96 protein-coding genes and 1 other RNA gene (2 of these 97 cut by a window edge) are annotated in these 115,343 nt (G+C 47.4%); 64 read left to right on the top strand and 33 right to left on the bottom strand.

Annotated features, from left to right (window positions below; genetic code table 11):
* Positions 1 to 801, top strand: partial view of a bifunctional D-glycero-beta-D-manno-heptose-7-phosphate kinase/D-glycero-beta-D-manno-heptose 1-phosphate adenylyltransferase HldE gene (gene hldE, locus L4C42_RS12120; protein ID WP_353497791.1) — the 3' portion only. It extends 630 nt beyond the left edge of the window; the window shows 801 of its 1,431 coding nt (coding positions 631-1,431); its start codon lies beyond the left edge, outside the window; it ends in the stop codon at positions 799 to 801.
* A 70-nt stretch (positions 802 to 871) separates the two neighbouring features.
* Here hldE and tolC read toward each other — a convergent pair whose 3' ends face one another.
* Positions 872 to 2,191: an outer membrane channel protein TolC gene (gene tolC / locus L4C42_RS12115; RefSeq protein ID WP_418641757.1), complete on the bottom strand. Its 1,320-nt coding sequence runs from the start codon at positions 2,189 to 2,191 to the stop codon at positions 872 to 874.
* Between the two features lie 233 nt (positions 2,192 to 2,424).
* On the opposite strand from tolC, the gene nudF reads away from it, so the two are divergent.
* The 6 genes from nudF (at position 2,425) to parC (ending at position 9,344) form a co-directional block, all read left to right on the top strand.
* On the top strand, positions 2,425 to 3,048 hold the full coding sequence (gene nudF / locus L4C42_RS12110) for an ADP-ribose diphosphatase (RefSeq protein WP_353498652.1): 624 nt from the start codon (positions 2,425 to 2,427) through the stop codon (positions 3,046 to 3,048).
* Positions 3,049 to 3,059: 11 nt separating this feature from the next.
* A complete protein-coding gene (locus tag L4C42_RS12105) occupies positions 3,060 to 3,506 on the top strand; it encodes a DUF1249 family protein (protein ID WP_112459463.1) in 447 nt (148 codons plus the stop codon).
* A 30-nt stretch (positions 3,507 to 3,536) separates the two neighbouring features.
* Positions 3,537 to 4,361, top strand: coding sequence for a 3',5'-cyclic-AMP phosphodiesterase (cpdA, locus tag L4C42_RS12100; protein WP_418641756.1), 825 nt, complete (start codon positions 3,537 to 3,539; stop codon positions 4,359 to 4,361).
* Positions 4,361 to 4,948: an esterase YqiA gene (gene yqiA / locus L4C42_RS12095; protein ID WP_353497793.1), complete on the top strand. Its 588-nt coding sequence runs from the start codon at positions 4,361 to 4,363 to the stop codon at positions 4,946 to 4,948. Before cpdA ends, yqiA begins: the two co-directional genes overlap by 1 nt.
* 236 nt (positions 4,949 to 5,184) lie before the next feature.
* On the top strand, positions 5,185 to 7,065 hold the full coding sequence (gene parE, locus L4C42_RS12090; RefSeq protein WP_353497794.1) for a DNA topoisomerase IV subunit B: 1,881 nt from the start codon (positions 5,185 to 5,187) through the stop codon (positions 7,063 to 7,065).
* A 2-nt stretch (positions 7,066 to 7,067) separates the two neighbouring features.
* Entirely contained in the window at positions 7,068 to 9,344 is a 2,277-nt protein-coding gene (parC, locus tag L4C42_RS12085; protein WP_353497795.1) for a DNA topoisomerase IV subunit A, read from the top strand.
* A gap of 80 nt (positions 9,345 to 9,424) precedes the next feature.
* Here parC and degS read toward each other — a convergent pair whose 3' ends face one another.
* From degS to zapG, 3 genes are all read right to left on the bottom strand, one after another.
* Positions 9,425 to 10,489 (bottom strand): outer membrane-stress sensor serine endopeptidase DegS, encoded by a 1,065-nt coding sequence (gene degS, locus L4C42_RS12080; protein ID WP_042501093.1) that lies wholly within the window; start codon positions 10,487 to 10,489, stop codon positions 9,425 to 9,427.
* 231 nt (positions 10,490 to 10,720) lie between these two features.
* The gene (locus L4C42_RS12075) at positions 10,721 to 12,088 is read right to left on the bottom strand and encodes a Do family serine endopeptidase (RefSeq protein ID WP_353498653.1); all 1,368 of its coding nucleotides are present in this window, start codon (positions 12,086 to 12,088) and stop codon (positions 10,721 to 10,723) included.
* A 118-nt stretch (positions 12,089 to 12,206) separates the two neighbouring features.
* Positions 12,207 to 12,668, bottom strand: a complete 462-nt coding sequence (gene zapG, locus L4C42_RS12070) for a Z-ring associated protein ZapG (protein ID WP_353497796.1) — start codon at positions 12,666 to 12,668, stop codon at positions 12,207 to 12,209.
* 141 nt (positions 12,669 to 12,809) lie between these two features.
* On the opposite strand from zapG, the gene zapE reads away from it, so the two are divergent.
* From zapE to sspB, 8 genes are all read left to right on the top strand, one after another.
* Entirely contained in the window at positions 12,810 to 13,913 is a 1,104-nt protein-coding gene (zapE, locus tag L4C42_RS12065; protein ID WP_353497797.1) for a cell division protein ZapE, read from the top strand.
* A gap of 211 nt (positions 13,914 to 14,124) precedes the next feature.
* The gene (rplM, locus tag L4C42_RS12060) at positions 14,125 to 14,553 is read left to right on the top strand and encodes a 50S ribosomal protein L13 (protein WP_234494550.1); all 429 of its coding nucleotides are present in this window, start codon (positions 14,125 to 14,127) and stop codon (positions 14,551 to 14,553) included.
* A gap of 15 nt (positions 14,554 to 14,568) precedes the next feature.
* Positions 14,569 to 14,961, top strand: a complete 393-nt coding sequence (gene rpsI, locus L4C42_RS12055) for a 30S ribosomal protein S9 (protein WP_042501109.1) — start codon at positions 14,569 to 14,571, stop codon at positions 14,959 to 14,961.
* 465 nt (positions 14,962 to 15,426) lie between these two features.
* On the top strand, positions 15,427 to 16,017 hold the full coding sequence (petA, locus tag L4C42_RS12050) for a ubiquinol-cytochrome c reductase iron-sulfur subunit (RefSeq protein WP_042501112.1): 591 nt from the start codon (positions 15,427 to 15,429) through the stop codon (positions 16,015 to 16,017).
* On the top strand, positions 16,017 to 17,282 hold the full coding sequence (locus L4C42_RS12045; RefSeq protein ID WP_353497798.1) for a cytochrome b: 1,266 nt from the start codon (positions 16,017 to 16,019) through the stop codon (positions 17,280 to 17,282). The genes petA and L4C42_RS12045 overlap by 1 nt, the downstream gene beginning before the upstream one ends.
* A complete protein-coding gene (locus L4C42_RS12040; protein WP_353497799.1) occupies positions 17,279 to 18,016 on the top strand; it encodes a cytochrome c1 in 738 nt (245 codons plus the stop codon). Before L4C42_RS12045 ends, L4C42_RS12040 begins: the two co-directional genes overlap by 4 nt.
* A gap of 86 nt (positions 18,017 to 18,102) precedes the next feature.
* Positions 18,103 to 18,738 carry a stringent starvation protein SspA gene (gene sspA, locus L4C42_RS12035; protein WP_338163482.1) on the top strand — a complete coding sequence of 212 codons (636 nt, stop codon included), beginning with the start codon at positions 18,103 to 18,105 and terminating at the stop codon, positions 18,736 to 18,738.
* Between the two features lie 24 nt (positions 18,739 to 18,762).
* On the top strand, positions 18,763 to 19,251 hold the full coding sequence (gene sspB, locus L4C42_RS12030; RefSeq protein ID WP_353497800.1) for a ClpXP protease specificity-enhancing factor: 489 nt from the start codon (positions 18,763 to 18,765) through the stop codon (positions 19,249 to 19,251).
* Between the two features lie 458 nt (positions 19,252 to 19,709).
* Here sspB and L4C42_RS12025 read toward each other — a convergent pair whose 3' ends face one another.
* Entirely contained in the window at positions 19,710 to 20,381 is a 672-nt protein-coding gene (locus L4C42_RS12025) for a GntR family transcriptional regulator (protein ID WP_353497801.1), read from the bottom strand.
* A 165-nt stretch (positions 20,382 to 20,546) separates the two neighbouring features.
* Entirely contained in the window at positions 20,547 to 21,959 is a 1,413-nt protein-coding gene (gene pykF, locus L4C42_RS12020; protein WP_353497802.1) for a pyruvate kinase PykF, read from the bottom strand.
* A gap of 532 nt (positions 21,960 to 22,491) precedes the next feature.
* Here pykF and L4C42_RS12015 point away from each other — a divergent pair.
* The gene (locus L4C42_RS12015) at positions 22,492 to 23,160 is read left to right on the top strand and encodes an HAD-IA family hydrolase (RefSeq protein ID WP_353497803.1); all 669 of its coding nucleotides are present in this window, start codon (positions 22,492 to 22,494) and stop codon (positions 23,158 to 23,160) included.
* A gap of 15 nt (positions 23,161 to 23,175) precedes the next feature.
* On the opposite strand, the gene L4C42_RS12010 is transcribed toward L4C42_RS12015, so the two are convergent.
* Positions 23,176 to 23,925: a metalloregulator ArsR/SmtB family transcription factor gene (locus L4C42_RS12010; RefSeq protein WP_353497804.1), complete on the bottom strand. Its 750-nt coding sequence runs from the start codon at positions 23,923 to 23,925 to the stop codon at positions 23,176 to 23,178.
* A gap of 214 nt (positions 23,926 to 24,139) precedes the next feature.
* Here L4C42_RS12010 and L4C42_RS12005 point away from each other — a divergent pair, with 214 nt between their 5' ends.
* From L4C42_RS12005 to arsB, 6 genes are all read left to right on the top strand, one after another.
* Complete coding sequence (locus L4C42_RS12005; RefSeq protein ID WP_112459474.1) at positions 24,140 to 24,469, top strand: metalloregulator ArsR/SmtB family transcription factor; 330 nt, start codon at positions 24,140 to 24,142, stop codon at positions 24,467 to 24,469.
* Positions 24,470 to 24,516: 47 nt separating this feature from the next.
* A complete protein-coding gene (locus L4C42_RS12000; protein WP_353497805.1) occupies positions 24,517 to 25,521 on the top strand; it encodes an ArsJ-associated glyceraldehyde-3-phosphate dehydrogenase in 1,005 nt (334 codons plus the stop codon).
* Positions 25,522 to 25,523: 2 nt separating this feature from the next.
* The gene (locus L4C42_RS11995) at positions 25,524 to 26,018 is read left to right on the top strand and encodes a cyclin-dependent kinase inhibitor 3 family protein (protein ID WP_353498654.1); all 495 of its coding nucleotides are present in this window, start codon (positions 25,524 to 25,526) and stop codon (positions 26,016 to 26,018) included.
* Between the two features lie 95 nt (positions 26,019 to 26,113).
* The gene (gene arsJ, locus L4C42_RS11990) at positions 26,114 to 27,334 is read left to right on the top strand and encodes an organoarsenical effux MFS transporter ArsJ (RefSeq protein WP_353497806.1); all 1,221 of its coding nucleotides are present in this window, start codon (positions 26,114 to 26,116) and stop codon (positions 27,332 to 27,334) included.
* 130 nt (positions 27,335 to 27,464) lie between these two features.
* Positions 27,465 to 27,773, top strand: coding sequence for an ArsR/SmtB family transcription factor (locus L4C42_RS11985; protein ID WP_353498655.1), 309 nt, complete (start codon positions 27,465 to 27,467; stop codon positions 27,771 to 27,773).
* 97 nt (positions 27,774 to 27,870) lie between these two features.
* Positions 27,871 to 28,926, top strand: coding sequence for an ACR3 family arsenite efflux transporter (gene arsB, locus L4C42_RS11980; protein ID WP_353497807.1), 1,056 nt, complete (start codon positions 27,871 to 27,873; stop codon positions 28,924 to 28,926).
* 41 nt (positions 28,927 to 28,967) lie between these two features.
* On the opposite strand, the gene L4C42_RS11975 is transcribed toward arsB, so the two are convergent.
* The 3 genes from L4C42_RS11975 to L4C42_RS11965 form a co-directional block, all read right to left on the bottom strand.
* Complete coding sequence (locus L4C42_RS11975; RefSeq protein ID WP_418641753.1) at positions 28,968 to 29,816, bottom strand: GGDEF domain-containing protein; 849 nt, start codon at positions 29,814 to 29,816, stop codon at positions 28,968 to 28,970.
* A gap of 232 nt (positions 29,817 to 30,048) precedes the next feature.
* Positions 30,049 to 31,833 carry a bifunctional lysophospholipid acyltransferase family protein/GNAT family N-acetyltransferase gene (locus tag L4C42_RS11970; RefSeq protein WP_353497809.1) on the bottom strand — a complete coding sequence of 595 codons (1,785 nt, stop codon included), beginning with the start codon at positions 31,831 to 31,833 and terminating at the stop codon, positions 30,049 to 30,051.
* Between the two features lie 174 nt (positions 31,834 to 32,007).
* Positions 32,008 to 34,116, bottom strand: a complete 2,109-nt coding sequence (locus L4C42_RS11965; protein WP_353497810.1) for a TonB-dependent siderophore receptor — start codon at positions 34,114 to 34,116, stop codon at positions 32,008 to 32,010.
* Between the two features lie 227 nt (positions 34,117 to 34,343).
* Between L4C42_RS11965 and L4C42_RS11960 the strand changes: the two genes are divergently transcribed.
* From L4C42_RS11960 to rpoS, 9 genes are all read left to right on the top strand, one after another.
* Complete coding sequence (locus L4C42_RS11960; RefSeq protein WP_353497811.1) at positions 34,344 to 34,994, top strand: PilZ domain-containing protein; 651 nt, start codon at positions 34,344 to 34,346, stop codon at positions 34,992 to 34,994.
* A gap of 200 nt (positions 34,995 to 35,194) precedes the next feature.
* A complete protein-coding gene (ftsB, locus tag L4C42_RS11955; protein ID WP_353497812.1) occupies positions 35,195 to 35,476 on the top strand; it encodes a cell division protein FtsB in 282 nt (93 codons plus the stop codon).
* Entirely contained in the window at positions 35,473 to 36,183 is a 711-nt protein-coding gene (gene ispD, locus L4C42_RS11950) for a 2-C-methyl-D-erythritol 4-phosphate cytidylyltransferase (protein WP_353497813.1), read from the top strand. The genes ftsB and ispD overlap by 4 nt, the downstream gene beginning before the upstream one ends.
* Complete coding sequence (ispF, locus tag L4C42_RS11945; protein WP_353497814.1) at positions 36,180 to 36,659, top strand: 2-C-methyl-D-erythritol 2,4-cyclodiphosphate synthase; 480 nt, start codon at positions 36,180 to 36,182, stop codon at positions 36,657 to 36,659. Before ispD ends, ispF begins: the two co-directional genes overlap by 4 nt.
* 11 nt (positions 36,660 to 36,670) lie before the next feature.
* A complete protein-coding gene (truD, locus tag L4C42_RS11940) occupies positions 36,671 to 37,648 on the top strand; it encodes a tRNA pseudouridine(13) synthase TruD (RefSeq protein ID WP_353497815.1) in 978 nt (325 codons plus the stop codon).
* Between the two features lie 5 nt (positions 37,649 to 37,653).
* A complete protein-coding gene (surE, locus tag L4C42_RS11935) occupies positions 37,654 to 38,421 on the top strand; it encodes a 5'/3'-nucleotidase SurE (protein ID WP_418641752.1) in 768 nt (255 codons plus the stop codon).
* A gap of 3 nt (positions 38,422 to 38,424) precedes the next feature.
* The gene (locus L4C42_RS11930; protein ID WP_353497817.1) at positions 38,425 to 39,048 is read left to right on the top strand and encodes a protein-L-isoaspartate(D-aspartate) O-methyltransferase; all 624 of its coding nucleotides are present in this window, start codon (positions 38,425 to 38,427) and stop codon (positions 39,046 to 39,048) included.
* The gene (gene nlpD / locus L4C42_RS11925) at positions 39,049 to 40,023 is read left to right on the top strand and encodes a murein hydrolase activator NlpD (RefSeq protein ID WP_353497818.1); all 975 of its coding nucleotides are present in this window, start codon (positions 39,049 to 39,051) and stop codon (positions 40,021 to 40,023) included.
* Between the two features lie 118 nt (positions 40,024 to 40,141).
* Positions 40,142 to 41,125 carry an RNA polymerase sigma factor RpoS gene (gene rpoS / locus L4C42_RS11920; RefSeq protein WP_353497819.1) on the top strand — a complete coding sequence of 328 codons (984 nt, stop codon included), beginning with the start codon at positions 40,142 to 40,144 and terminating at the stop codon, positions 41,123 to 41,125.
* A gap of 70 nt (positions 41,126 to 41,195) precedes the next feature.
* On the opposite strand, the gene L4C42_RS11915 is transcribed toward rpoS, so the two are convergent.
* The 3 genes from L4C42_RS11915 to L4C42_RS11905 all read right to left on the bottom strand — a co-directional run bounded on the left by L4C42_RS11915 (position 41,196) and on the right by L4C42_RS11905 (position 44,094).
* Positions 41,196 to 41,807 carry a TIGR04211 family SH3 domain-containing protein gene (locus L4C42_RS11915; protein WP_353497820.1) on the bottom strand — a complete coding sequence of 204 codons (612 nt, stop codon included), beginning with the start codon at positions 41,805 to 41,807 and terminating at the stop codon, positions 41,196 to 41,198.
* Positions 41,808 to 42,027: 220 nt separating this feature from the next.
* Entirely contained in the window at positions 42,028 to 43,290 is a 1,263-nt protein-coding gene (locus L4C42_RS11910; protein ID WP_353497821.1) for an inorganic phosphate transporter, read from the bottom strand.
* 123 nt (positions 43,291 to 43,413) lie between these two features.
* Positions 43,414 to 44,094 (bottom strand): TIGR00153 family protein, encoded by a 681-nt coding sequence (locus L4C42_RS11905; protein WP_353497822.1) that lies wholly within the window; start codon positions 44,092 to 44,094, stop codon positions 43,414 to 43,416.
* A gap of 206 nt (positions 44,095 to 44,300) precedes the next feature.
* Between L4C42_RS11905 and L4C42_RS11900 the strand changes: the two genes are divergently transcribed.
* Entirely contained in the window at positions 44,301 to 45,818 is a 1,518-nt protein-coding gene (locus L4C42_RS11900) for a CYTH and CHAD domain-containing protein (RefSeq protein ID WP_353497823.1), read from the top strand.
* Positions 45,819 to 45,850: 32 nt separating this feature from the next.
* Here L4C42_RS11900 and L4C42_RS11895 read toward each other — a convergent pair whose 3' ends face one another.
* Positions 45,851 to 46,621 carry a potassium channel family protein gene (locus L4C42_RS11895; RefSeq protein WP_353497824.1) on the bottom strand — a complete coding sequence of 257 codons (771 nt, stop codon included), beginning with the start codon at positions 46,619 to 46,621 and terminating at the stop codon, positions 45,851 to 45,853.
* Positions 46,622 to 46,754: 133 nt separating this feature from the next.
* Here L4C42_RS11895 and L4C42_RS11890 point away from each other — a divergent pair, with 133 nt between their 5' ends.
* Positions 46,755 to 48,011, top strand: a complete 1,257-nt coding sequence (locus L4C42_RS11890; protein ID WP_353497825.1) for a methyl-accepting chemotaxis protein — start codon at positions 46,755 to 46,757, stop codon at positions 48,009 to 48,011.
* A 140-nt stretch (positions 48,012 to 48,151) separates the two neighbouring features.
* Here L4C42_RS11890 and panC read toward each other — a convergent pair whose 3' ends face one another.
* From panC to sfsA, 7 genes are all read right to left on the bottom strand, one after another.
* A complete protein-coding gene (panC, locus tag L4C42_RS11885; protein WP_353497826.1) occupies positions 48,152 to 49,045 on the bottom strand; it encodes a pantoate--beta-alanine ligase in 894 nt (297 codons plus the stop codon).
* Positions 49,046 to 49,053: 8 nt separating this feature from the next.
* Complete coding sequence (gene panB, locus L4C42_RS11880) at positions 49,054 to 49,848, bottom strand: 3-methyl-2-oxobutanoate hydroxymethyltransferase (RefSeq protein WP_353497827.1); 795 nt, start codon at positions 49,846 to 49,848, stop codon at positions 49,054 to 49,056.
* A 24-nt stretch (positions 49,849 to 49,872) separates the two neighbouring features.
* A complete protein-coding gene (gene folK / locus L4C42_RS11875; RefSeq protein ID WP_353497828.1) occupies positions 49,873 to 50,358 on the bottom strand; it encodes a 2-amino-4-hydroxy-6-hydroxymethyldihydropteridine diphosphokinase in 486 nt (161 codons plus the stop codon).
* Positions 50,358 to 51,713, bottom strand: coding sequence for a polynucleotide adenylyltransferase PcnB (gene pcnB / locus L4C42_RS11870; RefSeq protein WP_353497829.1), 1,356 nt, complete (start codon positions 51,711 to 51,713; stop codon positions 50,358 to 50,360). Before pcnB ends, folK begins: the two co-directional genes overlap by 1 nt.
* Before the next feature lie 87 nt (positions 51,714 to 51,800).
* Positions 51,801 to 52,688: a tRNA glutamyl-Q(34) synthetase GluQRS gene (gene gluQRS, locus L4C42_RS11865; protein ID WP_353497830.1), complete on the bottom strand. Its 888-nt coding sequence runs from the start codon at positions 52,686 to 52,688 to the stop codon at positions 51,801 to 51,803.
* Between the two features lie 80 nt (positions 52,689 to 52,768).
* Complete coding sequence (gene dksA, locus L4C42_RS11860; protein ID WP_042501194.1) at positions 52,769 to 53,215, bottom strand: RNA polymerase-binding protein DksA; 447 nt, start codon at positions 53,213 to 53,215, stop codon at positions 52,769 to 52,771.
* A 131-nt stretch (positions 53,216 to 53,346) separates the two neighbouring features.
* Positions 53,347 to 54,057, bottom strand: a complete 711-nt coding sequence (sfsA, locus tag L4C42_RS11855) for a DNA/RNA nuclease SfsA (RefSeq protein ID WP_353497831.1) — start codon at positions 54,055 to 54,057, stop codon at positions 53,347 to 53,349.
* A gap of 50 nt (positions 54,058 to 54,107) precedes the next feature.
* Between sfsA and hrpB the strand changes: the two genes are divergently transcribed.
* From hrpB to acnB, 4 genes are all read left to right on the top strand, one after another.
* Positions 54,108 to 56,576: an ATP-dependent helicase HrpB gene (gene hrpB / locus L4C42_RS11850; protein WP_418641750.1), complete on the top strand. Its 2,469-nt coding sequence runs from the start codon at positions 54,108 to 54,110 to the stop codon at positions 56,574 to 56,576.
* Complete coding sequence (mrcB, locus tag L4C42_RS11845) at positions 56,573 to 58,966, top strand: penicillin-binding protein 1B (RefSeq protein WP_353497832.1); 2,394 nt, start codon at positions 56,573 to 56,575, stop codon at positions 58,964 to 58,966. Before hrpB ends, mrcB begins: the two co-directional genes overlap by 4 nt.
* A 76-nt stretch (positions 58,967 to 59,042) precedes the next feature.
* Positions 59,043 to 61,358, top strand: coding sequence for a patatin-like phospholipase family protein (locus L4C42_RS11840; RefSeq protein WP_353497833.1), 2,316 nt, complete (start codon positions 59,043 to 59,045; stop codon positions 61,356 to 61,358).
* Between the two features lie 337 nt (positions 61,359 to 61,695).
* Positions 61,696 to 64,293: a bifunctional aconitate hydratase 2/2-methylisocitrate dehydratase gene (acnB, locus tag L4C42_RS11835; protein ID WP_353497834.1), complete on the top strand. Its 2,598-nt coding sequence runs from the start codon at positions 61,696 to 61,698 to the stop codon at positions 64,291 to 64,293.
* Between the two features lie 91 nt (positions 64,294 to 64,384).
* On the opposite strand, the gene L4C42_RS11830 is transcribed toward acnB, so the two are convergent.
* The 4 genes from L4C42_RS11830 to hemL form a co-directional block, all read right to left on the bottom strand.
* The gene (locus L4C42_RS11830; protein ID WP_429760620.1) at positions 64,385 to 67,771 is read right to left on the bottom strand and encodes a response regulator; all 3,387 of its coding nucleotides are present in this window, start codon (positions 67,769 to 67,771) and stop codon (positions 64,385 to 64,387) included.
* Between the two features lie 223 nt (positions 67,772 to 67,994).
* The gene (rsmC, locus tag L4C42_RS11825) at positions 67,995 to 69,017 is read right to left on the bottom strand and encodes a 16S rRNA (guanine(1207)-N(2))-methyltransferase RsmC (RefSeq protein ID WP_353497836.1); all 1,023 of its coding nucleotides are present in this window, start codon (positions 69,015 to 69,017) and stop codon (positions 67,995 to 67,997) included.
* Positions 69,018 to 69,083: 66 nt separating this feature from the next.
* Positions 69,084 to 70,157, bottom strand: a complete 1,074-nt coding sequence (locus L4C42_RS11820) for an AI-2E family transporter (RefSeq protein ID WP_429760655.1) — start codon at positions 70,155 to 70,157, stop codon at positions 69,084 to 69,086.
* Positions 70,158 to 70,511: 354 nt separating this feature from the next.
* Complete coding sequence (gene hemL, locus L4C42_RS11815; protein ID WP_353497838.1) at positions 70,512 to 71,804, bottom strand: glutamate-1-semialdehyde 2,1-aminomutase; 1,293 nt, start codon at positions 71,802 to 71,804, stop codon at positions 70,512 to 70,514.
* Between the two features lie 317 nt (positions 71,805 to 72,121).
* On the opposite strand from hemL, the gene erpA reads away from it, so the two are divergent.
* From erpA to ilvN, 5 genes are all read left to right on the top strand, one after another.
* A complete protein-coding gene (gene erpA / locus L4C42_RS11810; RefSeq protein ID WP_353497839.1) occupies positions 72,122 to 72,463 on the top strand; it encodes an iron-sulfur cluster insertion protein ErpA in 342 nt (113 codons plus the stop codon).
* Between the two features lie 265 nt (positions 72,464 to 72,728).
* A complete protein-coding gene (locus tag L4C42_RS11805) occupies positions 72,729 to 73,838 on the top strand; it encodes an efflux RND transporter periplasmic adaptor subunit (protein ID WP_353497840.1) in 1,110 nt (369 codons plus the stop codon).
* Between the two features lie 8 nt (positions 73,839 to 73,846).
* Complete coding sequence (locus L4C42_RS11800) at positions 73,847 to 77,008, top strand: efflux RND transporter permease subunit (RefSeq protein WP_429760617.1); 3,162 nt, start codon at positions 73,847 to 73,849, stop codon at positions 77,006 to 77,008.
* 419 nt (positions 77,009 to 77,427) lie between these two features.
* The gene (locus L4C42_RS11795; RefSeq protein ID WP_353497842.1) at positions 77,428 to 79,164 is read left to right on the top strand and encodes an acetolactate synthase 3 large subunit; all 1,737 of its coding nucleotides are present in this window, start codon (positions 77,428 to 77,430) and stop codon (positions 79,162 to 79,164) included.
* 1 nt (position 79,165) lies between these two features.
* Positions 79,166 to 79,660, top strand: coding sequence for an acetolactate synthase small subunit (gene ilvN, locus L4C42_RS11790; protein WP_353497843.1), 495 nt, complete (start codon positions 79,166 to 79,168; stop codon positions 79,658 to 79,660).
* An 81-nt stretch (positions 79,661 to 79,741) separates the two neighbouring features.
* Here ilvN and L4C42_RS11785 read toward each other — a convergent pair whose 3' ends face one another.
* Genes L4C42_RS11785 through L4C42_RS11770 form a run of 4 tightly spaced genes read right to left on the bottom strand, consistent with a single transcriptional unit; the run spans position 79,742 to position 83,279 of the window.
* Positions 79,742 to 80,431, bottom strand: coding sequence for a BON domain-containing protein (locus L4C42_RS11785; RefSeq protein WP_429760653.1), 690 nt, complete (start codon positions 80,429 to 80,431; stop codon positions 79,742 to 79,744).
* Between the two features lie 10 nt (positions 80,432 to 80,441).
* The gene (locus L4C42_RS11780) at positions 80,442 to 81,032 is read right to left on the bottom strand and encodes a phosphoheptose isomerase (RefSeq protein ID WP_353497844.1); all 591 of its coding nucleotides are present in this window, start codon (positions 81,030 to 81,032) and stop codon (positions 80,442 to 80,444) included.
* A gap of 2 nt (positions 81,033 to 81,034) precedes the next feature.
* Positions 81,035 to 81,424 carry a YraN family protein gene (locus L4C42_RS11775; protein WP_112459864.1) on the bottom strand — a complete coding sequence of 130 codons (390 nt, stop codon included), beginning with the start codon at positions 81,422 to 81,424 and terminating at the stop codon, positions 81,035 to 81,037.
* A complete protein-coding gene (locus L4C42_RS11770) occupies positions 81,387 to 83,279 on the bottom strand; it encodes a penicillin-binding protein activator (RefSeq protein ID WP_429760613.1) in 1,893 nt (630 codons plus the stop codon). Before L4C42_RS11770 ends, L4C42_RS11775 begins: the two co-directional genes overlap by 38 nt.
* A 62-nt stretch (positions 83,280 to 83,341) precedes the next feature.
* Here L4C42_RS11770 and rsmI point away from each other — a divergent pair, with 62 nt between their 5' ends.
* From rsmI to carB, 21 genes are all read left to right on the top strand, one after another.
* Positions 83,342 to 84,205: a 16S rRNA (cytidine(1402)-2'-O)-methyltransferase gene (gene rsmI, locus L4C42_RS11765; RefSeq protein WP_353497846.1), complete on the top strand. Its 864-nt coding sequence runs from the start codon at positions 83,342 to 83,344 to the stop codon at positions 84,203 to 84,205.
* Positions 84,206 to 84,250: 45 nt separating this feature from the next.
* Positions 84,251 to 84,657: RNase P RNA component class A (rnpB, locus tag L4C42_RS11760), an RNA gene on the top strand.
* 151 nt (positions 84,658 to 84,808) lie between these two features.
* Positions 84,809 to 85,759 (top strand): 16S rRNA (cytosine(1402)-N(4))-methyltransferase RsmH, encoded by a 951-nt coding sequence (gene rsmH / locus L4C42_RS11755; protein WP_353497847.1) that lies wholly within the window; start codon positions 84,809 to 84,811, stop codon positions 85,757 to 85,759.
* Positions 85,760 to 85,770: 11 nt separating this feature from the next.
* Positions 85,771 to 86,091 (top strand): cell division protein FtsL, encoded by a 321-nt coding sequence (gene ftsL, locus L4C42_RS11750; RefSeq protein WP_042501227.1) that lies wholly within the window; start codon positions 85,771 to 85,773, stop codon positions 86,089 to 86,091.
* Positions 86,088 to 87,824 (top strand): penicillin-binding transpeptidase domain-containing protein, encoded by a 1,737-nt coding sequence (locus L4C42_RS11745; RefSeq protein ID WP_353497848.1) that lies wholly within the window; start codon positions 86,088 to 86,090, stop codon positions 87,822 to 87,824. Before ftsL ends, L4C42_RS11745 begins: the two co-directional genes overlap by 4 nt.
* A gap of 10 nt (positions 87,825 to 87,834) precedes the next feature.
* Entirely contained in the window at positions 87,835 to 89,334 is a 1,500-nt protein-coding gene (murE, locus tag L4C42_RS11740; RefSeq protein ID WP_429760610.1) for a UDP-N-acetylmuramoyl-L-alanyl-D-glutamate--2,6-diaminopimelate ligase, read from the top strand.
* Positions 89,331 to 90,695: a UDP-N-acetylmuramoyl-tripeptide--D-alanyl-D-alanine ligase gene (locus L4C42_RS11735; protein WP_429760608.1), complete on the top strand. Its 1,365-nt coding sequence runs from the start codon at positions 89,331 to 89,333 to the stop codon at positions 90,693 to 90,695. The genes murE and L4C42_RS11735 overlap by 4 nt, the downstream gene beginning before the upstream one ends.
* Positions 90,692 to 91,774 carry a phospho-N-acetylmuramoyl-pentapeptide-transferase gene (mraY, locus tag L4C42_RS11730; RefSeq protein ID WP_429760606.1) on the top strand — a complete coding sequence of 361 codons (1,083 nt, stop codon included), beginning with the start codon at positions 90,692 to 90,694 and terminating at the stop codon, positions 91,772 to 91,774. Before L4C42_RS11735 ends, mraY begins: the two co-directional genes overlap by 4 nt.
* A gap of 24 nt (positions 91,775 to 91,798) precedes the next feature.
* Positions 91,799 to 93,127, top strand: a complete 1,329-nt coding sequence (gene murD / locus L4C42_RS11725; RefSeq protein ID WP_353497852.1) for a UDP-N-acetylmuramoyl-L-alanine--D-glutamate ligase — start codon at positions 91,799 to 91,801, stop codon at positions 93,125 to 93,127.
* A 15-nt stretch (positions 93,128 to 93,142) separates the two neighbouring features.
* Positions 93,143 to 94,369 carry a cell division protein FtsW gene (gene ftsW, locus L4C42_RS11720; protein WP_429760604.1) on the top strand — a complete coding sequence of 409 codons (1,227 nt, stop codon included), beginning with the start codon at positions 93,143 to 93,145 and terminating at the stop codon, positions 94,367 to 94,369.
* Positions 94,356 to 95,417 carry an undecaprenyldiphospho-muramoylpentapeptide beta-N-acetylglucosaminyltransferase gene (murG, locus tag L4C42_RS11715; RefSeq protein ID WP_353497854.1) on the top strand — a complete coding sequence of 354 codons (1,062 nt, stop codon included), beginning with the start codon at positions 94,356 to 94,358 and terminating at the stop codon, positions 95,415 to 95,417. The genes ftsW and murG overlap by 14 nt, the downstream gene beginning before the upstream one ends.
* 17 nt (positions 95,418 to 95,434) lie before the next feature.
* Positions 95,435 to 96,895 (top strand): UDP-N-acetylmuramate--L-alanine ligase, encoded by a 1,461-nt coding sequence (murC, locus tag L4C42_RS11710; protein ID WP_353497855.1) that lies wholly within the window; start codon positions 95,435 to 95,437, stop codon positions 96,893 to 96,895.
* Between the two features lie 284 nt (positions 96,896 to 97,179).
* On the top strand, positions 97,180 to 97,923 hold the full coding sequence (locus L4C42_RS11705) for a cell division protein FtsQ/DivIB (protein ID WP_353497856.1): 744 nt from the start codon (positions 97,180 to 97,182) through the stop codon (positions 97,921 to 97,923).
* A gap of 116 nt (positions 97,924 to 98,039) precedes the next feature.
* Positions 98,040 to 99,302, top strand: coding sequence for a cell division protein FtsA (gene ftsA, locus L4C42_RS11700; protein WP_353497857.1), 1,263 nt, complete (start codon positions 98,040 to 98,042; stop codon positions 99,300 to 99,302).
* Between the two features lie 29 nt (positions 99,303 to 99,331).
* A complete protein-coding gene (gene ftsZ, locus L4C42_RS11695; protein ID WP_353497858.1) occupies positions 99,332 to 100,558 on the top strand; it encodes a cell division protein FtsZ in 1,227 nt (408 codons plus the stop codon).
* Positions 100,559 to 100,656: 98 nt separating this feature from the next.
* Positions 100,657 to 101,574: a UDP-3-O-acyl-N-acetylglucosamine deacetylase gene (gene lpxC, locus L4C42_RS11690; protein WP_353497859.1), complete on the top strand. Its 918-nt coding sequence runs from the start codon at positions 100,657 to 100,659 to the stop codon at positions 101,572 to 101,574.
* 552 nt (positions 101,575 to 102,126) lie between these two features.
* Positions 102,127 to 104,859 (top strand): preprotein translocase subunit SecA, encoded by a 2,733-nt coding sequence (secA, locus tag L4C42_RS11685; RefSeq protein WP_353497860.1) that lies wholly within the window; start codon positions 102,127 to 102,129, stop codon positions 104,857 to 104,859.
* 111 nt (positions 104,860 to 104,970) lie between these two features.
* The gene (gene mutT, locus L4C42_RS11680; protein ID WP_353497861.1) at positions 104,971 to 105,369 is read left to right on the top strand and encodes an 8-oxo-dGTP diphosphatase MutT; all 399 of its coding nucleotides are present in this window, start codon (positions 104,971 to 104,973) and stop codon (positions 105,367 to 105,369) included.
* A gap of 91 nt (positions 105,370 to 105,460) precedes the next feature.
* A complete protein-coding gene (gene dapB / locus L4C42_RS11675) occupies positions 105,461 to 106,270 on the top strand; it encodes a 4-hydroxy-tetrahydrodipicolinate reductase (RefSeq protein WP_112459857.1) in 810 nt (269 codons plus the stop codon).
* Between the two features lie 543 nt (positions 106,271 to 106,813).
* Positions 106,814 to 107,971: a glutamine-hydrolyzing carbamoyl-phosphate synthase small subunit gene (gene carA / locus L4C42_RS11670; protein ID WP_353497862.1), complete on the top strand. Its 1,158-nt coding sequence runs from the start codon at positions 106,814 to 106,816 to the stop codon at positions 107,969 to 107,971.
* Between the two features lie 16 nt (positions 107,972 to 107,987).
* Positions 107,988 to 111,212, top strand: coding sequence for a carbamoyl-phosphate synthase large subunit (gene carB, locus L4C42_RS11665; protein ID WP_353497863.1), 3,225 nt, complete (start codon positions 107,988 to 107,990; stop codon positions 111,210 to 111,212).
* Positions 111,213 to 111,311: 99 nt separating this feature from the next.
* On the opposite strand, the gene L4C42_RS11660 is transcribed toward carB, so the two are convergent.
* The gene (locus L4C42_RS11660) at positions 111,312 to 111,923 is read right to left on the bottom strand and encodes a lysozyme family protein (protein WP_353497864.1); all 612 of its coding nucleotides are present in this window, start codon (positions 111,921 to 111,923) and stop codon (positions 111,312 to 111,314) included.
* 13 nt (positions 111,924 to 111,936) lie between these two features.
* Complete coding sequence (locus L4C42_RS11655) at positions 111,937 to 112,347, bottom strand: lysozyme inhibitor LprI family protein (protein ID WP_353497865.1); 411 nt, start codon at positions 112,345 to 112,347, stop codon at positions 111,937 to 111,939.
* A gap of 238 nt (positions 112,348 to 112,585) precedes the next feature.
* Here L4C42_RS11655 and L4C42_RS11650 point away from each other — a divergent pair, with 238 nt between their 5' ends.
* Positions 112,586 to 113,365: a TSUP family transporter gene (locus L4C42_RS11650; protein ID WP_338163544.1), complete on the top strand. Its 780-nt coding sequence runs from the start codon at positions 112,586 to 112,588 to the stop codon at positions 113,363 to 113,365.
* On the opposite strand, the gene L4C42_RS11645 is transcribed toward L4C42_RS11650, so the two are convergent.
* The gene (locus tag L4C42_RS11645) at positions 113,295 to 114,161 is read right to left on the bottom strand and encodes a LysR family transcriptional regulator (protein WP_353497866.1); all 867 of its coding nucleotides are present in this window, start codon (positions 114,159 to 114,161) and stop codon (positions 113,295 to 113,297) included. The two genes, L4C42_RS11650 and L4C42_RS11645, sit on opposite strands and share 71 nt — an antisense overlap.
* A 100-nt stretch (positions 114,162 to 114,261) precedes the next feature.
* Positions 114,262 to 115,343: the 3' portion of an ATP-binding cassette domain-containing protein gene (locus L4C42_RS11640; protein WP_353497867.1), read on the bottom strand. Its footprint extends 433 nt past the window's final position; only the last 1,082 of its 1,515 coding nucleotides appear in the window; its start codon lies off the right edge, out of view; it ends in the stop codon at positions 114,262 to 114,264.

Here is a 115,343-nt window from a genome sequence, read left to right as displayed (position 1 = left end):
GAGTTGATTGAAAAAGGTAATGCACTTATCGAACAGTTCGACTTTGAGGCGCTATTGGTGACGCGAAGCGAGCACGGTATGACCTTACTGCGCCGTGGCCAAGAGCCATTCCATCTACCGACCCAGGCTAAAGAAGTCTATGACGTAACAGGTGCAGGCGATACGGTAATATCAGTATTGGCGGCATCGGTTGCAGCAGGTAAACCGCTGGATGAAGCGTGTGCACTTGCTAACGCAGCGGCAGGTGTGGTTGTGGGTAAACTGGGTACGTCAACGCTTTCAACTATTGAGCTTGCGGAAGCTATTCACGGTAGTCAAGATACCGACTATGGCGTGATTAGTGAGCAAGCACTTATCGAAGCGGTTGCTAAAGCGCGCGCGAAAGGCGAGAAAGTAGTCATGACCAATGGCTGCTTTGATATCTTACACGCTGGCCATGTTTCTTATCTGAACCACGCAGCAGAGCTTGGCGATCGCTTGATTGTTGCGGTGAATACTGATGAATCTGTGCGTGAACTGAAAGGCCCTGGTCGCCCGGTGAATCCAACCGATCGCCGTATGGCAGTACTTGCTGGTCTCGGTGCTGTGGATTGGGTGGTTCCGTTTTCGGAAGAGACGCCACGTCGTTTGATCTCTGAAGTATTGCCTACACTTTTAGTGAAAGGCGGCGATTACAAACCAGAAGAGATTGCTGGTGGTAAGGAAGTGATTGCTGCGGGCGGTGAAGTGAAAGTGCTTAACTTCGAGGATGGCTGCTCAACCACAGAAATCATTGAAGCGATTAAAGGTGGCAGAGGCTAATTTAATCCTTTATACCAAGCTAAACAAAAGGGACGCCGAGGCGTCCCTTTTTGGTATTACTAACTATGAGTTAGTTCGCTTTCTTAAGGCCAGCATTGATATCAATGATATCTTGCTCACTCAAGGTGCCAACTGATTGACGTAGGTTTAGAACACTCACAATGTAGTCGTAACGAGCATCAGACAGGTTGCTTTCTGCATCGTACAGCGCCTGAGTTGCTTCTAGTACGTCAACGATAGTACGCGTACCCACATCAAAACCTGCTTTGGTTGCTTCCAGTGCCGATTCAGCAGAAATTACTGTCTGCTCAAATGCACGGATTGCACCGATGGAAGAGTTGATGTTGTTGTTATTCGCACGAACATTACGAACTACCGAGCGGTAAGTTTGCTCTAGCTGTTCGCTTGACTCAACGTACGCAAACTCTGCCTGGCGGGTTTGCGAGGTAATGTTACCACCTGTATATAGCGGTACAGATAGGTTGATACCGGCGTTGAACACATTTGTTGTATCATTTCCGCCTAAAACACGAGTGTTGCTTGAGTTACGCTCATTGTCATAACCGTAACCACCATCAAGTGTAAGCTTAGGTAAATGACCAGAGCTTGCTAACGTGATGTTGTCTTTCGCAATATCTTGACCGATACGTGCTGAGAGTAAATCCAAGTTCTTCGACTGTGCTTCTTCTAGGAAGAAGGTAACGTTTTGCTCTGGGCGAGCCGCTGCGAAACGATCCGTATCAAGGACATCGATATTGTTGTGCTCTTGACCTGTGATTTCACGTAGTGCTTCGTATTGGTTCAGTAGGTTGTTTTCTGCAACCACTTCATCGGCAAGTACGCGGTCATACTGAGCTTGCGCATCGTGTACGTCAGTAATTGCTGATAGACCTACTTCAAAACGCTGTTTAGTCTGCTCTAGCTGGCGAGCTACTGCTGCCTTGTTGGCGCGAACCGATTCAAGAGCATCTTTAGAACGCAGCACTTCAAAGTATGCTTGCGCGGTACGAAGGATTAGGGATTGTTGCGCCGCTGCATATTGAGAGTCCGCTTGACGTGCTGTTTTCTCAGCCGTGTCTAGCGTGATCCAACTTGTACGGTTGTACAGCTCTTGAGAAAAGCCAACGCCAGCTGTTAGGTTATCACTGTCTCCACCTGTGTAGTCCGCACGAGTAAAGTCATACCCAGCGGTCAAGTTGATTTGTGGTAGAAGTGTTGCACGAGCAGAATTGATCGCTTCAAATGCACGATCACGCTGAGCCGCTGCACGCAGCAACTGAGGATCGTTTTGCTTTGCTTGATCGTAGATCTCGGTTAGGGAGTCGGCCCATGCCGCTGCACTTACGCTTCCTAATGCAGCTGTAATAAAGAGTGGAAGCAGTTTTTTCATTTGTCCTAATCCTGCCTAATACTAATAAAGGTATGATTCACAGTTTAACTTAAATTGGCCGTAATTCACTCGAAACTTTGCACTTTTTTACGCAAGCTCACCAAAAGTTGAGACAAATAATTAACCAGAATCAAATTAATTTTGAATTTTTACGTGAAAAATTGAGCCGTGTCCTTGGTAGTCGCTCTATTCCTTGAGTAAACTATAAGGTTCACGGAAGCCAGAGGTCGATGATGAAAGACGGATTACAGCCAAACGAACAGTATACGTCGCAAGACGTAGAGGTTGTGTCAAAACAAACCGTATTTAAAGGTTTTTTTGAAATGGTTCAGTTTCGCTTCAAGCATAAACGCTTTGAAGGGGGCTGGAGTGCATTAATTGACCGAGAAATGTTTGTTCGTGGTGATGCAGCCGCTATGCTGCCTTATGATCCGATTACTGACCAAGTCGTGCTTATTGAACAAATCCGTGTTGGCGCTCTCGAGCATCCTAATCCGTGGCAAATAGAAATTGTTGCCGGCATTGTCGATAAGCAAGAGAGTATCGAAGAGCTGGTTTGCCGTGAAGCAGTGGAAGAAGCGGGCGTTGATGTAAAGCAATTGGTGCCGATCACGCGCTATTACCCATCTTCAGGTGGCTGTAATGAGCGTATTTCCGTGTTTGTTGGCTATGTTGATGCGACGCAAGCGTCTGGCGTACATGGTCTGGAAAGTGAAGGTGAAGATATTCGCGTAAGCGTGGTATCTCGCGAACGTGCATACCAAATGGTGGAGAGTGGCGAGATTGAAAATGGCGCCTCCATTATCGCCTTACAATGGCTACAACTGAATTACCAAAAGCTCAAGCAGCAATGGTAGAGGGAATTTTTATGGCTCGCGTTGTCGATACTAATACGTATCATGTTGATCTTGCTGAGTTAATGCGTGTCTATGAAACCAACTACGCTAAGCTCAATCGCTTGATCCCGACACAGCCAGAAGTTGGGGATGTACGCTGTTATCAAGCGGGCTCACTGACTTACCAGTTAGAAGTGCGAGAAGTGACGAAGTACACAACATTGGTTGAAATTTTCCAAGATGATGAGCTTCCTGTTTTCCCATTGCCTAAAATGACCGTTAGGCTCTATCACGATGCAAAAGTGGCAGAGGTAAGTGATTGTGAAAACGCGTCTCGCGTCCAAGCAAGGTACGATTACCCCAACGCAAAAATGCATCAAAAGGACGAAAAATTTCAGTTTAATCAGTTTTTAAGTGATTGGCTGACGTTCTGTTTAAAAAATGGCATTAGTCGAGCTCCGATCATGTATCGCAGCTAACAAGAATTATAATTTCAGGTTTTTAATATTTTGAACACAACACCCAGTGATGAATCTCAGTTAAGTAGCGTTAGGTTGCTGCAATTAACGGACACGCATCTGTTTGCGCCTGATGATGGTTGCTTACTGAGTGTTAATACCCAAGATAGTTTTCACGCCGTCGTAGCGGAAGTTATGCAGCAAGGCATACCGTTTGATGCCTTGCTTGCGACGGGCGATATTTCTCAGGATCATACCGAAGCGTCGTATCAAAAATTTGTCGATGGTATCGAACCGTTAGGCTTGCCTTGTTATTGGCTGCCTGGCAACCATGACTATAAGCCGTGCATGAACAGTGTCGTGAGCGCACCGCTTATTCAAGATGTGACTTACGCATTGCTCGGTGAGCATTGGCAAGTATTGTTGCTTGATTCGCAAGTGGTTGGTGTGCCTCACGGTAGGCTCAGTGACAGTCAGTTGGACTTTTTAGATCGTAAACTGACCGAGCACAGCGACAGACATACATTAGTGCTATTGCATCACCACCCGATGCTGGTGAATAGTGCATGGCTTGACCAACACTCGCTCAAAGATGCGCACGAGTTTTGGCAGGTAGTTGAAAAGCACAACAATGTACGCGCTGTATTGTGTGGCCATATCCATCAAGAGTTGGATCACCTTCGCAATGATGTTCGCGTGCTTGCAACACCATCAACGTGTGTGCAGTTTAAACCAAACTCTAATGAGTTTGCGCTTGATACTTGCTCACCAGGTTGGCGCGAGTTAGAGCTTTGTGCTGATGGAGAGGTAAAAACAACGGTAAAAAGGCTGCCGCATGGCGCATTTCGTCCTGACTTTAACGCGGAAGGTTACTAATGAGCGTAAAGCGTCCACTGCTTCTTTATATCCACGGCTTTAACAGCTCACCCAAGTCGTTTAAGGCGCAAGCCATGTTGGCGTATTGTCAGCAGGCGAGACCCGATATCAAAGTTGTCGTACCGCAAATGCCGTGCTTTCCAGAGCAGGCTGCCCGTTACCTTGAGCAGATCGTGACGCAATACCAAGCGGACTACCAGATAGCACTGGTTGGGAGCTCACTGGGGGGATACTTGTCAACCTGGCTCAATCATCATTATGGCTTTAAAGCCGTATTGATAAACCCAGCGGTTAAACCTTACGAGTTATTGCTCGACTTCCTCGGTGAACAGCAAAACCCATATACTAACGAACGTTACACGTTGGAAGCGAAACACATTGATGATCTAAAAGCACTCGATGTCGAGACCATTCAATCACCTGATGATTTTTGGCTGTTGCAGCAAGAGGGCGATGAAGTTCTAGATTATCGCCAGGCAGTCGACAAGTATCGCCAATGCATGCAAACTGTCGAGGAAAATGGCGATCATAGCTTTGTCGGTTTTGAACGATTCCCTGAACAGATTATCCGCTTCTTAGGCCTGTAATCGTCGCTTTTTTCGTCTCCCCTTGAGGAGACAGTCATAATTTTCCCTCCAACTTCTGCGTGAAACTTGACAACACCTGCATTGGGCCAGACTATGATGTGTCTGTACTTACGCGTAGCCCGCAGTGGTGCACTAGTCAACGATGCACGACTGAACAAACGGGCCAGCGACTTTAAGTCGCAATCTCTATTTTTGCTGCTAAGTATCAATCATTATTTGAGTAAAATTTCCGTATTATGACAGAACAATATAATGCTGGAGCCATTGAGGTTCTCAATGGTCTTGAGCCAGTACGTCGCCGACCAGGGATGTATACGGATACAGCGCGCCCAAACCATTTGGGCCAAGAAGTTATCGATAACAGTGTCGATGAAGCGCTAGCCGGACATGCCTCTAAGGTACAAGTCATTCTGCATGCCGACCAATCGCTAGAAGTGATTGATGATGGTCGTGGTATGCCCGTCGATATCCACCCTGAAGAGAAGATTTCAGGTGTTGAGCTTATTTTCTGTAAGCTCCACGCGGGTGGCAAGTTCTCGAACAAAAACTATCAATTCTCCGGCGGTTTGCACGGGGTTGGTATCTCCGTGGTTAACGCACTTTCGAAACGCGTTGAAGTGGCAGTGCGTCGCGACGGCCAAGTGTATGAAATGGCCTTTGAGCACGGTAATAAAGTTCAGGAGCTGACAGTCACTGGCACTTGTGGTCGCCGTAATCGCGGTACCAGCGTTCATTTCTGGCCTGATGTGAGCTATTTTGACTCGGCGAACTTCTCGGTCACTCGTCTGGTGAACAACCTGCGTGCGAAAGCGGTGTTGTGTCCGGGTCTGGAAATTACCTTTACCGATAAGGTAAATGGCAAAGACTATAACTGGTACTACGAAGATGGTCTAAAAGACTATCTAGCGGAAGGCGTAAAAGGTTACGCAGTCCTACCTGAAGCACCATTTACCGGCGAATTTACCGCAGAGACTGAAGCGGCAACCTGGGCTGTGATCTGGCAGCCAGAAGGCGGTGAGATGATCACCGAAAGCTATGTTAACTTGATCCCAACAGCTCAAGGCGGTACGCACGTTAATGGTCTGCGTCAAGGCTTACTGGATGCGATGCGCGAGTTCTGTGAGTTCCGTAATTTGCTTCCTCGTGGCGTTAAGCTAACCGGTGATGACGTATTTGAGCGATGCTCATACGTACTGTCTATTAAGATGCAAGATCCGCAGTTTGCAGGACAAACTAAAGAGCGCCTCTCTTCTCGTCAGTGTGCTGCGTTTGTTTCTGGCGTGGTCAAAGATGCGTTTAGCCTATGGCTAAATGAAAAGCCTCAGCTTGCTGAGCAATTGGCAGAAGTCTGTATTGCCAACGCGCATCGTCGTATGCGTGCCAGTAAAAAAGTGGTGCGTAAGAAGGTAGCTTCTGGTCCTGCACTACCGGGTAAGCTGACGGATTGTTCACAACAAGATCTTAACCGCACCGAAATTTTCTTCGTGGAGGGTGACTCGGCGGGTGGCAGTGCCAAGCAGGCACGCGATCGTGAGTTCCAAGCAGTGATGCCATTGCGTGGTAAAATCCTCAATACATGGGAAGTATCGGCAGACCAAGTTTTGGCGTCGCAAGAAGTACACGACATCTCCGTGGCTTTGGGTATTGACCCAGATACCGAAAACCTTGATGGTCTTCGCTACGGTAAAGTCTGTATCCTTGCCGATGCGGACTCGGATGGTCTGCACATTGCGACGCTTCTATGTGCACTCTTTACTAAACACTTCCGTTCATTGGTTGCCGCCGGGCACGTCTATGTCGCAATGCCACCACTGTATCGTATCGATTGTGGTAAAGAGGTGTTCTACGCCCTTGATGACGATGAAAAAGATGGCGTGCTTGAACGTCTGAGCAAGAAAAAAGCGAAGATCAACGTCCAACGATTTAAAGGTCTGGGTGAGATGAACCCATTGCAGCTGCGTGAAACCACGATGGATCCAAATACCCGTCGCTTGGTGCAGTTGACCATTGATGATGACGAAGCCACCAATGAGATGATGGATATGCTGCTTGGTAAAAAGCGTGCTGACGATCGTCGTAGCTGGCTACAAAACAACGGTGACATGGCTGAGGTATAACAATGTCGACTGAAATGTCTTTTGATGGTGTAGAACAGCTGCCTCTGCGAAAGTTCACTGAAGACGCCTATCTGAATTACTCAATGTACGTGATTATGGATCGTGCATTGCCTTACATCGGTGATGGATTAAAACCCGTGCAACGCCGCATTATCTATGCGATGTCTGAGCTGGGTCTGTCCGCATCGGCGAAATACAAAAAATCTGCACGTACCGTTGGTGATGTGTTGGGTAAATATCACCCACACGGCGACTCTGCGTGTTATGAAGCCATGGTATTGATGGCTCAGCCATTCTCATATCGCTACCCATTGGTGGACGGTCAAGGTAACTGGGGTGCCCCAGATGATCCTAAATCGTTCGCGGCAATGCGTTATACCGAAGCCAAGCTGTCTAAGTTTGCTGAAGTTTTGCTGGGTGAAGTTGGCCAAGGCACGGTTGAGTGGCAGCCAAACTTTGACGGCACGATGAAAGAGCCGAAGATCTTACCGGCACGATTGCCCCATATCTTGCTTAATGGCATTACGGGTATCGCAGTTGGTATGGCTACTGATATCCCACCGCATAATATGCGTGAGATTGCCGACGCGACAATTCATCTTATTGATAAGCCAAAATCTGAGCTTGCTGAGGTGATGGAGTTTGTTAAAGGGCCGGATTACCCGACTGAAGCTGAAATCATTTCACCGCAAGCCGACCTAGAGAAAATCTATCGTACGGGTCGTGGTAGCGTGAAGATGCGTGCAGTGTGGCACAAAGAGGGCTCGGAGATTGTGATCACTGCGCTGCCACATCAGGTTTCTGGCGCTAAGCTTTTGGAGCAGATTGCAAACCAGATGCGAGCGAAGAAGCTGCCTATGGTAGACGATCTTCGTGATGAGTCTGATCACGAAAACCCAACGCGTATCGTTGTGGTGCCGCGCTCAAACCGCATTGATTGCGACCAGCTTATGAATCATTTGTTCGCATCGACCGATCTTGAGAAGAACTTCCGTGTGAACCTCAACATGATTGGTCTCGATAACCGTCCACAAGTGAAAGGTCTGATACAGATCTTAACAGAGTGGATTGAGTATCGCCGTGAGACAGTGCGCAAGCGTCTTCAGTATCGTCTAGACAAGATCCTTGCTCGTTTGCACATCCTTGAAGGTTTGTTGGTTGCGTACCTCAACCTTGATGAAGTGATTGAGATTATCCGTACTGAGGACGAACCAAAAGCCGTACTGATGGCGCGCTTCGGGATTACGGATATTCAAGCGGATGCGATTCTGGACACCAAACTTCGCCACCTTGCGAAGCTAGAAGAAATGAAGATCCGCGGTGAACAAGGCGAGCTTGAGAAAGAGCGTGAGAAGCTTGAAAAGCTACTTGGCTCTGAGCGTCGTATGAACACGCTATTGAAGAAAGAAATCCAAGCTGACGCTGAGAAATACGGTGACGATCGCCGCTCTCCAATCGTTGAGCGTGCAGAAGCGAAAGCGATGACCGAGCGTGACTTGGTACCAAGCGAACCAATCACTGTTGTGCTTTCGGAGAAAGGTTGGATCCGTCACGCGAAAGGCCACGATGTGGATGCGAGCGGGCTCAACTACAAAGCGGGCGATAAATTCTTAGCCTCCGCTAAAGGTAAGAGTAGTCAGCCAGCGGTATTCCTTGGCAGTGATGGGCGCAGTTACTCGTTGGAGTCACACTCGTTGCCATCGGCTCGTAGCCAAGGTGAACCAATTACAGGTCGACTCAACATCAGTGCTGGCTCAACAGTGCGCCAAGTCGTGATGGGTGAAGAAGATCAGCTATGGTTGATTGGCTCAGATGCGGGTTATGGCTTTGTGTGTAAAGGTAGTGATCTGCTATCGAAGAACCGCAGCGGTAAAGCGTTGGTGACTCTGCCACAAGCTTCTGAAGTGATGACGCCAGCAACGGTTGGCGATCTTGAGTCAGACGAAATCTTAGCGATCACCAACCAAGGCCGTATGCTACTGTTCCCGATTAAAGATTTGCCGCAGTTAGGCAAAGGTAAAGGGAACAAGATCATCAACATTCCATCGGCTAAGGCTAAAGCGCGTGAGGAGTTTGTCTCTCACTTGATGGCATTGCCACAAGGTGTATCCATTACCCTTTATGCGGGTAAGCGCAAGCTTGGACTGAAAGCGAGTGATCTGGATAACTTCCGTGGTGAGCGTGGGCGTCGTGGCGGGCTACTACCAAGAGGTCTTCAGCGTGTGACTCGTATTGAGGTAGATACTGGTAACGCACCAGAAGCTGCTATCGAAGAATAGTAAGCGAATAAAACAAAAAACCTCCGACACTGTCGGAGGTTTTTTTATATCTGCTATAAAGTACTAAGTCTAGCGATGCGCTAGTCTCGGCTGTCTTCACCCACAGTGACCGGTAAGATAAGCTCCTTGCCGTCCCGCAGCAGTTTCACGTCAACCGTAGTGCCGGGTCTCAGGTCGGTAACTAAATCCAAAACGCCTTGACGGCCATTCAGTTTATTGCCGTCAATCATTAGGACGATGTCTTGCACTTCAATACCGGCTTTGGCAGCCGGCCCTTCAGGATCAAGCCCTAGCACTATGATGCCACCAATGTGTTCATTGCCGAGTAGGCGAGCAGTGACGGAGTTAATATCTTGGCCATCAATGCCAATATAGCCGCGGATAACGCGTCCATCAGCGATGATTTTTTCCATGATTTTACTCGCCAACTGATAAGGAATAGCAAATGAAATACCGTAGGTTTCTAAATCAGTTGCTTGCTGGAATGAGGCGGTGTTAATACCAACAAGCTCACCAAGCGTATTTACCAATGCACCCCCTGAGTTACCTTGGTTGATAGCTGCGTCGGTTTGGATGAAGGCTTGAATACCGCCAGCGCTAATGGATGAGCGTCCAGTGGCAGAGATGATGCCGAAGGTGGTGGTCTGTCCTAAGTTGTATGGATTACCAATCGCCAGTACCACATCGCCAACTTTTGGTGAGTAGTTTGGATTGAGTGGGATTACAGGGAGGTTCCCCCCTTCAATGCGCAGTACCGCAATGTCGGTGCGCTGATCTTTACCAACAAGCTGGGCAGCAGCAACGCGCCCATCTTGTAGTGCGACAATGATCTGGTCAGCATTGGCGACGACGTGATAATTGGTAATGATGTAGCCTTTATCACTGACGATTACGCCTGAGCCTAGACCTTGTGTTGACAGTGTGGTGCGATCGCTCTCTTTATACTGACGACTGTAAATATTGACGACTGCAGGCGCCGCCTTGCGTACCGCTTGATTAAATGAGACTTGCTGAGATTGATCGTATTCAGGTTGCGAGACGATATTATTCGGTATGACGTTTTGTCTGAGGGAAGGTACCGCTAGTAGCACTAAGAGCGCCGTAATAAGACCCATAGATACAGAGCGGATTAAAAAGTTCAGCATTTTTCCCTCGAGTTGAATCGAAAATATAGCCGCAATGTCAGACTTAGCAAACGGTCACCTTGTTAAGTTAGTATTAACTAACTCGCAAAACGAGATGATTTTTTGAAATCAACCAAAAAAGTAAAAGACGTACAGCAGAGTTCGAAAGGATATCATTTATACCGCTGAGAATAAAAGAGCAGCCTCAACAGGGCTGCTCTATGACACAAAATTAACCAAGTTGAGTCGTGATTATCGAACGACTAGGTAGATGGTTCTGTCTCCGCGCTGAATGTTCAGTGCTAATACACCAGGTTTTTTCTCAAGCAGCTTACGCAGCTGTGCGACGTTTTTCACTCGAGTACGGTTCACGCCGATGATGATGTCATCTTTTTGCAGCTCGTATTGAGCGGCAGGAGAGCCTTCTGCAACCGATGTCACCTTGACCCCTTCAATGGCATCACTGCTGGTCGTGTTGGCAAACTCTGCTCCAGTGAGTCCTTCATGAAGCTTGTCCGCTTTAGTTGCTGATTGTGTGGACTCTTTCAGCGTCGCTTCGAAAGACTTTTCTTTGCCATCACGAACCACGCCAAGCGTGACCGTTTTGCCCGCCCCGAGAGTGGCGACTTTGGCACGTAGTTCGCTAAAGGTGGAGATTTTCTTACCATTTACCGAGACGATGATATCGCCAGCTTCCAGCCCTGCTTTGTCTGCTGCACTATCAGGTACGACTTGGCTAACAAACGCACCTTTGCTTGAATCATAGCCGAGTGCTTCTGCAAGCTCTGAGGTGACTTCGCCACCTTGAACGCCCAGCATGCCACGTTTCACCTCACCAAACTCAATGATTTGACCGGTAAGGTTGGTCATCATGTTCGATGGGATGGCGAAACCAATACCAACGTTGCCACCATTTGGTCCTAAGATGGCAGTGTTGATACCAATAAGCTCACCGTTGAGGTTTACCAAGGCACCACCAGAGTTACCGCTGTTAATAGCCGCATCGGTCTGAATGAAGTTTTCAAAGTTTTCAATGTTGAGGCCACTTCGCCCTAGCGCGGATACAATACCGGAAGTAACAGTTTGTCCTAGACCAAATGGGTTACCAATCGCGACGGTAAAGTCACCGACACGAAGCCCGTCTGAATCAGCCACTTTAATTTCTGTAAGGTTCTTAACGCCATCCACTTTTAGCAGGGCGACGTCCGACATTTCATCACCGCCAACAAGTTCAGCGTCGAACTCACGTCCATCACCAAGTTTGATGCGGATTTCTTCCGCGCCATTGATGACGTGATAGTTCGTCACGATGTAGCCTTTATCGGCATCAATGACGACACCGGAGCCTAGCCCGCGGAATGGGCGCTCTTGAAGCTGTTCTGTAGGAAAGTCAGGACCAAAGAAAAAGCGAAACTGGTCTGGCAGTTGTTGTCGAGAAACTTGTGTCCCCTCTACGGCGATGCTGACCACCGCTGGGGTGACCTTTTCTAACATAGGTGCAAGGCTTGGTAGTTGTTCACCGTTAACAGACAGTGGTAGAGCGGCCGTCGCAGGTAGTGGGGCGATGATTGCACTTAGGCTTAACGAAAGAACAGTTAACACAAGTACGGGTTTTTTCATCATAAAACTCCTCATAGGATCAGTAAGGTTTATGACTCAACGATTGTAGTAAAGTTCAGCCTTAATATAAAAACGGCCAGCGATTGATTTAATGGCTGGCCGATTCCGGTGTTTCTAATTAAGAAGCTTTGGCTGTGGTTACGGGCTCTTGAGCGATGGCCGAAGGGGCTTCGACCACTTCTTTTTTCTCTTCTCTCAATAGACCGGTTGCACCGTTAACATAATCTTTAGGTGGCTGATCAGTAGAATCGTTAGCGTCAATGACTTCTACGTTGTGTTCAGCAATTTTCTTCACAAATGGATTATCTTGCTCAGGAAGGTTAGGCATTAGCTCAGTTGAAGTTTTAGCCATGTGTTGATAAAGCTTAGTGTAGTCTTTGCCCAGCGTGTCGAGCATTTCTGCGGTTTGCGCAAAATGATCCGACAGTTCTTGTCTTTGCTGTTCTAATGCAAATTTAGCGGATTCGAGGTCTTTTTGTAGCGTCTTTTGTTTTTTGTATTGTGGAGTAGTCAGTCGGGAAATCACAATTCCTAGAATAGCACCAACTAGCAAGCCGACAATGGCATAGATCCAAGGCATAACAGCTCCTTTATAATGATTATTAACATGCGCGTTACCAAGTGGTTACACACGTCGTATAGCCATGTTACTATGAGAGTTCGAGCCAATAAAGCAAAAATACGCGCTCTTTAGCCCTTGGATCAGTGTTGCGAGTAATCCATGACGCCCATAGAAAGATATGAACACGATATTGAAACAAATGGTTTCCAGGCAGACCCTGCCCAACGCACTGCAGTGGAAGCCTTAGACAAACTACACCATCAATTTAGTGACTATTTAAAATTTGAAGCGCCTCCGCTTTCAATGATGCAAAAGCTGCTAGGAAAGAAGCCAGAACAAGCAATACCTCCGAAGGGGCTGTATTTCTGGGGTGGAGTAGGGCGAGGCAAAACCTATTTGATGGACGCATTTTTTGATAGTTTGCCGACATCGAGAAAAATGCGAGTCCACTTCCACCGCTTCATGTATCGCGTACATGATGAACTAAAACGACTTGGAGACGTTGAAAACCCGTTAGAGAAAGTCGCAGACATCTTTGAATCCGAAGCTAAAATTATTTGCTTCGATGAGTTTTTTGTCTCTGATATTACGGATGCGATGATTCTAGCGACCTTGCTACAAGAGCTGTTTAAGCGTGGGGTTGTTCTTGTCGCAACGTCCAATATCCCTCCGGAAAACTTGTATCGCAACGGCTTGCAGCGTGCCCGATTTATGCCGGCCATTTCGCTGATTCAAAGTCAGTGTGTGGTGCTAAATGTCGACAGCGGTATTGATTATAGACTTCGAACGCTTGAGCAGGCAGAGATTTACCATTTCCCACTCGATGAGGCGGCTAACCAAAATCTTGAGCGCTATTTCAATCAGTTGGTAATGGACGATCGCGTTCATGACGCTAGTATTGAGATTAATCACCGTGATGTTGACGTGTTTGCCGCCGCTGACGATGTCTTGTTCGCAAGTTTCGCACAGTTGTGTCAAACCATGCGTAGTCAAAACGACTATATAGAGATGTCTAAAATTTATCACACGGTGCTGCTGGCTGATGTGAAGCAGATGGATGCGAAACTGGATGATGCCGCTAGGCGCTTTATCGCGTTAGTGGATGAATTTTATGAAAGACGGGTAAAGCTGATCATTTCAGCCGAAGTCGCTTTAGAGGAGTTGTACACTCACGGTCAATTGGAGTTTGAGTTTAAGCGATGTATTTCGCGACTCACCGAGATGCAAAGTCACGACTATTTGGCTTCTGAGCACCTCCCTTGATGTTTTTGGCCAATTTGTCCAAAAAATAGATGATTTTTTCCGCGAGCTTCTCTATAATCCTGCGACCCACCGTTACTGCAGGCGAGTTTCTTCAAATTTTTTGAGGAACGATGCCGAGAGTTTCAACACTCGAAGGGGTGATGTATGGGCTCTTAGACAGTGGGAGCGAAAGCTCCTTAAGTGTAAATTAAATTAACGGGTTATTATTAGCATGAAAACTTTCGTTGCTAAACCAGAAACTGTAAAACGCGACTGGTACGTTGTAGACGCTGAAGGTAAAACTCTTGGCCGTCTAGCAAGTGAAATTGCATCTCGCCTACGTGGCAAACACAAAGCTGAATACACTCCGCACACTGACACTGGTGATTACATCATCGTTGTTAACGCTGAGAAAGTTACTGTAACTGGTAACAAGGCTAAGAACAAAGTTTACTACCGTCACTCTGAGTTCCCAGGCGGCCTAAAATCAATCACTTTTGAAAAGCTGATCGATCGTAAGCCTGAAATGGCTCTTGAGCTAGCGGTTAAAGGTATGCTACCACGTGGTCCTCTAGGCCGTGCTATGTACCGTAAGCTTAAGGTTTACGCTGGCGCTGAGCACAACCATGTTGCTCAACAACCACAAGTACTAGACATCTAATCGGGGATTTCGAAAATGGCAGAGAATCAATACTACGGCACTGGCCGTCGCAAAAGCTCAGCTGCTCGTGTTTTCATCAAACCAGGCACTGGCAATATCGTAGTTAACAAGCGTGAACTAGAAGTATACTTCGGTCGCGAAACTTCTTGCATGGTAGTTCGTCAGCCTCTAGAGCTAACTGAACTAACTGAGAAGCTAGACCTATTCGTTACTGTAAAAGGTGGCGGTATTTCTGGTCAAGCAGGTGCTATCCGTCACGGTATCACTCGCGCGCTAATGGAATACGATGAGACTCTACGTCCTGCTCTACGTGCAGCTGGCTATGTTACGCGTGACGCTCGTTGCGTTGAACGTAAGAAAGTTGGTCTACGTAAAGCACGTCGTCGTCCACAGTTCTCTAAGCGTTAATTTTCTCCTTACCGAGAAGATTATGCTTTCCAACTATATGTTGGAATGTGGATTCAAAAAGCTCAGCTTCGGCTGGGCTTTTTTGTTTTTATACGTCCAATAACCCTACTAAATTCAGAAACTCTGATCTTCACTCTCTCCTTTTCCCTCCTTTTGTGAACTAGCAAGCGAATTCCCGCTATAGATGTTACGAAAAGGTAGCTTTATCTTGTCAAAAAGTAGGGTTTTCTTTATCATTTGCTATCAAATAAATACAACTAAAATTCGTATTTTGTTAGCCATGCTCTACTGGTCGGAATCGATGTCTGAGCAGACTCAAGTAGCCAAAAATAATTAGTACTATTGGCTCGTTCAATTTGAAGGAAAATAGCCCAAGGAATGGTTCCCCAATGGGTTATTCCATCTAAAAGAGCAACTTGGATTCGCTCAGTATTGACCCAAAGGAGCAAATGGGAGAAATGTTGGATGAGCAATGCGCCTTTAAATAACGGTCGCAGGCGTTTCCTTACTGCGACAACTGCGGTTGTCGGTGGTTTGGGAGCAGCTGCAGTCGCCGTTCCTTTTATTAAATCTTGGAACCCAAGTGCCAAAGCTAAAGCCGCTGGTGCCCCTGTTGAAGTGGACGTCAGCAAGCTTGAAGAAGGTCAAATGGTTCGTGTTGAATGGCAGGGTAAGCCGGTATGGGTTGTGCGCCGCGCACAGTCTGTTTTGGACAACCTAAATAACCTAGCCGCTCAATTGCGTGACCCAGACTCAGGGGAAGAACAGCAACCAGAGTATGCACAAAACGTGTACCGCTCCATTAAACCGGAGTACTTTGTCGCTGTTGGTTTCTGTACCCACCTAGGTTGTTCGCCTACCTATCTTGCTGATTCCTTTAGTGAACAAGTTCAGGGTGTGAAATCGGGTTTCTTCTGCCCATGTCATGGCTCTAAGTTTGATATGGCTGGTCGTGTTTTCCAGAACGTACCAGCACCACTCAACCTAGTCATTCCTAAACACATGTACTTGAGTGATACCAGAATCCTTATTGGTGTTGATGAGGGGGATGCATAATGCAAGCGTTACTTGATTGGGTAGAAAAACGTCTACCTGCGATGAATGCTTATAAAAAGCATCTATCCGAATACCCAATGCCAAAAAACTTTAACTTTTGGTACCTGTTTGGTTCACTAGCGATGCTAGTGTTGGTCAACCAAATCCTAACCGGCATTTGGCTGACAATGAACTACGTACCTTCTGGTGAAGGTGCATTTGCCTCTGTTGAATACATCATGCGTGATGTGGAATACGGGTGGCTACTCCGCTATATGCACTCAACGGGTGCCTCGGCCTTTTTCGTTGTTGTCTACCTACATATGTTCCGTGGTCTTATCTATGGTTCTTATCAGAAGCCGCGTGAGCTGCTTTGGGTGTTCGGCATGCTGATCTTCCTTGTGTTGATGGCAGAAGCATTCATGGGTTACCTACTGCCTTGGGGACAAATGTCTTACTGGGGTGCACAGGTAATCATCTCGCTATTTGGTGCGATTCCAGTTATCGGTGATGACCTAACGCTTTGGATCCGTGGTGACTACATCATCTCTGGTGCAACGCTAAACCGCTTCTTCGCACTGCACGTGATTGCGCTACCAATCGTGCTACTACTGCTGATTGTGCTGCACGTACTCGCTCTACACGAAGTGGGTTCAAACAACCCAGATGGTATTGAGACTAAGCTTCCGAAAGGCAGCATGGGCGATGACTACAAGACGCAGTTCAAGTTCCACGACTACTACAGCAAGAAATACGACATCATCGATTCGATTCCTTTCCACCCTTACGGTACGGTAAAAGATCTCGTTGGTGTAGCTGGCTTCTTCTTCCTGTTCTGTTATGTGTTGTTCTTTAACCCAGAGATGGGCGGTTATTTCCTTGAGCCACCTAACTTTGAAGCTGCGAACCCGCTGAAGACACCTGAGCACATTGCTCCAGTATGGTACTTCACTCCGTTCTACGCGATTTTGCGTGCGGTACCAGACAAGCTACTTGGTGTTGTTGCAATGGGACTATCGATTGTATTCCTGTTCCTACTTCCTTGGTTCGACCGTTGTAAAGTTCGCTCTTATCGCTACAGAAGTAAGATTCACCTAATCAACATCATCCAGTTCACCATTAGCTTTATTGCTTTGGGTATTCTTGGTGCGCTACCAGCGACGCCAACGTACACGCTACTGGCTCAGATCTTCAGTTTAGGTTACTTCATGTTCTTCGTTCTGCTGTTCTTCTACAGTAAGAATGAAAACACCAAGCCATTGCCAGAGAGGGTGACATTCAAATGAAAAAGTGGATTGTAGTACTTTTCGCATTGCTGCCATCTCTAGCACTAGCCGCTGGTGGTAATGTAAATCTTGATAAAGCAAACAATGATTTGACGGATAAAGCGTCGCTTCAAAACGGTGCTAAGCTGTTTATGAACTACTGCTTTGCGTGTCACTCGACGCAGTATCAGCGCTATGAGCGTGTAGCAACTGACTTGGGTATCCCTGTTGATCTAGCTAAAGAAAACCTAGTTTTCGATCCAGAAGCAAAGATCGGTGACCTGATGGTTAACGCAATGCCTCAGAAACAAGCAGCAGCTTGGTTTGGTGCTGCGCCACCAGATCTTACTTTGGTTGCTCGTGTTCGTGGTGTGGACTGGTTATATACTTATCTACGTACGTTCTACGCCGATCCAAGTCGTCCGTTTGGTGTGAACAACACCACATTCCCAAATGTTGGTATGCCGCATGTTCTTGAAGAGCTACAAGGTATCCCAACGCCGATCTTCGAAACGAAAGTGGTTGATGGTGAAGAAGTTCAGGTGATTGTTGGTACTGAAACTGATGGTCGTGGTGAACTCAGTTCAAGCGAATATGACGATGCGGTACGTGACCTAGTTAACTTCCTTGAGTACTCAGGTGACCCTGTGAAACTCGAGCGTCATGCACTAGGTTGGTGGGTGATGGCGTTCCTAGTCATCTTCACTATCGTTGTAGTGCTGCTCAAGAAAGAGTATTGGCGTGATGTTCACTAATTGTGCTATAATAGCGCGTTAATTCCAATTTGTTCACAATGGAGGCCTTGCCTCCATTGTTTTTTGTAAGTATCCCGGAGGGCTCCATGGCTGTAGCTGCCAATAAACGTTCTGTGATGACTCTTTTTTCCAGTGCTACTGATTTATATAGCCACCAGGTTCGAATCGTTCTTGCGGAAAAAGGGGTTAGTGTTGAAGTCGAGTTAGTGGATGACGTGAACATCCCAGCTGAGCTTGCTGAGCTAAACCCATACAAGACTGTTCCAACTTTGGTCGATCGTGAGCTAGCCCTTTACGACTCAAAGATCATCATGGAATACCTAGATGAGCGTTTCCCTCATCCACCACTAATGCCAGTATATCCGGTAGCTCGTGGTAACAGCCGCTTAATGATTTATCGCATTGAGCGTAACTGGTACTCGCTTGCAGAGAAGGTAATGAAAGGTTCTGCAGAAGAATCAGAAGCGGCACGTAACAAACTTCGTAACGACCTACTGACTCTCGCGCCTATTTTTGCTGAGTACGAGTACTTCATGAGCGAAGAGTTCAGCCTAATTGATTGCTACCTAGCTCCACTATTATGGCGTTTGCCAGAGATGGGCATCGAGCTTGTTGGTCCTGGCTCAAAAGAAATCAAAGTGTATATGAACCGTGTATTTGAACGTGATTCATTCCTAGCTTCTCTAACAGAAGCTGAGCGTGAGATGCGTTTGGTTCGCTAGTCCTTATAGGTTTCTCTCGAGACGATGGATATTGAAAAAATGACACCTCGCCGACCATATATGCTTCGTGCATTTTATGATTGGCTAGTTGAGAATGATTTAACCCCGCATATTGTTGTTGATGCAAATATGCCGGGTGTGCGAGTTCCTTTGGAATTCGTGCAAGATGGTCAGATCATTCTTAATATTGCTCCAAGAGCGGTCGGCCAGCTTGAGTTGGGTAATGAAGCGATTACGTTTCATGCTCGATTTGGTGGTAAGCCGCACTCTGTGATTGCTCCTTTGTATTCGGTACAAGCGATTTATGCTCGTGAAAACGGTGCAGGCACTATGTTCGAACCTGAAGATGCGTATCTTTCTATTGAGGAAGAAGACATCTCAGAGCCAGAAGTGGTGACCGGTTTGTCCGTGGCCGCAGAAACTGAGCAGCCAGAGCTAAGCAGTGAAGAGCCTAACGGAGATGATGAACCGCCTAAACCAAAAGGGCGACCAAGTCTTCGTGTAGTCAAATAGCAAAAAGCCGCATTGATATGCGGCTTTTTTGTACCTCTAACACCTTACCTTTTTCTCATCTTATTGCTAACAGCGACTTTCTTCTTGCTTTTGAGACGTGTAAAAAACGTGCCACTGTATTAGACTTTAGTCTAATGCTGATTAAAACTTGACCTGTTAAGTGTAATCAGTAAACTAGGCGTTCTTGGAGTAAGGTCACACTTTTGGGTTCACATTTTCTCCTTCCTCAAGAATGGAATTTACTTTTGATTGGACAGTATTCACTTGGATGTCAATGGGTTAGGTGATAGAGGTTTGTTATGTACAATCACTTTTTGGTAAGGCTCACCGTCGGCGCTTTGGTCGTACTGGGCATCAAGTTGAGCGCATTATACTTTTTGCCTATGGTGCTTCTGCTCAACACGCATCACAAAGAATTCTTTGGATGGTAAAAATCGGGGCTAGCCCCGATTTTTTGTTTAATTCATTTCGATTTCGCTGACCGTTGGTTCGATGTCTTTCATCATATCATTGAGATATTGGGTCAGTTGCTGACGAGCTCCGTCGATGTCTTTATCGAGGGTCAGCTTCATCATCTTCTCGTGCTCTTCAAGGTTAAACAGCTCTGAGAAAGCTTTAGGTGAGTGACTTAGTGAGATGCGGCGATAGCGTTTGACTTGTCTGATGATGTCATTAAAAAAGTCGAGCATGTTCTTAGAGAAGCATCCGCTGAGCAAAGAACTATAGAAAGCTTCATGACGATCTTCCCATTCCTGCCAGTTAAAATTATCCCCTTGGAACTTAAAGCGAGATAGCTTGTGGAACTCTGTTAGGATCTCTAACTCCCAACTTTCGCTGCCTTGTTGGATTGACTTCTCTAACAGTACTGACGAGACAACCTTCAAGCTTTCATACAAATCATACAGCTCTAACTTTGAAATAGGCGCTACCCAGCAACCTTTTTGTGGTTCGAGTTTGACGTATTTAATCCACGAAAGTTGAATCAGTGCTTCTCGAATAGGAGAGGCTCCTACGTTGTACTTTTCCTTAAGCTCAGCAACCACCAGTTTTTGGTTTGGCTTGAGCTCCCCCGATAGAATATCCTGACAGATCATTTTAGCGACTTTGTCTGTCAATGTTGGGCTTGACACGTTACACCTCTTAACTCAGAAAATAAAATCTGGAAACGCACGGCGGTATGCCGTGTTGTAAAGCATGTCTGATAGTACAGCGTGTTGAAAATTTGGGCAAGAAAATTATAAAAAAAAGAGGGCGTAAGCCCTCTTTTTATAGATATTTTGTATATATCTTCGGAATTATAGTACGTGAACAGACGCTGTGTTCGTTGTACCAGATGCTACTAGAGCACCAGAAACCATAACTACGATGTCGCCTTTCTTACCAAAACCAGACTCTAGAGCGTACTCTTTACCGTTTTTGTAGAACTCATCAGTGCTGTCGATTGAATCAACAAGAACTGGACGAACACCTTTAGTCAGAACTAGCTGTGCAGCTGTCTTAGAGTTAGTCGTTAGTGCAACGATGCTTGCTGTTGGGAAGTACTTACGTACAGAACGTGCAGACTTACCACCTTCAGTAGCAACGATGATTAGTGGAGCAGCTAGCTTCTCAGCTGTGTCTACTGCACCTTTACATACTGCTTCAGTGATACGTAGGCGTGGGCTGTCTAGACGAGAACCTAGTTCAGCTTTTAGTGCACCGTCAGTACGGTTCGCGATTTGAGCCATGATAGTTACCGCTTCAACAGGGTACTTACCTTTCGCTGTTTCACCAGAAAGCATTACTGCATCAGTACCGTCCATGATTGCGTTCGCAACGTCACCCGCTTCTGCACGAGTTGGACGTGGGTTTTGAATCATAGAATCAAGCATTTGAGTTGCAGTGATAACAGTCTTACGTGCACGGTTACACTTCTCGATCATCATCTTCTGAGCGAAGATTACTTCTTCAGCTGGGATCTCAACACCTAGGTCACCACGTGCAACCATGATGCCGTCAGAAAGCTCAAGGATCTCGTCGAAGTTATCTACACCTTCTTGGTTCTCAATCTTAGAGATGATGTGGATGTTCTCGCCGCCGTTTGCGTTTAGCACGTCACGGATTTCTTTAACGTCTGCCGCTTTACGGATGAAAGATGCAGCAACGAAATCAACGCCTTGCTCACAACCAAATTTAAGGTCGTTCTTATCTTTTTCAGATAGAGCTGGAAGCTGAACAGAAACGCCTGGAAGGTTAACACCTTTGTTTTCACCAAGTGCGCCGTTGTTAAGAACTTTACACTTAACTTCAGTGTCAGTTGTAGAGATAACTTCCATTTCGATTAGACCGTCGTCTACTAGGATAGTGTTACCAGCAGAAAGGTCTTTTGCGAAACCTGCGTAAGTTACAGCAACAGTGTCTTTGTTACCTACAACAGCGATGTCAGTTGTGAAAGTGAATTCTTGACCAGCTACTAGATCAACGTCGTTGCCGCCTTCTAGCTTGATAGTACGAATTTCTGGACCTTTAGTGTCTAGAAGAATTGCAAGTTGCTTACCTACGTTTGCCATTACTTCACGGAAGTTAGCAATACGAGTGCCGTGCTCTTCGTAGTCACCGTGAGAGAAGTTTAGACGCATAACGTTCATGCCAGCGTTTACAAGCTCAGTTAGCTTCTCTACTGATTCAGTTTTAGGGCCAATCGTACATACGATTTTGGTCTTTTTCATGGAAGATACTCTCCGGTAAATATTATTACAATTTGAAAGTTAGTATTAGTCTCTCTAGAAGGCTAGGGATGCCCACAAATAATTCACGTGAGCTATCAATCTTTTCTCTAGTTTCGCTTCTTCTAGAAGTGAAAGTCTTTCATCAAGTTTAGTCATTTTATGACTAAATGAGGCGCTTTCTAGGCCACTTTTTTGGCCGCTTACTAGGGTAATTCAGTAAGATTGCAAAAAAATAACCGCTAATTCTGTAATTTTTTTTCTTTTCGGGCACGAATTCTACCACCGAATTGATCGGATTTCACTGTGCATAAGTTGTTTTAGAGCAAGGTTTCGGCGCTTAAGATTTAATTTTTGGATCAAAATAAATAAACCGGATGAATCGACACCATTTGGTAACTTTTTTTCAAAATGGTTACCAATACGGTACATAATCCTGTCCATTGAAGAGGCTCATTGCTGGTGATATTGTGTACTCAGCATGGCTGTTTACTGTTCAAAAAGAGCCAGTTGGGATCGAGAGGTGCAGTAAAATATGGCTTCAAATCACATCAAATGTGTAATTTTTGATTGTGACGGTACGCTTATCGATAGCGAACGTCTATGTATACAGGCAATCGTCGAAGTACTTGAGGGTGTTGGCGTTCATGTTGATTATGTGAACGTGAAAGATCAGTTCCAAGGGGTGAAGCTTGAAAAGATTTTTGGCGAACTTATCGCTGGTAGTTCATTGCTTAGTGATGATGGCTTAACAGGACTTGTTCGGCACTATCGTCAGCGCTGTCAGGAGCTGTTCACTGAGCAGCTAACGGTCATTGATGGCGTTTATGAGGTTTTAAATGAGCTCAAAGCCAACAACATTGCGATATGCATAGCGTCAAATGCCCCTCACGAAAAGATGGCGTTCACCCTGCCGCTGACAAAACTCGACCACTATTTCGAGGGCACGGTGTACAGCGCAATAGACGCACATGCCTGGAAGCCAGATCCTAAACTTCTGCACTTTGTCATGGACAAAATGCAAGTGAGAGCAGAAGAGTGTCTATTTATTGACGACTCTCTTGTCGGTGTTCAAGCAGGCATAGGCGCACAAGTAACCACCTTGTATTTCTCACATGCAGAGCCTCATAAAAAGATTGAAATCGATAGCCCTTACCTACACTACATTTCCGATATAAGACAATTGCTATCCTTTGTTCAATGATTTTCAAAGCATAGGTCAGTTGTGCTTGTCTGGGCGATTGGCAGATTGGTTGAGTAACTGATTAGCGGCGAGTAATTTGCTACGCATGCTGACAACAGATGCATCCAGTATGTCGATAGCCCATAGCGGTAACTTATCTGAGATGGAATAAAACGCCCATTGTCCTCGGCGTCGATCACTAACCACCCCACAGTTTCTAAGCACGCCAAGCGCTCTGGAGATCTTTGGCTGAGATTCTTGCAGCGCGTCGCACAACTCACCCACGCTGAGTTCCACTTCGGTAAATATCATTAAGGTGATGAGAAGCCTTGTTTGGTCGCTCAGACACTTATGAATCACCAGTGGGTCAAAATCTAAATCATTGCTGTCACTGTGCACGGCCACAAACAGTTCGATTCGCTTGTACAGGTCATATAAAGAGGCGTCAAAAGAAGTCTCTGATAAAGAGGTGGGGGAGGGAAGATCCCAAAACAGGCTCTCTTGGCTGTTTTCAAATACCCCGCATTCCTTATGCGCCGAGGAACATAGCGTGATGACATAATCAAAATGCTGTCCGTCGAACTCTTCTACCGACTTTGAGCGCAGACCCCCGCTATCAAAACCAGACTCTTTGAGTGTTGTTAGCGTTCTATTGTCGACATGACTTGGATTGCTACCAGCGCTAAATGCTTGGTATTGATCCGCATAATCTCTGTTGACGATCGCCTCTGCGAGCTGCGAGCGTGCCGAGTTTCCTCTGCAAACAAAGAGTATTTTTTTTGTCATGGTGTCCTCATCAAATCGGCTTGTACTAGCGCACACAATATTATGAAAGCTTATCGGTGCGAATGAAAGCATTGTATACCTCTGTTGTCCCTCAATCGTTTTAACCTGTATCGGCTACATTCTGTAAGAATCTTTTATGACAGTATAAAAAGATCCTTGACTCGCTCGTGATATTTTTTAATATATACGCATATCCATATATGAGTATTTAAAGATGCTTCCACATGAGTTTTTTAAATTGATGTCTGATGAAACCCGTATTCGAACCCTACTTTGGGTATCGGCCAACGGCTCTGTCTGTGTCAACGATCTGGTGGAGGCATTGGGAGAGAGCCAACCTAAGGTATCGAGGCACCTTGCTATGCTACGACAAGCTGGTGTGCTCAAGGATACGAGGCAAGGGCAGCATGTCTTTTACAGCTTAGCTGAAGGATTGCCGGGTTGGCTTTATCGAACATTGAAAGGGCTTGAGCAATCGAACTGTTTGCAAAGCGCTTATCAACTAAACTTTAACGAGCTTGCGTCATCATCAAACGATGCCTAGGGCTTGACGGTACAACCGAATATTTTACGTAATTAAGAGATTAAGTTATGGCGATTAAAGTAGGTATTAACGGATTTGGTCGAATTGGCCGTTTGGCGCTTCGCGCAGCATTTGATTGGGACGAGCTAGAGTTCGTATTGATCAATGACGTTGCAGGTGATGCAACCACACTAGGTCACTTATTGGAGTTCGATTCAGTGCAAGGCACATGGCACCACGGCGTAACCGTGGAAGGTGATGAGCTTGTGGTGAACGGCAAGCGTATTAAGACGACTCAAGAGCGTGATATCGACGCGATTGATTGGTCTGGTTGCGACGTTGTGATTGAAGCAACAGGTGTGCACCGTAAAACCAAATTCCTAAACAAATACCTCGACCAAGGCGTTAAACGTGTTGTGGTATCCGCGCCAGTGAAAGAAGAAGGCATTGCCAACATCGTTGTCGGTGTGAACGATGAAATCTTTGATGCAGCAGCTCACCGAATCGTGACAGCGGCGTCTTGTACTACAAACTGTATCGCTCCAGTGGTGAAAGTGATCCACGAGAAACTCGGTATTGAACAGTCGTCGTTCACGACTATCCACGATCTAACGAATACCCAGACTATCCTTGATGCGCCGCACAAAGATCTGCGCCGTGCTCGTGCATGTGGTATGAGCCTTATCCCAACTACGACGGGCAGCGCAACAGCGATTGTTGAGATTTTCCCTGAGCTAAAAGACAAGATCAATGGTCACGCGGTTCGTGTACCTCTAGCAAATGCGTCACTAACGGATATCATTTTTGACGTGAAGCGTGATACAACGGCTGAAGAAGTCAACGCGCTACTGAAAGAGGCATCACAAGGCGAGCTAAAAGGTATTCTTGGTTTTGAAGAGCGTCCACTTGTGTCTATCGATTATCGTGGCGACCAACGCTCAACTATCGTCGATGCGCAATCGACTATGGTGGTCGGTACTCGCATGGTGAAAATCTACGCGTGGTATGACAATGAAATGGGCTATGCAACACGCACAGCTGAATTGGTTCGTAAAGTCGGTCTAGCGGGGTAATGATGATGCATCCAACATGGGAATTAAACGTAGATAACGCAGCGTTAGTGCTAACGCCTTGTCCAGGTACCAAAGAGGCGTCGTTAGACGACTCATTAGCGCAACTTAAAGAGCAAGGTGTCACGGTTATCGTGACTGCTCTGGATAATCACGAGATGGCAGAAGCAGGCGTGGCTGAGCTTGGAGAAAAAGCACAGGCGCTAGGCATCAAGTGGTTCCAAACGGCAATTGAAGATGACCGAGCGCCTGGCGCTGAGTTTGCTGCTAACTGGAAAGCGATCTCTCCAGAGCTTCATCAAGCAATTGAAGCGGGCGAGAAAATTGTGATGCACTGCATGGGCGGCTCTGGTCGTACTGGCCTTCTTGCTGCAAACCTTTTGCTTGAGAAAGGTTGGGAACTTGAGACCATTCGCCGTGAAGTTCAGGCGCTACGCCCGGGCGCTTTCACAAAGCAGCCGCAAATTGACTACGTAGAGAAGCTTGCTGCGACTTTCTAACCCGAGTCTCCTTAGCGAGTAAAATCAGCGAGTAAAGCCCTCTGATGAGGGCTTCTATTCCTGAACCCTTATCCCTGTTATTAGGCAGAATAATTATGTTGTCTAACCTTAGCAAAAGCGTTCGCCAGTATATGCTGGTGACCTTTAACTACTGGAATTTCACCATTACCGATGGTGCCTTGAGAATGCTGGTGGTGCTTTACTTCCACGATCTCGGCTACAGTTCACTCGCCATTGCCTCACTGTTTCTTTTCTATGAGTTCTTTGGTGTGGTTACCAACCTTATTGGTGGATGGTTAGGGGCGCGTTTAGGCCTTAACCGAACCATGAACGTTGGTCTCGGGATGCAGATCTTTGCATTGTTAATGCTGGCCGTCCCGAGTGCTTGGTTAACCATCCCGTGGGTGATGGCGGCACAAGCGCTATCAGGTATTGCTAAGGATCTGAACAAGATGAGTGCCAAAAGTGCCATCAAGACCTTGGTTCCTGATGAGCAGCAAGGGGCGCTTTACAAATGGGTAGCCATTCTGACAGGTTCTAAGAATGCACTGAAAGGCGCAGGCTTCTTTATCGGTGGCTTATTGCTGTCTGTCCTGGGTTTCCAGTATGCCGTTGCAGCCATGGCGGCGGTACTGACACTGGTGTTTATTGGTAGCGTTATCAGCTTAGAAAGTGATATGGGTAAGGCAAAAGCTAAGCCTAAGTTTAAGCAGATCTTCTCTAAGTCAGAAAGTATCAATATCTTATCCGCTGCGCGTATGTTCCTGTTTGGCGCACGTGATGTTTGGTTCGTAGTTGCCTTACCAATTTATCTTGGTTCTGTCTTTGGTTGGGATCATACCTTGGTAGGGGGATTTCTTGCGCTATGGGTCATCGCTTATGGCTTTGTCCAAGGTGTTGCACCAAAGGTTACCGGCAAGGCGCAGGGCAGAGTGCCAGATGGCAGTGCTGCCATGTGGTGGGCGTTAGCATTAGCCGTGGTGACAGGAATTATTGCATATTGTGTTCAGATGCAGTGGTATCCGCAAGTGGTTATTGTTGTGGGGCTATTGATTTTTGGCGCTATCTTTGCGGTCAACTCATCCTTACACAGCTATTTGATTGTGAGTTATGCAAAAGGCGATGGCGTGTCGATGGACGTTGGCTTCTACTACACGGCTAACGCGATGGGTCGTTTAATTGGCACCGTGTTGTCTGGTTGGGTGTTCCAAATGGCGGGTTTAGCGGCTTGCATGTGGGTGTCGTTTGCCTTCTTGGTACTGACGACTATTATCTCCATTAGCTTGCCAGGCGCGCCTAAAGCGGTTGCAGGATAACGGAATTGAATCAAAAAAAAAGAGTTAATCGTTAAAAGACGATTGACTCTTTTTCGTTTCAGGCGTATGTTAATCGTCAAAAGACGATAGGGGATACACAGTGACCAGTTGTAGTGTTGAAAATCCAGACATGTTTATCGCGACTGAGCAGCAGTTAGCCACAGAAAAAAAGCTAGCCGTACAAGCGAAGGCTTTGTCGCATCCTGCACGTATCCGAATTATCCGTATTCTGTCTGATTTAGAGCGTGCTGGTGGTTGTTTGAACAGTGACCTTGTATCGCAGTTGGGTCTTGCCCAATCAACCGTCTCTGAGCATTTACGCATACTTAAAGTGGCGGGGTTTATTAGTGCAGAATCAACACCACCGAAAGTCTGCTATCGTATTCAGCGTGATGCGTTAAACGAGTTTTCTTCGTTGACCTTATCAGCATTTGATTAGGCCAATTCGAATTAATAATATCATTGAGTCGGCATTGCGGACTTTTATTACTACTGAATTATCGTTATTCGACGATTAACGATGTTGGAGAGTTACCATGTCTCAGCTAGCCATTGAGCAACCAAAAAAATTGGGGTTTCTGGATAGATTCCTAACCTTGTGGATCTTCTTAGCTATGGGGTTCGGCGTACTATTGGGCGTCGCTTTTCCTAGCCAAATCGAAAGCTTGAATGAGTCAATGACGATTGGTAGTACCAACATACCGCTTGCTATTGGTCTTATCTTGATGATGTACCCACCGCTTGCCAAAGTGAACTACGGCTTGATGGGCAAAGTGCTGCAAGATAACCAAGCTGTTACTCTCTCATTGGTGATGAACTGGTTGGTCGGGCCAATCTTGATGTTTGTGCTCGCTCTAATCTTCCTTGGCGATGAGCCTAGCTTAATGACAGGCGTTATCTTAATTGGCCTAGCACGCTGCATTGCTATGGTGTTGGTGTGGAATGATATTGGTGGCGGTAATAAAGAATATGGTGCAGCGTTAGTCGCTCTAAATAGTGTATTCCAAATTATCACTTATAGTTTCTTGGCATGGCTATTCATCACTGTGTTGCCACCTATATTCGGTTTTCAAGGCCAAGTGGTGGAAATCTCGATGGGAGAGATTGCTGAGAGTGTGCTGATTTATCTTGGTATTCCATTTTTGGCTGGCTTTTTAAGCCGCAAGATCTTAGTCGCGAAAAAAGGCGAGCAATGGTACAACGAGACGTTTATTCCGGCGGTATCACCTATCACGCTTATCGCATTGCTAGCCACCATTGTGCTGATGTTCAGTCTCAAGGGGGAAATGATGGTTGAGCTCCCAATGCAAGTGGTTCGTGTCGCTGTTCCGTTGACTATCTATTTCTTCTTGATGTTCTTTGTGAGCTTCTTTGTGGCGAAAAAGATGGGCGTGCCATTCGATAAGAATGCGTCGATCGCTTACACCGCAACAGGAAACAATTTTGAACTGGCTATTGCTGTTGCGATTGCCGTATTTGGTTTGAACTCACCAGAGGCGTTTGCGGGCGTGATTGGCCCCCTAATTGAAGTGCCGGTGCTGATTGCATTAGTGAACTTTACCTTAAAAATGAAGTCACGCTATAACGCGTAATGACAATAGAAAATGGAGCGTTTTCGCTCCATTTTTTGTATTTAAGACGGATTTTTTGAATTGACAGAACGCTTGGTATGCTTGGATTGGTACATAGCGAGATCGGCTTTTTTCAATGTGATGCGTAAGCTGGTTTGGTAGGGGGCATAACCGATGCTGTGACAAAGCATGGGGTACTGAACAAAGTTATCTCGAAACAATACGGAGAGCTTATCTAGCGCTTGGTTTAGCCTTGCTTCATCCTTATCGTGGGTTAAAACCACAAACTCATCACCACCATATCGAACTAAAATGTCCTGTCCGGAGAAAGCTTGGCGCAAGCAGCGTGCGAATCGCATCAATACGATGTCTCCCTCACTGTGGCCTGAACTATCGTTAACGTGTTTGAAGTTATCAAGGTCGATCACCACACAAAAACCAGAATGCCAATTCACAGAGCTAAGGTAGGCGAGGTTGTGCAGCTTGGTGAGGGGATCGGTGTACGCTTTTTTTTCAAAAAACTTTACTTCATGGTGTAAGTCGGACACATCAAAGCTGGTGGTGTAAATGTAAGGTTCGCCATCAATGTACACTTTAAACTTGAGTACATTGAAGTAAGAGACAGAATCTAGACCTTGAAACGTAAGAATTTTCGGCGCACATTGCCCCGCTTCAAGGTATTCCAAGCTGGCATCGTGGCACTCATTGAGCATATCTCCGACATTGCTTGGTACGAGTTTGGCCAATTGATTGGCATTGAGGCCTATAGGATCTGCATCAGAGTATTGGCGTAACCATGCAGTGAATCGGTCGTTTAGGTAAACGTATTGGTGCTGCGCATTGCGAATAGAAAGAAAGCCAGGGAAATGGCGAAATAGCGCCAACGCCTGTTGGTACGTCAAATCTGTCACTGCAAAATCTCATCGTTTCTTTCAACCTCGAAAGCGTTTGGCTATCGGAAGTTTTTGAAAGAGTTATAGTTTTTGAGTGCTTTCTATCATGCCCTTTGCATAAGAACTGTGATGCTTATCATTCTGTGGCCAGTTCTTGATGAAGTTCACCTCTATTCTCAGTTCTGAGACAAAGTGAACACAAAAAAAGCAGCTTTTGCTGCTTTTTAGGTCGTTTAGTTATCTCTACCGTTTAGGGCGTCGAGTGGTTGTGACGGTGAAGATAATGACAGGCATTATCGCTGCCCATATAGCGAGCGAGTGAACGTTGGGGGACTCGCCTTAAGTCGACGACAATCAATCCATCAAGAGCATTGTTAAAGTCAGGGTCGACATTGAAGCTGACAAGCTTACCGTTGAGACTAAGGTACTGTCTGAGTAATACAGGTACGCTTTTGCCTTGGTCAAGGCGAGCGATAACACGAGAGAGTAACTGCATATCAGCCAGCGCGGACAGCAACTGAGCGTTCCAGTTGGGATGAGCAGCAAGCTTGGGTGGGTTAGGGGCACTGACATGCTGTGCGCTGTCTTGGTCGTAGTGGTGTAAGGTCATGGTATCGGTGAGTAACTGTCTTGCGACATCGCTATAGTCACTACTGATACTGACCGGACCAAACAGGTGAGTATAGTCTGGGTGGCGATGCACAAACTCAGCGATACCTTTCCAAAGCAGTAACAGTGCGCTCATGCTCTTTTGATACTCTTCGGCAATCACGCTGCGACCCATTTCAATCGATTTGCCCATAGTAGCCAAAAAGGGGTGTTCATAGTCAAAAAGAGTGCGCGAATAAAGGCCTTGAATGCCGTGCTTCTCCAGCAATGTATCAACCAGACCAAGACGGTAAGCCCCCACTAATTTATTGTTCGCTTTGTCCCAAATAAATAGGTGTTGGTAGTCCTTATCAAAGTGGTCGATATCCAGTGCTTGCCCAGTCCCTTCGCCTACCAAACGGAAGTTGTGTTCTCGCATGCGACCAATCTCATGCATCAAGGCTGGAATATGCTCCATGGTCGTGCAGTAGACATCAAACTCACCGCTAGAGAGTAAGTGGTGCTGCGATGGTAACTGGTTGATATCGTTCAGCAGTTCGCTTAAAGGTAGAGCCGAGGCAACCGGCTCTGGGTGTGTTAGTGATGACGATTGAGTATTCGGGTTCGTCTCTGCTGGTATTTGGCTTTGCTGTTTGCCCAGTAGGTAAGTATTGAGACGAAGGTAGTTCACCAACTGACGATTATCTAAGGTATTGACCTCTTTGAACTTGATTACTTCGCCGATAGAGATGCTTATGGGGCGATTTTTCTTGTTCAGCAGTTCACGGCCGAGCATGGCTGTTCGAAGCATTGGATGAACCTTACCCGCCAGATAAAAACGCTTGGAGTTAAGGCCGCCAATGTGCACTGGGACGGTCAGTGCTTTGTATTTCTTAATAAGCGTACTGACCGAGCGGCTCCACTCTTTATCTTCGAGGCAAAGTGCTTTGCTATCGACCAGTTGCGAGACTTCACCCGCCGGGAACACCAATAGTGCGCCGCCCTCTTCAAGGTGATGATTGGCTTGGCGTAATGCACGGGTATTGGACTTGTGTGCATTGGCGCCATCAAATACGTCAACGCCAATAAACAAGGGTTCTAGTTCAGGAACCAGTTTTAGAAACTCATTGGCTAGGATCTTCACATCTTTGCGCCGTTGCAACAGAAGCTCAGCCAGTATCACACCCTCAACGCAGCCTAGCGGGTGATTAGCGACAATGAGGGTCGCGCCCGTTTGAGGCAGGTTATCTCGACTTCCAGTAACAATGTGATAGTCAATGCCCAAGATCTCGAGTGCAAAGCGAAGAAAACGCTCGGTATCACAACCTGGTGGACGCTGTGCATATAAGTGGTCTAATACAGAAAGGCCGGTTGCCCACTCGGCAACATTTTCTGCAATGCCCAGTGGGGTTTTTCTCGGTAAGCGAAACGGGCTGGTGGTATCCATAGCAACCTCTAAACAATTTCCATGTAGTGTCGTTAAGAGGGTATGACGTCTATATGTCAGAATTGCGTAGCCTAGATGGAAGATGGATGACGTATTGATGTCAAACGGGTGACGAGGTGAACAATAAGCAATAAAAAAGAGCGCCGTAGCGCTCTTTGTATAAGAAAGGGATAGTTAGAATGAAGCGTTGACTGACAGTTTAAAGCGGCGCTCATTGCCATAGTGCACATCCGTAACGACACCGTGGCTGGTGCTGCCACCCGTGCCTGATACATATTCGGTATCAAACAGGTTTTCGATGTTGAAGCGGAAATCCCAAGTTACATAGTCGCTGCTGATTTTGTGCGATGCACCGGTATCAACGCGGGTGTAACCATCAAGTGTGACGGTGTTTGCGTTATCTGCCCAGCGCTCACCTTGATAGAACAAGCCGATATTAAATGCCGTTGCGTCAGTAAATGCGTAGCGTGTCCAAACGGAACCAGACCACTCAGGTACGTTTGCTGGTGTCTTATCTTGATATAAGTCGTGCTGGTCGTACTTAGCATCTAGGTACATGGCAGATGTCATCACAAACCAGCTATCAGATAGCTGACCTTGCGCGCCAGCTTCAGCGCCGCGGTGGTGTTGATTACCATTTTGCGTAGTGAAGCCATTCTCTTCGATACTGATGTTACGTTTTTCGATATCAAAAAGCGCACCTGTTAGCAGTAAGCGGTTATCCAAAAGCTCCCACTTTGTTCCCAGTTCGTACTGGCGGCTCTTTTCTGGTGTACGCTCAGTAATTGACCCATCATCATTGACAACATTGTCCACCGGATTGAAGCTTTCTGAGTAGTTGGCATAAATGCTGCCTGAATAGCTTGGATGATAAATCACGCCGAATTTTGGTGAGAAAGCTTGGCTGTCGTTCGCGCCATTCACGGTGTCACCGTTACTATTCGTACCATCTTCGAAGTACTGATCGTAGCGGCCACCCACAAGCGCTTGCCACTGGTCGTTGAAAGTAATCAGATCTTGCGCATAGATACCGTAGAAGTGGTTGCTACTTTCGTAGGCAGTATCGTCATTGTGATAGTCTAGACCCGGATTCTTAGGAGATTCGCCTGGGTTGACATTGATAGTACTGCCTCTAACGAGTAGCTGGGTGTACTCATAGAATTGGCCGTTAGCACCAAATAGCACTTGATGATCGACACCAAGTGCCGAGAAGTCGCCGTGTAAGTCAGCATGGAACGCTTGAGTTTTCCACGTATCATGACGGTCAAACGGACTCATTGTGTAGCTGCCATCGACGATGGTTTGAGCCGTCGGTTTTGGGCTAGAGTCATAGCGGTGACGCTTCATATGCTGTGAGTTATAACTGAAGTTAGCGCGCCATTGTGAGTTGATGTACACATCAAGATCAGCACCCCAGTTTTCCACATCGTTGTTGATGAATGACCAAGAGGCATCGCGGATCGTATCGCGATCGCTAATTCGGTTGCCTTGCATGTCTAGCCAAGAACCCGTGTCCAGCGGCGCGTTGTCGTTGGTCTTTTCATAGTTAACAGATAATAGACCCCAGTCAGACAGATCCGCTTCAATCACACCATAGCCTAGGAAGCGATCTCGCTCGCGCTGTTCCCCATTAGCATATTGACGAGATTCCACAGCGTCTTGTTTCACCAGCACAGTACGACCTCTCAATGTGCCAGATTCATTAAGCGCACCAGAAGCGTCAATGTGATAGCGAGTGCTACCAAGGTGGTCGATATCGGTACCAACATTGACTTGTGGTGTCGCGGTTGGCTTTTTAGACACCATGTTGATCATGCCACCAGGCGCCGAGTTACCGTAAAGAAGGCTCGATGGTCCTTTAACGACCTCGATACGATCTAAGGTCTCAATCGGCAGCATGTAATGAGTAAAGAGTGAGTGACCGTTTCTTAGATAGCCGTTGGTTGATGAGAGCTCAAAGCCGCGCAGATAAAATACTTCGCGATTCCACTTTTGAGAGCCCGCATTGACACTGGCGTCGTTTTGCAGTGCTTCACCTAATGTGGTGGCCAGCTGTTCATCGAGCACAATTTCAGGAATGACGTTAACCGACTGTGGGGTTTCTAGCATGGTAGTATCGGTGCGCATAGCGCCGCTTGCACTGTCAACTTTATAGTCGTCGAAGCTTTGGGCGTGTATTACCAAGGTTTCGTCAGTTTTTGTTGGTTCTGATTGGGCAAATACCGGAGAAGTATTGAGTGCAAGTACCACTGCACTGCAAAGTGTGGTCACTTTGAAATTCATTGGGGCTATCCTAGCTCGATTATCCGAGACAATTGTTTTTGTTATTAGCAGAATGAACCTGAAGTAGGTCTACGATTGAACTGCGAAATGAATGCTAATGCGATTTATTATTATTTGCAATTGTAATAAATGTAAGCATTTGTATCTTTTGTAGGTACAAGGGATTGATTGCATATAAGTGGTAGATAGGGTGTAATTATCTTGTTGTAATTAAGGAGGTTCTATCAATGGAATGGGGACAAGAACAACAAAAACAGAGCTACCGTTTCTTGCAGCCGGGAATGAAACTTACCTTGTCTTCGGTGAGTGATTCACACATCAAAGGTGTGGCTGTTAACTTGCTTGGCTACAAAATTGATGAGTTTATTGTCGTTGATACCTCAGGACTGACTCCGGATGTGCAGCAGCAAATCAATGACGGTGAGTTTGTGGTGCGTGGACTCTCAGATACCAGTTTTGGTCACGTTATCGCGTTTCGCTGCCATGCTCTTTCCAGTTCAGAATTACCTTGCAGTCACCTGTTCCTATCGTCTCCGGCAGAGTTTGTATCCAAGCCGATCCGCGAGCATTCTCGTTACAAACTCTCTATGCCTTGCACGGTGTCTTATGGTCAATCCAGCATTGAAGGTAAAATTGTCGATTTCTCGCTGGCTGGATGTGGAGTTTATCTAGAACAAGCTCACGACTTTTGTAAGGGGCTCGATGTGAAAGTGGAGTCGACACTGAATCAGTTTCTGCCTGCGGGGATGGTGTGTGAGGTGGTAACGGTGCGAAAGCAGGGTCGTGGGAGTCTGCTGGGTATCCAGTTTAACCAGCAAGTGCTGATGTCGAACCGTTTAAAGACCACCTTAGCGGAACAGTCCCTCGCGGTTTCCTAGTACAAACTTCATTTCAGAGAAGCGCTGCTACGCTCGCGAAAGTGCGCTAAACGTCAAGCCAGTGGTATGCGCTCGTCAAGATTAAGCTAGTGGGTGCTCACTTTTGTACCTAGGATGCAACAATGCTTTTTCTTCGCTTATTTCAAGGTGTAAACTGTGCTATATAAAGAGCAGAATTTCTCAATGGAATGTTCCGACTTATGCGTATCTTCACTCTTGTGCTGCTAATGGTTTTTTCTTGGCTTCAATACACCCTCTGGTTTGGAAAAAATGGCATTGTTGATTTCCAACAAGTGGATACAGAAATCCAAGTACAGCAACAAGTTAATGGCAACTTACAAACCCGCAACGATGAAATGTTTGCTGAGATTGACGATCTTAGACAAGGGTTGGATGCCATTGAAGAGCGAGCGCGACATGAGCTAGGAATGATTCAACAAGGAGAAACCTTCTACCGAATCATAGGTGAGGATAACCAATGATCCCTGAGCATCATCCTATTATTGCTATCGTGCCTGCCGCAGGTGTTGGTAGCCGCATGCAAGCGGATATTCCCAAGCAATATCTCAAAATCCATGAACAAACCATTCTTGAGCACACCATAGAGCGCTTGCTGGCGCATCGAAGTATCGATAGCGTCATCGTAGCGATCAGTGATGGCGACCCATACTTTGAAGGTTTATCGTTTATCTCAGATAAGCCTGTTGTACGGGTCTTGGGAGGTGGTGAGCGGGCAGACTCAGTGCTGTCGGCCATTGAGTACGTCAAACAGCGTATTCCTAATGCGTGGTGCTTGGTTCATGATGCGGCAAGGCCGTGCATTACCCATGAGGATATTAGCAAACTCATCTACGAAGTAAGCACTCACCCAGTTGGTGGTATACTCGCAGCCCCGGTGAAAGACACGATGAAGCGCGCTAACGATGCACAAGGTATCGATCATACTGTCGATAGAGCAGGTCTTTGGCATGCGCTAACCCCACAGATGTTTAAAGTAGAGTTGTTGCATAGTGCGCTCAGTGATGCGTTAGCCGAAGGGGTCACTATCACTGATGAAGCATCAGCGGTCGAGTGGACAGGTTTGTCCCCACTGTTGGTTGAAGGGCGCAGCGACAACATTAAAATTACTCGTCCAGAGGATCTCGCTCTGGCGGAGTTTTATCTCAAAAATAAGGAATTAGAACAATGAGAATAGGCCATGGCTTTGATGTACATAAGTTTGGTGGTGAAGGACCTGTCATCATTGGTGGTGTCGCCATTCCTTATGAACAAGGGCTAGTTGCCCATTCTGATGGTGATGTGGCGTTGCATGCACTGTGTGATGCACTGCTAGGCGCTATTGCTGCAGGCGACATTGGTCGTCATTTTCCTGACACGGATGAAGAGTGGAAAGGAGCAGACAGCCGCGCATTGCTTCGTGATGTCTACAGCAAGGTCAAATCACAAGGTTATGAGTTGGTGAATGCTGACGTAACCATCATGGCACAAGCACCAAAGATGGCTCCGCACATTGAAACTATGTGCCATACCATTGCCGCTGATTTGGAAACCGACATTGGTAACATCAATGTAAAAGCAACCACGACGGAAAGACTCGGTTTTACAGGACGTAAAGAAGGTATCGCCACAGAAGCTGTGGTTCTGATCAACAAAGTAACGTCCTAAAGGCAAATATCATGACTGATGTGTTAGAAAACCTGAATTATCTTCACGGCAAACCTGCGGTTAGCGCTAAGTTTAAAGCCAGCAACCAAGACTTCATTGTCAATGAGGTTCTGGGGTTTGAGTTTGCGGGAGAAGGGGAGCATTTGATGCTCCGCATACGAAAAAATGGTGAAAACACCAGTTTTGTCGCCAATGAATTGGCCAAAGTGTGTGGCGTAAAATCGAAAGATATTGGTTGGGCCGGCCTCAAAGATCGCCATGCCGTGACTGAACAGTGGTTAAGCGTCCATTTACCAAAGAAGAACGTACCAGACTTTAGCGCCTTCTTGGCGCAGTATCCTAGTATTGAGATAGTGGCGACCGATTGGCACAACAAAAAGCTGCGTCCAGGCGATCTTGCTGGTAATGAGTTTGCCATCCGTTTGACTGAGGTGTCAGATGTTGAAGCACTAAAAGCGCGCGTAGCGCTCGTTTGTGATTCTGGCGTACCAAACTATTTTGGTCAGCAGCGTTTTGGACACGATGGTAACAACGTGAGCGAAGCGAAGCGTTGGGGACGTGACAACGTGCGCACTCGCAATCAGAATAAACGCAGTTTGTATCTCTCTGCGGCGCGCTCATGGATCTTTAATCACATCGTTTCAGAGCGTTTGCAGCAAGATTGCTTTAACACTGAGCTGGCCGGGGACATTCTTGACGAAACTGGGATGATCACCGCTGCATTGGCAGGTGATAATGCGCTACCAACCACCGATGAGGCCGAGAAGCTTGAACAAAGCATCTTAGATCAAGAGCCAGATTTGATGGCGCTTATCCGCGGTAATCGCATGCGTCACGACAGACGCGCTATTGTGTTAAAGCCTGACTCATTGAATGCACAATGGGATGAAGATTCTGTAACACTGAGCTTTTTCTTGGATTCAGGCAGTTTTGCGACCTCGATTCTTAGAGAGCTGGCAAATGTAGAAGAAGTAGAAAGGCAATTCTAGGATTCATGGAAACAAACAAACAGAGAATCAAAGTCCTCATCAGTAATGATGATGGCGTACACGCCGAGGGAATTCGCACATTAGCGGCGGAGCTGGCAAACATTGCTGATGTGACCATCGTTGCGCCAGACAGAAACCGTTCGGGCGCATCGAACTCATTAACGCTTGAGCAGCCGCTGCGTGTTAACGAAATTGAGCCTGGTGTTTTCTCGGTTCAAGGAACGCCAACCGATTGTGTGCACTTTGCGCTTAATGAATTGATGAAAGACGATCTTCCCGATTTAGTTCTGTCTGGGATCAACCATGGGGCTAACTTGGGCGACGATGTGCTCTATTCTGGTACTGTAGCGGCGGCTATGGAAGGACACTTTCTAGGCGTTCAATCCATCGCTTTTAGTCTGGTTGGTAAACAGCACTTTGCTGCAGCGGCGATCATCGCTCGTCAATTTGTCGAGCGTCATTTGGCTACTCGTGTGCCGACCAATCGACTATTGAATATTAATATCCCAGATAAGCCGCTGGCGCAGCTTGGTGATGTTGCCGTGACTCGATTGGGTGCCCGTCACCATGCTGAAGCGATGATTAAGCAGCAGGACCCAAGAGGGCACGACATTTATTGGTTGGGACCTCCAGGGAAAGAGCAGGATGCTGGAGAGGGCACCGATTTTTACGCAGTTGAACATGGGCGTATTTCTATTACACCACTGCAGGTGGATTTGACCGCACATGAGTCGATTGGTGCGATGGAACGTTGGGTGTCAGGGAGAGAGTAATTAATGAACCCACAAGCAGCGAAATTAGTGGAGTTTATCCGAGCGCACGGTGTAGCTGATCCCCGTGTGCTGGATGCTATCTTCTCCGTACCCCGTGAGCAATTCGTGTCACAAGCGATGCTTCACCAAGCCTACGACAACAATGCATTGCCTATTGGTGCTGGGCAGACGATTTCTCAGCCCTACATTGTCGCGAGAATGACCGAGCTGCTTGAGCTGACACACGATACTCGAGTGCTTGAAATCGGAACTGGCTCAGGCTATCAAACTGCCGTGCTGTCGCAGTTGGTGGAGCATGTCTATTCGGTTGAGAGAATAAAAGCACTGCAATGGGAAGCAAAGCGCAGGCTAAAGCGTCTTGATATTTACAACATCTCCACCAAACACGGTGACGGTTGGCAAGGCTGGCAAGCCAAGGGGCCATTTGATGCCATTATCGTCACGGCTGCAGCTTCCGAAGTCCCTCAAGCACTATTGACCCAGCTCAATGATGGTGGACGTTTAGTGATCCCTGTCGGTGATAATGAGCAACAACTATTAAAAATCACTCGTAAAGGTGATAGCTTTACTACCGAAGTTATTGAATTAGTGAGGTTTGTTCCTCTCGTAGCAGGTGAATTAGCGTAAATGCAAAAGCGGTTAAAAGCAGTGGTCTCCGTTGTTTTTTTGTCCAGTGCACTGATTGGGTGTGCTGGGCATTCGCCTGCGCCTGTCTCAAATCTGGGAGGCAAGTACGATAGTGTTTCCCGTGGCAGTTATCGTGGCAGTTACTATGAAGTGCAAAAAGGGGACACCCTCTATTTTATCTCATACGTCACGGATAAAGATGTTAACGATCTGATAAGACTCAATAATCTTAAGAAACCCTACACCATTCACCCAGGCCAGCGTTTGAACCTGTGGCGCCCGGTCTATTCCCCACCGGTGTTTGCTGGTTCTGGTTCAGGTGAGGTTGCAACCGCCTCTGTGGCAACGGCTGCAGCGAGCTCGAGCACCGCGACAACGGCGTCAAAACCGCCTTCAAAAGCGGGTAGCTCATCAACGCAAAATAGTCAAAAAACCGCCGCAAAGAAGGTTGATCAAACTCAAACAAAGGAGTATGGTGAGGCTAAAGGTAAACAAAATGTTAACAAGACTAAGCCCCAAACGGTAAAACAGACAACCAAGCCAGCCGCGAAGCAAACTGTCGCGAAGGCGAAACCAGCACCGAAACCGGCGCCAAGCACAGCGGCAAAAGTATCAAGTTGGGTCTGGCCGACTAAGGGTCGTGTCATAAAGAACTTTTCTGCAGGGGACCAAGGAAATAAAGGAATCGATATTGCAGGCCGCCGAGGCCAAGATATCGTCGCCACTGCAAAAGGAACCGTGGTTTACTCAGGCAACGCACTACGTGGTTATGGAAACCTCGTTATTGTTAAGCATAACGACAGTTACCTAAGTGCTTACGCTCACAATGACAGACTATTGGTATCGGAAGGACAAAGTGTTAAAGCCGGACAAAAAATCGCTACGATGGGAAGTTCCGGAACCAACAGCGTTAGACTGCACTTTGAAATCCGTTATCAAGGAAAATCAGTAAACCCAAAACGCTACTTGCCGTAACTGCCGTATAACGAATACACCATACGAAAAGCTACTTGCAATTTGATTGACTTAATCAGAGAAAGTTAGCGACATAGTTGAGTTGTCATGTCTTGCTAGCTCGCCAGGGGGAGGCGCTATGAGTATCAGCAATGCAGTAACCAAGAACGAAAACTTCGATGCCAACAGTGAGACTGTTGATGTTGTAGAACCTACACTGACGAACGATGACGCCGCAACAGAGACTGAAGACAAGGATTTGTACGATGCCTCTGCGAAAAGCTTAGATGCCACCCAGCTCTATCTCGGCGAAATCGGCTTTTCACCACTCTTGACCGCAGAAGAAGAAGTGCTCTATGCAAGACGTGCACTGAAAGGCGATGAAGCAGCCCGTAAACGCATGATCGAAAGTAACTTGCGATTAGTGGTTAAGATCTCTCGACGCTACAGTAACCGTGGTCTAGCGCTTCTTGATTTAATTGAAGAAGGCAATTTAGGTCTTATTCGTGCAGTAGAGAAATTCGACCCCGAGCGCGGCTTCCGTTTCTCAACGTATGCGACGTGGTGGATACGCCAAACTATTGAGCGTGCTTTGATGAATCAAACACGCACGATTCGTCTGCCTATCCATGTGGTAAAAGAGCTCAACATTTACCTACGTACAGCCCGTGAACTGTCCCAAAAGCTGGATCATGAGCCAACAGCCGAAGAAATTGCACATAAGCTGGATAAACCGGTGAGCGACGTTTCCAAGATGCTGAGACTCAATGAACGTATCAGTTCGGTTGATACGCCAATTGGTGGGGACGGTGAGAAAGCGCTGTTAGATATCATTCCGGATTCAACGCACTCAGATCCTGAAGTCTCAACCCAAGATGACGATATTAAATCATCGCTTATTCACTGGCTTGATGAACTGAATCCAAAACAAAAAGAAGTGTTGGCACGACGCTTTGGATTGCTAGGCTATGAGCCTTCAACCCTTGAAGAAGTTGGGCGAGAAATCAATCTTACTCGCGAGCGTGTGCGTCAAATTCAAGTCGAAGGTCTACGTAGACTGCGTGACATTTTAGTCAAGCAAGGCTTGAATATGGAATCACTGTTTAACTTTGACGACGATTAAATCGTAATTGAACCGTAATAAAAAACCGCCGTGAGGCGGTTTTTTTGTATTCAAAGTCATGCTCTAAGCATTATGCCCAGCCATTAGGACTCTTCTTACGACGTGGGATAATGTGAGGAAGGATAAGACCAAACAAAAGGCCTACACCCGCAACACCACCGCCATACATAAAGTAGCGCAGTAGTAGGTCTTCTTTTTGCGTATCCAGTTTAGCACGTAGCTCGCGGATTTCTGTTTGAGAAGACGTCAGCTGCGCGCTGATGTCAGAGTAGTTTTGCTCAAGCTCTGCAATTTGCTTGTTGCGCGCTTCTAGAGAGCTGACTAGGCCACCTTTCTCGCTGTCCGCAGTTTCGCGTGCATTTGCTAGCTGAGATTTAACTTGCGTCAGTTCTTTCTCAAGACGAGGTAGGCGTACCGCCATACTTTCTTGAGCCGTGACGAACTTCGAGTCTACCCAGCCTTTACGGCCGCGGTTGTCTTGAACTTGGGAGTAGCCCGTGTCACGGTTAGAAGATAGTAGTTGCACTTTGTCACCAGCGTTAATGCTGCCGATGATACGATACTGAGCGCTTGGCCCTGAGTGCAGATAGGTAAATAGCTTGTCAGCAATATATCGATCTTGAGCCAACGCTGCGGGAGCAGCGAGTAACGACACCATGATCATGCAGATCAGTTTTTTCACAGTAAGTCCCTTAAGTGTATCAATGGGGAATGATGAAGAAAGTCGCGTTTGCAGCTGGGCTGATACGCACTCTCAAATTGTAAACTTTTAAGAATGGGCAAATAGTATGAAGTTTCTCAATCGGGTGCAACAAAGAAGGGAGGCAAAGCCTCCCTTTATTTGAATTTGAGTCAAATATGACGTGAGCTTCACATCTCCCTGACTTTATCTAAGCCTTGGCTTATGCACCAAATATCGCTTGCATCATGTAGTAGAATACTACCGCAAGTAGTGCACCAGCAGGTAGAGTCACTACCCAAGAAGCCACGATATTACGTACAACACCTAAGTTAAGTGCTGCGATACCACGAGCGAAACCAACACCCAATACCGCACCTACAAGCGTTTGTGTGGTCGAGATAGGAAGACCGGTACCCGACGCTAGAACAACGGTACAAGCCGTTGCTAGCTGCGCTGCGAAGCCGCGGCTAGGCGTTAGTTCAGTGATACCTGTACCTACCGTTGCCATTACTTTGTGCCCCATAGTCGCGAGACCCACAACGATACCGATACCACCTAGTGGAAGAATCCACCATGCGATGGTGCTCTTAGCGTTGATTTCACCCATGTGCTCAACCGTTGAAACAACAGCAGACAGCGGACCAATCGCGTTCGCTACGTCGTTTGAACCGTGTGCAAATGCCATCGCACAAGCTGTGATAACCATCAGAACGCTGAAGATACCTTCTACGCCACTAAAGCCATGGTCTTCTTCACGGTCTGCAAATTTACGTTGGATGTAGATGTATCCGCCAATCATAACTAGAGACGAAACGCCTGCAGCCCACGCCCACGCTTCCATACCTTCAAGGTGCAGGCCTACGTGTTTTAGACCTTTCTTGATGGTTACCAGCGCAATCACCATAGTGGTAATGAACATGTACACTGGAACAAAGCGCTTAGCGTTAAACAGTGGCTTTTCGGTATCGAAAATCAGGCGCTGTGCGCTGACAAAGATAAGGTAAGCGAAGAAACCAGAAATCACAGGTGTGATAACCCAGCTACCTACGATGCCTTTTACTGAACCCCAGTCAACCGCTTCAGTACCCACAGACACACAAGCGAAACCGATGATAGCGCCAATGATTGAGTGAGTAGTTGATACCGGCCAGCCCATGTAAGAAGCGAGCAATAGCCAAGTACCTGCCGCTAATAGAGACGACATCATACCGAATACTAGAACGTCTGGCTGGTGAGCAAACAGCGAGGTTTCAATCACACCCTTACGGATAGTGTCTGTTACCTCACCGCCAGCAAGGTATGCGCCGGCGAATTCGAAGATCATCGCGATGATGATAGCTTGCTTAACTGTTAGAGCTTTAGAGCCAACAGAAGTACCCATTGCATTGGCAACATCGTTTGCACCGATACCGATCGCCATAAGGAAACCGAACATCGCCGCAACAAGAATCAGGATAGTGCCGTAGTTTGCAAGAATATCCATTGTAATACCTAGTTTTGTTTCATAACAAGCGGAGCAAAAGTTTGGCGCAGGGCAATCTCTTAAGCATTGTCTGTGCTCAACGCCTAATACTTCTTCGCTCTTTGTTACTTAGTTAACGTGTGTTTAAGACCTAGACAGCATGAGTTCAAGACGAGCGCCTACGCGCTGAGCTTGATCTGCAATACCGCCGACCCATTCAAGAATTTTGTACAAGAACATAACGTCGATTGGGTTCATGTCTTGTTCAATCGCCATCAGTTGCTGACGAAGCTGGATTTGCATGGCATCGGTATCATCTTCGATGACATCGAGTTGGTGAATCATCTCTGCTACCAGAGTCACTTCACGACCTTTAAAGCCTGTCTCTAGCAGTTCATCCAGCTCATTGATAACTTTCTGAGCTTGGTTTGCTGCATCAAGACAACGCTTCACATAAGCGATGAAGTTTTCTTGAAGTGGCGCAGGAATGACAAGTTGGCGACCGTAAACACGACCGGCAATGTCTTTGGCAAGGTTGGCAAGCTTATCTTGCTGCGTCAGTAGCTCTAGCATATCGCTACGGTCTACAGGCAAGAACAGGCCGCGTGGTAGTTTAAGACGGATCTCACGTTTCAAAACGTCGGCTTCTTTCTCAAGATGAGAAATCTGCGCACGGATCTCCGCTGCTTTTTCCCAATCACCCTTTGAGCTTGTCTCAAAGAAGTTGATAAGGTGAGAGCAACATTCTGTTACGCACACAACGTGGCGCTGCAAAGGCTTAATTGGGGACTTTGCAAATAACCCCATAATTGTATTTACTGGCATGGTTGTTCAACCTAATTAATATAACCTGAAATAAACATACACCAATATCATGGTGAAATGTTGAGCGATGGCTATAAAGGCGCGCATGTTAACCCATTAAAACGCCGATTTAAACTGTTTTAGATCATCATTTGGGTGATATTTGTCACTTGCTGATTAGTACAATTGCTCATATCCTGTTGTGAGTGTCCCCGAAAGGTAAAACTATGGAAACCGAGATAGAACTGAAGTTTTTTGTTTCTCCTGATTTTTCAGAAACTTTACTCAGCAAGATTGCTGAAACAAAAGTACTTCAGCACAGTTGTCGCGAGTTAGGAAACACTTACTTCGACACCCCCGATAACTGGCTTCGTCAGCATGACATTGGACTGAGAATTCGTCGTTTCGATGATGTTTTTGTGCAAACCATGAAAACCGCAGGTCGCGTCGTTGCGGGGTTGCATCAACGTCCGGAATTTAATGCTGAACACACATCAAATGATCCAGAACTCACGCTACACCCCCTCGACATCTACCCAGAAGGGCGCAGCGTTGAAGAGCTGCAAGCTCAATTGGTGCCGATTTTTGCCACCGACTTTACGCGTGAGCAATGGTTGATTGGTATGGCCGATGGCAGTCAGGTAGAAGTGGCGTTTGATCAAGGTTTAGTGTCATCAGGGGACAAAACTTACCCTATCTGCGAAGTCGAACTCGAGCTTAAATCGGGGCAAACAGACGTGCTATTTACGCTTGCTCGCGCCTTCTGTGAGGCGGGCGGTATTCGTCTAGGTAACTTAAGTAAAGCTGCGCGAGGCTATCGCTTAGCGGCGGATTATGGCGGCGATCCGGTGAAAAGCCTGGAGCTGGTGGACACCTCGGACACAGACAGTGTTGAAACCTGCTTTATCCAGTCTCTAGAGCATGCTTTGGCGCATTGGCACTATCACGAGCAGATATATACCGAGCACGAATCGATTGAAGCGCTGCTCGAAATCAGCTACGCACTGAGCTTTATTCGTCAAACATTGACCGTATATGGCAGCATCGTCCCTCGACGCGCCAGCGCTATCGTTAGGCAAGAGCTGAAGTGGCTAGAGCAAGAACTTGCTTGGCTAAAGAGCTATGAACATTTTGAAACACTTTTGGAAGACAAAGGACACGTGCTTCGAAAGCTTGATGCTCGAAAATTCCTCGTTTCAAAGCTAAAAGAGCGTGAGCAAGACTTGCCAGATCGCGAAGATATGTTGCGACTGATTCATTCGGGACGATATGCGGGTCTGTTACTGGACCTCAGCCGTTGGATTTTGTCTCGCGGTTGGCAGCCATTCTTAGATGATAAAGCACGCGAGAAAATGGCTCAGTCAATCAAGCCATTCTCCATGCAGCAGTTGGCACGCACTTGGGCTGAGCTGATGGATGCCTTCCCGCCCAAAAAATCACTGACACGTCAGGAATACATTGAGCAGCAGTACCGACTGATGCGCAACCTTTACACGGGTGTTGGTTTCGCCAGCCTTTACAGCATGGAAGAGCGGAATAATTTTCGCTTGCCGTGGGCAGACTTGCTGCAAGGCATTGATGATCTGCTGATGTTAGAGCTTTTAGAGCCGCTGGTGGAAAAACTGGAAGGCGAAGAGCGTGAACAGCTTGAACGCTGGCTACGTCGCCAAGAGAGCTCGATTCTGCATGCCATGGAGCAAACTAGGCAAATCAGTATTGAAGCTGAGCCATATTGGCAAAACTAGTACAAATTAGAATAGGGAGGCTTTAGGCCTCCTTATTTTTTTTCGCGTTCTAGTGATTCAATTTTCTGTTCCATTTTCTCCAGCTTATGCAAAATCACCTCTTGCTGATTGAGCACCTTTTGTAACATCACTTCTTTGTGTTTGGAGCGTCTTTCATCCATGGAACTGGGTGAAGATAGGAGCGAAGTGATCAAGCCCGATGTCATACCAAACATACCGACACCGCAGATAATAATCATACCAGCCAAGACCTTACCCACACTTGTAACTGGGTAGTGATCACCGTAACCGACGGTCGATACCGTGACGAAAGCCCACCAAACAGCATCACCAATATGCTGGATATTCGCATCAGGATCGCCACTTTCCGCCCACATAATGAGTCCAGCGCCAACCGTAATTAGCAGCACAAGCAGCAGAAGGATCGAGGCGATTGTCGTCTCATGCTTGTTGCGAGCAAGCTGTCTTAACAAGGTTTCACCAGAACGAATGACAAGCACTACGCGGAAAATGTGAAAGACACGAGCAAAGCGCAGTGGCTCGATCATCGGCAGACTGGCGAGGAAATCAATCCAATGCGTTTTCATAAATTGCACTCGATCTGTGGAGCGGATCAGATCCACAACAAGTTGCAGAATAAATAAGCTACAGATAATAAAGTCGAGGCCGATAAGAACAGTACGCTCATCCTCGTTGATGGGAGCAAACAATAAGGCTGAGATCACAAATAGAGCCATAAAAGAGAGGATAAGTGACAATAAGCTCAGAGGCTTAACTTCAGTTTTGGTATCATTTGCTTTCATACGAGGCTCGAAATAAATAACTTGGTCTCATGAGTCACAATTCCCCCTACGGCTTTGGCATGCAGGCAAGTGATGATGACATTCAGTTAGAGAAAGATTCTCTAACTATATAATAATTAATGGAGAACGGATAATGACCGCACTGACATTTAAACCATGGGAGCGACTCATCACGGATGTACGCTTGATCCCTAAGATGTTGATGTTGATGATTTTTAGTACCGTATTGCTGATTGGTAAGCAGTTGTGGGATGCAAGCACATTTTACGACTCCCTTCTTGCCGCAACCCAGAACGAAGCGATTGCTCAGCAGCACTACGAAGCCTATCTAATTCAAGTCGTATGGCAGACTGCCCTAATGATTGTTCTCTTCGTGGCTCTATTGTTGTTTGCCGCGAAAACTATGCTTAAGCAAACCAACTATTTAAGTGATGCGATTAAGCGTATGGCCGATAAAGATCTTACCATTCCTGTGCTTATGGAATGTAAAGATGAATACGGCGATGTGGCGCGTGAACTTGAGAAAACGCGTGTCCACCTGCAAGACATCATCAAGACTCAGGTAGCGACCTCTCAAGAGCTAGCGACGCTGACTGAAGTGATGACACTTAGCATGTCTGAGACCAAAGAATCTTCTCAAGAAGAGTTCCAAGAAATTGATCAACTGGCGACGGCAATGAGCGAAATGACGTCGACGGTACAAACTGTGGCTGATCATGCGCAAAATGCTTCGCAGCTGACTGAACAAGCGTCGGGTCAAGCAGAGACAGGTCAGCGCTTTGTACAAGGTACCGTGACTAAGATGAGTGAGCTGTCGAATGATATCTCTGCATCAGCCCAGGCGGTCAACCAAGTGGAAGAGCGTGTTGAGTCGATTGGTAGTGTTGTTGGCACTATTCAAGGCATTTCAGAGCAAACCAACTTACTAGCGCTTAATGCGGCGATTGAAGCGGCACGTGCGGGTGAAGCTGGCCGCGGCTTTGCTGTGGTTGCGGATGAAGTACGTAACTTAGCGCAGCGCACTCAGCAGGCGACGGTTGAAATCCAAGAGATGATTTCTCACCTTCAATCGAGCGCCAATTCTGCGGTAGAGCTAATGGAGAAAAGTGTGGTTGAAGCGGCAGATGGTGTGGAGCTTGTGACCAATGCCGGTGCTGAACTTGATGGCATCGTTAGCCAAGTCAATCAAATCAATGACATGAACTTCCAAATCGCGACCGCAGCGGGTCAGCAAAGCAGCGTAGCGGAAGAGATGAACCAAAATCTGACCAATGTTCGCGAGTTGGTTGAAGCGTCTGTGACGGTGGTGACAGAGCTTTTAGAGACATCAGAGATGATGCAAAGCAACGCAGAAGAGTTGGACGGAAAGATCAAATCATTCCGAGTTTAATGCGAGCTCATGGCGTCTAAACCGGAAGGTTTACATCATTAAAAAACGGCTCACTTGGTATCAAGTGAGCCGTTTTTCTATCTATTATTCATCTCTATTCAGTGGCCATCTTTATTGGCTGGCAACCGCAATCGTGATGACTATTGATTTTCTTCGCTGCTTGTCTCAGGTTCCACTTGGGTATGCTGAAGTTCGAGTACTTGATTGTCAATCAGGCGCGCTTTGCCCAAAAACGCTGACATTAAAATGACCGCTTGCGCCGAGCTCTCGTTGATCGCTTGTAGGGAGTGTGCATCACGAATGAAAATTTCATCCGGCTGCAGACCTGCTGCGCGCAGTTGGTCACTAGCATCTTCAATGATAGATGGGTAGTCGTCACGGCCGCCACGAATCGCGCTGTTCATCCAACGCATGGTTTTAGCCAGTACTGGTGCACGTTGACGCTCATCCATAGTTAGGTAGCCGTTACGTGAACTCATTGCGAGACCGTCCATCTCACGGACAGTTGGCACACCAATGATCTCGATATTCATCGCCAGATCGCTCACCATTTGACGGATCAAAGCTAACTGCTGGAAGTCTTTCTCACCAAAGCAAGCGACGTCCGGTTGCACGATGTTAAACAGCTTAGTAACGATTGTTGCGACGCCTCTAAAGTGCCCTGGGCGTGATACGCCTTCGAGCATGTGTGAGATGCCCGGCACTTCAACAAACGTCTGTTTGTCTAAACCTTGTGGGTACATCACTTCTGGTGTCGGCGTGAAAACCAAATCGACGCCTTCAGCGGTCAGCTTACTAAGATCATCTTCGAGTGTGCGAGGATAGTTGTTGAGGTCATCCGCGCGCTCAAACTGCATAGGGTTAACAAAAATACTCGCTACCACTACATCTGCATTCTCACGAGCTTTGCGCATCAGCGTTAGGTGACCTTCGTGAAGGTTGCCCATAGTCGGAACAAAGGCAATTCGGCGTTGTTCACGCTTTAGCTGAGCAATTTGCTCTCTAAGTTCTGCAATATCAGCGAAAGTTTGCATGATTCCCCCTAGGCAATCGTATGAGCGTCGTCTGGGAAAGCACCGCTTTCCACATCCGCGATATATTTAGCAACGGCGCTACGCATGTCGCCCGTTTCAGCCAAAAAGTTCTTTGAGAATTTAGGCATGTAGTTCGCTGAAATGCCAAACATGTCGTGCATTACTAGGATTTGACCATCGGTGCCATTACCTGCGCCAATGCCAATCACTGGAACATCAAGCACTTCTGTAATGCGCGCTGCGAGTTCAGCAGGAACACACTCAAGTAGAATGATCTGCGCGCCAGCTTCTTGTAGTGCAAGTGCGTCACGTACCATTTTGTCCGCGTTCTTTTGATCGCGGCCTTGTACCTTGTAGCCACCAAAAATGTTCACACTTTGTGGTGTTAGGCCTAGGTGAGCACAAACGGGAACCGCTCGCTCAGTCAACATTTTTACTGTATCAACCAGCCAGTCGCCACCCTCTAGCTTCACCATGTTTGCGCCAGCGCGCATCAGTGTTGCTGCGTTCTCACACGCTTGCTGTGGGGTTGCGTAGCTCATAAACGGCATATCTGCCATCAACAAGCAGTTAGGGCTACCAGCACGCACTGCACGCGTGTGATAGGCGATGTCTTCAACAGTCACTGGCAAGGTATCGTTGTGGCCTTGCAGTACCATGCCGAGTGAGTCGCCGACTAAAATAACAGGCATCTCTTGGCTTTCAAACAAAGCCGCAAAGCTCGCATCATACGCGGTGGATGTTGCAAATTTGCGACCTTCGTTTTTCCACTTCATGAGGTCGTTAATGTTGATTTTTTTCATTTTTAATCCTTATTAGGGGCTTGGCTAGGATTGCCAAACTCTGAGTCCATTGCGGTCGACTTGGTCGATAAGTACAGTGAGCTCAGTCCCATCAGGGAGTTGTAAATTTGGTGCGATTTCCATAAGCGGATAGAGAACAAACTCACGTTGTTTCATTCCATAGTGCGGAACCGTTAAGCGCTCGGAATCGATCACCTCATTGCCGTAAAGAATGATGTCGAGATCGAGAGTTCTTGGGCCCCATCTCTCATCTTTACGGACACGCCCACGTTCTAGCTCGATAGCTTGGGTGCAATCGAGCAGTTCCAAAGGCGTTAATTCGGTAGTTACCTTTGCCACAGCGTTGATGTAATCGGGCTGATTTTGTGGCCCCATCGGTGTACTGCTGTAAAGGGAAGAGCAAGCCAATAGCTCGCTCTTTGGTAGTGTTTTCAATGCCTCAATGGCCACTTTGGCTTGCGAGACAGGATCGGACAGGTTGCTGCCAATCGCAATGTAGCAGATGGTCATTACTCAGCACTCTTCGCTTTTTTGGCTTTTGGGCTGCGTTTGCGACGTGAGCCAGAACGCGAGCTCGAACCACCAAGGTCATTCACCATTGCTTGACGCATATTGCGACCTGCTGATTGGAATGTGCCCCACCATTTAGCTAGAGCGGCCACTTCACCACCTTCGATTTCGCCACGCATTTCGAGGAAGTCGAAGCCGGCGCGGAACTTGTTGAGCTCCATGAGGCGGAAAGCGCGTTTGCCAGAGCGACGCGGTAAGCGAAGTTGTAGCTGCCAGATCTCGCGAATCGTCGCGGTGTGACGACGTGGAATTGCTGTCGATTTCACCTGCTCATCAAGGACAATGTTGCTGGCTTCCATCATCGCGTCGTATTCGGACATGCCGCGCTCCATCAACTCTTTGGCGTGCTCCATCATTGGGTACCAAAGCATGGCTGCGAACATAAACGCTGGATTGACGCGTTTACCTTCCTCGATACGCTCATCGGTGGCATCAAGGACCAAATCAAGTACTTGCTCTGACTGGGACGAGTAGTCCTCGGTAAAGTGCGGCGCAATAAGTGGGAACAATTGTTGGAACAAGTTGTACTCACGCATTAGGTGATAGGTCTCTAAACCGTAACCAGATTGCAGCAGCTTAAGTGACTCTTCGTACAAACGTGCAGATGGGATGTCACGTAGCAGTGGTGCAAGCTCTTCAATCGGTGCTGCCGTATCTTCTTCGATATCAAAATCGAGCTTGGCGGCAAAACGAACTGCACGCAGCATACGAACAGGATCTTCACGGTAGCGCACGTCAGGCTCGCCAATGAGGCGAATCAAACGGTCTTCAAGATCTTCAACACCGCCAGCGTAATCGTGAATCGAGTAGTCACCAATGCTGTAGTACATCGCATTGATAGTGAAATCACGACGCTCAGCATCTTCATCAATGCTACCGTAGACATTGTCACGCAGCAGCATGCCATCTTTGCTCTGTTGAGAGACGTTCTTTTCTTGCTCTTGGTGATGACCTCGAAACGTCGCGACCTCGATAATGTCACGCCCAAACATGATATGAGCAAGGCGGAAACGGCGGCCAATCAGGCGACAGTTTCTAAACAGCTTCTTGATCTGCTCTGGCGTTGCGTTAGTCGCTATATCGAAATCTTTAGGTTGTTCTCCAAGCAGCAAATCACGCACGCCACCACCAACGAGGTAGGCGTCATAACCTGCACCGTTTAAGCGGTAGAGGACTTTTAACGCGTTATCGCTGATTTGCTTGCGCGAGATGTTGTGCTCGTCACGTGTATAGACCTGTAAGGATATGTCACTATATACATGATGAGCTTTCTGGGAATTTTCTTTTTTATTCATAGTATTAACGCAATTAAGGTTCGCGAAACTGGGTGATTTTTACCCAAGCTCCGTGCCTGACGCATGAAATTTGCCGCTTATTCTAGCCTAGAGCGACTCATTTGAGAATGGTGGTTTGATTTTGAGCTGATTTGGAAGCTGAAATAGCTGCCAATTCTCAACTCCCCATTGCACGATTTTGGCGATATTTTGACCGGCGATATCGTCGCTTATCTCAAAGCCTAGAAAGCGCATTGCATTGAGCAAGGTCGGTTTCGGGTTGCTGAGATCAATCGCTGTCGCGTGATTTTGCTTAGACAGCTTATTGCCACTGTCATCAATCGCGAGCGGCAGATGCAGATAAGTGACAGGTGCGGCACCTAAGGTCTTATACAAGCTGATTTGGCGCCCGGTTGGCTCAATGAGATCAGCGCCACGTACGACCTCTGTGACGCCTTGATGGATGTCGTCGAGCACCACGGCAAGGTTATACGCAAACAAGCCATCACGGCGTTTGATAATGAAGTCTTCCTTAGCGAGTCCATCTGGGATCGTCAATGTTCCGTGTTTCTCATCCACAAAACAAGAAATTGGATAATGCATCTTAAGACGTACGGAGCAGCCTTGGCTATCAGTAAGCGCTTTGTCGCGGCATGCCCCTTGGTAGAAACCGCCTGCGGCCTTAATTTGCTTGCGAGTACACTCGCATAGGTAAGCTTGCTCCTCTGCTAGCCAACGGTCAATTTGCGCTTGATAATCGTCTAGGCGCTGACTTTGGTATAAAACCTCACCATCCCAATTAAGCTCGTAGGCTTTTAGGGTTTGTAGAATTAGCTCTGAGGCACCTTCAACTTCTCGTGGTGGATCGATATCTTCGATGCGAACCAGCCAAAGCCCATTTCGGGACTTAGCTTGAAAGTAACTGCCTAGAGCAGCCACGAGAGAGCCAAAATGAAGGGGGCCTGACGGAGAGGGGGCGAATCGACCAATATACATAGTGCTTAAATATAGCCAGTGCTTAATTGTGTTTGAGGAGTAGATCAAAAAAGGGAGCGTGTGCTCCCTTTTTTCGCTTGTTAGCCTTGCATCTGTCTTTCTTTGATTTCTGCAAGTGTCTTACAGTCGATACACAAATCAGCTGTAGGACGCGCCTCTAAGCGGCGGATACCGATCTCGATACCACAAGATTCACAGAAGCCAAAATCGTCTTCTTCAATCTTGTTTAGCGTTTTTTCGATCTTTTTGATCAAACGACGCTCGCGGTCACGGTTACGTAGCTCTAGGCTGAACTCTTCTTCTTGAGAAGCTCTGTCAACCGGATCTGGAAAGTTAGCTGCTTCGTCTTGCATGTGGTGCACAGTACGATCAACTTCTTCCCTAAGTTGGTTGCGCCAAGCGCTTAAGATTTTAGTAAAGTGATCCAATTGAGGCTGTGACATGTATTCTTCACCAGCTTTTTCTTGGTATGGATCAACACCTGCAATGGCTAGGATGCCTAGCGCTTTTTTCTTAGATTCTGGCATGCAGCATCTCCTACTTACACCTAGTCAACTGTGCGAACAGTTAATTTTAAGGCGGGTATCTATAGCAAAAACAAATGCCGGTGGCAAACGAAGTTTGTTAATCTTCTTCTCAATGTGAAGTGGCATCACTTTTAACTGAAATCCAGCGCGGATACGAGCCTAATTTCATTGTCAGAAAACGCTGCCTTATAACAAATCACTTCAACCCCAGCCTGCCTTGCTTGCTCAAGTAATTGTGAATATTTCGCATCTATATGGTGTGCCACTGACACTTTTTCAATCCCTGAATGCAAAACTGCGAAAAATAATACGGCTCTATGTCCGGTTTGAACCATTTCTGTGAGCTCTCTCAGGTGCTTCTGACCACGAGTGGTCTTGGCATCTGGAAAATACCCTTGTCCCGTATTGCCTTCATCCAGCAGTGTGACACTTTTTACTTCGATGTAGCAATCCGCACGATCACTATCTTGCAATAAAATATCCACTCTGCTGTTTTCTTGACCGTATTTCACCTCGGTCTTTAGAGTTTGGTAACCAATCAGCTCTTTTACAACGTTATTTTCTATTGCTTCAACCACTAAGGTGTTAGCACGAGCGGTATTGACGCAAATCGAGTGTCCTGCCTTAGTATGGGTCAGTTCCCAACTATTTGGGTATTTGCGCTTTGGATTGTCTGAAGTGGAGTAAAAAACAGTAGAGCCAGGAGCGGCGCATCCTGTCATTGCTCCTGTATTGGCGCAGTGAATGGTGATCTCTTGGTTATCACTGAGCGTGATGTCAGCAAGGAAGCGTTTGTAGCGCTGGACGAGTTTCCCTGATTTGAGTGGTGGATCGAAGTGCATTTTGAGGCCGTTTTTTATTAGAATGATGAACTTCATTACAACATAAGGTCATGCCCTTGTCACAGTTGCCTATCGAACTCGTGTTGCCACAGCTGACGCAAGCTATTGCAACAACGAACCAAGTTATTCTCAAAGCGGCCACTGGTGCTGGTAAATCGACTCACTTTCCATTGAGACTGCTGCAATCAGGTATGGTTAGCGGCAAGATTATCATGCTGGAGCCTCGGCGTATCGCGGCGCGCAACATTGCGGTCTATATCGCTTCTTTGCTGGGTGAATCGGTGGGTAAACGGGTAGGCTACCGAGTGCGTGGCGAGAGTAAAGTCAGTGCGGAAACAAAGCTAGAGATCGTGACGGAAGGTGTATTAACCCGTATGCTGCAAGACGATCCTGAGTTGACGGACATTGGGATGATCATCTTTGATGAATTCCATGAGCGCAGCTTACATGCTGATACTGCGCTCGCCTTTGCTCTGGAGAGCCAAGAAGCGCTGCGCGATGATCTTTGTATCGTCGTGATGTCAGCGACCTTAGATGCAGGCGATCTCAAGCGCGTACTTCCTGATGCGAAATACATCGAATCTGAGGGACGTTCTTTTCCCGTTGATATCGACTATCAGTCGATGTCGCAAAACGATCGACTGCCGGAGTTTATGGCGAAACAGATTGAACGCTTGCTACTTCGTGAGTCGGGATCTTTACTCGCATTTCTCCCCGGTGTTGGCGCGATTAAGCGAGTGCAAGAGCTACTTGAGCAAGCGCAAATAGAGGCTAGCATTTGTCCATTATACGGACAGCTCGATTTTGCTGCGCAGCAAGCGGCGATTGAGCCGGCAAAGCCCGGAGAGCGTAAAGTCGTACTGGCGACCAACATCGCGGAAACTTCACTGACGATTGAAGGCATTCGCTTGGTGGTCGATTCTGGCCTAGAAAACCAAGCGTGGTTTGATTTAAAAACCGGTATCTCCCGTCTTGAGCAAGGGCGTATCGCTCAGTCTTCGGCGATTCAGCGTGCTGGCCGAGCTGGGCGAATAGAATCAGGGCTGTGCGTTCGCCTGTATAGTGAGACTCAATTTCAATCACAGCCAGAGCAGAGTATCCCGGAAATTTTGCGCAGCGACTTAGCCTCGTTGCAACAAGAGCTGATTCGCTGGGGCTGCACCAATGCCAATGACCTTGCTTGGATTGATGCACCGAAACACGCCCACCTTCAGCAGGCGTGCGACTTGCTGACTAAGCTCAGGCTCATTGATCGTGCAGGCAAAGCCACTCAACTTGGTCAGAGGGCGTATCAGCTTGGCGTTGAGCCTCGCTTAGCGAGCATGCTACTGCAAGCAGAGGCGCTTGGAGAGCAAGCACTTAGCTGCGCGATTGCGTTGTGCGCCTTGATTGAGGAACCTGAGCGTAATGAAGTCGATGTGCGCCAATCGCTGCATCGTTGGCAGCAAGGAATTATCGCGCGTCGTTCGCTTCTTATGCAGCGAGCCAAAGCCATCGCTTCTCGCTTTAAGCTTAACTTCTCGCTTGGTCGCGTTGATGAATCTTTACTTGGCGTTGTCGCAGCATTGGCATTCCCCGATAGAATAGCGCTGGCGCGAAACCACTCAGGACACTATTTGCTCGCAAACGGCCATGGTGCTTCGTTAGATAATCAGCATCGCCTCTCTGACGAGAAGTTGTTGGTGGCGCTGGATTTAATGCGTTCAGGGCAGGGCAGCAGTGCGATTTATAAGGCACTGCCGATTGATATCGATGAGTTAGAAAGCACTCTGCCAGGGCTGATTGAAGCGTTGACTGTTGTTGATTGGGATGACGACAAAGGACGATTTATTGCTAGTGAGCAACGTCGGATTGGCGCAGTGGTGATTGCGAGTCGAGAAATTCCCGTGCCGAATGACGCAGATACAGCTAGCGCGCTACTTGGGTATGTTCGCCGAAAAGGGCTTGGCGCCTTAAATTGGACTGACAGTGCTGAGGCACTGAGCCAACGAGTACAATGTGCTCAGTTGTGGCTCTCTGAGTGCGATTGGCCAGCAATGAGTCAGGAAGCGCTGCTCGACAACCTAGAGCAGTGGTTGCTGCCGTTTATGACGGGCATCAGCAGCGCTAAGCAGCTTAAGAAAGTGGATCTGATGGCCGCCTTAGAGGCGATGCTGGGGTGGGATAAATTAAAGCTACTCGATGAACTTGTGCCCACTCACCTAACAGTGGCATCGGGGAATCGCAAACGGATTCGTTATCAGGCAGGAGAGGCGCCGATGCTATCGGTGAAGCTGCAAGAGATGTTTGGTGAGAAGACGTCGCCAACCATTGCTCGCGGTACTCAGGCGATTGTGCTTGAGCTGCTTTCTCCTGCACAAAGGCCACTGCAAATTACCCGCGATCTCGCGGCGTTTTGGCAGGGAGCCTATATAGAAGTACAAAAAGAGATGAAAGGGCGTTACCCCAAACATCCGTGGCCCGATGATCCAATGAATCATCAGGCGACCAGTAAAACCAAAAGACAACTAAATTCATGATAGTAAGAAATAAACAAGCGGCGCCGGGCAAGAAGCCTGCGCCAAAGAAAACGCCGGCCAAAACAACGACCAAACGCAAAACAGCGCCACGTCGTCCAAAGCGCAAATCGACGCGCGGTAAAAAGGGCAAAGTGGGTTGGGGCAAGCGTCTGTTTTCCATTGGTTGGAAACTGGCGTTAGTCGGCACGGTAGCGATGGGGGCGGTTCTTTATTACTTGAATCAAGTGGTGAAAGAGCGCTTTGAAGGAGAGTTGTTTGAGCTGCCGACGGTCGTTTATGCTCGAGTGCTGAACCTCTCTGTGGGCGATTCAATTACACCTGCGCAGCTTCGTAACGAGTTGGATGTGCTTAGCTATCGCAAGGTGTCAGCGCCACGTCATCCTGGAGAGTACTCGTCTTCATCGACTAAGATCGAACTGATTCGTCGTCCGTTTGAATTCGCGGATGGCCCTGAACCTGATCGCCATGTGATGCTTTATTTCAATGACGGCACACTGTCTCGCATTCAATCGCTAGAGCAAAAGGGCGATCTGGGCTTTTTGCGAATTGAGCCAAAAATGCTGGGCATGCTTGAGAAACAAGCCGATGAACAGCGTTTGTTCTTAAGGCGTGACCAGTTTCCGGAGATCATGATTGATGCACTGATTGCCACCGAAGATAGAGATTTCTATCAGCATGACGGTATTTCTCCAACAGCGATCGCGCGTGCCTTTTTTGCCAATATTCGTGCCGGACGCACGGTGCAGGGGGGCAGTACGCTGACTCAGCAGCTAGCGAAAAACCTATTTTTAACCAGTGAGCGCACCTTATGGCGTAAAGTGCGTGAGGTGTTCATTGCGCTGATTCTGGACTACCGCTACAGCAAAGATCAGATCCTAGAAGCGTATTTAAACGAAGTGTACTTGGGACAAAGTCGAGGTGAAGCGATCCACGGCTTTGGTCTGGCGGCGCGTTTGTACTTTGGTCAGCCGCTGCAAGATTTGCGTATTGATCAACTCGCGTTGTTGGTCGGCATGGTCAAAGGACCGTCTTACTACAACCCAATTCGTCATCCAGAGCGTGCCAAACAGCGCCGTGATTTGGTGTTGAAGCTGATGATGGATCAAGAGATGCTCACTGGGCGTGAGTTTGAAATGGCCGCGTCACGCGATTTGGATCTGCAAAAAAATCCACAGATAGCCAGTCGTCAGCCAGCTTATTTTCAGCAGCTTAAGCGAGAGCTTAGCCGTAAGGTCGGCGATAAGATCAAGGCTTCAAAAGGTGTCAGGATCTATACCTCGCTCGATCCGGTATCGCAGGATAAGCTAGAAAAAGCGATCGCAAAGCGTGTTCCTCAGCTTGAGAGAACCTCGGGCAAAGGACTAGAAGCAGCAGCGGTTGCGGTGGATAGAACGACGGGAGAGATCCGCGCTATGGTGGGCGGTAAGCGCACCGGATACAGCGGCTTCAATCGAGCGCTGAATGCCAGTCGCCCTATTGGCTCTTTGGTGAAACCGGCAGTCTACTTGACTGCTTTAGAGCAGCCAGAGAAGTACGACTTAGCGACCACACTTCAAGACACATCACTGACCTTAAAGGGCAGCAAGGGCAATGTGTGGCAGCCGCGTAACTACGATCGTAAGTTCCGCGGTGATGTGCCTCTGTATCAAGCTCTGGCGAAATCACTCAACGTACCCACAGTGCGCCTTGGCATGTCTTTGGGCATTAAAAACGTTTCAGATACTTTAGTGCGCCTTGGCGTGGATGCTGACGAAATCCGTCCAGTACCATCGATGTTCCTTGGAGCAATATCGTTAACACCTTATCAAGTGGCACAGATGTTCCAAACGCTATCGAACTCGGGGCGTCAAGCTGAGCTGTCAGCGCTGCGCTCTGTAGTTACCGTCGATGGTGATGTGATTTACCGTTCGTTGCCGAAAGCGAGTCAGAAAGTGCCTCAGCAAGCGGCATGGCTGACTACGTTTGCGATGAAAAAAGGTGTAGCAGAGGGGACGGGGCGTTACTTGAACAGTCAATTTGCTTGGGCGGCACTGGCGGGTAAAACCGGCACCAGTAACGATACCCGAGATAGTTGGTTTGTCGGTGTGGATGGGCGTGAGGTCACCACCATTTGGGTCGGACGAGATGACAACAAATCGACGAAACTTACGGGTTCAAGTGGTGCATTACGCGTTTACTCGGATTACCTCGCTGCGCGCATCCCAGAGAAGCTCATTTTACCGTGGCCTAAGAACATCAGCATGATTGGTTTTCAGTCTCAGCAAGGGGGGGCGCTGCAGCTTGATTGCGGTAACCCGTTCGAGTTACCGGTATGGGATGAAGGCGGTGAGCTTAAAGCATCGTGTGACAACCAACCCAAACAGTGGATAAAAAATCTATTTGATTGGTAAATTGGATTAGTGTTAATTATATGGAGAGTCGTTAATATACTGATATATTGACCATAATTATTAAGCGCTTTTAGGGATGAATGTGAAACGCCTAACTCATTGGCTTTTAGCCGTCGCCACCTTCTCTTGCAGTGGAGTGTTGGCCGCACAGAACGTAACACCAAAGGCTGAACATGCCGATGAGCGTCCAACCATTGGGGTGGTGCTTGCCGGCGGCGGTGCGAAAGGCGCCGCACACATTGGTGTCCTAAAAGCGCTAGAAGAGATGCAAATACCGGTGGACATCATCACCGGTACCAGTATGGGGGCGTATGTCGGAGGGCTTTATGCTACAGGCATGAGCGCCGAAGAGATCGAAAGCTTCATCTACACGGTTGATTGGAATAATGGTTACCGCGATCGCGTTAACCGAAGTCAGCGCCGTATCCGCGACAAAGAAGCCGAAGACCGTTATCAAATTCGTACCGATATTGGTCTGCATTTTGGTTCCATCGAAGCACCGAAAGGGGTGGTTCAGGGGCAAAATATGCTGCGTATCTTGCGTAAAACGACAGGCAACCTTCCACAGTTTGAATCCTTTGACGAGCTCGCCATTCCGTATCGCTCGGTCGCGACCGACATCCTTAAACTTGAACCTGTGGTAATGGAAGATGGCTATCTGGTTGATGCCATGATGGCTAGTATGTCCGTGCCGGGTGCCTTACCGCCTTATGAGGTTGACGGTTATCTATTAGTCGATGGTGGTGTGACTAACAACATGCCAGTTGAGCTTGCTAAACAGATGGGTGCTGACATCATCATTGCGGTGGACATCAGCAGTGATTACAAAACTCGTGAGGACTTCAATAGCTTCTTTAGCGTCGGTGAGCAGTTGTCTAACTACTTAGTAAGACGCAGCACTGAAGAGCAGATGCAAGCACTAGAGGATGGTGATATCTACCTTCATCCAGGTGTTGGACAAATCTCGACAACAGATTTTTCCTCCATGCCTCGTGCTTATGAACTTGGCTATCAAGTAGCATATAAAAATGAGCAGCAGCTGCGCGCACTATCCGTTAATGGCTCCAAATACCAGCACTACATTGATGACAAGCAGGCAGCGAGACGTGAATTGGTGTACGGTGACGAGAATGTTGTCGATAAAATCGTTATCAATAATCAGAGCCACTACAGTGATGAGTTAATCACTACTCGTCTTGGGCTAACCGCTGGTGAAGTACTTGAGACCGATGAGATAGAGCGCCGTATCGAGGAGTTGTATGCTCTTGATCGTTTTGAGCTGATTACCTACCAGTACAAAGAGGTCGATGGTGAGACCAATCTGTTGGTCGACGTTAAAGAAAAATCCTGGGGTCCAAACTACATGGACTTTCGCTTTTACCTTGAGGAAGACTTTAACGCCAACAGCTTTTATTCCATCGGGGTAACCACCAACTTTACGGATCTCAATGATCGCGGTGCTGAGTTGCGTGTGAATGCTGACTTTGGTACCGACAAACGTGTCGAAGCTGAGCTCTACTCGCCGTTTATGCTCAACCAAGATTTGTTCTGGTTAGCGGGAGTGAAGTACAGCAGTGATAAACGCAATGTGCTTTGTGAGATCAACCCGTCAGGGGATGATTGTGTGAAACCAGCGCTCAAAGGAAGTGCGGACTTTATTCCAGTGACCTATCGAGAATGGGAAGGCGAATTAGCCGCCGGATACCAGCCTGCGTTATGGCAAGAGTTTAAACTGGGGGCTCGATACACCACAGGAGAGTCGCTTGTGTCGCCTCTGCCATCGGCGGGTAAATTTGACTTTGATCGTAAGGGGTTATTTGTTAATTATCGCCTCGACACCCTCGATGACTTCGTGTTACCGACCAAAGGTTGGTACGTGAATCTGGAGTACTTACACTCTCATGATAGCGGAGAACAAAACCTTAATACCGAAGCGTCGAGCTTTTCGGATTACGCCAAAGAAATCACGGTGCAGACGAAATATGCGCGCACGATTGGGCGCAATACCTTCGTTGGTTCTGTTGATGTGGGGATGATTTCCACCGAGAATGATTCTTTACCTGTTAGCCCCCGAGAGCTTGGCGGATTCTTGAATTTATCCGGTATTCCTCGCAACAGCTTAATTGGTCAGAACAAAGCGTATGGTAGTTTGGTCTACCGTTATCGCTGGTTTGATAATGACTTTGGCATGTTCCAGTCCCCTGTTTATTTAGGGGCGTCTGCAGAATATGGTGGCGTTTGGACGGATGAGAACTTCTCGGACGCACCATTGTTTCTAGCAGGCTCAGTGTTTGCAGGAATAGACTCACCGGTTGGGCCAATAATGCTCTCCTATGGGCAGGTTGAGACGGGACTGCGTTCGTTCTACTTGATTATTGGTTCCTCTTACTAACTGAATGCCTTCTAAAGCCCAGGTTGTTAATCAGGTCTAGCTATCACCGAAAGTAATACTGAACATAAATGCAAAAAATGAAGGGCCAATTTGACGCTAACGCGTTGCGACTTTAGTCGGAAATCGTTGATTTTCACTCAAACTTGCAATGTTGGTCAAAATGGGAAGATTTTAATTTAACGTTAAATTTGGTATCCTTCGCCCCACTGTTTGGCCTCTCTGGCGCTGTTGATTCAATTAGTTGAAGACGACCAATGGCAAGGGAGAGCCAAGTTTCCAAGGATGTCCACTCCGAATTCTAATTATAAGGAGGGACCGCAATGAGAGGAAAGAAGTCGTGCTTGAAGCCTATCGTAAACACGTCGAAGAGCGTGCTGCTGAAGGAGTTGTTCCTAGACCCTTAGACGCTGAACAAGTTGCAGGACTTGTTGAATTACTAAAGAACCCGCCTCAAGGTGAAGAAGAGTTTATCCTCGATCTCCTAGAGAACCGTATCCCACCAGGTGTAGATGAAGCTGCTTACGTTAAAGCCGGCTTTCTGACGGCCATTACCAAAGGTGAAGTGGAATCACCTCTAGTTAGCCGTGAAAAAGCAGCGCAACTACTTGGTACGATGCAAGGCGGTTACAATATTGAATCTCTCGTGTCATTGCTCGATGACGCAGAGCTCGCCCCTATCGCGGTTAAAGCCCTATCACACACACTGCTGATGTTTGATGCTTTCTACGATGTTGAAGAGAAAGCAAAAGCTGGTAATGCTTATGCGAAGCAAGTGATGACCTCGTGGGCTGAAGCAGAGTGGTTCCTATCGAAACCTGAACTTCAAGAGAAGATCACGCTTACCGTATTTAAGGTAACGGGTGAGACAAACACCGATGACCTATCACCAGCACCTGATGCATGGTCACGCCCAGATATTCCTGTCCATGCTTTGGCGATGCTAAAGAACGCTCGCGATGGTATTGAACCGGATCAACAAGGCTCAATTGGTCCAATCAAACAAATCGATGCGTTAAAAGAGAAAGGTCATCAGCTCGTGTACGTGGGAGACGTTGTTGGTACGGGTTCTTCTCGTAAATCAGCAACTAACTCTGTGCTTTGGTTCATGGGTGATGATATCCCGAACGTACCAAACAAACGTGCTGGTGGTTACGTACTTGGCGGCAAGATTGCTCCTATCTTCTTTAATACAATGGAAGATGCGGGCGCGCTACCTATCGAAGTTGACGTAACTAAGCTGAATATGGGTGACGTGATTGACGTTTATCCATACGAAGGCAAAGTCTGCGACCACGCTTCAGGCGAAACACTGGCTGAGTTCGGTCTAAAAACAGATGTACTGATTGATGAAGTCCGTGCAGGAGGTCGTATTCCACTGATCATCGGTCGTGGTCTTACAGACAAAGCGCGTCAATCACTAGGTCTTGCACCTTCTGAGGTATTCCGTCTTCCTGTTGCTGCAGAAGATACTGGAAAAGGTTACACGCTTGCTCAGAAGATGGTAGGTAAAGCATGTGGTGTTGAAGGTATTCGCCCTGGCACTTACTGTGAGCCTAAGATGACAACGGTTGGCTCTCAGGATACAACGGGTCCTATGACGCGTGATGAGCTAAAAGACCTTGCGTGTCTTGGTTTCTCTGCTGACCTTGTCATGCAGTCTTTCTGTCACACATCTGCATATCCAAAACCAGTCGATGTGAACACGCACCATACGTTGCCAGACTTCATTATGAACCGTGCAGGTGTGTCGCTTCGTCCGGGTGACGGTGTTATCCACTCATGGCTAAACCGCATGCTACTACCAGACACAGTAGGTACCGGTGGCGACTCACATACTCGTTTCCCGCTAGGCATTTCTTTCCCAGCTGGGTCGGGTCTGGTTGCGTTTGCCGCTGCAACGGGCGTAATGCCATTGGATATGCCTGAGTCAATCTTGGTGCGCTTCAAAGGTGAGATGCAGCCAGGTATCACGCTACGTGACCTTGTTCATGCCATTCCTTACTACGGAATCAAACAAGGTCTGTTGACGGTTGAGAAAGCGGGCAAGATCAACGAGTTCTCGGGTCGTATCCTAGAGATTGAAGGTGTTGAGCACCTAACGGTTGAGCAAGCGTTTGAGCTGTCGGATGCATCAGCTGAACGTAGTGCAGCTGGTTGTACGGTTAAGCTGTCTCAAGACTCTATTTCTGAGTACCTAAACTCGAACATCACTATGCTTAAGTGGATGATCTCTGAAGGCTATGGCGACCGCCGTACCATCGAGCGTCGTATCACTGGCATGGAAGAGTGGCTAGCAAACCCAGACCTAATGACGGCCGACGGTGACGCTGAATACGCGCACGTGATTGAAATTGACTTGGCTGACGTTACAGAACCAATTCTATGTGCGCCAAACGACCCAGATGATGCTCGTCTACTATCTGACGTTCAAGGCACTGAAATCAATGAGGTATTCATTGGTTCATGTATGACTAACATCGGCCACTTCCGTGCGGCTGGTAAGCTTCTAGATAAGTACAACGGTCAGCTTGATACGCGTCTTTGGGTAGCGCCACCAACGAAAATGGACCGTGACCAGCTTACAGAAGAAGGTTACTACGGTATCTTCGGTCGTGCGGGAGTTCGTATCGAAACTCCGGGGTGTTCGCTATGTATGGGTAACCAAGCTCGCGTAGCGGATGAAGCGACGGTAATGTCGACATCGACACGTAACTTCCCGAACCGTTTAGGTACAGGTGCGAATGTATACCTGGCGTCTGCTGAGCTTTCTTCAGTGGGTGCGATTCTTGGTAAGATCCCAACTAAGGAAGAATACCTAGAATACATGAAGCAGATTGACCCAACAGCAGCGGATACTTACCGTTATCTAAACTTCCATCGCATGGCAGAGTATACGGAAAAAGCCGATACGGTGATTTTCCAAGAGCCAGCGTAATTTAGCTAGCAGTAGGCAGTAAAAAACCACGGTGATGACCGTGGTTTTTTTATGGCTTGAGTAACTGGCTCAGGGTTGGATTTGAGCTTCGCTAGCTGGTTAGAAGGCGCTGAAGTTTATCGCGTAAACTAATGATGTAGTCGCGCTCTGGTCCTTGCTTATGGCAGTGCTCTAGAATGTATTCCACAGAGCTTAGGACAGTGCGCCATCGTGGCGTTTTCGGCAGCGTTTCAAGGCGCAGGTACTTATCTAATGTTCGGGTTTGAAGCGTGCTGCGGTCTAAGTAGACGCGCCACAGCCCACTTTGCTCAGCGAAGGCAAACTTGCTTTGGCCTGTGACACTCTCCCAGTAGGTTAGTGATGTGGTCATGGTTTCGACGAGGATCTCGCGCATAATTTCCGGACGCGATTTTTCTTCACCTTCCGCTTTATCAGCTAAGCGAGTGAACTCACCACCGAGCTCTTTGAGTTCTTTAAGCTTGGCTTTATCACCTTCAATAGCATAAGTAGATAGGGCATCGATGGCCGTTTCGAGGTTCTTCACTCGGCTAGCATCGAGCGACATTCCTTGCTCAAAGATATAAATACTCTTCAGTCCAGAACCTTCAGGAAGCATCATGATGTCGGCATTAATGTGCTGACGAACATCATCGACGAAGGCATCAATTTCACCAAAGTAATGCTCCTGGTTTAGGTGAATGAATTTCGGCGCGATTAACTCTTCAATGCTGGCACGCTTGAGCTGCTCAACAGAGCGCTTAAACAGGCGTCCGGCACTTTGGTTAGCAAACTGAACCTTAAGATCTTCTCGGATACACAAAATGGCTTCAGGAGCATTGTCGAGTTGTTCAATCAAACGTCCTTGGGTTTCAAGTAAGCTAGCTTCGACCATGGCTCGCTGTTTGAGCTCGTATTTCAGGTTTTGGTTTTCCGCGCGGCGCTCTTCGGCTTTGCTTGCCTGCAAGTGAGCTGCAATACGAGCAGCGAGTTCCGGCTTACTAAACGGTTTCGCCAAGTAGTCATTAGCACCCAGCTCAAAGCCGCGTACTCGGTCTTCTGGTTGGTTAAGAGCGGTAAGCATGATGATAGGCAGTGCTGCGTGGTCGTAAGTTTCACGTACCGACTCACACACTTCAAAGCCGCTCATGCCTGGCATCATAATGTCGAGTAGTAGCAGTTCTGGCTTTTCTTTCTCAATCTGATCCAGCGCTTCAATACCGTCTTTGGCCAGGCGTACTTGATAGCCTTCTAGTCGCAGGAAGCTTTCGAGAATGCGCAGGTTCACCGGCTCATCGTCAGCAATGAGCAATACTGGGCCATTAGGGTTTTCAGGTAGTACTTCCTCTTCTTCCAGAGCGAGCTCTGCGGATTCAGAAATTTGAAAATGACTCACAGAGCAAGCTTGTGATTGCGCTTCAATTTCTTGTTGGGTAGCTAGAGGCAGCGTAAAGCTGAACGTTGTGCCGACATGTGGCTGACTGCTTACGTACAGCGAGCCACCCATGAGCTCGATAAGCTGACGGCTAATGGAAAGACCCAGCCCGGCACCTTGGCGGTAATGACCGGAGTCGTGGCCTGCCTGTACTAAAGGCTCAAAAATGTGTTCAAGCTGCTGAGCTGGGATACCTTGGCCGGTGTCGACCACCTGAACGCGAATATGGTCACTCATAGCAGTCGCGGAAAGGACAATTTTACCTTCGTTGGTGTACTTAATCGCGTTACCAAGTAAGTTGTAAAGCACTTGCTCAAGGCGCTGCGGGTCGGCTGAAATCAACGGCAGCGGTTCAAGGACTTGGTTGATAATGCGGATCTTTTTGTCGCCAAGTAAGTGGTTAGAGAGCTCAATCACCAGTTGAGTCGTGCTGGTTAGGCTCAGAGCTTGACGTTCGATATCAAGGCTACCGTAGCGCATTTTGTGGTAATCGAGCAGATCATCAACCAAGCTCGCAAGACGTTGGCCACTGTTGACGATGATATCCAGCTGGTACTTGTGATTGGCGCCAATGGGGCCATTGGCACCAGAAATCATCGCTTCAGCAATACCAATCATGCCATGCAGTGGAGTACGCAGCTCATGCGATGTGGTTGCAAGAAATTCATCTTTGAGCTTATCGGCCAGCTGTAATTCTTCGTTTTGTTTTTTGATGATCGCAAGGCTTTGTTCTAGTTCTTGGTTTTGGCTTTTAATGAGCTCAATCTTGTCCTTAATTGAGCGGCGCATACGTTCAAAACTGAGTGCAAGACGGCCAATTTCATCGGCACGTTCCAAACTAATAATCGAAGGGTCAAGGTCGCCCCCAGAAGCGCGCTCTGCAGCCCAGGTAAGTTTCAATAGCGGTGATGTAATGAAGTTAGAAAGGTAGTGTGATGCGATGACCACGACAACAATCGCAGTCAGCATGGCGACCACAAACAAGGTCTCTAGCTGATTGACGCTGGCAAACGCAATTGCCTCAGGGGTTTCGACAACCAGTGCCCAATGGGTTGTGTTAAGCGCGATAGGCGCAAATGCGGCAAAGTATTTTTCACCTAATGCACTTTGATAGCGGCTGACATCGGTGATGCCAGATAAGGCTTCGGAGATCACGGTGTCACTATTGGCGATAGTTTCTTCGCTTAAGCCAATAATTTTCGCTGAGTGGTCGCTCCCCACTAAAAGTACGTTGATGTCTTGCGGTGTTCCATCGGTAATCAGCTTAGTGATACCGCTAATTGGCAGTCGGAACATCGCATAACTGTGCAAGTAACCTTGTTGGATGATTGGAGCACCCACCCAAGCATACTGCTTACCTTCATATTCAGCAAAGTCTGAGACGATGACAGGTGTGTATTCTTCGTTTTCTTTGCGTTTGAGTTTCACTTCCGATGTAAGGCGCGCAAACGTCTCACCTAAGACACGAGTTGAATAGCTGCCGGTTTCGAGGTTAGTGCCGAAGTAATCGAATTTGTACACCGAGTAAGTCACGTTACCCGCTAAATCGACCAAGATGATGTCATCGAAATCTGAGCGCTTTAAGTGTTCCATAAAAGCGCGGTGGTAACGTTTGTGTAGTAAGCGATAGCGCTCACTACCAACGTAACTACTAGAGTCTGGGAGAATGGTGGTTTTCACTTGGTCGCCGGAGCCAAGAATATAACGCTCCTGAGCATGTTGACGGGCTTGCTCAATATCGTCGCCGAGGCTTTGGAATGCATTGACTAGACCGTAGAAACGGCCGCCACTGGCAAAAGCAAGCTCGGAGCGAACAAAGCCCATGACTTCGGACTCTTGAGCATTAAAATAATCGACGATCTGCTGCTTTTTAGTATCTCGCAGTGAAACAAGGTGAGAGGTGCTTTGGTCGCGAAGATCTTGGCTATGTGCATTAAGAAAGAAAAGCGCAATGATAGTGAGCGGCGTGATGCTGAGCACCAAAAACGCCATCATCAGGGTGTTTTGCAATCGTTTAAATTTCTGTTTGCGACGCAGCTTTAACATGGGGGAAAGATTCTCTCACTCAATCAACTAGACACTCTTAACCTTGCCAATTTATAGACTTATTTTTTATTGGCAAGTAAGTGACAGGTAAAGCGTGTTGGGACACACAAAATTACCGTTAGTTGGTTAGCTTTGTAAGAGATTACCGAGAATTGAGAGAATTATCGCGCTATTCAGTGCCGGTTATTGTGGTTGATAGCGCGATAAAATCTAACAGAGAAGGTTATTTTGCAGCGTGATAAATGGCAAATTTACGGTTTTTGGCCACTGTCTTACAATGACCAAACTGCTGCTCAATAATCGGCGGATATTTGAGGAAACTGTTGGCGACAATCCAAAGCTGACCCTGTTTATTTAAATGTTTAGGGGCATCAGATAATAGGGTTTCTGTCGCTGAGTAGCTGGTATCGAGCCCTGCATGAAAAGGCGGGTTGCTGACGATAAAATCAAAATCGTTGCCGATATCGGAATACACATCAGAGGCAAAAACCTCACCCGATAATCCATTGGCAGCGAGAGTCTGCTTACTTGACTCAATCGCAAACGCGTTGATATCACATAGGTTAAGCTTACTCGTTGGGTTCTTCAGACCCATATAAGCGCCAATGATGCCCGCGCCACAACCAAAGTCGAGTACTTTGCCTGTGAGCTCTGGAAGGTTATTGAGCAGAAGTTGAGTGCCGTGGTCGAACTCACCGTGGCTAAATACCCCAGGTAGGCTCTTTACAGTGATAGCAATGCCATTGAGCTCAACATGGTAAGTCTTGATTTGACTTTGTAAATCAAACGAATCAGGAGCTTGTTGGCAAATGCCCCAATAAAATGAGCAGCGTCTTGCTGAGTCGTACTTATTGATGGGACCGTAGGTGGCAAACATCTTCTCAATGCTTTTTACGCCCGAGCGATTTTCACCCACCACCACGATTTCGGTCTCATTGCCAAGTGCTGCCAGTGACATATGCAGTAGCATTTGCGCTTCTGCTTTCGCCTTTGGCCAGTAAAGTAAGACCATGTCTGCATCAATATCGGCTGGTAGCGATGCGCCAAATAGAGTGTCGATTTTTGATGAAGATTGCAGTGAACGATAGGTAATGTAGTTGCTGGTGAATACCGTTACTTTGTCGCAGTGGCGGCTCAGTTCAATCGGGAAGCTATCTTCTATTTCACCAATAACCAACACACGCTTGCCGGCAAAATACTCTAGTTGTCGTTGTGCAATTTGACTGGGTGCGATGTAGCTTGCCATGGCGATGTTTCTCTCGAAATAAAAAGGGAGGCGATTCTCTCACAAACCCCTCCCTGAAAAAAGACTCTAGCTTCTATCTTGGCCATCAAGGAATTCTTTGAATTCCTCTTCATACATGTTGAACAACACCATAGTAATCGCGAAGATCAGCGGGCCGTAGATTAGGCCGATAAGACCAAACAAGTGAATACCACCAAGTAGCGAGAAGAAGATCATTAGTGTATTCATACCCGCACTACCTTGCATTAGCAGTGGGCGCAGTACGTTATCAATTGAGCCAACCACGGCGATACTCCAAACAGCCAAGAATAGCCCCCAACTAGTGTCACCGGTGATCAGAAGATACGCCGTAGCAGGAATCCAAATCAGCGCCGTACCCACCACTGGAATGAATGAAGCGAAGCCCATCATGGTGCCCCAGAATAGTCCAGGGAATCCTGCCATCCACATACCAAAGCCGCCAGCGGCACCTTGTGCGATTGCGGTTAAAAACGAGCCCATGACTGCAGACTTGGATACTTTTTCAATTTCACTCAGTAGGCGGTCTTCTTGGCTACGAGAAAACGGCAAAATATGACGGATTGCTGCGATGAGTTTGTCGTGATCGCGCAGTAGGAAGAACAATACAAACAACATCAAGAAGAAGTTCATCAAGAAGTTAGTGGCATCGCCAAGAATTTTTGCGCTCATAGCAACTAGGTTAGAGCCAAGAGAGGTGGCAAATTCCGCCGCCTTTTGAGCGATGTCTTGCGGATTAATAGCATCGAAAGGTAGGTATTCGTTGACGAAATCAAGACCAGTGACGACCCAAGGGTGGGCGATAACTTCTTGAATGCCGCCGCCGGTCACCCATTGGTACATGTTCTGGGAGAAGACGGAACCTTGTTGAACAATCGCGCTAAAGACCAACATGAGTGGCATGACAATAATAAAGGTCAGTACGATACAAGAGAGCAAGGCAACAATGTTCTTGTGCTTAGGAAGCTTTTGTTCAATCCATTCATGGATAGGAAACATCAATAGTGACAAGATAAATGCCATGATAATGGAGTTGATGTAAGGCTCCACTAAGAGATAGCAGGCAAACGCGGCAAAGAGTAGGGCAACAATCAGTACCCAATGGCTGGCCGTCACGTTCATTTTGTTGTTCACGAAGTTTCCTTTTTACTGGAAGTGTAGATGCGATATCGTCAATGTTCGACAAACGCTGACAGACATAAGCAGTATTGGTCATATAATGGACGTAAATCTTTGAGTGATCAATTTAAAATCTTGTCAGTTCTGAGGCGGTAGGAGAGTTCGATGGGTTGTTGTAACGGTGACAAAAACTGTGAGCAAGGCAAGAAAAAAACGCGCAAAATATCCTGGTTTTCAATCACGATTGGGCTTTTAGTGCTGCTGGTGATATTCAACTGGCAGGCATAAAAAGATGGCATTAAAAAAGGGCTGATATGCTCAGCCCTTTTCTCAACTTCTTAAGAGGTTAACTCTTGATTATGCCTCTTGAGCAAGCATCGCAAAGCAGCGGTCAGCGGCTTCAAGCGTTGCATCGATTTCTTTCGAGCCGTGAGCCAGTGAAGTAAAGCTTGCTTCAAACGCTGATGGTGCCAGGTAAACACCGTGGTCTAGCATAAGGTGGAAGAAGCGCTTGAATCGTTCTACATCGCATTTCGCGACATCTTCGTAGCAAGTGATGGTTTCTTGGTCGGTGAAGAAGAAACCGAACATACCGCCCACTTGGTTAACTACCAATGGAATGCCGTGTTTGTCTGCCAGAGATTTGAAGCCATTTGCTAGGTGCTTAGTTTTTTGAGCAAGGCGCTTTTCGTTGCCTTCTTCAGAAAGCAGTGTCAGACATGCAAAGCCAGCCGCCATCGCAATTGGGTTACCAGACAAAGTGCCCGCTTGATACACAGGACCGGTTGGTGCGATGTGCTGCATCACCTCTTTACGGCCACCGAACGCGCCAACTGGCATGCCGCCACCAATGATCTTACCAAGCGTCGTTAGGTCTGGTTTGATGTTGTAGTATGCTTGCGCGCCGCCTTGTGCAACACGGAAACCAGTCATGACTTCATCAAAGATAAGCAGTGCGCCTTCGTCATCACAGATCTGACGCAGACCTTCGTGGAAGCCTTCAACGGGTGGAATACAGTTCATGTTGCCCGCAACAGGTTCAACGATGATACAAGCGATTTCACCTTTGTTCGCTTCGAATAGCGCTTTTACAGACGCCAGGTCGTTGAAGCGTGCTGTCAATGTGTATTTAGCAAAGTCAGCAGGGACGCCCGGTGAGCTTGGCTGACCGAGTGTTAGTGCGCCAGAGCCAGCTTTTACTAGTAGGCTGTCAGCGTGACCGTGGTAGCAACCTTCGAATTTGATGATCTTGTCACGACCCGTGTAGCCACGAGCGAGGCGGATAGCACTCATGGTCGCTTCCGTACCTGAGCTCACCATGCGTAGCTGTTCCATGGAAGGTACCAGTTTGCGAACCAGCTCCGCCATGTTGATTTCCATTTCGGTTGGCGCACCAAAGCTAAGGCCACGCTGAGCTGCATCGATCACTGCATCACGGATCACTGCGTGGTTGTGACCAAGGATCATTGGACCCCATGAACCTACGTAGTCGATGTAGGCTTTACCATCAGCATCAAACATCAATGGACCATCGGCACGTTCAACGAAAATAGGTGAACCACCTACGCCGTTAAAGGCACGAACCGGAGAGTTAACACCACCAGGGATGGTCTGTTGCGCTTTTTCATACAGCTCTGCTGATTTGGTCATGGAAAGTTCCTCTTTGCTTGTTCGGACCAAGTGTGCTGCATTGTACATCTACAAATCGAATCGAGAAGTGTTTTGAGCACATTTTCTCATATTGATACGAGTTTTAGGTACATCTCTATTAATTTGGTTTTGTCTAATACTTGAACGAAGCACTCAGGTATTAGATAATCACCGACAATAACTTTACAAAATACAATGATGCTCGGCTAAGTATTGAGCGCTGTTAATTCATCGCCGCTTGTTTTGAACACTAGGGTTTGCAATGGTCTTGGTTGGTGCAAACAGGCGTTTGAGGCAGAGTAGCAAGAGAGGTTCCTGTGAGTGATGTAGCTATTCCATTAAATTTTTCTGAGGCAGCGGCGACGCGTGTTAATGCGTTGATCGCAGAAGAGGAAAACCCAGAGCTTAAGCTTCGTGTATACATCACCGGTGGTGGCTGTAGTGGTTTTCAGTACGGTTTTACCTTTGATGAGAGCGTTAACGACGGTGATACTACCATCGAAAAGTGTGGTGTGACGCTGGTTGTTGATCCAATGAGTTTGCAATACCTGATTGGTGGCACAGTTGACTATACCGAAGGTCTTGAAGGTTCACGCTTCTTCGTTGATAACCCGAACGCGACCACAACGTGTGGTTGTGGTGCATCGTTTAGCGTGTAGTTCTAAAGAATAAGTTGAAGAGAGGCGAACATCTAGTTCGCCTTTTTTTTACCTGGAATATCGGAGAGGTTAAAAAACTTCAATAATAAGCAAAATGAATGTTATCTACAAAAGGGGTTTTTGTTACACTCGAGTCAGTAGTCAGCGCACAGTATCTGACAGAAAGTTGTCGTTTAGCGATTGATTATTCGTAGTTTTTAAACCGGATGCTGCTCCGCTTCGTAGAAGGTCGGCAGTGTCGGATTACAATAATAGGGAAATTATTATGCCAACTACTCAACGTGGCAACTTTCTATCCAAACGTCCTTGGTTAATCTCTTTGGTATGCGTCGTAGCACTCTCCACTTGGCTTGGTCTTGGGGTTTTAAAGGCTGAAGAAGCGCCAAATCAGAAAAAAGAGCAAATCATTCCACTTGCCCGAGTGGTTTATCAAGAATTTAGCGCAGAAAAGATCGATAAGAAGATCGATTTATATGGTCGTACAGCACCCGATCGCACTGCTCGGTTGGGCGCTGAAATTGCCGGCAAGATTATCAAGCTCAACGTCGAGAAAGGCGATGAGGTGAAAAAAGGGCAGGCGATTGCACAAATTGACAAAGGTGACCTCAATATTCAACTGGAGCGTGCTCAGGCGATGCTCAATGTTAGGCAGCAAGAATTTAATGCCTCCAAGTCTTTGAAAAGTAGAGGACTGCAAGGTGAGGTGGCTTACTCGACTGCTGCAGCTAACCTAACCGAAGCTAAAGCGATGGTGAGTGCAGCGAAACTTGCTCTGCGCAATACTACGGTAACCGCTCCGTTTACCGGCATCGTCGACCATTTGTCGATCGAGCTGGGTGATTTTGTCGGTGTTGGCGATCCTGTAGCGACGCTCATTGATTTAGATATTCTAGTCATTGAAGCGGATGTTAGTGAACGTCATATTCAAAAACTCACGCCAAACCAAACCTCTACAATTCGTTTTGTTGGTGGTGAAGAAGTTACGGGTACGCTGCGTTACATTTCGCGCGTCTCTTCCGTTTCAACCAATACTTTCCCGATTGAAATTGCTGTGCCGAATCCAAATCAGCGCATTCCTGCGGGTGTCAGTGCAGAAGTGGAATTGGCATTGGATGAGCAACTGGCGATCAAAATCACGCCAGCAATGTTAGCACTGGATGAAATCGGCAATCTAGGTGTGAAAACGCTTAAAGATAATCATGTGGACTTTGTACCCATCCAGTTGGTTAAAGCTGAGCAAGATGGTGTCTGGCTGACCGGGCTTGGCACTAAGAGTGACATCATCGTCCTTGGACAAGGTTTCGTTCGTCATGGCGATCAGGTCGAAGCCATCAGTGTCGCTGAGGCCAATCAAATCGCTGAACAGCAGCAATAGGAGGCCGCATGTTTGCATTAATTGATGCGGCGCTGTCGCGCTCTAGAACCATGCTCAGCTTGCTGGCTCTGGTGCTCATTGCCGGTGTCGTGACTTACAACACTATTCCCAAAGAATCGAGTCCAGATATCACCATCCCAATCATCTATGTGTCTGTGGGTCACCAAGGTATTTCGCCGGATGATAGTGAGCGATTGCTCGTCAGACCGCTAGAAAAAGAGTTGCGCTCGATTGAAGGCGTGAAAGAGATGACGGCGGTGGCATCGGAAGGTCACGCCTCAGTAACACTTGAGTTTAATGTCGGCGTTGATTTGACCAAGGCGATGGCAGACGTACGTGATGCTGTTGACCTTGCTAAGCCTAAGTTGCCAGAAGACAGTGATGAACCGACAGTTAACGAGGTGACCTTTGCGTCACAGCAACCTGTGCTCTCGGTTGTACTTTACGGCACCGTTCCAGAACGCACCATAGTGCAGCTTGCTCGCCAGTTGCGTGACAAGCTTGAAAGCTACCGCCAAGTATTGGAGGTAGACATTGCTGGTGACCGTGAAGACATTGTTGAGATTGTGGTCGACCCGCTACTGATGGAAAGCTATGGGCTCGACCAAGGTGATATTTACAACCTGATTGCCCTGAACAACCGCGTGGTAGCCGCTGGCTTTGTTGATACCGGTTATGGCCGTTTTTCGGTCAAAGTACCGTCAGTGTTCAACAGCCTAAAAGATGTGTTGGAGCTGCCTGTTAAGGTGGATGGCAAACAAGTGATCACTTTTGGAGACGTCGCGACAGTTCGCCGCGCTTTCCGAGACCCTGACAGTTTTGCTCGTCTTGATGGACGCTCTGCAGTGGTATTGGATGTCAAAAAGCGTGCTGGTGAGAACATCATTGAAACTGTCTCATTGGTCAAAGAAGTGCTGCGACAAGCTCAGCTTCGTGATGAATGGCCAAACAACCTTCAGGTGAAGTTCACTAAGGATGAATCGAAAGATGTGAAGATCATGCTCAATGATCTGCAAAACAATATCTTATCAGCAATCATTTTGGTGGTTGTTGTTATCATCGCTATCCTTGGTGTTCGCACTGCGCTATTGGTCGGCATTTCGATTCCTGGCTCGTTCTTGACCGGCCTACTTGTGCTGTCGGTATTTGGCCTTACGGTCAATATCGTTGTACTGTTCTCACTCATTATGGCGGTGGGCATGCTGGTCGATGGCGCAATCGTTGTTACCGAATTTGCTGATCGCCGCATGCAAGAAGGGATGGAGCGTAAAGAAGCGTATCGTGATGCAGCCAAACGCATGGCTTGGCCGATCACGGCATCCACGGCAACTACCTTGGCTGCGTTTGCACCGCTGCTATTCTGGCCGGATATTACTGGTGAGTTCATGAAGTACTTGCCGATGACGCTCATTGCAACGCTGACGGCGTCGTTAGTGATGGCACTGCTGTTTGTGCCAGTGCTCGGCGGCCTGATTGGTAAGCCGCAATATGTTTCACCGACTCAGCAAAAGAAAATGGTGGCGCTGCATGAGGGCGAGTTTGATAAAGCGACCGGTATTACCAAGCTTTACTATCACACCCTAGATATTGCTCTTGGCCATCCTTTAAAAGTGCTGCTACTGGCGATTGCTATGGCAATCGGCGTTGGAGTGGCATACAACAAAGCAGGCCTTGGCGCTGAGTTTTTCCCAGAAGTTGATCCGCCTTACTTTAATGTCAAAGTGCGTTCTCACGGAGACTTGTCTATCAATGAAAAAGACGAGGTGATGCGTGTTGTTGAGAAGGTGATGCTGGGTCATGATGAGTTTGAAAGTGTTTACACCAAAACAGGCGGTAAAGATGAAATTGGTGTGATTCAAATTACCCCATTGGATTGGCAGTATCGTCGCAAGGTGCCCGCTATCATCGAAGAGCTTAAGCAAACGACGGATCAGTTTGCGGGGGTAGAGATTGAGTACAAGTTCCCTGATGCAGGCCCCCCGGTTGAGCATGATTTGGTGGTCGAACTTTCTGCTCGTATTCCTGATGGTTTAGATGCAGCTGCAAAAGAAGTGCGTCGCTGGGCGGATGGCAATGCCAAACTGACGAACGTCAGTGACACGTCAAACAAACCAGGGATAGATTGGCAAATTGATATCAGCCGAGATGATGCTGCTCGCTTTGGTGCGGACGCGACACTGGTAGGTAACACGGTTCAGTTTGTGACCAACGGCCTAAAAATTGGTGATTATCTACCTGACGATTCTACCGAAGAGGTCGATATTTTAGTGCGATTCCCAGAAGAGCATCGTGATATTGGCCGTTTTGATGAACTTCGCGTTAAGACGCCGGCAGGTCTGGTGCCTATTACCAACTTTGCTGAAATCACACCAGAGCAGAAGCAAGACACCATTAACCGTTTAGATGGCGTGCGCGTTATCAATGTCAAAGCCGACATGGCGGATGGCTACAATCTCGCGGTTGAGCTACCAGGCTTTATGGAGCAGCTCAACCAGATTGAACTGCCAAGTGGTGTTGAGTTTGTTATCAAAGGTCAAAATGAAGAGCAGAAGAATTCATCGGAGTTCCTGCAAAGTGCCTTTATGGTCGCTCTGGCCGTCATGGCGCTAATCTTGATCACTCAATTCAATAGCTTCTATCAAGCGCTATTGATCTTGAGTGCAGTGATTTTTTCAACCGTGGGAGTGTTTGCGGGTCTATTGGTGTTCCAGCGTCCATTTGGCATCATCATGTCAGGCATCGGTGTTATCGCGCTAGCGGGGATTGTGGTTAATAACAACATCGTACTGATTGATACCTATAACCAGCTGATTAAGCGCGGTTTGGATAAGCGTGAAGCGATCTTAAGAACGGGTGTACAGCGTTTGCGTCCGGTAATGCTCACCACGGTGACCACGATTTTGGGTTTGATGCCTATGGTGCTGGAGATGAACGTCGACCTCATCAATCAAAAAATTGAGTTTGGCGCACCAAGCACTCAGTGGTGGTCACAGCTTGCAACCGCGGTAGCGGGCGGCTTGGCGTTTGCTACGGTATTGACCTTAGTATTAACGCCGTGTTTGCTGATGTTAGGTAAAACAGAACAGCAAAAACAGCAGCCGTCGATGTTGCGACGCACGTTACGACGATTGAGGTCGAAACCTGTAAAAAAGCCCGTTGAAGCGGCCTAGTGAATCAAAGCCCCATTATTTAACAAAATATGGGGTTTTTTTATTAATTTCCCCTAGTGATTTCGAGTGAGCAATCAGAATTGCTGATAAGTTTTTGCCAGTTTTTGATAAATTACGCAGTATTTAACTCTGAATTTTATTTGATACTAGGTTATTGGTTTGGTTTTGTTTCTCTGGGTAAGACAAATGTTGGCAAACCTATCATTTCGAAGGTAAGTGTGTTTTTTGCAGCCTTTGTCGGGTTAGATCTTGTGCAAAGAAAGCGTTACAGTTGTTGCGTAAACATATTGCTTGTTATGACAAGCTATGTGACATAGCTGAAAAGTGAGTAGTTTCGATTTAGGCTACGAATAAGACCTAACTATGTAATGCCAGCTCAGCAACAACCTGATTGTTGAAGTAACTGGTAAGGAGACAATATGGCAGATTCAACCCCAGAAATGCTATCTGGTGCAGAGATGATCGTTCAATCTTTGATTGACGAAGGTGTACAACAAATCTTTGGTTACCCAGGTGGTTCCGTTCTTGATATCTACGATGCGCTGCATGAAAAGCGCGAGAATATCCAACACGTCCTCGTTCGCCACGAACAAGCCGCGACACACATGGCTGATGGTTACGCACGTGCTACCGGTAAGCCGGGTGTGGTACTTGTGTGTTCAGGTCCTGGTGCGACCAACACCATTACCGGTATCGCTACCGCTTACATGGACTCGATCCCTATGGTGGTGCTCTCTGGTAACGTACCGAACAATCTGATCGGTAATGATGCGTTCCAAGAGTGTGATATGGTCGGTGTATCCCGTCCGGTGGTTAAGCACAGTTTCCTATTGCAACGTGCTGAAGATATCCCTGAAACGCTGAAAAAAGCCTTCTATATCGCGTCTACTGGCCGCCCAGGTCCGGTTGTTGTTGATATTCCGAAGGATGTCATGAATCCGCAGATCAAGTTCCCTTACGAGTACCCTGAAACCGTTAAGATGCGCTCATACAATCCGACGACATCGGGTCATAAAGGGCAAATCAAAAAAGCGCTAAAAGCGATTTTAGAAGCGAAGAAACCTGTTTTGTATGTGGGTGGTGGTGCCATCATGTCTGAGGCAGACCAACACATCATTAAGCTGGCTGAAACGTTGAACCTACCCGTCATCAGCACGTTGATGGGTTTGGGTGCGTTTCCTGGCACACATAAAAACGCATTAGGTATGCTGGGTATGCATGGTACTTACGAAGCCAACCTTGCGATGCATAATGCTGACCTTATTTTTGGTGTTGGTGTTCGTTTTGACGACCGTACCACCAACAACCTCGACAAGTACTGCCCAAATGCCAAGGTAGTACATATTGATATCGACCCTTCTTCGATCTCGAAAAACGTACGCGCTGATTTGCCGATTGTTGGCTCTGCGGATGTGATTCTAGAGACCATGTTGAAACTTCTGGTAGAGCAGGGTGGCACCAATGATGAAGCTGCGCTTAATGCTTGGTGGGATGATATTGCTTCTTGGAAAGAGCGTAACTGTCTTGGTTACGAAACCTCGGAAGAGCGTATTAAGCCACAGCAGGTCATTGAAGTGCTGCACAAGCTGACGGGCGGTGACGCGTTTGTGGCATCCGATGTGGGTCAGCACCAAATGTTTGCTGCGCTCTACTATCCGTTTAATAAGCCACGCCGCTGGATCAACTCAGGTGGTCTTGGCACCATGGGCTTTGGCTTCCCAGCAGCGATTGGGGTGAAGTTTGCTTACCCAGATGAAGAGGTGGTGTGTGTCACCGGTGATGGCAGTATTCAGATGAACATTCAAGAGCTGTCGACGGCTATGCAATACGATGTGCCGGTTAAAATAATCAACCTCAACAACCGTTTCTTAGGGATGGTAAAACAGTGGCAGGATATTATTTATCAGGGTCGTCACTCTAACTCCTACATGGATTCGGTGCCTGACTTTGCTGCTATTGCTGAAGCTTATGGCCACGTAGGTATTCGCATTTCCAACCCAAGCGAACTTGAATCTGGTCTGAAGAAAGCGCTAGAGATGAAAGATCGCCTCGTGTTCGTTGATATCAATGTTGATGAAACAGAGCACGTTTACCCGATGCAAATCAAAGGGGAAGGCATGGATAAGATGTGGCTAAGTAAGACGGAGAGAACCTAATATGAGACATATCATTTCGCTACTATTGGAAAACCAGCCGGGTGCACTTTCTCGAGTGGTTGGCCTGTTCTCTCAGCGCGGCTACAACATCGAATCACTCAACGTATCGCCAACCGATGATGAGACGTTATCACGCCTTAACATCACCACAGAATCGGATAAAATGGAGCTTGAGCAGATCCAAAAGCACCTGCATAAGCTGATTGATGTCCTTAAGGTTCAGGAAGTGACTGAGTTTGAGCACATTGAGCGCGAGCTAATGATGGTTAAAGTCAAAGCGAGCGGTTTTGCGCGTGCAGAAGTGAAGCGTACGGCGGATATCTTTCGTGGCCAGATTGTTGATGTCACTTCGTCGCAATATACGGTTCAACTTGCAGGCACGGCTGAAAAGCTTGATGCGTTTGTGTCAGCGCTATCAGAAGTGACGGATGTGGTTGAGGTGGCTCGAAGCGGTATTGTTGGCATTGCTCGTGGTGAGCGTGCGCTAAAGCCATAAGCCAATTAAGCTATTGATTAAAAACAAGGCCAGTCAAGTGACTGGCCTTTTGCTTTGCTCGGGTTCATTGACCTAAGAAGGTTAACCTTCGATTTCCACAAAAGGAGCAGGCTCTTCGATGATTGGCTTCATTTCCTCTTCTTGTTGAGGCTGCTCTTCAACTGCTGCTGGCTGTTCAGGCTCGGCTTCTGTGTTGAGCTTTTCTTGTTGCTCACTGAATTGGAACGCACGGATCACCTGTTTTACGCCGGATACATTTCTGGCGATTTCTGTGGCCACATCGGCGTGCTCTTTAGACACATAACCCAGTAGAAACACTTCACTGTCTTCAGTGATGACTTTGATTTTGACGCCGTTGAGTCTTTCGTCGGTCAAGAGCGCTGACTTGACCTTCGTCGTCAACCAGCTGTCATTGCTGATTTGCGTGAAGCTAAGTGGCTGCTTAACGCGGACTTGGTTGTAGACAATTTTTACGCCATTAAGACCTTTAACTTGGTTTTCAAGCTGGCTACGAAGCGCTTCCGTATTCGCCTGTCCCATTAGCACGACAGTACCACGCTGTGAGCTGGCAACGACGCGTACGTTGCTAACATAGGGCGCTTTGTTACCCATACCAGCTACTTCTGACTCAAGGGCACTGTCATTCCAAATCTCTTTTGCGCTGCGCGTATCGGTGACGAGGTTTACCGTCGTCGCAGCACCTGCTACAAATAGACCGGCACAGCCCGAAAGGAACATACTGGCCATGAGCAGTGCCATTACTTTAGACATCTTCATAATGTTACTCTTCGTGAGATGGGAATAGCACTTGGTCGATGAGATCGCACAAGCAGTGGAGTGTCACCATGTGGACTTCATGAATGCGTGAGGTGCGTTGAGATGGGATACGTATTTCCACATCGTTTTCGCCCAATAAGCCGGCCATTTCGCCACCATCTTTGCCGGTAAAGGCAATGATGGTCATATCTCGAGTCACAGCCGCTTCCATCGCTTTAATGACGTTTTTGCTGTTACCGCTGGTTGAAATTGCCAACAAGATATCGTTAGTTTGGCCGAAGGCGCGCACTTGTTTGGCAAAGATATCTTCAAAGTTGTAGTCGTTCGCCACTGCGGTCATGGTGGTGCTGTCAGCAGTCAGTGTCATTGCAGGCAGACTTGGACGTTCGGTTTCAAAACGGTTCAGTAGGCATGAGACAAATTGCTGAGCGTTGGACGCTGACCCGCCGTTACCGCAGCACAGAATTTTGTTGCCATTGAGCAGTGTTGCGACCATTGCTTGTGCAGCGTGAGTGATGGCGTCTGGCAGCGCTTCGGCGGCGGCGATTTGAATTTGGATGCTTTCAGTAAAACTTTCTTTGATGCTATCGCGCATGGTTATCCTTGAGTGATGGCGTTTTTTATCCAGTTGATGTCGTTGCCTTGTTCGTGAATGGCAACCACATCAAATCGAAATTCGGTCTCGTATGGCGATAGGCCATTTTTGAGCAGCCACAGTGTGGCGGCTTTTTCGAGCTTTTTTGCTTTGGCTCGCGTCACCATTTCTTGGGCGCTACCATAACATTGATTGCGTCGGTATTTGACCTCCACAAACACAATGCTCGATTTATCTTGCATGATCAGGTCAACTTCACCGCATTTTACCGTGAAGTTTTCTGATAGAGGAACCAAGCCCTGACGACCGAGATAGTCTTTGGCCAGTTCCTCATAACGTTTTCCAACGGCGCGTTTACTCGCTGATTGGCGTTTCCACGGCAGTAGTGTCATCGCTTGTCTCATCCTGAGTCGCGGTTGTTTCTTGTACGGTAGAAGGTTGCTCGCCGTAGACACCCCAAGCAATCTGGCGTTGAACTACGCAGTCTGGATCGATCGTTAGCATACCGGTTTGTCCATCGACAGAGTAACCTTGTACTGCTTTCAGTTGCGGTAATTCTTTAGTCAGCGTGTAGGCATCCATACCTAGTGCTTGCAGGCGTTTCTCTGCATTTGAGCTCTTCGGCCAGAACTTAGTCATTTGTGCATCGAGGTCGACATTTTGCTCCACTAGTAGTGGAATATCACTGTATACCACGCCAGTGAGGTCTTCATACTGACGTTTCTCACTGTGGCTGTGGGAATCAGCAAACAGCTGTGGCTGTTTAGCATCAGGGTTAATAGCGACTTCGATAAATGGCTTGATCAGCGTAAGGTCAGCATTATTGGCAACAATGTATACGGAATCAATGTCACGACGACTACGTGGCTGATTTTCGAGCTTCATACCCGTTAGCGCTTCCATCTGAGCGATACGTTGCTGGCTTTCTTGTAGGCCAAACACGTTGTTGATGGTTTTTTGTAGTTGTGCGCGATTCGCGTACTGTGCTACGGCGACTTTGTTGTCACTCACTTTTGCCCATTCAGCCTCAAAAGCCTTTGCCACACGGTTGCCCAGCGAGCCTTGCGGCGCAATGATCAGCGGGAAAGCATATTGGTTTTTAGACAGATGTTGAGCTGCCTGAGCAACCTCTTGCTCAGGAGATAGAGTTAAGTAACACATCATCTGTGTTGGTTCTATCTCATTAGGAATATTCAGTGCGAGCGCAGGGATTGGTGTCTCAGAGTTTTGCTGAGCTTGCTGTAGCTTCTCAACATTTTCTTTAACCAGTGGGCCGACAATAAAATCAACACCATTAGCGACGAGTTTTGTCTTGATGTCAGCAGGGGTGGCTTCGTTTGTATCAATAACGGTAAAAATAGCCTCTGGATCGCGCAATTCGTCATCCATCATCGCCATCATAAACCCATCGCGTACCAGCTGAGCTTGCTTTGCATACTTACCAGAAAGTGGCAGAAGTAGAGCGGTGCTTTGAGGCGAAGCAATCTCTAAGTTGAGAATGTCGTAAATGCTTTGCGGAGTGTAGATAGCTGCTGGGTGAGTTGGATTTTCTGCGAGCCAGTTATTTAGTGTATTTTGCAGTTGTGGCAAGCTAGCTGCCATGCCTTTCATATAGGTAGCCAGTTGTAACCAGCCATCCAGTACTTCTTCATTAGGCTGGGCAACTAAGGTTGATAGATCCTGCGCTGAGTACTGGTTCATGTACTGCCAGATTTGGGCGTTGATCGCTTCTTGCTGGTCACTGGCGCTAAAACCTGCTTGTGCAATCAGCTCACGGCTAGCATCAAAGTAATTGCCCATGGCGGCAAGGCTTTGTGCGCGCAATTGATGATAACGCTGCCATTGTTGCTGCGCGAGTGGCCATTCAGATGGGAAGCTAAGCTGCAGATACGCTGGTTCTGCTTTGCCTTGCGCAAGGTTTAGTTCCGCGCGTGCGAGTTGCCACTCGGCTTGCTGCACCGTGGTGAGATTTTGTTTGGCAAGTCGATTAGAGAGTCTCTGGGCTTGCTCGTAATTGCCCTCTTGAATTGATGCTTTGAATGCCAAGATCAACCATTCGTTTGCAAAACCGTCTTGACCGGCGTCAGCTCGCATCAGATAGGTCTCCGAAGAGGCAGTAGGTGCTAGGGTGATATCAACGCTTTCTGGGGCGCTTGGCTGAGTAGAACAAGCGGCAATGGACAAAGCCAATGCAATTGGAGTCAGTAGGCGTGTTACACTATTTCTCTTTGGGTTCATCATTGCCATGAGCTCTTTAATCACTATTCGTGTAAAATCATTATATTAATCGTTGAAGTGCTGGTAAACAAATGACAAGCAACAAAACTACTTATATTGAGCAACCAACGCTCTTTATTGTACCGACACCGATTGGAAACCTCGGTGATATCACACAAAGAGCGCTGGGTGTACTCCATAGCGTCGACATTATTGCTGCTGAAGATACGCGCCATACGGGTAAGCTTCTGTCTCACTTCAATATTCAAACTAGAACATTTGCGTTGCATGATCACAATGAACAGCAAAAAGCGCAAGTTTTAGTCGATAAACTGCTTGCGGGTGAATCCATCGCATTGGTCTCTGATGCTGGCACACCGCTTATCAGCGATCCAGGGTATCATTTGGTGACTCAATGTCGTCAGGCAGGCGTTAAAGTTGTGCCATTACCAGGGGCGTGTGCTGTGATTACTGCGCTGAGCGCATCTGGCTTGCCCTCTGATCGCTTTAGTTTTGAGGGCTTTTTGCCAGCGAAAAGCAAAGGCCGTAAAGATAAATTCATGGAGATCGCCAAAGCCGAGCGCACCTGTATCTTCTACGAATCGCCACATCGAATTACCGAGTCACTTGCCGATATGCTTGAAGTGCTGGGGCCTGAACGTGAGGTTGTATTGGCGCGCGAGCTAACCAAGACCTATGAAACCATTCAAGGTTTGCCACTTGGTGAGTTGATTGCGTGGATTGGAGAAGATGATAACCGTAAGCGTGGTGAGATGGTGTTATTGATTCACGGTCATCGTGAGCCTGTGAATGAAGAGCTGCCAGATGAAGCGACACGTACACTGGCTATTTTGGTTAAAGATTTACCACTTAAAAAAGCGGCAGCGGCGACGGCTGAAATCTATAACCTCAAAAAGAATGCCTTGTATAAATGGGGTCTAGAAAACTTATCCTAGAAAAACATTGAGTAATCACGCTCGCTTAGTTACAATCCGCGCCCTGAAGTTGACTGGATAGTCGCTGCTTCGTTGACGTCCCCTTGAGCTTGTCTTGGGGGAGACTGACGGAGGGGAGGAACGTCCGGGCTCCACAGAGCAGGGTGCCAGGTAACGCCTGGGGGGCGCGAGCCCACGACAAGTGCAGCAGAGAGAAGACCGCCGATGGCTCCATTTCTTCGGAAGGAGCACAGGTAAGGGTGAAAGGGTGCGGTAAGAGCGCACCGGGCGACTAGCAATAGTTCGTTGCAAGGTAAACTCCACCCGGAGCAAGACCAAATAGGCCTCCACATTGCGTTGCTCGCGTATGGAGGCGGGTAGGTTGCTTGAGCCAGTGAGCGATTGCTGGCCTAGACGAATGGCTATCACCGCTTCGGCGGATACAGAACCCGGCGTACAGGTCAACTTCACCTATTATAGAAAAACCCATTACAAATTGATTTTGTAATGGGTTTTTTGCTTTTTTATCACCTATCTTTACGATAGGCTGAACTTAACCAGATGACGTTACTGAAGGAAATCAGTAAACTTGTCATCTTTGCTAAGCAACTCTCGAGATCACCCATGAGCGAATCCTTTCAACACATTTCGGTACTACTTCACGAATCCATTGATGGTCTAGCGATCAAACCGGATGGAACTTACATTGATGGAACGTTCGGCCGCGGTGGTCACAGTCGTCAAATTCTTTCACAACTGGGTGAAAACGGTCGCCTATTCAGTATTGACCGCGATCCGACGGCGATTGAGGAAGCAAAAAAGATTGATGATCCACGCTTTACCATTATTCATGGCCCATTTTCTGGTATGGCAGAATACGCAGAGCGTTATGATCTTGTGGGTAAAGTGGACGGTGTGTTGCTTGATTTGGGCGTGTCTTCGCCGCAGCTTGACGATGCTGAGCGTGGCTTTAGCTTCATGAAAGATGGCCCGCTTGATATGCGTATGGATCCAACATCTGGTATGCCTGTCTCTGAGTGGTTAGCGCAAGCCGATCTTGATGACATTACGTGGGTGATCCGCGAGTTTGGTGAAGACAAGCATGCTCGCCGTATTGCTAAAGCTATTGTTGCCCATCGTGAAGATGAAGAAAAAGAGCCGCTTACACGTACTGGCCAGTTGGCAAAGCTGATCTCTGAAGCCGCACCTAAGAGCTTCAAAGAGAAAAAGCACCCAGCGACGCGTGCTTTCCAAGCGTTTCGAATCTACATCAACAGTGAGCTCGAAGAGATCGATACGGCGCTAAAAGGCGCTGCCAGCATTCTTGCTCCAGAGGGGCGTTTGTCGGTTATTAGCTTCCACTCGCTTGAAGATCGCATGGTGAAGCATTTTATGCGCAAAGAGAGCAAAGGACCCCAGGTACCCCATGGTATCCCGATGACCGAAGATCAAATTCGAGCGCTGGGTAGTGCGAATCTAAAGACCATTGGTAAGGCGCTCAAGCCTTCGGGTCATGAAGTGGAAATGAACACCCGCTCACGCAGCTCTGTACTTCGTGTGGCGGAAAAACTGTAACGGATGACGGGATGTCTAACCAACCGACTCATAATCTCGCGAAACTGATTGCCTTAGATATCATCACGGTAGGCCGTATCCCGCTTATCGTGTTTTTGATGATATTTGCAACGGCGATGGGGGTGGTGTTTGCAACGCATCACACCCGCGAAGCCATCAACGAGAAAGATATCGCGCTTCAAGAGCGTGAACGACTTGATAATGAGTGGCGCAACCTGTTGCTTGAGGAAAATGCGCTGTCGGAACATAGCCGCGTTCAGGCTATGGCTAAACAAGAGTTAGAGATGACGCGCCCAGACGCAGACAAGGAAGTAGTGGTTTCCCTGAAATGAAAGGCAAAAAAGTCGTTAAGTCTTCCAACAAAAAACAATCTCAACAAGCCGTAAGCCAACCTGCGCTGATCGCTTGGCGCTTTCGCCTCATTATGGGCGGCGTGCTGCTTATCTTTACCGCGCTAGTCGCACGCATCGGTTATATTCAAGTTATCGAGCCTGACAATCTGATTAAACAGGGCGATCTGCGCTCTGTTCGTGTAAAGGCGCTGCCTTCGGCGCGCGGCATTATCTCCGATAAAAACGGTGAACCACTTGCAGTCAGTGTACCTGTTCAGGCGGTATGGGCCGATCCAGCTACTATTTTTAAAGATGATGGACTTAAGCAGTTAGACCGTTGGCATGCACTTGCTGATGTACTTGGTCTCAATCGCGATGCACTTATTGCCAAAATCAACAAGAACAAATCACGCCGATTTATTTACCTGCAGCGTCAAGTGAGCCCTGCGATGGCGAAGTACATCAAAGAGTTGAAACTCTCTGGCGTAGGGCTAAAAGCGGAATCCAGACGTTATTATCCTGCGGGTGAGGTTAGTGCTCACTTAGTGGGTGTGACTGGTATCGATGGTCACGGTCTTGAAGGCGTTGAGCGCAGCTATGATAAATGGCTGACCGGTGAAGCGGGTAAGCGCATTATTCGTAAAGACCGCTATGGTCGCGTGGTGGAAAACATCTCTCTTGAAGACAGAGAGGAAGGTAAACCACTTGAGCTTACCGTCGATCAAAGATTGCAGGCTATCGCTTATCGCGCCATCAAACAGGCTGTGGCCGATTACCGCGCCACGTCGGGCAGTGCCGTTATCATTGATGTGAAAACCGGTGGTGTATTAGCCATGGTAAATGCGCCTTCTTATAACCCGAACAACCGCTCTTCACGCCAGTCTTTTACGATGCGAAATCGTGTTATTACCGATGCGATGGAGCCGGGTTCTACGGTTAAGCCATTTGTCGTGCTAGCGGCACTAGAGGCAGGTATTGCCGATGAAAACACCATCATCGATACCGGTAATGGCATCATGCAGATCGGTGGTAGCCGAGTGCGTGATACATCGAAGGTGGGTAAAGCGAACTTAGCTAAGATCCTGCAAAAGTCGAGCAACATCGGTGTGGCAAAGCTGGCTTTAGACATGCCACTAGAGGCGCTACTTGGGATGTACAGCTCCATTGGTTATGGTCAGCTGTCTGGTCTTAACTTGGTTGGTGAGACCACGGGTATCTTCCCTAACCGTCGCCGTTGGTCGCAGTTTGAAATCGCGACACTCGCATTTGGCTACGGTATCTCCATCACGCCTCTTCAGTTAGCACACGCTTACGCCACTCTCGGTAATGGCGGCTTGTATCAGCCAGTACATATTATTGAAAGCAATCAGCAGGACTTGTCCAAGCAGGTTATCAACCATGACTACGCGATGTCGGTTCTGCATATGTTAGAGGCGGTAACGCAGCCTGGCGGTACAGCAACACGAGCGGCGGTGCCCGGGTATCGAGTAGCCGCGAAAACTGGTACTTCAAGAAAGGCAGCGGCGGGTGGCTACAGTGATGAATATGTAGCGATTACCTCAGGTGTCGCGCCGGTAAGTGACCCGCGTATTGCCTTGGTAGTGGTGATTAATGAACCGCAAGGCGATCAGTACTATGGTGGTGCAGTGGCAGGCCCTGTCTTTTCCGAAATCATGAAGGGAGCGTTGCAGATACTCAATGTCGCTCCTGACGAAAACCAATTTCAGCAATAGGTGAGAAACAATGTTGACCTCTTTGACATTGGCAAAGCTATTAAAACCATGGCTTGATGACAGCAGTAAACTGATGGCAAACGACACGCTCGGAGCCATCAATGTGTCTAACTTGGAGCTTGATAGCCGTGCTATTAAGCAAGGTGATACGTTTGTGGCGATCATCGGCCATACGGTAGATGGGCGTCTGTTTATCGAGCGTGCGATTCAGTCTGGTGCCGACTCAGTGATTGCTCAGGCCGATGCTGAGCACAAACATGGCGAAGTGACCCTTGTCGATGGCGTGCCTGTTGTTCATATTTATCAGCTCGACACTTTGTTGTCGGTGATGGCCGCGCGTCTTTATCAGTACAAGCAGCAAGTGATTGGTGTAACAGGGACGAATGGTAAAACTACGATCACCCAACTTATCGCGCAGTGGATTGAACTTGTCGGCGATAGAGCCGCCATCATGGGCACCACGGGCAATGGCTTCTTGAACGATTTGCAACAAGCGAAAAATACCACGGGCAGCGCTATTGATGTGCAGCGCATTTTATCTCAGCTTGATGCCCAGGGCGCGCAATACACGGCGATGGAAGTCTCCTCCCATGGCCTGGTTCAAGGTCGTGTGGCCGCTGTGCCTTTCTCACTAGGTATTTTCACTAACCTCAGCCGTGACCACTTGGACTATCACGGCACGATGGAAGGTTATGAAGCGGCCAAGAAACTCCTATTTACCGGGCATCACTGCGAGCATGCGGTGTTGAATGTCGATGACGAAGTGGGTCGCCGCTGGCTTTCGGCGCGCAGCGATGCCATTGCTGTGTCTGTTGAAGGGCGCCAGCTAGGCGCAAAGGGCGTTTGGGCAACATCGGTTGAATATAGTGACGGCGGCATCTCTTTAGAATTTGATGGTTGCTTTGGCAGTGGCAAGCTCAATGCTCCGCTGATTGGTCAGTTCAATGCGAGCAATGTGTTGCTGGCGTTTTCTGCTCTGTTGGCGCTTGGTTTTGATAAACAAGCACTAATGGATACAGCATCCAAGCTACAACCTGTACTTGGTCGTATGGAGCTGTTTCAAGCGGATGATAAACCAAAGCTGGTGGTAGATTACGCTCACACCCCAGATGCGTTAGAGAAAGCCTTGCAGGCACTTCGCGTGCATTGTGATGGCCAGCTTTGGGTTATTGTCGGCTGCGGTGGTGACCGAGACAAAGGTAAACGTCCAATGATGGCCTCTATCGCTGAGCAGTTAGCGGACAAGGTGATCTTAAGCGATGACAACCCACGCAGTGAAGATCCTAAAGCGATTGTCGAAGATATGCTGGCGGGAATGAGTGCGCCAGAGGTCGCATTTGTTGAGCATCAACGTTTTAATGCGGCTCAGCTAGCGGTGAAGCACGCGAGTGCTTTCGACATCATTCTACTTGCCGGTAAAGGGCACGAAGACTACCAAGTGATTGGCAATGACAATGTCCACTATTCAGACCGTGAAACGGCAGCACAGTTACTAGGACTGACGTTATGATTGAACTCAAATTAACGGATATCGCGACCATTGTTGACGGACAGCTAGTGGGTGAAGATATAAGTATCACAGATGTCACCACAGACACGCGAGCCATCGAACCGGGTGCGCTGTTTATTGCTTTGGTTGGTGAACGTTTTGATGCCCATGATTTTGCTGAGCAAGCGGCAGAGAAAGGCGCAGCAGCGCTAATTGTTGAGCGAGAGTTGGATGTCGCCATTGCTCAAGTCGTGGTTGCCGATAGTAAACAAGCCTTGGGTAAACTGGGGGCGGAAGTTCATAAGCGCTGCCAAACCCAAACGATTGCCATTACAGGCAGCTGCGGTAAAACGACAGTTAAAGAGATGATTGCCAGCATTTTGTCTAGCAAAGGGCAGGTGCTGTATACCGCGGGTAACTTTAATAATGATATCGGCGTGCCATTAACTTTGCTTCGCTCAACACCCCAAGACGACTTTGCAGTGATTGAACTGGGTGCTAACCATATCGGTGAAATTGCCTACACAACAGCGTTAGCTCAGCCGGAAGTCGCGCTGGTTAACAATGTGGCCGAGGCGCATCTAGAAGGTTTTGGCTCTCTTGACGGTGTTAAACAGGCTAAGGGGGAAATCTATCAAGGACTGCCTGCGGGTGGTATTGCACTTGTGAACCTTGATAGTGAAGGTGGTGACTACTGGCAATCGGTACTGAGTGACAAACAGGTTGTGCGTATTGCCAAACAGAACGCTCACGCAGACTTTTACGCCTCTGACATAACCTTGTCATCTCTTGGTAGCCCGTTGTTTACACTCCACACCCCAGTAGGCAACATTTCGATTGAGTTGACCATTATCGGTGAGCACAATGTGGCAAATGCAGTGGCTGCAGCCGCTTTGGCAACGCAAGTTGGTGCAACTCTCGAGCAAGTTCAACACGGTTTACAATCATTAAGTAAAGTGAAGCGCCGTGTTGATGTTGAGAAGCTTACCGAAACGCTCACTCTGATTGATGATAGCTATAACGCCAGTGTTCCCGCAATGAAGGCGGCGGTCGATCTGTTGGGGCAGTTTACTCAAACCCAGCGCTGGTTGATTTTGGGTAACATGGCAGAATTGGGGCATGAAAGCCTTGCACTTCACAAAGAAGTCGGACAACATGCTGCACCTTTCGCATTTGAACATGTTTTAACCTATGGTGAGGATGCGAAAGTAATCAGTGACCTTTGCGGTGGACAGCATTTTAAAAGTCACGACGATATGTTTGCGCATATCGAGCACACATTAACACAGTTAAACCAGACCTCTCATACCTTGTTGGTTAAAGGGGCGCTAAGTGCTGGCATGTTTACTATCGCCAATGCACTGAAGGAGAAATACACATGATCATTTGGCTTGCAGAATTACTACAGCCATACTTTTCTTTTTTTCGTCTGTTTGAATATTTGTCATTCAGAGCCATTGTCAGTGTATTAACTGCGTTAGGTATTTCTTTGTGGATGGGGCCAAAAATGATTGCCCGTCTACAAATGCTGCAAATTGGCCAAGTCGTTCGAAATGAAGGTCCGGAGTCGCACTTTAGCAAGCGTGGTACACCGACGATGGGTGGTATAATGATCCTATCGGCGATTTCTATTACCGTTTTGCTTTGGGCAGACTTGAGTAACCCTTATATTTGGGCTGTACTTGCGGTGCTACTTGGCTATGGTGCCGTTGGTTTTGTGGATGACTATCGCAAGGTAGTGCGCAAAAACACCGATGGCCTGATCGCTCGTTGGAAGTATTTTTGGCAGTCGCTGATTGCCTTGGTGGTGGCATTTGCTCTGTATGCTCACGGCCAAGACACGGCAGCCACACAGCTTGTAGTACCATTCTTTAAAGATGTAATGCCGCAAATGGGACTGTTCTACATTATCTTCACATACTTTGTGATTGTTGGCACCAGTAATGCGGTGAATCTGACCGATGGCCTTGACGGTCTGGCTATTATGCCAACGGTATTGGTTGCAGCCGGCTTTGCGGTGATTGCTTGGGCAACAGGCAACGTTAACTTCGCAGCTTATTTGCACATTCCTTATATTCCATACACCTCTGAGCTTGTGGTGTTCTGTACTGCAATGGTTGGTGCTGGACTTGGTTTCCTTTGGTTTAACACTTACCCTGCGCAAGTCTTTATGGGTGATGTAGGCTCGTTAGCACTTGGCGGCGCATTGGGTGTCATTGCCGTGTTGGTGCGTCAAGAGTTCGTACTGGTGATCATGGGCGGTGTATTTGTAATGGAGACGCTATCGGTAATCCTTCAGGTTGGCTCTTACAAGTTGCGTGGTCAGCGCATTTTCCGTATGGCACCTATCCATCATCACTATGAACTAAAAGGCTGGCCAGAACCGCGTGTTATCGTTCGCTTCTGGATCATTTCAATCGTATTGGTACTTATTGGCCTAGCGACGCTTAAAGTACGTTAATCAACAGGCTAGGGATCCTTGTTCATGGAACGTTGGCAAGACATTCAGCAAGTGGTCGTCGTAGGGCTCGGTATTACCGGGCTCTCCGTCGTTAATCACCTTCGTAAATATCATCCTACATTGACCATTCAAGTAATGGACAGTCGAGACAATCCGCCGGGGGCTGAGCAGTTGCCGCAAGGCGTTGCCCTACATACCGGCAGTTTTGAAGCCGATTGGTTGATGCAGGCTGACTTAGTGGTGTGTAACCCAGGTATCGCTCTAGCGACGCCGGAAATTCACGCAGCCATGGCAAACGGCGTCTCTGTCATTGGCGATATCGAACTGTTTGCTAGGGCAAATGACAAGCCAGTGATTGCCATTACCGGTTCAAACGGAAAAAGTACCGTGACTGATCTCACGGGTGAGATGGCCAAGGCTGCGGGACTTAGTGTCGGAGTGGGTGGCAACATTGGTTTTCCTGCGCTCGATTTACTTGAGCTTGATGCCGATCTCTATGTGCTTGAGCTATCCAGTTTCCAACTGGAAACGACGTCGTCGCTGAAAACGCAAGTCTCAACGTTTCTAAATCTTTCAGAAGACCATATGGATCGCTACGAGGGTATGGCGGATTATGCCGAGGCCAAGCGCAGGATCTTCTTACATGCTGAGCATGTGTTAGTAAATCGCGATGAGCCAGAGACTTATCCAACAGAGACGTCTCTAGCACTCTCGACATTTGGTTTTGATGCTAAGCAGTTCGGTATGCAGGTATTTGATGGACGCACTTGGTTGATGGATGGCGATGCTAAAATCCTCGCGGCGGATAAGCTGAGCATCGTGGGTAAGCACAATTGGTCAAATGCTTTGGTCGCTTGTGCGCTGCTCAAGCTAGCAAATATCGATTATCGTTCGGCATTGGAATGCTTGAAATCTTATCGAGGCTTAAGCCATCGCTGCCAAGTGGTGGCCGAACAAGCTAACGTGAAATGGGTTAATGATTCGAAAGCCACTAATGTAGCAAGTACGCTTGCCGCTCTGTCAGGCTTAGCACTCCAAGGAACGCTGTACTTGCTTGTCGGCGGGGTGGGGAAAGGCGCAGATTTTTCTGAGCTTGCTACGCCGCTTTCTCGACTCAATGTTCAGCTGTGCTGTTTTGGTCTCGATGGAGAAGCGTTTCTACCGCTTCACGATAGTGCGCGCTACTTTGCTTCAATGGACGATATATTGGCTGAGATCACGCCAAAATTGAAGCAAGGTGATATGGTCATGTTGTCGCCTGCGTGCGCCAGCTTTGATCAGTTTGCCAATTTCATGGCTCGCGGTGATCACTTTACCGATTTGGCAGAGCGTTATTCAGCGCAAGTTAGTTAACACGGATTCGTCACTATGTTTCATCAAATTCGACAACGCACCATGGGATGGATGACCCACAGTGCCCCAGATACGCTTTATGACCGACAACTGGTTTGGTTGGCGTTTGGGTTGATGGTGACGGGACTAGTGATGGTAACTTCAGCCTCGTTTCCGATCAGTTCTCGACTGACGGATCAGCCATTCCACTTTATGTTTCGCCACGCTATCTTTCTGGTATTAGCGCTTGGTACGTCGGCTGTGGTTCTGCAAATCCCTATCGCTAAATGGTTCAAATACAGTACTTATTTGCTAGCGATATCTATTTTCTTGCTGATTGTTGTACTCGTCGTCGGCAAGTCCGTTAACGGCGCGTCTCGTTGGATACCGCTTGGGCTGTTTAACCTTCAGCCTGCAGAGGTAGCCAAACTGTCGCTGTTCATCTTCATGTCCGGCTACTTGGTGAGAAAGCAAGACGAGGTCAGGCAGTCGTTTTTTGGCGGCTTTATCAAACCTATTATGGTGTTCACCACGTTTGCCATTCTATTGTTGGGACAGCCTGACTTAGGTACCGTGGTGGTGATGCTGGTGACTTTGTTTGGCATGTTGTTTATTGCTGGTGCCAAATTATCACAGTTTATTGCTCTATTTGTTGCGGGCGTCAGCGCGGTTATAGCGCTGATTTTGGTCGAGCCATACCGAGTAAGACGTGTTACTTCGTTTCTAGACCCTTGGGAAGACCCATTTGGCAGCGGCTATCAGCTTACGCAATCACTCATGGCATTTGGCCGTGGTAACTGGATGGGACAAGGGCTTGGTAACTCAGTGCAAAAATTGGAGTACTTACCAGAAGCGCATACCGACTTTGTATTTGCGGTGCTGGCTGAAGAGCTCGGGTTTGTTGGTGTCGTCTTAGTATTGATGTTGGTATTTGCACTGGTGATTAAAGCCCTGTATATCGGTAGGCGTGCGTTTGAAAAACAGCAGTTTTTTGGCGGCTATTTGTGTTTTGCCATCGGTATTTGGTTTGCGTTTCAAACCTTGGTAAACGTAGGTGCCGCAGCGGGCATGGTGCCAACCAAAGGTCTAACATTGCCACTGATAAGCTATGGTGGCTCCAGTTTGATTATCATGTCGGTGGCGGTATCGATACTGCTACGAGTAGACCATGAATGTCGACTGCTTCCGGACATTGAACCTGAGCCTGTACCGAGCAGCGAGCCTGAAACAGATAAGAAAAAGAAACAAGATGAAGAAAAATAAACGCTTAATGGTGATGGCTGGTGGAACTGGCGGTCACGTATTTCCGGGATTGGCTGTTGCGAAGCGCTTGCAAGAGCAAGGCTGGGAGATCCGTTGGCTTGGCACTGCAGACAGAATGGAAGCAGACTTAGTACCAAAGCACGGGATTGAAATTGATTTTATTAAAGTGAAAGGGTTGCGCGGTCAAGGCATTGCTAAACTGATTAAAGCACCGTTTCAGATCATCAGTGCGATTTTTCAAGCGCGCCAACATTTAAAGCGCTGGCAACCTGATGCTGTGCTCGGCATGGGGGGCTATGTCAGTGGGCCTGGTGGCATTGCGGCTTGGACTATGGGTATCCCTGTCGTCCTCCACGAACAAAATGGCGTCGCGGGACTGACCAACCAGTGGCTTTCCAAAATTGCCAAAAAGGTGTTCCAGGCATTTCCGGGCGCTTTTACTGACGCAGAAGTGGTAGGGAATCCAGTGCGCCAAGACTTATTAGACATTGAAGCGCCAGAAACACGACTTAACGGCCGTGATGGTGATATTCGAATTTTAGTGATGGGGGGCAGTCAAGGTGCTCGCATCCTCAATCACACGCTGCCACCAGTCATGGCTGCGCTGGGTGAAGGCTACACGATTCGCCATCAAGCAGGAAAAGGTAGCAAGCAAGAAGTCGCTGAGCTTTACCAGCAAAACCAAGTTAGTAAGGCTGAGGTGACGGAGTTTATTGATGATGTTAGCGAAGCGTATCAATGGGCAGACCTTGTGGTTTGTCGCTCCGGTGCACTGACAGTATCCGAGCTTGCTGCAGCCGGCGTTGGCGCTATCTTTATTCCATTTATGCATAAAGATCGTCAGCAGGCGCTTAATGGCGACCACTTGGTCGACTGCCAGGCTGCGTATATGATTGAGCAGCCCCAATTGAGCGTGGAAAAACTGACTGAACAGATACGTAGCTTAGACCGAACGCAGTTAAAAACGCTGGCCATTAATGCCCGACAAGCGGCTAAGCTCGATGCGGATACACGCGTCGCGAAAGAAATTATCGAATTAACAAAATAGATTAACGAGACAGACTCATGACACAGCAACAAACACCAGACTTAGCGCAGATCCGTGCCTTGATACCTGAAATGAGACGCGTGAAGTGTATTCACTTTGTCGGTATCGGCGGCGCGGGTATGAGTGGTATCGCAGAGGTGCTACTGAACGAGGGGTATCAAATTACCGGCTCTGATATTGCTGAGAATGCTGTGACAGCGCGCCTGACGCAAAAGGGGGCGACTGTCTTTATTGGCCATGCTGCTAGTAATATTGATCTTGCGAGTGTGGTAGTAGTGTCTACTGCGATTGATCCTGAAAACCCTGAGTTAGTTGCGGCGAAAGAATTGCGAATCCCAGTGGTTCGCCGTGCTGAAATGCTTGCTGAGCTGATGCGTTTTAGACATGGTATTGCCGTTGCGGGGACGCACGGAAAAACCACGACCACAGCGCTGGTTACGCAAATCTATTCAGAAGCGGGCATGGATCCAACCTTCGTTAACGGTGGCTTGGTGAAAAGTGCCGGCACGAATGCCCGCTTGGGCTCAAGCCGTATCCTGATTGCCGAAGCTGATGAAAGTGATGCGTCGTTCCTACACCTTCAACCAATGGTCAGCATCGTCACCAATATTGAAGCTGACCACATGGATACCTATGGTGGTGATTTCGATACGCTCAAACAGACCTTTATCGACTTTTTACATAACCTGCCGTTTTACGGACAGGCCGTAATGTGTGTTGACGACCCAGTGGTTCGTGAGCTGATTCCAAGTGTTAGTCGTCAAGTGATTACTTACGGTTTTTCAGAGGATGCGGACGTACGTATTGAGAATTATCGCCAAGAAGGGCAGCAAGGTAAGTTTACCGTTGTCAGAAAAGGCCGAGATAATCTTGAGATTACCCTGAATATTCCGGGAGAACACAATGCGTTGAATGCGTCTGCTGCTATTGCTGTCGCGACCGAAGATAATATTAGTGATGAGGCCATCGTTAAGGCGATGCTTGGTACTGAAGGTACAGGACGTCGTTTCGAGCATTTAGGCGAATTTGAAACGGGTAATGGCCGTGTCATGTTGGTCGACGATTATGGTCACCATCCAACAGAAGTGGACGTCACCATCAAAGCGGCGCGTAATGGTTGGGCGGATAAACGACTGGTGATGGTGTTCCAACCGCACCGTTATAGCCGTACTCGTGACCTTTACGATGATTTTGCCAATGTACTGGAGCAGGTAGATGTACTGGTGATGCTGGATGTGTATTCGGCTGGAGAAGCTCCAATTGTTGGCGCTGATGGCCGCTCACTGTGCCGTACTATTCGTACTCGCGGCAAGCTTGATCCAGTTTTTGTTCCAGAAATGAATGGTTTACCATCAGTTTTATCCAATCTTTTGCAAGATGGCGACTTAGTCTTGACGCAAGGTGCTGGTGATATTGGTAAAGTGGCTAAGCAGCTTGAGAAGATGAAGTTAGATATCCAAGTGATGCAAAATAGCTAGTTTCTCGATTTTCGAGTGTATTGAATAATTTATGAGTTCGAATGAGCGATACAGTGAATTGATCGCCCATCCGAACTTTTTTGTTGTTTCAGTGCGCAAAAGCCTAGTTTTCTTGGGTTGAGTGTTTGATAGTTTGATATTGATTAGTATAATCGTTAGGTTAAGACCATTAGATTAGACTCTTATTCCACTATCTTAAGGAAAGGCGAAGAGAAGTTAATAAGGGACCAAAGAGTTTGACTGAAACTTCAGACAGCAGTGTAGAGCAAACGCGTCGAGCTTCCATGTTTTCACAACACGGGATCGGGGCGATTTTTTTATTTGCAGTGATCGCAGTCATCGGTTCAACGCTTTATTCCACCATTAGCTGGATGTGGGACGACCAGCGCCTTCCATTATCTAAGATAGTGCTACAAGGGGATCTAACTCATGTAGGTGCTAAAGATGTGCAGCATGCCTTTGCCAATTTGGAACATATTGGGACCTTCATGTCTCAAGATATCGATGTTCTTCAGCAAAGTGTTGAGCAAATTCCGTGGGTCTCGCAAGCATCGGTACGTAAACAGTGGCCAGATACAGTTAAGGTGTTTTTGACCGAGTACCAGGCTAGCGCAATTTGGAATGGCATCGATATGCTTGATATTCATGGTGTCGTGTTCAGCGGTGATGTTTCTGTGATTGAAGAACAGAAAGTGAAACTGTATGGCCCGATGGGTACTGAACGCTTTGTGTTGGATACTTATCGTGATAGCAATGCCAAGTTAGCGAGTTTAGGGCTAGCCATATCTTCGTTAGTGTTGAATGAGCGCCGGGCATGGCAAGTGATCCTAGATAACGGGATCCGTCTAGAGCTAGGCAAAGATGCACTTGATGAGCGCTTGCAGCGTTTTATCTCTTTGTATCGCGAACTGGGTGACAAGGTATCTCAAATCAGTTACATCGATTTGCGATATGACACAGGTGCAGCCGTCGGTTGGTTTCCTGCTGAAATGACAGCAGAAGGTAATCTTACGGAGTCGGCAGGGTAACTGGTTTTATGTATCGATAGGCATTAGCGTATCGATACTTAAGTTCAGTTAGGAATTGGGCAACCAAAGCGAGTTGTTCTCTGGGATTTGAGATAGCAAAACATAAGAGAGTACAGATGACGAAGACCACGGATGACAATATTATTGTCGGTCTTGATATTGGCACTGCGACCGTATCTGCGCTAGTCGGCGAAGTTTTGCCGGACGGGCAGGTAAATATCATTGGTGCAGGTTCTAGTCCTTCTCGCGGAATGGACAAAGGTGGCGTTAACGACCTTGAGTCAGTGGTTAAATCCGTGCAACGTGCTGTCGATCAGGCTGAGCTGATGGCGGAATGCCAGATCAGCAGCGTGTTTATCTCACTTTCTGGTAAGCATATTGCGAGTCGAATTGAAAAGGGCATGGGAACCATTTCTGAGGAAGAAGTGTCACAAGATGATATGGACAGGGCGATTCATACCGCTAAATCCATAAAAATTGGTGATGAACAGCGCATTCTTCATGTGATTCCTCAGGAATTTACCATAGACTATCAAGAGGGTATTAAAAACCCGCTTGGACTGTCTGGGGTTCGAATGGAAGTGAGTGTTCATTTGATCTCTTGTCATAACGACATGGCAAGAAACATCATTAAAGCGGTAGAACGCTGTGGACTCAAAGTCGAACAACTGGTTTTCTCTGGTCTGGCATCAAGTAATGCTGTGATCACCGAAGACGAGCGCGAGCTTGGTGTTTGCGTGGTTGACATTGGCGCTGGCACTATGGATATCTCCATCTGGACTGGCGGAGCACTGAGACACACTGAAGTGTTCTCTTATGCTGGCAATGCGGTGACCAGTGATATCGCTTTTGCTTTCGGTACACCTTTGAGTGATGCTGAAGAAATCAAAGTGAAGTATGGCTGTGCACTGAGTGAACTGGTGAGTAAAGACGATACAGTGAACGTTCCAAGCGTTGGCGGTCGTCCATCACGCAGTTTACAACGTCAAACATTGGCAGAAGTGATAGAACCGCGCTATACAGAATTAATGGGACTTGTTAATCAAACCATTGATAATGTTCAAGCTAAACTTAGAGAGAACGGTGTGAAGCACCATCTCGCAGCAGGTGTCGTCTTAACCGGCGGTGCAGCACAAATTGAAGGGGTTGTGGAGTGCGCTGAACGTGTATTCCGTAACCAGGTTCGTGTAGGCAAGCCTCTAGAGGTGAGTGGCCTTACGGACTATGTAAAAGAGCCGTATCATTCTACGGCCGTTGGATTACTTCATTACGCAAGAGACAGTCAGATTAATGACGACAATGATTATAACGAACCAAAGCGTCAATCGGTGTCGACAATCTTTGGTAAGTTGCGTAACTGGATACAAAAAGAGTTTTAACCTGAGTTGCAGGAAAACGGAGATAACAAATGTTTGAACCGATGATGGAAATGTCTGACGAAGCTGTCATTAAAGTAGTGGGTGTAGGCGGTGGCGGTGGTAACGCTGTAGAACACATGGTACGTGAGTCAATCGAAGGGGTTGATTTCATTAGTGTTAATACCGATGCTCAAGCACTACGCAAAACGAGCATCAACCACGTTATTCAAATTGGCGGCGATATCACAAAAGGCTTGGGCGCGGGTGCAAACCCTCAAGTTGGACGTGATGCAGCTCTTGAAGACAAAGAAAGAATTAAAGAAAGCATTACTGGTGCCGATATGGTATTTATCGCAGCTGGTATGGGCGGTGGTACCGGAACCGGTGCAGCTCCAGTAATTGCTGAAGTCGCGAAAGAGTTAGGCATTCTTACCGTCGCAGTGGTCACGAAACCATTTAGCTTCGAAGGTAAAAAGCGTCTTTTATTCGCAGAGCAAGGTATTGAAGAGTTATCAAAGCACGTTGACTCTTTGATCACGATTCCAAACGAAAAGCTTCTGAAAGTACTAGGCCGTGGCGTTACGCTACTGGAAGCGTTTGCAAGTGCAAACGACGTACTGAAGAATGCGGTTCAAGGTATCGCAGAATTGATTACTCGCCCAGGCATGATTAACGTCGACTTTGCGGACGTACGTACCGTGATGTCAGAGATGGGTCATGCAATGATGGGTAGCGGTGTTGCTAAAGGTGAAGATCGTGCAGAAGAAGCGGCAGAGATGGCAATTTCTAGCCCACTTCTAGAAGACATCGATCTAGCAGGTGCACGTGGTGTGCTTGTGAACATCACTGCTGGTCTTGATATGCGTCTAGACGAATTCGAGACGGTTGGTAACACAGTGAAAGCCTTTGCGTCTGACAATGCAACGGTTGTTATCGGTACTTCTCTAGACCCAGACATGAGCGACGAAATTCGCGTGACTGTGGTTGCGACGGGTATTGGCAACGAACGTAAGCCAGATATTACGCTAGTCGCAGGCGGTAAAACGCCAGTGACGGCAAGTCAGCCCCAACAGTCAACTCAAGCACCAGCTGCAAAAGTAGAGGACAAGGTGGCACAATCTTTGCCTGTAAATAATCAGGAGAAGGTTGAGGTGAACACGCCGAATACTGCAAGCTCTGCACCTGTGTCGAGCGGCAATACCAGCGCAGCACCTAAGCCTGAGAAGGAAAGTGGCTACTTAGACATTCCAGCATTTTTGCGTCGTCAGGCAGATTGATAATCTGCGTGAATTTGACATAGCTCAAATTTCTGGTAGGATTCGCGGTTGGTTACATAATCAACCGTGATATGTAGCGTAGATTAAGAGGTTTGTAGATGATCAGACAACGTACGCTTAAAGAAATAGTGACTACTGTAGGAGTGGGTCTCCACTCTGGCCGTAAAGTAACACTAACTTTGCGTCCTGCGGCTGCGAATACTGGTGTTGTATACCGTCGTACTGACGTGAATCCGCCTGTGGATTTCCCTGCGGATCCTCTTTCTGTACGTGACACTATGTTATGTACTGCGCTTGTTAACGATGAAGGCATCCGTATTTCTACGGTTGAGCACCTAAATGCGGCTCTGGCTGGCATGGGTATCGATAACATTATCGTTGAAGTTGATGCACCTGAGATCCCAATTATGGATGGTAGCGCAAGCCCATTCGTATACCTGCTACAACAAGCGGGCATTGAGACTCAAAATGCACCAAAACGATTCATTCGTATCAAGAAAACTGTACGTTTTGAAGATGGTGACAAGTGGGCTGAGTTCCGTCCATTTAACGGCTTCCGCATGGATTTCGAGATTGATTTCAACCATCCTGCAATTGATGCAGATGAGCAGCACTTACTGTTCGATTTTTCTTCACAAGGCTTTGTGAAAGAGATTTCTCGTGCAAGAACGTTTGGCTTCATGCGTGACATCGAATATCTGCAATCTAAGAACCTTGCGCTTGGCGGAAGTTTTGATAATGCAATCGTACTTGATGACTACCGTATTCTTAATGAAGATGGCCTTCGTTTTGATAATGAGTTTGTGACTCATAAAGTTTTAGATGCGATTGGTGACCTTTATATGGCAGGTCATGCCATCATTGGTGAGTTTGCTGCTTACAAATCTGGCCACGGCTTGAACAACCAACTGCTTCGTGCGGTACTGGCGGATCAAGAAGCGTGGGAGTGGACGACCTTTGAAGAAAAAGAAGGTTCTCCAGTTGCGTTTGCAGATCCGAGCATGGTTTTGGCGTAATCCAATCCTCCTCATTGAGAAAAATCAGGCCTAGCGCCTGATTTTTTTGTATCTGTGATTTGGCTTTTTAGTTTGAATCGCTTTCGCAAATTGAGAGTCAATTAGGTGGCAAAAGCTTGCCAAGTACTTTCAGGATCGCGACGATCTCTTGCCGATCGTAGGGATCTTTCCTCGATATTTACCTCAACCACTTCGGCGAAATACTAAAGTAGGCGGCGTTTACGCAGTTTAAGTTTGCAAATTTGAGCGGCGCTATCTTTATCAAATGCCGTTCTTTTCAGCGACAATATCCACCTTATAGCGGGTTTATTCTTCAAAACTTCCAAACACATCAAACTAATTACGGTTAGTTTCGATAGATGCTTGGTTGTTGGGTCAAAAATTCCTTAAACTATGTGCCATTAATTGGTATGTCTGCCTTGAATTCTAGCCGCTTGAACTCAATATCAGTTGGTATAGATTTTATCTCAGTTAGGTCGCTTGGCCTTAGTAGAGACGGAAGGCAATTTTAATAGGTCGAAATGATCTAATGGTAGAGAGAACAAAAACACAATGATTAGTAACCTACTGACAAAGGTCATTGGTAGTCGCAACGACAGAACACTGCGTCGACTAAGAAAAATCGTAAAACAGATCAATAACTACGAGCCGCAGTTCGAAGCGTTGTCTGACGAAGAACTAAAAGCGAAAACGGTTGAGTTTCGTGAGCGTTTGGACAAAGGTGAAAACCTAGACCAAATCCTGCCAGAAGCATTTGCAACTGTTCGTGAAGCATCTAAGCGTGTATTCGGCATGCGTCACTTCGATGTTCAGCTTATCGGTGGCATGGTTCTTAACTCTGGCCAAATCGCAGAGATGCGTACTGGTGAAGGTAAAACGCTAACGGCGACACTACCTGCGTACCTAAACGCTCTACCAAGTAAAGGCGTTCACATTGTTACCGTGAACGACTACCTTGCGAAACGTGATGCGGAAACCAACCGTGCATTGTTTGAATTCTTAGGTATGACCGTTGGCATTAACGTGCCAAACATGCACCCTCAAGAGAAGAAAGACGCATACCAAGCAGATATTCTATACGGAACAAACAACGAGTTTGGTTTCGACTATCTACGTGACAACATGGCTTTCCGCGTTGAAGATCGTGTTCAACGTGAACGTTTCTTTGCTGTTGTCGATGAAGTGGACTCGATCTTAATCGATGAAGCGCGTACACCGCTAATTATCTCTGGTCCAGCCGAAGATAGCTCTGATCTTTACACTCGCATCAACACCTTGATTCCTCACCTTGAGCAACAAGATCAAGAAGATTCGGAAGAGTATCGTGGTGACGGCCACTACACAGTGGACGAGAAGTCTAAGCAAGTGCACCTAACAGAAACCGGTCAGGAATTTGTTGAAGAACTGCTTATCAAGAATGGCATGATGGAAGAGGGCGACACTCTCTACTCGCCAACTAACATCAGTTTGCTACACCACGTGAATGCGGCGCTTCGTGCTCACGTACTGTTTGAAAAGAACGTTGACTATATCGTGAACGAGCAAGGTGAAGTGGTTATCGTTGATGAACACACCGGCCGTACTATGCCGGGTCGCCGCTGGTCTGAAGGCCTTCACCAAGCCGTTGAAGCAAAAGAAGGCGTTAAGATCCAAAACGAGAACCAAACGCTGGCATCGATTACCTTCCAGAACTTCTTCCGTTTATATGACAAACTGTCAGGCATGACAGGTACGGCTGATACTGAAGCATTCGAATTTCAATCTATCTACGGCCTAGAGACAGTGGTTATCCCAACCAACAAGCCTATGGTTCGTAATGATATGCCGGATGTGGTTTATCGTACAGAAGTGGAAAAATTCAACGCCATCATTGAAGACATCAAAGAGCGCACGGCAAACGGTCAGCCAAGCCTAGTGGGTACGGTATCGATTGAGAAATCAGAGCTATTGTCTAACGCCCTTAAGCAAGCGAAGATCAAACACAACGTACTGAATGCGAAATTCCACGAAAGAGAAGCGGAAATCGTAGCTGAAGCGGGTACGCCAGGCGCGGTAACTATCGCGACTAACATGGCAGGCCGTGGTACCGATATCGTGTTAGGTGGTAGCTGGCAAGCGAAGGTTGAGCAGCTAGACAACCCATCACAAGAGCAGATTGACGCGATTAAAGCGGAATGGAAAGTGATTCATGACCAAGTGCTAGAAGCCGGTGGTCTACACATCATCGGTACTGAGCGTCACGAATCTCGTCGTATCGATAACCAGCTTCGTGGTCGTTCTGGTCGTCAGGGTGATGCGGGCTCTTCACGCTTCTACCTATCGATGGAAGATCAACTGTTGCGTATCTTTACCTCTGATCGTATGGCAAGCCTAATCCAAAGCGGTATGGATGAAGGTGAAGCGATTGAAAGTAAGATGCTGTCTCGCTCAATAGAAAAAGCACAGCGTAAAGTGGAAGGTCGTAACTTCGACATCCGTAAACAGCTTCTTGAATACGATGATGTGGCGAACGACCAACGTAAAGTAGTGTACGAGCTGCGCGACGAGCTAATGACTGCTGATGACATCAGCGAGATGCTAGAGCAGAACCGTAGTGATGTGTTCACGTCTGTTATTGATGAATACATTGCTCCGCAATCGCTAGAAGATATGTGGGATACAGAAGGCCTTCAAGAGCGTCTTAAGAATGACTTTGACCTTGATCTGCCGATCAAGTCTTGGTTGGAAGAAGACGACAAGCTCTACGAAGAAGCGCTTCGTGAGAAGATCTTGGATACTGCAGTAACGGTTTACCAGCAGAAAGAAGAGACGGTTGGCGCGCAAGTACTGCGCAACTTCGAGAAATCTGTGATGCTACAAACGCTAGACACGCTTTGGAAAGAGCACCTAGCGGCGATGGATCACCTACGTCAAGGTATCCACCTACGTGGTTATGCTCAGAAGAACCCGAAACAAGAGTACAAGCGTGAGTCGTTTGAGTTGTTCGAGCAACTGCTAGATTCTCTGAAATTTGACGTGATCACGATTCTTTCTAAAGTACGTGTACAGCAGCAAGAAGAAGTGGAGCGTATGGAAGCTCAGCGCCAAGCTCAAGCCGAAGCGGCAGCGGCAAAAGCGCAAGCGCAGCATGCCAATGCTGAAAATCAGCTAGCCGATAATTCAGAGCAAGCGGAGGATGGTTCACAACAACCTATGGTGCGTGAAGAGCGTAAGGTAGGCCGCAACGAACCATGCCCATGTGGAAGCGGTAAGAAGTATAAGCAATGTCATGGTAAGATCAACTAAGACACGATGCTGAAGAAAAGAGTCGCGCTATGCGGCTCTTTTTTTATGCGTAACTTCTTTTTTATGCATAGCTTCTGCGCGAGTAACAAAAACAATAATGAGGAAAGTAGAGTGAAACGCATTCATATCGTTGCCGCAATCATTTTCAATCAAGATAAATCTCAAATCTACATTACGAAAAGACCGGACAATCTGCATAAAGGCGGTTTTTGGGAGTTCCCTGGTGGTAAAGTTGAAACCGGAGAAACCATTAGCGAGGCTATCATTCGTGAGCTTTACGAAGAGATTGATATCACAGTGACCGAGCAAACCGTGTTTGAGCATCTGCTGCACGACTACCCAGAGAAGTCACTGGAGTTTGACTTTATTTCGGTCACTGCCTTCGAAGGTACTCCGTTTGGAAAAGAAGGACAGGAAGGTCGATGGGTAATGATCAGTGAGTTGGCTGACTATGCCTTCCCAGAAGCCAACGTGCCAGTGTTGAATAAAGTGATAGAAAAATTCAGCTAAATCCCCTTAGGTGCTAGCAGCCCCAAAGGCTTTACGTTACATTGGTAGCAACAAAAAACGGTAGCAACACAAAACAACGGAGAATAGCGCAATGGTAAGAATTGCGATTGCAGGAGCAGCGGGCCGAATGGGTCGCAACCTAGTAAAAGCAACATTTCACAACAAACAAGCGACCGTGGGAGCGGGCTCAGAGCGTCCTGAGTCTTCACTCGTTGGTGTTGATGTTGGCGAACTATGTGGTGAGGGGCGTTTTGATGTCGCGCTTGTAGACGATTTAACAAAGTCGATTGAAGACTTCGATGTGATTATCGACTTTACCGCACCAAAAAGTACCCTTGCGAACCTCGAGCTGTGTAAACAACACGGCAAAAAAATGGTGATTGGTACCACTGGCTTTAGCGATGAAGAGAAACAACTTATCGATGAAGCGGCCAAAGTGGTTCCAGTGGTTATGGCTCCAAACTACAGCGTCGGTGTTAACCTCGTTTTCAAATTGCTAGAGAAAGCAGCGAAAGTGATGGGTGATTACTGCGACATTGAAATTGTTGAAGCACATCACCGCCATAAGGTTGATGCTCCATCTGGCACTGCGATTGGCATGGGTGAAGCGATTGCTGGCGCCATGGGTAATGAGCTAAACGATGTGGCAGTCTATGCTCGCGAAGGTATTACGGGTGAGCGAACTCGTGATGAAATCGGCTTTGCGACTATTCGGGCCGGTGACATTATCGGTGAGCACACCGCGATGTTTGCAGATATCGGCGAGCGTGTTGAGATTACTCACAAAGCGACCGATCGTATGACCTTTGCAAACGGTGCAGTGAAAGCCGCAGTGTGGCTCAACGACAAGCCTGCTGGTTTTTACACCATGACCGAAGTGCTCGGCTTAGATAGCATTTAAAAAAAGCGCCAGTATGGCGCTTTTTTTATACCCAAAATTGGGGTAGTGATTAGAAACAACAAATACATAAATATTCTAGAAACGATGGTCGGAACTACTATAAACACTTTGCGCCCCAACTTTCACAAATGGATGCAAACTGTACAGTAATTGTGGTTTTTGCTTATTTTTATGGGGATTATTTGTCGTTTTTTAACTTAAACCTCTATTTTTATATGTTTTGTCTGTTTGGCGATCGTTTGCGCAAATAGTTGTTGCAAATAACGGAGTGGGCTGACGGGTTTCTGCATCGAAAAACTATGCTTGCCGTTAACTGATTGAATTTGTCTTTGTAAATGTACATTTTTGGCGGTTTAAAACGAAAAATTCGCCAGCGACTATAAAAATTAGATTTATTTTTCCATGCTTGTTGACACAAAACGTCGGCATCATTAGAATACCGCCAATTTGTCTGAACTACCTAAAACCGCTTACTTATAGCGAAGAGGAAGGCAAATCTGCAATTTAATTTAAAATTTATGCATTTTTATTCTGGAGGTTGTCTTGAGTAAATCAGCACTGTTAGTCCTAGAAGATGGGACAGTGTTCCGCGGTGTTTCCATTGGAGCAGATGGTTTATCCGTTGGTGAAGTTGTTTTTAATACCTCGATGACGGGGTACCAAGAAATCCTCACTGATCCTTCCTATTCTCAACAGATTGTTACCCTTACTTACCCTCATATTGGTAATACTGGTACTAATAAAGAAGACGAAGAGTCTTCAGCAATCCACGCACAAGGCCTTGTGATCCGCGATCTTCCTCTTATCGCTTCTAACTTCCGTACTGAACAGTCACTTTCAGACTACCTTAAGTCTCAAAACATCGTTGGTATTGCAGATATCGATACGCGTAAGCTGACTCGTCTTCTACGTGAGAAAGGTGCTCAAAACGGTTGTATCGTTGCAGGTGATAACCTAGATGAAGCGCTAGCACTCGCTAAAGCGAAAGAATTCCCTGGCTTGAAAGGTATGGATCTTGCGAAAGAAGTTACAACAAAAGAGACGTATCAATGGAAACAGGGTTCGTGGACGCTCGAGGGTGGTCTTCCTGAAGCGAAAGACGACAGCGAGCTGCCATATCATGTTGTTGCCTACGACTTCGGTGCAAAACGCAACATCCTACGCATGCTTGTTGACCGCGGTTGCCGCCTAACAGTGGTTCCAGCGCAAACTTCTGCTGAAGACGTGCTTGCACTTAACCCAGATGGCGTATTCCTATCAAACGGTCCTGGTGACCCAGCGCCATGTACTTACGCTATCGAAGCAACAAAAGTATTCCTAGACAAAGGCCTACCACTCTTTGGTATCTGCCTTGGTCACCAAATCTTGGCTCTAGCGTCTGGTGCGCAAACAGTGAAGATGAAGTTTGGTCACCACGGTGCAAACCACCCAGTTAAAGACCTAGACCGTGACGTAGTAATGATTACCTCACAGAATCACGGCTTTGCTGCGGATGAAGAGACGCTTCCAGAGAACCTACGTGCAACGCACAAATCTCTGTTTGACGGCACACTTCAAGGTATCCACCGTACAGATAAGCCAGCGTTCAGCTTCCAGGGTCACCCTGAAGCGAGCCCAGGTCCACACGATGCAGCGCCATTGTTTGACCACTTTATCGACCTAATCAACCTATTTGTCTCAGACAAGAAAAGCAAAGCGTAATTCGGAGTAGTTGAGAATGCCAAAACGTACTGACTTAAAAAGTATTCTAATTCTTGGTGCTGGCCCAATCGTTATTGGTCAGGCTTGTGAGTTTGACTACTCAGGCGCTCAAGCGTGTAAAGCACTGCGCGAAGAAGGTTACCGAGTTATTCTTGTGAACTCGAACCCTGCAACTATCATGACTGACCCAGACATGGCAGATGCAACTTACATCGAGCCTATCCAGTGGGAAGTGGTTCGTAAGATTATCGAGAAAGAGCGTCCAGATGCAGTACTCCCTACGATGGGTGGTCAGACTGCACTTAACTGTGCTCTAGACTTAGAAAAACACGGCGTACTTGCTGAGTTTGGCGTAGAGATGATCGGTGCAACGGCTGACGCTATCGATAAAGCAGAAGACCGTTCTCGCTTCGATAAAGCAATGAAGTCAATTGGCCTAGAGTGTCCACGTGCTGACACGGCTAAGACTATGGAAGAAGCTTATGGCGTTCTTGATATGGTTGGCTTCCCTTGTATCATTCGCCCTTCTTTCACTATGGGTGGTACCGGTGGTGGTATCGCGTATAACAAAGAGGAGTTCGAAGAGATTTGTCGCCGCGGTCTAGACCTTTCTCCAACCAACGAGCTTCTTATCGATGAGTCGCTAATCGGCTGGAAAGAGTACGAGATGGAAGTGGTTCGTGACAAAGCGGACAACTGTATCATCGTTTGTGCGATTGAAAACTTTGACCCAATGGGCATCCACACTGGTGACTCAATCACTGTGGCGCCAGCGCAAACGCTGACGGACAAAGAATACCAGTTGATGCGTAACGCTTCTCTAGCGGTACTGCGTGAAATCGGTGTAGAAACAGGTGGTTCAAACGTTCAGTTTGGTATCAACCCGAAAGATGGCCGTATGGTTATCATCGAGATGAACCCACGTGTATCTCGCTCTTCTGCGCTAGCGTCTAAAGCAACAGGTTTCCCAATCGCGAAGATTGCTGCGAAGCTAGCAGTTGGCTTTACTCTAGACGAGCTAATGAACGACATCACGGGCGGCGCAACACCAGCATCATTCGAACCAACTATCGACTACGTTGTGACTAAGATCCCTCGCTTCAACTTCGAGAAGTTCGCGGGCGCTAACGACCGTCTAACAACTCAGATGAAGTCAGTTGGTGAGGTAATGGCGATTGGTCGTAACCAACAAGAATCTCTACAAAAAGCACTTCGTGGCCTAGAAGTTGGCGCGAACGGCTTTGACGAGATGGTTGACCTAGACTCTCCAGACGCACTATCTAAAATCCGTCACGAGCTGAAAGAAGCGGGTGCGGAGCGTATCTGGTACATCGCAGACGCATTCCGTGCCGGTTTGTCTGTGGACGGTGTATTCAACCTAACGCAAATTGACCGTTGGTTCCTAGTTCAAATCGAAGAGATTGTGAAACTAGAGAACGAAGTTAAAGCAGGTGGTTTTGCAGGTCTTACTGAAGACGTACTTCGCAAGATGAAGCGCAAAGGCTTCGCGGATGCTCGCCTATCGACTCTACTAGGTGTATCTGAAAGCGAAATCCGCCGTCTACGTGACCAGTACGAGATTCACCCTGTTTACAAGCGCGTCGATACGTGTGCGGCAGAATTCTCATCAGACACGGCTTACATGTACTCATCTTACGATGAAGAGTGTGAAGCACAGCCAACCGACAAAGACAAGATCATGGTTCTGGGCGGTGGTCCTAACCGTATCGGTCAAGGTATCGAATTTGACTACTGTTGTGTACACGCGTCTCTTGCACTGCGTGAAGATGGTTACGAAACCATCATGGTTAACTGTAACCCAGAGACAGTATCAACGGACTACGACACGTCAGACCGTCTGTACTTCGAACCTGTAACGCTTGAAGATGTACTGTCAATCGTACGCGTTGAAAAGCCAAAGGGTGTTATCGTTCAGTACGGTGGTCAAACGCCACTGAAACTAGCACGCGCTCTAGAAGCCGCTGGTGTGCCAATTATTGGTACTAGCCCAGACGCTATCGACCGTGCAGAAGACCGTGAACGCTTCCAAGTTGCTGTAGACCGTCTAGGCCTACTTCAGCCAGAAAACGCGACAGTAACAACGCTTGAGCAAGCGGTTGATAAGTCACGTGAAATCGGCTTTCCACTGGTAGTACGTCCTTCATACGTACTAGGTGGTCGTGCGATGGAAATTGTATACGACGAGCAAGATCTACGTCGTTACTTCAACGAAGCAGTGAGCGTGTCTAACGAATCACCAGTACTTCTAGATAGCTTCCTTGATGATGCAGTTGAAGTCGACGTTGATGCAATCTGTGACGGTGAGCGAGTGGTTATCGGCGGCATCATGGAGCACATCGAGCAAGCAGGCGTTCACTCAGGTGACTCAGCATGTTCGCTACCGGCTTACACGCTAAGCGCGGAAATCCAAGATGTGATGCGTGAGCAAGTTGAAAAGCTAGCGTTCGAGTTGGGTGTACGCGGTCTAATGAACACTCAGTTTGCGGTTAAGAACAACAAAGTTTACCTAATCGAAGTAAACCCACGTGCAGCTCGTACAGTGCCGTTTGTTTCTAAAGCAACAGGTGCACCACTTGCGAAAATTGCGGCGCGTGTTATGGCGGGTCAATCTCTAGAGTCTCAAGGCTTTACGAAAGAGATCATCCCACCATACTACTCTGTTAAAGAAGTAGTGCTGCCGTTCAACAAGTTCCCAGGTGTTGACCCACTACTAGGCCCAGAAATGCGCTCTACTGGTGAGGTTATGGGTGTTGGCGCAACGTTCGCAGAAGCTTACTCGAAAGCAGAACTAGGTTGTGGCAATGTTTACCCAGAAGGCGGCCGCGCACTACTGTCTGTTCGCGAAGGCGACAAGCAGCGTGTCGTTGACTTAGCCTCTAAGCTAACTAAGCTTGGTTACCAGCTAGACGCGACACACGGCACAGCGGTAATCCTAGGTGAAGCGGGCATCAACCCTCGTCTTGTGAACAAGGTACACGAAGGTCGTCCACACATCCTAGACCGCATCAAGAACAACGAGTACACCTACATCGTGAACACGACAGCAGGTCGTCAATCGATTGAAGACTCAAAAGTTCTACGTCGCGGTGCTCTTGCTGAGAAAGTGAACTACACAACAACGCTAAATGCAGCGTTTGCAACGTGTATGGCTCACACTGCTGATGCGAAAGTAGCAGTAACGTCAGTACAAGAACTGCACGAGCAGATCAAAAACGCATAATCGCGTAGCACAACAAGAATAGAGAGGTGAGCTATCACCTCCTAGACAACCTCATTGCCCGCTCATTTGAGCGGGCTTTTTTGTGCTCTATTGAGCCAATCAATGAAGGTCTAGATAAGAAATACGTCTTTGAAACCGATCTGTCGGTACTCTTTGCTCTGTCCAGTTTGCCTCGTTAGCGATTACTTTTCGAAAACCAGAGAGATCATTTTGGACGATGTACTGTTGTAGAAACTTACGAGTTCTTCCTGTGTAGTCGCCCCTGAACTTGAGGTCTATAACGACCGCTTTGATCCGTGGATCAAGTTTATCCCAATTGCCATCACCATATTTTTTGGTGACGTCCGGCTTTGAGCAGAGACGTTTCGCTTCTGCTTCTTCTTCGAGATAGCTGATTAGAAAAAGCTTTACTTGCTGATCTTGAGATATTTCAAAGTGTGCGAGTGAATTACTAGAGATGAAATTCTTGGCTTGCGAACCATACAAACCTGCTGCTTTAGAAAGTAAGAAGGCTTCCGATACCTTTAGTCCAGCGTTTACGAGATCTTTTTGTACCTTGATAGCTTTCTTAGTCTTTAAATCGTAGCCACGACCTATGGTCAAACCGGAGTATTGGCTAGGGACATGTAATTTTCGACTATGATATCGACCTTGCTCAGTGCCCTCTGAGTCAAAGGTTAATGTTCCTACTTTGGGTCTTTTAACACTCATTTAATCGCCCTCCCTATACGTTACTTTGTAGCCATTCGAGATAATGTAATCGCTCATTGATTTTTAGTTCGAAGCAAGCATGCAAAAGAGAGGTATAAGCACTGCCATCCCAAGAATCGATCGTTTCCAGCTCACAATCTATGCGATATGAATGCTTCCATTGTGTATGTGCAGATTGGAGAAGGTGCAGGTATTTAGTGTCTTGAGCCTCTTCTGAGAGCATTTCAGACATAACAAGAGCTAGCTTTTTTAGCGCTGCTAAATACTGAACTTCTGAGCACTCATTCATTTCTTGCTGGGTATGCATTGAGCTGCAATGATTTTGACTGTATTGAAGGTGCACGTTTGGATAGTCTTTATTGGACTCATCAGAGAGAGCTAGACACGGAAAGAGGAGTAAGCAATAGAGATAGATATTTTTCATTGTTTTGTCTGTATTAGTTAGTTTTGAACGGTGCCTTGTAACCAATACACACATTTTTCGCTGGTCTCTCAACTAGAAGACTATGCATTGAGAGGCATGGAGTGGTTTTCTGAAAAACACGAAAAAGTCAGTTACAAGATGAATTATTCCAAATGGGAATAGTTATATTGCGGGCGTTTCGCTAGTGGTTATGTAGCAAGCAGATACAATTTAGAAAATTTCTTTCTGAGCTCATAGCATGGACGTAACTTACGACATTCTTGTTTTATTGTTTTTTGTAGCTGGTTTAGCCGGTTTTATTGATGCCATGGCGGGTGGAGGTGGGCTGTTGACGTTGCCAGCATTGCTCTCTGCGGGGGTGCCACCCACTCAGGCACTGGCGACCAATAAGCTGCAGAGCTCGTTTGGCAGTTTTTCGGCTACTTGGTATTTTGTTCGTAACGGCATTGTTGATCTCAAAGATATGCGCTTGGCGATTGCCTGTACCTTTGTTGGCTCGGCTGTGGGTGCTGAGCTTGTACAGCATATAGATGCGGGTGTTCTGACCAGTCTTATTCCGGTTTTGCTATTGGGTATCTCACTCTATTTCTTATTAGCACCACAGGCAGGCGAAGGTGGTGGCAAACCTAAGATGTCGGAAACCCTGTTTGCTTTTTCTGTTGGTACCGGTGTGGGCTTTTATGATGGCTTCTTTGGTCCAGGCACTGGCTCTATTTTTACTATCTGTTTTGTTGCTATTGCTCAGCTCTCGATTGTCCATGCGACCGCGCGTACTAAGGTACTTAACTTTACCTCGAACCTAGCCGCGTTGATTTTCTTTATCATTGCAGGTCTACCAGTATGGGAAATTGGTTTAGTGATGGCGGCGGGTGGTTTCCTAGGTGCGCGCATGGGAGCTAAAGTTGTCGTGTCTAAGGGAAAGAAGTTTATTCGTCCGCTGGTGGTTGTTATGTCAATGGTGATGGCATTAAAGCTACTTTGGGAACAGCATCCTCAATGGTTTCAATCACTGTTTTAAGGCGCGATTGCTTGAGTGCACTTGGCCGGTATATCACATGAACTGGGCGCGTTAAGGTGGTCAAAAAATCAAAGTCAAAACACAGTGACTCACTTATGTGTAAGGTTTTGATGATGGATAGCGGCACGAGTGCAGGTGCCACTCCTCGGATAGCGAGCTGAGCAGCCGCAGTGTACGAGTCCATCTGCATGCTTGGTGCGATTCCAGCTTGCTGTAATAAACCGGCTTGGTATGTATTCGCAGGATTGTTGAGATCATTGGTGATAAGACTCGTTGGTGGTTCGGTTAAGGGCTGCTGACTCACTACCTTGAATGGCTCATCAAAAAGGTGCGTCGTCACTAATCCAAGCCGCGAGTTTAAATGGCCGGCACACAGACCTACCGCCGCCTCACCAGATTTGACATGCTCGATGATACGGGGCGTGTGGTTGGTGGTGACGGTGAGATAGCTGTCTTTGGCAAGTAGCTGCGGCATTACGTCACTCAAGTAGCCTGCAACTAAGGTTTCTGAGCAATCGAGTCTTAATATTGAGTGTGTTTCAACTTGCTGTTCTTCGGCAATTAAACCGCGCAACTCATTCAAACTTGGGCCAACACGGGCAATGAGCGCCTCTGCCTCTGGCGTCAAACGTATTTGCCTTCCTTCCGGCTCAATTAAGGTCTTACCGAGTTTCTTTTCTAGATTGGCAATGCGCTTGCTGACCGCAGATTGGCTGATATAGAGACGACTACCGGTACGTCCCATGGTTTTCTCTTGAGCAAGCACCAGCAGTGTTTCAATACCTTCTAAAAGCATGACGATTATGATGAAAAAATGGAATTAATAGCCTTAGGTTAGCATAAAATTCTCTGCGCTAACTGTCGCGTTGTGCCATTTTTAGTAAAGTAGACGATGGCTATTTTTCCTGACACGAGATTTCCTTTTGATTGGTGTTGCTAGCAGGCGTTTGGCTTTTTAGCTCCGGTGTGGTGATGACTACGCGGTAGCCCTTCTCATTACCTGCTTCAACAAAATCCACAAAATAGTGAATACTGTCTAGCTCATCTTCGACATAATGCGAGACGTACAGCAACTGGCTTAGGTTTTCCTTAGCGATAAGCTCTAATGCATTCATAACCAATTTGCGCCCTAAGAAATCAAGGCCTTGATAAGGTTCATCCAAAATCAGTATCGTCGGCTGTTTGATAATGGCACGTGCGATAAGTAGCAGACGCTGCTGACTGTATTCTAAAGACTTGAATGCGCAATCTTTCAGGTGCGACATGTGCAGCAGAGTTAACCATTCATCAGCGGCGTTGATTTGCTTTTTGCTTGGTTTGTCATAAAGTCCGATGGAATCAAAGAATCCAGACAGTAAAACGTCACGGGCATTGCAGTTAACTCGGTATTGCAGGTGCAAAGATGAAGACACCATTCCAGTGTGCTGCTTGATGTCCCAAACTGTCTCGCCGCTGCCGCGTTTGATGCCATAAATCTCGATATCGTTGCTATAACATTGTGGGTGGTCACCAAAAATCATCCCGAGCAAAGTACTTTTGCCGCAGCCATTGGGACCGCGAACTTGCCAGTGTTCGCCATTGTTGATTTGCCAATTGACCCCGGAGAAGATCTTTTGCTCAACGTACTCCACCTTACCGTCAGTGATGTTGACCAAGGGATCCGCGAACTTAGCGGTATGCTGATGTTTACGGATAAGTTCGAGCCACTGTTCACTTTGCTGTGAAGATTGCGCTAAGAGCTGTGAAATAATTGGGTGCTCGCGCCATTCGGTATGGCTGAGCTGTTCCTTGAGCGCCCCTTTTTCAAACATCGCAACGTGCGACATCCAGCTTGGGACTTCATCTTCTCGCGAGGTAATGATGATCAGTTGAACGTGTAGGGATAGGTCTTTCAGATAGTCAGCTAGCATTTTACGGTGCAAAGTATCTAGACCAACAAAAGGCTCATCGAGTACCAATACTTTTGGCGCGCTGGCGA

Origin of the sequence: Vibrio wakamikoensis (genome assembly GCF_050337275.1) — a bacterium.
GTDB classification, from domain to species: domain Bacteria; phylum Pseudomonadota; class Gammaproteobacteria; order Enterobacterales; family Vibrionaceae; genus Vibrio; species Vibrio chaetopteri.
The sequence above is the reverse complement of the archived record's forward strand: the minus strand, read 5'-3'. Positions and strand labels throughout refer to the sequence as shown.

Bases quoted from the DNA above. Each gene is read 5' to 3' on its own strand.
- tolC (WP_418641757.1), bottom strand. From the start codon at position 2,191: ATGAAAAAACTGCTTCCACTCTTTATTACAGCTGCATTAGGAAGCGTA.
- nudF (WP_353498652.1), top strand. From the start codon at position 2,425: ATGAAAGACGGATTACAGCCAAACGAACAGTATACGTCGCAAGACGTA.
- L4C42_RS12105 (WP_112459463.1), top strand. From the start codon at position 3,060: ATGGCTCGCGTTGTCGATACTAATACGTATCATGTTGATCTTGCTGAG.
- yqiA (WP_353497793.1), top strand. From the start codon at position 4,361: ATGAGCGTAAAGCGTCCACTGCTTCTTTATATCCACGGCTTTAACAGC.
- parE (WP_353497794.1), top strand. From the start codon at position 5,185: ATGACAGAACAATATAATGCTGGAGCCATTGAGGTTCTCAATGGTCTT.
- parC (WP_353497795.1), top strand. From the start codon at position 7,068: ATGTCGACTGAAATGTCTTTTGATGGTGTAGAACAGCTGCCTCTGCGA.
- degS (WP_042501093.1), bottom strand. From the start codon at position 10,489: ATGCTGAACTTTTTAATCCGCTCTGTATCTATGGGTCTTATTACGGCG.
- L4C42_RS12075 (WP_353498653.1), bottom strand. From the start codon at position 12,088: ATGAAAAAACCCGTACTTGTGTTAACTGTTCTTTCGTTAAGCCTAAGT.
- zapG (WP_353497796.1), bottom strand. From the start codon at position 12,668: ATGCCTTGGATCTATGCCATTGTCGGCTTGCTAGTTGGTGCTATTCTA.
- zapE (WP_353497797.1), top strand. From the start codon at position 12,810: ATGACGCCCATAGAAAGATATGAACACGATATTGAAACAAATGGTTTC.
- rplM (WP_234494550.1), top strand. From the start codon at position 14,125: ATGAAAACTTTCGTTGCTAAACCAGAAACTGTAAAACGCGACTGGTAC.
- rpsI (WP_042501109.1), top strand. From the start codon at position 14,569: ATGGCAGAGAATCAATACTACGGCACTGGCCGTCGCAAAAGCTCAGCT.
- petA (WP_042501112.1), top strand. From the start codon at position 15,427: ATGAGCAATGCGCCTTTAAATAACGGTCGCAGGCGTTTCCTTACTGCG.
- L4C42_RS12045 (WP_353497798.1), top strand. From the start codon at position 16,017: ATGCAAGCGTTACTTGATTGGGTAGAAAAACGTCTACCTGCGATGAAT.
- L4C42_RS12040 (WP_353497799.1), top strand. From the start codon at position 17,279: ATGAAAAAGTGGATTGTAGTACTTTTCGCATTGCTGCCATCTCTAGCA.
- sspA (WP_338163482.1), top strand. From the start codon at position 18,103: ATGGCTGTAGCTGCCAATAAACGTTCTGTGATGACTCTTTTTTCCAGT.
- sspB (WP_353497800.1), top strand. From the start codon at position 18,763: ATGGATATTGAAAAAATGACACCTCGCCGACCATATATGCTTCGTGCA.
- pykF (WP_353497802.1), bottom strand. From the start codon at position 21,959: ATGAAAAAGACCAAAATCGTATGTACGATTGGCCCTAAAACTGAATCA.
- L4C42_RS12015 (WP_353497803.1), top strand. From the start codon at position 22,492: ATGGCTTCAAATCACATCAAATGTGTAATTTTTGATTGTGACGGTACG.
- L4C42_RS12010 (WP_353497804.1), bottom strand. From the start codon at position 23,925: ATGACAAAAAAAATACTCTTTGTTTGCAGAGGAAACTCGGCACGCTCG.
- L4C42_RS12005 (WP_112459474.1), top strand. From the start codon at position 24,140: ATGCTTCCACATGAGTTTTTTAAATTGATGTCTGATGAAACCCGTATT.
- L4C42_RS12000 (WP_353497805.1), top strand. From the start codon at position 24,517: ATGGCGATTAAAGTAGGTATTAACGGATTTGGTCGAATTGGCCGTTTG.
- L4C42_RS11995 (WP_353498654.1), top strand. From the start codon at position 25,524: ATGATGCATCCAACATGGGAATTAAACGTAGATAACGCAGCGTTAGTG.
- arsJ (WP_353497806.1), top strand. From the start codon at position 26,114: ATGTTGTCTAACCTTAGCAAAAGCGTTCGCCAGTATATGCTGGTGACC.
- L4C42_RS11985 (WP_353498655.1), top strand. From the start codon at position 27,465: ATGTTTATCGCGACTGAGCAGCAGTTAGCCACAGAAAAAAAGCTAGCC.
- arsB (WP_353497807.1), top strand. From the start codon at position 27,871: ATGTCTCAGCTAGCCATTGAGCAACCAAAAAAATTGGGGTTTCTGGAT.
- L4C42_RS11970 (WP_353497809.1), bottom strand. From the start codon at position 31,833: ATGGATACCACCAGCCCGTTTCGCTTACCGAGAAAAACCCCACTGGGC.
- L4C42_RS11965 (WP_353497810.1), bottom strand. From the start codon at position 34,116: ATGAATTTCAAAGTGACCACACTTTGCAGTGCAGTGGTACTTGCACTC.
- L4C42_RS11960 (WP_353497811.1), top strand. From the start codon at position 34,344: ATGGAATGGGGACAAGAACAACAAAAACAGAGCTACCGTTTCTTGCAG.
- ftsB (WP_353497812.1), top strand. From the start codon at position 35,195: ATGCGTATCTTCACTCTTGTGCTGCTAATGGTTTTTTCTTGGCTTCAA.
- ispD (WP_353497813.1), top strand. From the start codon at position 35,473: ATGATCCCTGAGCATCATCCTATTATTGCTATCGTGCCTGCCGCAGGT.
- ispF (WP_353497814.1), top strand. From the start codon at position 36,180: ATGAGAATAGGCCATGGCTTTGATGTACATAAGTTTGGTGGTGAAGGA.
- truD (WP_353497815.1), top strand. From the start codon at position 36,671: ATGACTGATGTGTTAGAAAACCTGAATTATCTTCACGGCAAACCTGCG.
- surE (WP_418641752.1), top strand. From the start codon at position 37,654: ATGGAAACAAACAAACAGAGAATCAAAGTCCTCATCAGTAATGATGAT.
- L4C42_RS11930 (WP_353497817.1), top strand. From the start codon at position 38,425: ATGAACCCACAAGCAGCGAAATTAGTGGAGTTTATCCGAGCGCACGGT.
- nlpD (WP_353497818.1), top strand. From the start codon at position 39,049: ATGCAAAAGCGGTTAAAAGCAGTGGTCTCCGTTGTTTTTTTGTCCAGT.
- rpoS (WP_353497819.1), top strand. From the start codon at position 40,142: ATGAGTATCAGCAATGCAGTAACCAAGAACGAAAACTTCGATGCCAAC.
- L4C42_RS11910 (WP_353497821.1), bottom strand. From the start codon at position 43,290: ATGGATATTCTTGCAAACTACGGCACTATCCTGATTCTTGTTGCGGCG.
- L4C42_RS11905 (WP_353497822.1), bottom strand. From the start codon at position 44,094: ATGCCAGTAAATACAATTATGGGGTTATTTGCAAAGTCCCCAATTAAG.
- L4C42_RS11900 (WP_353497823.1), top strand. From the start codon at position 44,301: ATGGAAACCGAGATAGAACTGAAGTTTTTTGTTTCTCCTGATTTTTCA.
- L4C42_RS11895 (WP_353497824.1), bottom strand. From the start codon at position 46,621: ATGAAAGCAAATGATACCAAAACTGAAGTTAAGCCTCTGAGCTTATTG.
- L4C42_RS11890 (WP_353497825.1), top strand. From the start codon at position 46,755: ATGACCGCACTGACATTTAAACCATGGGAGCGACTCATCACGGATGTA.
- panC (WP_353497826.1), bottom strand. From the start codon at position 49,045: ATGCAAACTTTCGCTGATATTGCAGAACTTAGAGAGCAAATTGCTCAG.
- panB (WP_353497827.1), bottom strand. From the start codon at position 49,848: ATGAAAAAAATCAACATTAACGACCTCATGAAGTGGAAAAACGAAGGT.
- folK (WP_353497828.1), bottom strand. From the start codon at position 50,358: ATGACCATCTGCTACATTGCGATTGGCAGCAACCTGTCCGATCCTGTC.
- pcnB (WP_353497829.1), bottom strand. From the start codon at position 51,713: ATGAATAAAAAAGAAAATTCCCAGAAAGCTCATCATGTATATAGTGAC.
- gluQRS (WP_353497830.1), bottom strand. From the start codon at position 52,688: ATGTATATTGGTCGATTCGCCCCCTCTCCGTCAGGCCCCCTTCATTTT.
- dksA (WP_042501194.1), bottom strand. From the start codon at position 53,215: ATGCCAGAATCTAAGAAAAAAGCGCTAGGCATCCTAGCCATTGCAGGT.
- sfsA (WP_353497831.1), bottom strand. From the start codon at position 54,057: ATGCACTTCGATCCACCACTCAAATCAGGGAAACTCGTCCAGCGCTAC.
- hrpB (WP_418641750.1), top strand. From the start codon at position 54,108: ATGCCCTTGTCACAGTTGCCTATCGAACTCGTGTTGCCACAGCTGACG.
- mrcB (WP_353497832.1), top strand. From the start codon at position 56,573: ATGATAGTAAGAAATAAACAAGCGGCGCCGGGCAAGAAGCCTGCGCCA.
- L4C42_RS11840 (WP_353497833.1), top strand. From the start codon at position 59,043: ATGAATGTGAAACGCCTAACTCATTGGCTTTTAGCCGTCGCCACCTTC.
- L4C42_RS11830 (WP_429760620.1), bottom strand. From the start codon at position 67,771: ATGTTAAAGCTGCGTCGCAAACAGAAATTTAAACGATTGCAAAACACC.
- rsmC (WP_353497836.1), bottom strand. From the start codon at position 69,017: ATGGCAAGCTACATCGCACCCAGTCAAATTGCACAACGACAACTAGAG.
- L4C42_RS11820 (WP_429760655.1), bottom strand. From the start codon at position 70,157: ATGAACGTGACGGCCAGCCATTGGGTACTGATTGTTGCCCTACTCTTT.
- hemL (WP_353497838.1), bottom strand. From the start codon at position 71,804: ATGACCAAATCAGCAGAGCTGTATGAAAAAGCGCAACAGACCATCCCT.
- L4C42_RS11805 (WP_353497840.1), top strand. From the start codon at position 72,729: ATGCCAACTACTCAACGTGGCAACTTTCTATCCAAACGTCCTTGGTTA.
- L4C42_RS11800 (WP_429760617.1), top strand. From the start codon at position 73,847: ATGTTTGCATTAATTGATGCGGCGCTGTCGCGCTCTAGAACCATGCTC.
- L4C42_RS11795 (WP_353497842.1), top strand. From the start codon at position 77,428: ATGGCAGATTCAACCCCAGAAATGCTATCTGGTGCAGAGATGATCGTT.
- ilvN (WP_353497843.1), top strand. From the start codon at position 79,166: ATGAGACATATCATTTCGCTACTATTGGAAAACCAGCCGGGTGCACTT.
- L4C42_RS11785 (WP_429760653.1), bottom strand. From the start codon at position 80,431: ATGTCTAAAGTAATGGCACTGCTCATGGCCAGTATGTTCCTTTCGGGC.
- L4C42_RS11780 (WP_353497844.1), bottom strand. From the start codon at position 81,032: ATGCGCGATAGCATCAAAGAAAGTTTTACTGAAAGCATCCAAATTCAA.
- L4C42_RS11775 (WP_112459864.1), bottom strand. From the start codon at position 81,424: ATGACACTACTGCCGTGGAAACGCCAATCAGCGAGTAAACGCGCCGTT.
- L4C42_RS11770 (WP_429760613.1), bottom strand. From the start codon at position 83,279: ATGGCAATGATGAACCCAAAGAGAAATAGTGTAACACGCCTACTGACT.
- rsmI (WP_353497846.1), top strand. From the start codon at position 83,342: ATGACAAGCAACAAAACTACTTATATTGAGCAACCAACGCTCTTTATT.
- rsmH (WP_353497847.1), top strand. From the start codon at position 84,809: ATGAGCGAATCCTTTCAACACATTTCGGTACTACTTCACGAATCCATT.
- ftsL (WP_042501227.1), top strand. From the start codon at position 85,771: ATGTCTAACCAACCGACTCATAATCTCGCGAAACTGATTGCCTTAGAT.
- L4C42_RS11745 (WP_353497848.1), top strand. From the start codon at position 86,088: ATGAAAGGCAAAAAAGTCGTTAAGTCTTCCAACAAAAAACAATCTCAA.
- murE (WP_429760610.1), top strand. From the start codon at position 87,835: ATGTTGACCTCTTTGACATTGGCAAAGCTATTAAAACCATGGCTTGAT.
- L4C42_RS11735 (WP_429760608.1), top strand. From the start codon at position 89,331: ATGATTGAACTCAAATTAACGGATATCGCGACCATTGTTGACGGACAG.
- mraY (WP_429760606.1), top strand. From the start codon at position 90,692: ATGATCATTTGGCTTGCAGAATTACTACAGCCATACTTTTCTTTTTTT.
- murD (WP_353497852.1), top strand. From the start codon at position 91,799: ATGGAACGTTGGCAAGACATTCAGCAAGTGGTCGTCGTAGGGCTCGGT.
- ftsW (WP_429760604.1), top strand. From the start codon at position 93,143: ATGTTTCATCAAATTCGACAACGCACCATGGGATGGATGACCCACAGT.
- murG (WP_353497854.1), top strand. From the start codon at position 94,356: ATGAAGAAAAATAAACGCTTAATGGTGATGGCTGGTGGAACTGGCGGT.
- murC (WP_353497855.1), top strand. From the start codon at position 95,435: ATGACACAGCAACAAACACCAGACTTAGCGCAGATCCGTGCCTTGATA.
- L4C42_RS11705 (WP_353497856.1), top strand. From the start codon at position 97,180: ATGTTTTCACAACACGGGATCGGGGCGATTTTTTTATTTGCAGTGATC.
- ftsA (WP_353497857.1), top strand. From the start codon at position 98,040: ATGACGAAGACCACGGATGACAATATTATTGTCGGTCTTGATATTGGC.
- ftsZ (WP_353497858.1), top strand. From the start codon at position 99,332: ATGTTTGAACCGATGATGGAAATGTCTGACGAAGCTGTCATTAAAGTA.
- lpxC (WP_353497859.1), top strand. From the start codon at position 100,657: ATGATCAGACAACGTACGCTTAAAGAAATAGTGACTACTGTAGGAGTG.
- secA (WP_353497860.1), top strand. From the start codon at position 102,127: ATGATTAGTAACCTACTGACAAAGGTCATTGGTAGTCGCAACGACAGA.
- dapB (WP_112459857.1), top strand. From the start codon at position 105,461: ATGGTAAGAATTGCGATTGCAGGAGCAGCGGGCCGAATGGGTCGCAAC.
- carB (WP_353497863.1), top strand. From the start codon at position 107,988: ATGCCAAAACGTACTGACTTAAAAAGTATTCTAATTCTTGGTGCTGGC.
- L4C42_RS11660 (WP_353497864.1), bottom strand. From the start codon at position 111,923: ATGAGTGTTAAAAGACCCAAAGTAGGAACATTAACCTTTGACTCAGAG.
- L4C42_RS11655 (WP_353497865.1), bottom strand. From the start codon at position 112,347: ATGAAAAATATCTATCTCTATTGCTTACTCCTCTTTCCGTGTCTAGCT.
- L4C42_RS11650 (WP_338163544.1), top strand. From the start codon at position 112,586: ATGGACGTAACTTACGACATTCTTGTTTTATTGTTTTTTGTAGCTGGT.
- L4C42_RS11645 (WP_353497866.1), bottom strand. From the start codon at position 114,161: ATGCTTTTAGAAGGTATTGAAACACTGCTGGTGCTTGCTCAAGAGAAA.